Here is a 112789-nt window from a genome sequence, read left to right as displayed (position 1 = left end):
GGCGCAGCCACTGCGCGCTGCGCTCGCTCCAGTCCAGGCGCTCGGTGACCATCGCGCCCGAGCCGGTGACCAGCACGCCGGCGTGTTCGCCGGGCTCGGGCAGCGCTTCGCCGTCGAGCACCCGGCAGTGCCGCACCTGGCGGCCATGCAGGCCCGCGGCGACGCGGATCCAGTGGCCGAAGCTGCCGTGGCGGCGCAGGCGCGGGATGGGCGTGCCGGTTTCGAGGATCAGGAAGGGTTTCATCGGGCGCAGAGCGAGCCGTGGCGCGGTTCGCCGCTATACTAGCGCGCTTCAAGGACACGGCGAACCGCGATGACCGCACCCACCTTCCAGGAACTGATCCTGCGGCTCAACCAGTACTGGGCCGAGCAGGGCTGCGTGCTGATCCAGCCGCTCGACCTCGAGGTCGGCGCCGGCACCTTCCATCCCGCCACCTTCCTGCGTGCGCTGGGTCCCGAGCCCTGGAACGCCGCCTACGTGCAGCCCTGCCGCCGGCCCACCGACGGCCGCTACGGCGAGAACCCCAATCGCCTGCAGCGCTACTACCAGTACCAGGTGGTGCTCAAGCCCAATCCCGACAACATCCTCGACCTCTACATCGGCTCGCTGAAGGTGCTGGGCATCGATCCGCTGGTGCACGACCTGCGCTTCGTCGAGGACAACTGGGAATCGCCGACGCTGGGCGCCTGGGGCCTGGGCTGGGAAGTCTGGCTCAACGGCATGGAGGTGACGCAGTTCACCTACTTCCAGCAGGCCGGCGGCCTGGAGTGCAAGCCGGTCACCGGCGAGATCACCTACGGCCTCGAGCGCCTGTGCATGTACCTGCAGGACGTGGACAACGTGTTCGACCTGGTCTGGACCCGCGGCCCGCACGGCGACATCACCTATCGCGACGTCTACCACCAGAACGAGGTCGAGCAAAGCACCTACAACTTCGAGCACGCCGACGTGGGCGAACTGTTCCACCGCTTCGACGCCTGCGAGGCCGAGGCGCTGAAGCTGGTCGAGCTGGGCCTGCCCTTGCCCGCCTACGAGCAGGTCTGCAAGGCCTCGCACAGCTTCAACCTGCTCGATGCGCGCCGCGCGATCTCGGTCACCGAGCGCCAGCGCTACATCCTGCGCGTGCGCACGCTGTCGCGCGCCTGCGCCGAGGCCTACTACGCGCAGCGCGAGAAGCTGGGCTTCCCCGGCCTGCGTGCGCCGGCCCACCGCGGCGAGGAGACCGTGAATGTCTGAGCACCTGCCCCTGCTGGTCGAGATCGGCACCGAAGAGCTGCCGCCCAAGGCCCTGCCCGAGCTGGCCCAGGCCTTCTACGACGGCATCCTCAAGGCCCTGGCCGCGCGCCGCATCGCCCTGCCCGACGTGCCGGGCGACCTGCCCGCGCGCCCGCTGTATTCCCCGCGCCGACTGGCGGTCTACCTGCCGGCCGTGTCCACCCAGCAGCCGGTGCAGCACAGCGAGGTGCTGGGGCCGTACACCAATGTCGGCCTGGACGGGTCGGGCAATCCCACGCCGGCCCTGCTGGGCTTCGCGCAGAAGAACGGCCTGGAATGGCAGCAGCTCGAGCGCGTCACCGACGCCAAGGGCATGCGCTTCGTGGCCCGCAGCAACCGGCCGGGCGCGCGCACGCTCGACCTGCTGGCCGAGATCGTCAACGAGGCGGTGAAGGGCCTTCCGATTCCCAAGCCGATGCGCTGGGGCAGCCGCGAGACCGGCTTCGTGCGGCCGATGCACTGGCTGGTGATCCTGCTGGGCCGCGACGTGGCGCCCGGTGAAGTGCTGGGCTTCAAGGCCGACCGCATGAGCCGAGGCCACCGTTTCCACCACGCCAAGCCGGTGTGGCTCAACGACGCCAACGAATACCTCGAGGCCCTGCGCGCCGCCTACGTGCTGGCCGATCCGCGCGAGCGCCGCGATCGCGTGCGCGCCGAGATCAACGCCGCGGCGCGCGAGGCCGGCGGCAGCGCTCGCGTGCCTGCCGAGCTGCTGGAGGAAGTGAACTGCCTGGTGGAATGGCCCAAGGCCATCCTGTGCAGCTTCGAGCCCGGCTTCCTGCGGGTGCCGCAGGAAGCGCTGATCTCGACCATGGAGTCGAACCAGAAGTTCTTCCCGGTGCTGGACGCCGAGGGCCGCCTGAGCGAGAAGTTCATCGGCATCGCCAACCTTGAAAGCAAGGACCCGGCGCAGATCCGCCAGGGCTACGAGCGCGTGATCCGGCCGCGTTTCGCCGACGCGCAGTTCTTCTACGACGAAGACCTCAAGCAGGGCCTGGCCGGCATGGCCGCGGGCCTGGCCACGGTCACCTACCAGCAGAAGCTGGGCAGCTATTCGCACAAGACGGTGCGCGTCACGGTGCTGGCCGAAGCCATCGCCGAGAAGCTGGGCCTGGACGTGGCGATGGCGCACAGCGCCGCCAGCCTGGCCAAGGCCGACCTGCAGAGCCGCATGGTGGGCGAGTTCCCCGAGCTGCAGGGCATCGCGGGCCGCTACTACGCGGCGGCCGCGGGCCAGCCTTCCGAGGTGGCGCAGGCGATCGACGAGGCCTACCAGCCGCGCTTCGCCGGCGACGCCATCGCGCCCTCGCCGCTGGGCCGCGTGCTGGCCATCGCCGAGCGCCTGGACACCCTGGCCGGCGGTTTCGCGGCGGGTCTCAAGCCCACCGGCAACAAGGATCCGTTCGCGCTGCGCCGCAGCGCGCTGGGCCTGGCCCGCACCCTGATCGAGGGCGGCCTGGAGCTCGACACCCGCGACCTGCTGGTGGCGGCGCGCTCGGGCGTGCTCGATTCGATGGTGATGGTGGACCTGCGCTCCAAGCAGAAGGCCGCCGAGGAAGCCGTGTCGCATGGCGTCAAGGTGCAGGGCGATGGCGCGGTGGGGGCGGGCGTGATGAACGCCGCCGAGATCGAGGAGCTGCAGGACTTCATCACCGAGCGCCTGCGCGGCTACTACGCCGACCAGGGCGTGCCGGGCACGCAGTTCGACGCCGTGGCCGACGTGCGTCCGGAATCGCTGCTCGACTTCGACCGCCGGCTCAAGGCCATTGCCGAATTCGTGCGCCTGCGCGAGGCCTCGTCGCTGGCGGCCGCCAACAAGCGCATCCGCAACCTGCTCAAGAAGGTCGAGGGCGACATTCCGTCGGAGGTTGACGCCTCCCGGCTGTCGGACCCGGCCGAACTGCGCCTGCACGGCGAGCTGGTGACGGCGCTGGCCGACACCGATCCACTGCTCGCCCAGCGCGACTACGTCGGCACGCTCAAGCGCCTGGCGCAGCTGCAGCTGCCGGTGGACGCCTTCTTCCGCGACGTGATGGTGATGGCCGACGACCCCGCGGTACGCGACAACCGCCTGGCCCTGCTCAAGCAGATCGCCGACCGCTTCGCCACCGTCGCCGCCGTCGAACAACTATCCACCACCTGAAAACATACCAGGTATGTTTTCACTGGCAATGAGACAGTCTCAGCGGGAATGAAAACATACCTGGTATGTTTTCATCAGTAGACGTCGCGGCGGTAGCGGTGGGTTTCGGCTAGTTGATCCAGGGCTTCGGGGCCGATGGCTTCGATGAGTACGGACTCGACGCCGGGGGCCATGCCCTCCAGGCTGCCGCAGACCATCACGGTGGCGCCCTGCGCCAGCCAGGCGCGCAGGCGCGGCAGCTGTTCGCGCAGGCGCTGCTGCACGTAGACGCGGTCGGGCGTGTCGCGGGAGAACGCCAGGTCCAGGTGCTCCAGGAAACCGGCGGCCTGCATCGCTTCGATCTCGGCGCCGAAGTGGAAGTCATGCGCGGCGCAGCGTTCGCCGAACAGCAGCCAGTTGCGGCGATGGCCCGCCGCCACGCGCGACTTGAGCAAGCCAAGCAGCCCGGCGATGCCGGTGCCATTGCCCACCAGCACCAGCGGACGGTCGTCCGCGGGCGCGTGGAAGGACGGGTTGCTGCGCAGGCGCAGCGCGATGCCGGCCTGCGGCAGCGCATGCCGCGTCAGCCAGGCCGAGCCCAGGCCCAGGCGGCCATCGGGGCGATGCATCTGCCGCACCAGCAGCTCGATGCGCCCCTCCGACGGCAGCGACGCGATCGAATACTCGCGATGCGGCAACGCCGCCAGCCCGTCGACCAGCGCCTGCGGCGACAGACCCCGCACCGACGCCGGATCCGGCAGCACGCAGCCCGCCAGCGCATCGCGCAGCGGCAGAGGCTGCCCGTGCAGGCTCACGGTCGCACCGGCGTCATGGCCGCTGGCGGCCAGGAAGGTGGACACCTCCGCCGGCGCGAGCCTCGGCCCGATCTCGGCGATGTCACCCGCCTGCCAGTGCGCCCCCGCCGCGGGCGGCGACAGCGCGACCCGGTACACCGCGCCGCCGGGACTGCCCTCATTGAGCAGCTCGCGCTCGACCAGTCGCCAGGCCTCGTAGCGCGGCGGACTCCAGTCGGGCAGATCGGTGCGTCCCGCCAGCAGCCCCAGGTGATGCTGCCAGTGCCGCAGCGCGCCGGCATCGCCGTTGTCCACCTGCACGGTGTCGAACAGCGGCACCGCGCCGTGCTGCCGCAGCCAGTGCTCCAGGTCGCGCGCGAACCCGCAGAAATGCGCATAGCTGCGATCGCCCAGCGCAAGCAGGCCGAAGCGCAGTCCCGACAGCGCCGCAGGCTGCGCCAGCACGCGCTTCGCGAAGCGGCGCACCGCATCCGGCGGTTCACCCTCGCCGAAAGTGCTGGCCACCACCAGCAGCCGCGGCACGCGCGCCAGAGCTTCCGCGTCCAGCGTGGACAGGGCGACGACCTGCACGCGCAGACCGGCCGCCTGCAGGCTTGAAGCGGTCTGCCAGGCCAGGCCTTCGGCCGTGCCGGTCTGGCTGGCGTATGCGATGACAAGGTCGGTCGCGGCCCCGGCGACGGCCGGTGCCACCGATGCCGGCGCAAGCAGATCCGCGGCGCGGGCGGCGGCCTGTTTCTTCCGGCGGCGGTCGAGGTAGAGCAGCCAGCCGGTGATCGTGAACAGCGGCATCGCCAGGCTGGCCAGGCCGAACAGCAGCAGGCCGGGCAGCCCGAAGAAGCTGCCGCTGTGCAGCGGGAAGATGCTGGCCATCAGCTTCTGGCCCGCGGGCTTGTCGTCATAGCGCTCGTGCTCGCGCACGGCCAGCGTGGCGGCATCCAGCGTGAGCCGGTTGTTGGCACGCTCGTGCGGCGGATCCGGATCCTGGTAACTGAATTCCAGCGGCTGGCCCGGCGACCCCGGCAGACGCAGGGTCAGGCTCGAATGCGCAGGCACGATCCGGTTGAACGCCCCGAAGGCCGCCGCCACGTCCGGCGCCGTCACCGCACCCTGGCCGCGCGACGCGCCACCGCCCCGCGGATCGGCCTGCAGTGCGCCGCTGCCGCGCTGGCGTTCGCCCGCCGCGCCCGCGCCCGCCGGCGGCGGACCCCCACGCTGCGCCGGCACCGGCGTGCCCGTGATCGAGTACAGCCCGCTGCGGTACCAGTCGTAGGACCAGAACAGCCCGGTCAAGGCCATCACCAGATAGGCCAGCACCACCCAGGTACCCACCACCGAATGCAGGTGCCACAGGAAGCTGCGGCCCCTCTGCGCCCAGTCCAGCCGCAGCCAGGCACGCCAGTCCAGCCACTTGCGCGGCCAGCGCAGGTACAGGCCCGAGAGGCAGAAGAACACCAGCGCCACGGTCGAGGCGCCGACGATCTGCTTGCCGACCTCGTCGGCCGCCAGCCAGCGGTGGATCTGCATCGTGGTGCGGAAGAAGCCTTCGCCGCGCGGCGTGCCCAGCAGGTCGCCGGTGTAGGGATCGACGTAGCGGCTCTCGCCGCGCGCGCGCCCGCCGGGTCCGGTTGGCGCCCCCTGCACGGGTGCGAAACCGACGCGTGCGCTGTCGCCGGCTTCCGCCGGCAGCGTGATCGAACTGATCGTCTTGCCCGGCTCGGCCCGCGCAATCCGCGCCAGCAGTTCCTCCGGCGCCAGCGGCGTACGGCCCTGCACCGGCACGGTCATCACGCCGGCATTCATCGCCTTGAGCAGGTCGTGCTCGAAGGACAGCATCGCGCCGGTGACGCCGACCACCGCCAGCACCAGGCCGGCGGTGATCCCCAGGAACCAGTGGATCTGGAAGATCGCGTTCTTGAACATGGAAGGCCTAGGACTCCGCCCAGCGGCGCAGCAGGTTGTGGTACACGCCGGTGAGCTGCACCAGCGCCGGATGTCCGGGCGCAGCCTGGGTCAGGTGCTGGATGCCGCGGTCGAGGTCGAACAGTTCACGGCGCTGGCCGGCGTCACGCACCAGGCTCTGCATCCAGAAGAAGCAGGCCAGGCGTTCGCCGCGCGTCACCGGCGTCACCTTGTGCAGGCTGGTGCCCGGGTACAGCACCAGGTCGCCGGCCGCCAGCTTCACGGTCTGCACGCCGTAGGTGTCCTCGATCACCAGCTCGCCGCCGTCGTAGTCTCCGGGCTCGCTCAGGAACAGCGTGGCCGACAGGTCGGTGCGCACCGGCTCGCTGCGGGCGCCGCTACGCTCGTAGCGGATCGCGTTGTCCACGTGGAAGCCGAACGACTGCCCGCCGGCGTAGCGGTTGAACAGCGGCGGGTAGATCTTGCGCGGCAGCGCCGCGCTGAAGAACAGGGCGCTGCGACCCAGTGCGTCCAGCACCAGGCCGCCCAGCTCGCGTGCCACCGGGTCGTTCTCCGGCAGCTGCGCGTTGTCCTTGGCCTGCGCCGACTGGTAGCCGGCGGTGAGCTTGCCGTCGGCCCAGCCGGCCGTGGCCAGACGCTGCCGGAACATCGCCAGCTGGTCGGGGGTGAGTACCTTGGGAACCTGCAGCAGCATGGCGGTCTCCTGGCGGGCCCGCGTCGCCGCGGGCCGGGCTTGGAAAAGTCAGAACGCGAGATTGGCGGTCAACATCACCGAGCGCGCCTCGCCCGGCGTGGCCCAGCCGTTGTTGCGGACGCGGACGAAGTAGTCCTTGTCGAACAGGTTGTTGACGTTGAGCTGCAGCGACAGCGTGTCGTTCACCGTGTAGCCCACCATCGCGCGGTGGGTGATGAAGCCCTTGGCGTAGTTGCTGCCGGCCAGGCGGAAGCCGTCCTGGTAGGTGGTGCCGTAGCCGAGGATCCAGTCGCTGGCCAGGGCGTAGGTGGTCCACAGGCTGGCCGACTTCTCCGGCGTCTGCACGATCGGCAGGCCCGCTTCCGGATCCGGGTTGGCTGGCGTGTTGGTGCAGCCGTTCTGGCCGGGCGTGGCCAGGCAATTGTCGGACACGCTCTGCAGCACCTCGCTGTCCAGGAAGGTGGCGTTGGCGAAGATCGACCATGCCGGCGTGATGTGCCCGGCGACGCCGAGGCTGACGCCGTCCACGCGCGCCTGGCCCTCGAGCTGCTGCTCGATCGGCAGCCCGGTGACCGGATCGAAGTCGGCGACCTTGTAGTTCTCGCGGTCGTTGCGGAAGATCGCCGCGGTCAGCGCCAGCCGCTGGTCCACCAGGTCCCACTTGGTGCCCAGCTCGTAGTTCACGGCCGTTTCGGGTTCGACGCCGCAGGTCAGCGCGGTGCAGCTGCCGTTGACCGAGGCCTTGGACGGCGTCTTGCTGTTGGAGTAGCTGAAGTAGACGCTGCCGTTTTCCGCCGGCTTGTACACCACGCCCGCGCGATACGAGAACAGGCGCTCGTCGTTTTCGAAGCTGGCGTTCTTGCCGGTGACGGTGCCGATGCCCGGAATGGCCGGCGCCGTGATCGCCGGGGCCTGCACCACGGCCCAGGTGCCGCTGCTGCCTTCGTTCTGCTCGTAGCGCGCGCCCAGGTTCAGCATCCACTGGTCGTTGAACCTGAGCGTATCGAACGCATAGATCGCCGCGTTCGAAAGCTGGCCCTCCGTGCGGCCGGTGAGCGTGTAGTTCACCGGACCGGTCCAGGTCGACTCCGGATTCGACAGGTCCATGCGCGGCAGCACCACCAGGCTGCCGTCGGGATTGCGCAGCAGGCTGCCGGTGTCGAGGTCGAAGTGTTCGCTGGTGAAGGCCACGCCCGTGACCAGCGCGTGCTCGATGCCGCCGGCCTCGAAGCGCGAGGTCAGGTCGGTCTGGCTGGTGGCCAGGCTGTTCACCGTCTTGCGGCTGAGGCCGCGCGGGCCGCTGGGCTGGTAGGTGTTGGCCGGCTGGCCGCCGGTGCAGGCCAGGCCGGTGGCGGGGTTGATGCCGCTGGCCAGGCACCAGGTGCCCTGGGTGGCGCTGAGCACGGCGTCCTGGTCCACGCGCTGGTAGCGCGCCAGGCTGCGCAGTCCCACCGAATCGCTGAAGTCATGTTCGAACACGGCCGTGAACGAGGTGTTGTCGATGTCCTGGCGGTCTAGGTTGCTGTAGCCGTAGTAGCCCTCTTCGTCGATGCCGGGCAGGGTGCCGCCGTAGGCGGAGAAATAGGGCAGGCCGTACTGCGGGGTGTTCTCGTCCTTCTGCACCAGGGCGCTGAGGGTGAGCCGCGTGTCCGAATCCAGCGCGAAACCGATCGAGGGCGCGATGCCCCAGCGGCTGAAGTCCTCGTGGTCGCGGTCGGGCACGTCGTTGCGGTGAACCATCGCGTTCAGGCGGAACGCGGTGTCGTTGCCCAGCACGTGGTTGGTGTCGAAAGTGGCGCGACCGTAGCTGTCGGTGCCGGCGCCCAGGCTGAGCACGCTGAACTCCTCCAGCCGCGCGGCCTTGCTGACCAGGTTGATGTTGCCGCCGACCGAGCCCGCGCCGGAATGGACCGAGTTGGCGCCGTTCACCAGCTCCAGCGATTCGAGGTTGAAGTTGTCGGTGCGGGTGTACTGGGCGCTGTCGCGCACGCCGTCCACGGTGATGTCGGAGGTGGCGCTGAATCCGCGCAGGTTGATGCTGTCGCCGTAACCGCCGCCGCCCTCGCCCGCGCCGAAGGTGATGCCCGGCAGCGTGGTCAGGATGTCGCGCAGGCCGACCAGGCCCTGCTGGTCCATGGTGGTCTTGTCGATCACCGTGATGGTCTGCGGGGTATCGAGCAGGGCCTCGGTGTATTTGGGCGAGGCGGGCTTGTCGAGGGTTTCGCCCTGGACTTCGATGCCGTCCAGGCGGGTGGCGCCGGAGGCGTCGGCGATGGCGTCGAGCGAGGCATCGAGTTCGGCGTCGGCGACAGGGTCGGCCAGTGCCGGCAGGGCGCCCATGGCCAGGGCGGACGCGATCGCGAGGGCGACGAGGCTCGGGGCCGGGCGACGCAGCGCCGGCACGGTGTGTCTGGAGATCATGCAAAAACCCCTGGTGGGCAAGTTCTGGAGCGGTCTGGCTGGGTCGTTGCGACTAGCTAATGAGAATCAATCTTATTCGCATCCCTATTCGCAAGCAAGGGGTCGCCGGTGTCGGGCCTTGCCAGCCCGCTTACGAAGTCAGCGGGTATCCTTTGCGCAGATGCCGACCCTGCCCCCCGCCCTGCGCCCTCCCCTGACCCTGATCGCCCTGCTGCTGCTCCTGCCCGTGCCGGCCGGAGCGCTGGAGCTGCGCGAGGTGGTGGTGCAGGGCCTGGCCGACGAGGAGATGCGCGACAACGTCCAGGACGCGCTGTCGCTGCAACGCCTCAACCCCAATCGCCGCAAGGCGATCAGCGAAAGCCGCCTGTCCTACCTGCTGCGCAAGGCGCCGGGCGAGGCGCGTGGCGCGCTGGAGCCGTTCGGCTACTACGAGCCCGTGGTCGAAACCCAGGTGCAGCGCACCGGCGAAGCCGTGACCGTGCTGGTTACGGTGACCCCGGGCGAGCCCGTCCGGGTACGTCGCCACGACGTGGTCCTCACCGGCCCGGCCGAGGCCGACACCCCGCTGATGCGCCGCATCGAGCGCTTCCGGCCGCGCGTGGACCAGCCCTTCCACCATGGCATCTACGAGGACAGCAAGGCCGCGATGGACCGCGCGCTGGCCGAACGCGGCTACTTCGATGCCGAGCTGGTCACGCACCGGGTGACCGTGACCCGGGCCGAGCGCAGCGCCGACATCGACCTGGCCTGGACCAGCGGCGAGCGCTACCGGCTGGGTGTAGCCCGCTTCGAAGGCCATCAGTTCAACGACGGCCTGCTGGAAAAACTGCAGCCCTGGACGCCCGGCGACCTCTACAGCCAGACCGAACTGCTGGACCTGCAGAAGTCGCTGTCGGAGCTGGACTACTTCAGCGCCATCGACATCACCGCCGAACCGGACAAGGCCGTGGACGGCCGCGTGCCGGTGAAGGTGGCGCTGGTGCCGGGCAAGCGCAGCGTCTACAACGCCGGCGTGCGCTACGGCACCGATACCGGCGTGGGCGTCACCGGTGGCGTCGAGCGGCGCTGGGTGAACAGGCGCGGCCACAAGCTGCGCGCCCAGGCCGGCCTGGCCCAGCGCAAGAACGACGTGACCGTGCAGTACAAGATCCCCGCCTTCGCCTGGCTCGACGGCTGGTACACCTTCGGCGCCAGCGTGCGCGAGGAGGAGATCGACCTGATCAACAGCCAGCTGGTGGAAGTGGTGGGCAGCCGCAGCGGCAAGCTGGGGCGCTGGAACCTGATCGCCGCGCTCAATTTCCGGCGCGAGCGCTACGACGATGCGCAGGCGCCGGACTCGTTCAACTACTCCACGCTGGTCTTTCCGTCGCTCTGGGCGCAGTGGACCGAGACCGACGACGTGCTGTATCCGCGCCGTGCGCGCGGCCTGACGATGGAGCTGCGCGGCGGCTCGACCGGCCTGGGTTCGGACATCGACTTCGTGCAGGTGCGCGCCGAAGGCCGCTTCATCCACGGCTTCGGACGCCGCGACCGGCTGCTGCTGCGCGCCGAGCTGGGCACCACGATCAGCGACCAGTTCGAACTGCTGCCGCCATCCATGCGCTTCTATGCCGGCGGCGACAACAGCGTGCGCGGCTATGGCTACCAGGAGATCGGCGAGTCGCTGACCGACTACCGCAGCCGCCGCTACGTCTACGGCGGCAAGCATCTGGTGACGGGCAGCGTCGAGTACGAACACATGTTCACCCGCACCTGGGGCGGCGCCGCCTTCGTGGACGCCGGCGACGCCTTCGATGAGCGCGACGACCTGGACTGGCAGGTCGGCATTGGCGCGGGCCTGCGCTGGCGCTCGCCGGTCGGCCCGGTGCGCGTGGACGTGGCGCACGGCCTCGGCGACCAGGCGCAGAACAGCGTTCGCCTGCACCTCACCATCGGGCCCGATCTTTGAACGCGCCCGCCGCCCCGACGTCCAGGCCGCCGCGTTCGCGCGCACGCCGCTACGCACGCCGCGCGGGCATCGGCTCGCTGGTGCTGGTGCTGCTGCTCGGGGCCGTGCTGTTCTGGCTGCTGGGCACGGTGAGCGGCCGCGACTCGCTGCTGGCGCGGGTGGTGCGCCTGCTGCCGCCGGAGTCGCTGGTGTGGGACCGCGCCGAGGGCACGGTGTTCGGCCCGCTGGTGTTCCATGGCCTGCGCTACTCGCATGACGGCGTCAGCTTCACCGCCGAGCGCGTGCTGCTGGATCCGCAGGTGCTGCCGGTGCTCGGCCGCCGCCTGCAGCTGGACCGGCTGGAAGTGGACGGGGCCGTGCTGACCCTGCCGCCCACCGACGACGAGACCTTCGAGCTGCCGACCTGGCCCGGCTCGCTGCCCCGGCTGCCGATGCCGCTGCAGATGGCGGCCACCCGGATGGACGTGCAGGGGCTGCGCATCGACCAGGACGGCGACACGCTGATCGACATCGGAAGCATCGCGGCCAGCGACCTGCGTTTCGCCAGCGAAGGCTTCACGCTGGCCTCGCTGGCGATGGACAGCGATCGCGGCCGCCTGACGCTCAAGGGTGAGTACCTGCCCGCGCGCAATTTCCGGATGGACCTGGTCGGCACGGTGGCCGTGCCCGCCACCGACGACACGCCCGCGGCCAACCTGCAGTTCAGCGCGAAGGGCGACCTGGACGCGCTTCGCCTGGAGGCCGTGGGCCAGGCGCCCGACACGCTGACGCTGAGCCTGGACCTGCGCGAATCGGCGGCGGTGCCGGTGTGGACCCTGAAGGCCACGTCGCTGGGCCTGCAGCCTGCGCTGTTCGGCGCGGCGCCCGGCGAACCCTGGCGCTTCGACCTGGCCGCCGACGGCCGCGGCGGCGAGGCCGACGTGCAGGGCGAGGTCTCGCGCGGCGACTTCACCGTCGGCATCGAGCCCTCCAAACTCGCGCTGGCCGAGCAGGTGCTGCGCGCGCAGCCGCTGCGGCTGGTGCTGCCGCAAGGTCCGCTGCAGGTGACGGGCGAACTGGCGATGGCCGGCGACGACTCGCGCTTCGATGCGGTGCTGGCCAGCACCGGCCTGCGCTTCGAGTCCGCCTCGGCGGAGCCGGGCGCCCTGCCGGTGACGGCGTCGGGCGAGATCAAGGCAACCGGTCGCTTCGAAGCCTGGACCGTCGAAGGCGAGGCCACGCTCGAACGCGGCGGCGAGCAGGCCCGGCTGGCGATCGCGGGCGACGGCGACGCGGAGCAGCTGGCGCTCGACACCCTGCGCGCCGACACCCCGACCGGATCGCTCGATGGCCGCGGCCGCGTGCGCTGGGCGCCGACGCTTTCGTTCGACCTGCAGGCGGCGCTGGCCGGCTTCGATCCGGGCTATTTCCTGCCCGACTATCCGGGCGCGATCAGCGGCGACCTGCGCGTGGAGGCGGCGCAGGACGAGGCCGGCGCATGGAGTGGTCGCGGTGAACTGGAACGACTGTCGGGCCAGCTGCGCCAGCGCCCGGTCTCCGGTCGCGTGGCCGGCACCTGGGCCGGCGACCGCGGCACCGGCGAGGCAGCGCTGCGCATCGGTGGCAGCGTGATCGATGCGCGCGGCGGCTTCGGGGCGCGCTACGACCTCACCGCCACGTTCGCGCCGCTGGACCTTGCCGACGTGATCGCGGGCGCCGAAGGCCGGCTGCAGGGTCGCCTCGCCCTGCGTGGCCCGGCCGACACGCTCGACTACGACGCGCAGCTGCAGGGTGAATCGCTGCGCTGGGACGGTCAGCGCGCCGACCGCCTGCGGGTGAGCGGCACCCTGCCCGCGCGCGGCAACGCGGGCGTGTTCGAAGTCGACGGCGAAGGGCTGGCGCTCGGTGGCATCGCCCTGGACCGGATCGCGCTGCGCGGCCGCGGCAGCCTGGCGCAGATGCAGCTCGACGGCGAAGCCGCCGGCGAGCTGGGCGAGATCAACCTCACCGGCAGCGTCGGCCGCAGCGGCGCCGAATGGCGCGGGCGCCTCGAGCAGCTGCGGCTCGCGGCCGACAAGGCGCCGGTGCTGGTGCTGGTGCTGGAAACGCCCGCCAGCTTCCGCTACGGACCGCAGGTGCTGCAGATCGACGCCACCTGCCTGGCCGCGCAGACCATCGGGGGCCGGCTCTGCATCGCGGCCAACGGCAACACCGCCACGCTCACTGGCGACGCCCTGCCGCTGGCGCTGGCACAACCGTGGCTGGCCGACGACGATGCGCTGGCGCTGGAGCTCGACGGCACCCTCGACCTGCAGGCCGAGCTGCGACGCGCTCGCGACGGCCGCTGGGGTGGCGAAGCGAGCCTGCGATCCGAACGCGGCGCGATCCGCCTGGACGAAGACCTCGAGCGCGAGGTGTTCGCCTATTCCAATCTCGACCTGCAGCTGGGCCTGGCCGGCGATGCGCTCACCGGCACGCTGGCCGCGACGCTGGCCGCCGATGGCAGCGTGTCGGCGAACGTGCGCACGGGCCTGGCCGCCGACGCCGCGCTGCAGGGCGATCTGCAGCTGGACGTGCGCGAGCTGACCTGGCTGGAGCTGTTCTCCGAAGACCTGGCCGCGCCGATCGGCCGGCTGCAGGGCCAGATCACGCTGGGCGGCACGCGTGCCGCGCCTGCGCTGTCGGGCCAGGCCCAGTTGCTGGAGTTCGCCGCCGAACTGCCGGCCCTGGGCGTGAAGCTGCGCGAGGGCGGCTTCACCCTGGTCGGCAACGTGGACGGCAGCGCGCGCCTGCAGGGCAGCGTGCGCTCGGGCGAAGGCCTGCTCAACCTGGACGGCGACCTGAACTTCCGCGACGCCAGCGCACCGCTGCAGCTGGCCCTGCGCGGCGAGAACGTGACGCTGGCCAGCACCGCCGAGCTCTACATCATCGGCACGCCTGACCTGAGCCTGCGCTGGCTGGAGGACCGCCTGGAGATCCGCGGCAGCCTCACGGTACCCGAAGCGCGTGCCGATCTCGAAGCGCTGGACAGCAACGTGTCGGTGTCGCCCGACGTGGTGGTGGTGGATCCGATGGATGGCCCGCGCGCGCGCAGCAAGCCGCTGGACATGCAGTTCGCGATCACCCTGGGCGAGGAAGTGCGGCTGAAGGGTTTCGGCCTCGACGGCGAGATGCGCGGCAGCCTGAGCCTGCGCGAACGCCCGGGCCATCGCGCCACCGCCACCGGCACGCTGGAGGTCACCGGCAAGTACCGCGCCTACGGCCAGGCCCTGACCATCGAGCGCGCGCGCCTGGCCTATGCCGACACGCCCTACGACAACCCCACGCTGGACATCCGCGCCGAGCGCGACTTCGATGAAGTCACCGTGGGCGTGCAGGTGCGCGGCACCGCACGCCGCCCGGAAACCACCGTGGTGTCCAGCCCCGCGATGGAAACCAGCGAGGCGCTGGCCTGGCTGGTGTTCGGCCGCCCGCTGAGCAACACCACCGGCAGCGAGAACGAACAGCTCGGCGCCGCGGCGCTGGCCCTGGGCGCCGGCGGCAACCTGGTCGCGCAGCAGCTGGGCAACACGCTGGGCCTGGACGAGGCCGGCGTCACCGAATCACGCAACCTCGGCGGCGCCACCTTCACCGTCGGCAAATATGTGTCACCGCGCCTGTTCCTCAGCTACGGCGTCTCGCTGATCGGCACCGGCCAGGTGGTCACGCTGAAGTACCTGCTGCGGCGCGGCTTCGACATCAGCATCGAGTCGGGCAACGAGAGTGCCGCTTCGCTCAACTGGCGGCGCGAAAAGTAGGGCGGTTCGGCGCCGGGCGAACCGCGGAGGTGCAGGTCACTTTCTGCTCAGAGAAGCCTTTATTTCGCAGAAAGTGACCTGCACCTCCACGGCCCACCCGGTCCGGATCGCCCGGGTTGCTGTCAGGAAGGCCCGTAGCCGCGCGCCCTGATGCTTGCGCGTGTGCGATCAGGACCAAGGCGGACCAGCTCTCCTGCTGATCGCGCGGTTGAACAGTGCGGTCGACTTGGCGCCCGCGCGTCAGCGCGTGCGTGTCCGCCTGGACACGCGATCCCCTTGGTCGCGAGCTTGATGGACGTCGAGACCGGGACACCTATCCGCCCGGCGGCGGGTGTGGGTTCGGGGCCAGCGTGAGAAGCGACTCCGGCGCCTCACAGGTCGTACTGCAACCGGGGAAGTCCGCATTCGGGCTGCGTCGATTTTCTGATCGCCAATGCTCGCCATGTGACGAGAGGAGGCCACGTGCGCCTGCTCTCCGCGCGGCAGCGCCAGCTTTTCGCTTTGCCCGCCAGATGCGCTTCCCGGAATCGCCAAGAACCCACCTCCGCCGCCGGGCGGACAGGTGTCCCGGTCTCGACGTCCATCAAGCTCGCGACCAAGGGGATCGCGTGTCCAGGTGGACACGCACGCGCTGACGCGCTGGTGGCAGGTGTAGGGAGTTGTTTAACCGCCGGATCAGCAGGAGAGATGGTCCGACTTTGTCCGGATCGCACACGCGCAAGCATCATGGCGCGCGGCCACGGGCCTTCCTTTGAGCGCCCTCGGCGGATGGACCGGCGGCGCCGTGGAAGCGAAGGTCACTTTCTGCGAAATAAAAGGCCCCTCTGAGCAGAAAGTGACCTTCGCTTCCGCGGTGACGCCGGCGCCAAGAACCCCCAGCCGCCAAAAAGAAAGGCCGCCCAAGAGGACGGCCTTCCGGTGAATCAGGAAACCAGGATCAGAACGCGACGCGCAGGCCCAGGCTCAGGCTGTTGCGCTCCTGCAGGTCGTCGCTGAAGCGGCCGGTGTAGGCCGCGAACGCCGTCACGCTGTCGCCGACGGTGAAGTTCACGCCCAGCTCGGCGCTCATCCAGTCCTTGGACGGCGTGAAGCCACCGATGGTGAAGCGGCCCGGCATGCTGTTGGAGCCGGCGTTGACCTGGATCTGGTCGTCCTCGCCTTCCTCGTTGTAGGCCACGCGCGCATACGGACGGATGCCGCGGTCGCTGGTGCCCATGTTGCCCTGCAGCTGGTAGCCGATGCGGGACACCACCGAGTCGCGGTCGAAGTCGGAGAAGTTCATCGAGGTGGCGCTGCCGCTTTCCTCGGCGTAACCCTTCACTTCCTGGTTGATCCAGGTGACGCCGGCGAACGGACCATGCTGCAGGCCGTCGGTGGAGCCGAACAGCCAGCCCAGGCCGACGTCGGCGCCGTACTGGCGGACGTTGGTGGAGCCGTTCTCGGTGCGGGTGGTCGGACCCATCTCGATGTAGCGCTCGATGTCGACGCTGCTGCTGCCGCCGCCGATCGAGCCGCTCAGGTAGCCGCCGCTGCCGAAGCGGAAGGCGCCGTTGAGGCTGGCCAGCACGGTGCGGCTGTCGAGGTTGGCGCTGGCCACGTCGTTGTCGTGGTTGCCCAGGCTCAGCGACACGCCCCAGTAGGCGTTCTCGGTGATGCGGTGGTTGGCGCCCAGGGTCAGGCTGAGCACGTCGGCTTCGCCGCCCAGGATGTTGGTGCCGGCGTTGTCGTCGAAGTCATGCGAGCCGTACTGCGCGGTGGCGTAGCCACGCACGCTGCCCACTTCGCGGTCGAGCTGGAAATCCGACAGCAGTTCGTCGTTGGTGGCGCGGGCATGGTTCTCGGCGATCTGCACGCCGCCTTCGCCCGCGTACGAAACCTGCACCGGCGCGGCGATGGTGGACAGCACCACGTTGGCCAGGATCGCGTGCGCGGCACCGGTGGGGTGCACGCCGTCGGCGAACAGGAAGGTGTTGTTGGTGCCCGGGGCATAGGTGAAGGGCAGGCCGGAGCCGGCCGGGCCGCAGGCCACCGAGCTCGAACCCGCGCCGCAGGCCTGGCCGGTGACGTTGGTGAAGCCGTACAGGCCCGGGTTGGCGGTGATCTCGGTGATCAGGCCGAAGGTGTTGATGGAGATGATGCCGTCGCCCAGCGTGGCCAGGCCGGCATCGAGCGCCGAGTTGTACACCACGGTGATCTGCGACACCGACGCGGCGGTGGCGGCATTGGCGCCGAACTGCGGCGTCGCGCCCAGGTTGGGCAGGTTGTAGACCACGATGTAATTCGCGCCGGCGCCCTGCAGGCGGGCGATCTGCTGCACGTACGAGGTGGCGGCCGCGACGGTGTTGGCCTGCGCGGTGGCCGGGGTGCCCAGCGCCGCGAAGATGTCGTTGGCACCGCCCCAGATGCTGTACAGCGCATTGGGATCAGCCACGCCGCCGGTGAGCGACAGGTACTGCGTCACCTGGGTCGGGATGTTGGGCACCGGGTTGAGGCAGGGCGCGGGCGCGGCGCGCACGCAGGCGCCACCCCAGGCGAAGTTGGTGCCGCCCAGCAGCGAGGGCGCATCGGAGAAGCCGAACGCAGCGGCGATGATCTGCGCGGCGACGGGATCGGGATTGGTGGTGAAGCTGTTGCCCGCCGGCAGGTTCTGCGCGCGGGCGATGTTGCCGGAATCACTCAGGCTGTCGCCGAAGACGACGAAGCCGCTGAACTGCTGCGCCTGGGCGGTGCCGGCGCAGGCAAGCGCGAGGGCAACGGCGCCGGCCAAACGGTGGGAACGGGGCATGGGGATAACTCCTGTACGGGCTTATGGGGTGTGCGTGACCACGTGCCCAGGGTCTCCTCTGGCAATCCCGATGCTTGCGCCGGAATTGCTCCCTCCCCTTGAGCCGCTGCCTGTCCCGGCGGACAAGGTCCGACGGGGCCGCATCACCTTAATCCAAAGGCCGGTTCCATACCACTAGGTACAGTGGTTCAGGCGCGGCGTTCAGGGCCGGACCCGGGCGCCGCGCAGGCGCGGCTGGCCCTCCACCACCTCGGTCCAGGCCAGCCAGGCCTCGCCGCCGGCCAGCTGCAGCCGGGGGAAGCCGGTGCCGCGGCCCCGGCCCTGTATGGCCGCGACCCGGGTGCGGAAATGTTCCGCCGACAGGTCGGGCGCGTAGCGCGCAAGCCAGAGCGACTGCCGGCCGGCCGATTCCTCCAGCCAGCTGACCCACACGCCGCTGGCGTCCGCGGCCAGGTCAACGCGCCCGTGCTGGGCCTGGCCGCGTGCGATCTCGCGCATCGGCCGGAAGCTGCGGCCTTCGTCGGTCGAGGTGGCGATGCGGATCGAGGGCTGGTCACCGGCGCCGGTGTACCAGGCCACCCAGGCCTGCCGGCCGCGTGCGGCGATGGCCGGGCCGTTGACCGGGCAGGCTGCCATCACCCAGCCGTCGGCGTGCACCGGCACCGGCTTGCGCCAGGTCTTGCCGTCGTGGCGGATGACGCTGATGTCGCGCACCTCGTCCTCGCCGCGGTCGCGGTAGGCCACCAGCACGCCGCGGTCGCCGATGCGGGCACTGTCGGTCTGGCAGCAGTCGCAGGTGCGTGCATCCAGCTCCCGCTCGCCGCGCTTGCCGAGTTCGCCGAAGCGGGCGGCGCGCAGGGTCATCACGCCCGGGCCGCCGGCGTGCGAATCGTGGCCCTGATGCCCGCCGCCGGTGTGGCGGCCATCGAGCCAGGCGATGCCCAGCTCATCGCGGGCCTGCGGCCATAGCGTCACGAAGCCATGCTCGGTGGCGGTGCCGTCGTCGTGCACCGGCGGCGCGGTGGTCCAGGTGCGGCCGCCGTCGCGCGACACCTGCAGCTGCACGTCGTAGGCATAGGTGGCCTCGCCGTTGCGCGGCAGCGTGTGCGCCCACAGGCTGCCGTCGGGCAGTTCCTGCAGCGCGGGGAAGTCGGCCCAGTTGACGAACCAGTCCTTGCTCTCCGCGATCGTGCGGGTATCCGACCAGGTCGCGCCGCCGGTCTCCTGGCGCGCGAAGACCAGACGATGCCCGGCCTCGCCGCGGCGCTCGATCCAGCTCAGCAGCAGGTCGCCGCCGGGACTGAGCGAGAGGTTGGGCTGGGCCGATTCCTTGGGCGCGGGCAGCGGCCAGTCCTGCACGGTGGCGGCCATCGTGGCGGGAGTCAGCAGCAGCAGGGAGAGCAGGAATTTCATGCGGGTACGCTAGGCCTTGTCGTGTGGGGAGCCGGTCAAGGCTGGGGGCGCGTCCGAACCGGCGGCGGCCGGCACGACGGGTTCGCAGGCATGATCGGCGTCGACCAAGGGGAGCGGCGGCGCCTCGTGGCCGCCGTGGCGGTAGCCCATGTCCAGATGCAGCGCCGCGAGTTGCGCGCGGAAATGCCGCGCTTCCCACGCCACCGCGCGCCAGGCCAGGTCCAGCAGCAGCGCGACCGCCAGGCCGCCCACCACGCCGCCCACAACCAGCGCGTACACGCCGCCCTGCAGCCCTTCCGCTGCGGCGCCCGCGCCCAGCAGCGTCATCACCTTCCGCCCCAGCTGGTAGGTGACGTAGTACACCGGCGCCATCGTCAGCGGATTGACCACCAGCTGCAGCGCCACCATCAGCGTGAGGTTGCCGCGCAGCAAAATCGCCAGCGCCAGCCCCAGGCTGACCTGCAGTCCCTGTACCGGCAGCAGGGCCAGCACCGAGCCTGCGTAAAGCGTCCGCATCACCGGCCCGCGCTTGAACGACCACAGGTAGGGCCGGCGTCGGGCCGCCTCGGCGAACCATTTCAGCACCGGGTAGCGCGCCACGTTGGCCCGCCGCGGCAGCGGCCGCAGCCAGCGGCGCAGGCGCTTGCGGCGCGCCAGCCAGCGCCGGTGCAGCGGATGGGACCGGACGGGCATCGCGCCGGGCGCGGTTCAGGCCACGCGCCGGCCGCGGCGCCTGGCCAGCCGCACCAGCAGCAGCGAAATCGCCGCCGGCGTCATGCCCGGAATGCGCTGGGCCTGGCCGATCGTTTCCGGCCGCACCTGGGCCAGCTTGGCCTGCAGCTCCGACGACAGGCCCGGGATGCCGGCGTAGTCGAAGTCGTCGGGAATGCGACTCTCTTCGTGGCGGCGGCTTCGTGCGATCTCCTCGTGCTGGCGCTCGAGGTAGCCCGAATACTTCACGCCGATCTCGACCTGCTCGGCCACGGCGGCATCGTCGGTGCCCGGCGCCAGCGAGGGCAGGCCCGCCAGGGTGGCGTAGTCGATCTCGGGTCGCTTCATCAGGTCCAGCGCGGTGGCCTCGCGGGCCAGCACGATGCCGGTGGCGGCCAGCAGCTCGCGCGCCAGTCCGCCGCCGGGCGATGCCCACACGGCCTGCAGCCGCGCGCGTTCTCGCTCCACCGCTTCGGCCTTGCGCGAGAAGGCCGCCCATCGCGCGTCGTCCACCAGGCCCAGCTCGCGGCCGACCGGCGTCAGCCGCGCGTCGGCATTGTCCTCGCGCAGCTGCAGCCGGTACTCGGCCCGGCTGGTGAACATGCGGTAGGGCTCGGTCGTGCCGTGCGTCACCAGGTCGTCCACCAGCACGCCCAGGTAGGCCTGGTCGCGACGCGGCGTCCAGGCCTCGCGCTGCTGCACGAGGCGGGCGGCATTGATGCCGGCCAGCAGGCCCTGCGCCGCGGCCTCCTCGTAACCGGTGGTGCCGTTGATCTGGCCCGCGAAGAACAGGCCCTGCACCGACTTGGTCTCCAGCGAGGCCCTGAGCCCGCGCGGATCGAAGTAGTCGTACTCGATCGCATAGCCGGGCCGGGTGATATGGGCATTGGCGAAGCCCTTGATCGAGCGCACCAGCTCGACCTGCACTTCGTAGGGCAGGGAGGTGGAGATGCCGTTGGGATAGATCTCGTGGGTGTCCAGGCCTTCGGGTTCGATGAAGACCTGGTGCGAGGCCTTGTCCGCGAAGCGCACCACCTTGTCCTCGATGGACGGGCAGTAGCGCGGGCCGACGCCTTCGATCACACCCGAATACATCGGCGAACGATCCAGCCCGCCGCGAATGATGTCGTGGGTGCGCTCGCTGGTGTGCGTGATCCAGCAGCTGAGCTGGCGCGGATGCTCGGCCGCGCTGCCCAGGAACGAGAACACGGGCACCGGCGTGTCGCCGGGCTGTTCGACCAGGCCCTCGAAGTCGATGCTGCGGCCGTCGATGCGCGGCGGCGTGCCGGTCTTCAGGCGGTCCACCACGAACGGCCGCTCGCGCAGGCGCTGGGCCAGGGTGGTGGCAGGCGGGTCGCCGGCGCGGCCGCCGGGATAATTGGTCAGGCCGACGTGGATGCGGCCCGCCAGGAAGGTGCCCGCGGTCAGCACGACGGCGCCGGCATCGAAGCGCAGCCCGCTCTGGGTGACCACGCCGGTGACGCGGTCGCCCTCGATCACCAGGTCGTCCACTGCCTGCTGGAACATCGCCAGGCCCCGCTGGTTCTCGACCATCCGCCGGATCGCGGCCTTGTACAGCGCGCGGTCGGCCTGGGCGCGGGTGGCACGCACGGCCGGGCCCTTGCTGGCGTTGAGCGTGCGCCACTGGATGCCGGCCTGGTCGGCCGCGCGGGCCATGGCGCCGCCCATCGCATCGATCTCGCGCACCAGGTGGCCCTTGCCGATGCCGCCGATGGCCGGGTTGCAGCTCATCTGGCCCACCGTCTCGATGCTGTGGGTCAGCAGCAGCGTGCGCGCGCCCGCCCGTGCCGAGGCCAGGGCGGCTTCGGTGCCGGCGTGGCCGCCGCCGATCACGATGACGTCATAGCTCGACATGCGGGGATCCTGTGGACGAAAGGGGATTATCCCGCGCGATGGAGTCGCCGGCACGGGGACTGCGACGCAGCGCACGCAATGGCCGGGCTGTCCTTCCAATGTCCCGACCTTGGCACGCTTCCTGCTTTATCCCGAAGGCACCCACTACGGCCAACGCCGGGGGGCGTCGACCAGACTGAACAGGGGCTGGTCAGGCGCGTGGTGGGGATGCCAGGGTCGGGAACTCCCGGGGGGGAGTTCCCGACCCTTTTTTTTTGGGCTTTTCCCGAGAGGCCGTGCAATCACGGCCTGGAATAAAGTCGGCGCCCGGCGGGTCTTGGAACAGGGGGAATCCAGGGGACCTGGTGCCGGGCGCCGAACAGGCGATGCGGGGGCAAGCGCCAGCGTCACTTTGCGACGCTGTGGGTCAGTCAGCGGCCACAGGATGCGCTGCCCTGCCGGCAGACGCAACGGTCCGGGGCCCCGTAGCGCTAGCGTTCGTCCGCGCGTGTGTCGTTTTGTGACGCAGGTCTCGCTTCACGGGGCTCGGGCCGCGGCGCGGGCGCCGGACGGCTGGGCTCGCTGTACTGGCGCGGCGCAGGACGGCTGGGCTCGCTGTACTGGCGCGGCGCCGGACGTGGCTCGGAATAGGCGCGGGGCGACGGCTGCGACGGCGCGGAGTATTCGCGCTGCACCGGCCGGGGTGCGTACTCACGCGGCGCGGGCCGCGGGGCGTATTCGCGCTGCGCGGACCGCTCACGTTCCGGCCGGTAGGCCTCGCCCGGCTGCGCGCGCGGCGTGCCGCGATCCTCGACCGCGCGTTCGCGGTACACGGGGCGGGAGTACGGCATCGGCTCGCCGGCATCGGGCGCCTGGCGCGGGCGCGTGTAGCCCGGGTCGCGATACCACGGCCTGAGCTGTTCGGGCGAGGCCGTGGGTTCGCCGCCGACGGTCTGCGCCGGTTGCCGCGGTCCGGTCTCGCGATACAGCGGACGCGGTGCGCGCACGGCGCCCTCCCCCGCCGCCGATGGCGTGGGTCGCGTGCTGCCATAACCACTGCCGGGACGCGGGTCGCCGACCGGTTCACCGCCGACGATGCGAGGGCCCGGACCCCGGTCGTACAGGGGGCCATTGGCGGCATTCTGAGTCTCGGGATACAGCGGGCGTGGCGAGCGGCGACCCGGCGGATCGCGGTCGCTGCCGTCGGGACGATGCGGGCGATGCGGTCGGTTGTAGTAGTAGTCGTAGTAGCCGCCCGAGTACCAGGGCGACCAGTAGTTGCCGTACCAGCCCCAGCGGCCGTAGTTCCACTGGTTGCCGAAGCTCAGGCTCCAGCCCGAATACGGACGGCGGTAGTAGCCGCTCCAGTAGGGCGAGCAGCTGCCATAGGCGCCGCAGGAATAGCGGTCGAGGTTCCAGAAGGGCGAGTACGAATAGCTGTCGTAGTAGCGGTAGTCGGTGTAGGACTCGCCTTCGTAGTAGTCGCCGTAACCGTCTTCGGCCGGATAGTAGTAGCCGTCTTCGTCGTAGTAACCGTCGCTGTAGGCGCTGTCGCGGTAGTAACCGCCGTCATAGCTGACGCAGCCGGTGAGCCCTAGCAACAGCAGGCTGGCGATCCAAGCAAAACGGCGATTCATGGCGGGTCCCCCGGTAGTCTTGGCCAGTCTCGGTGCGAAGCGGTGAATCCGTGCTTAATCCTGCCGCCCGGACCTGCGTGCTACTGTGCGCGGCCTTCACGCCAACGGAACCTTCACGCCCATGTCGCTGCACCAGGTTTCGGGTCGATGGAAGCGCGGCCTGCTGCTGGCCCTGGTCACCGCAGGCTGCTGGGCCACGCTGCCGGTGGTGCTCAAGATCACGCTGGAGCAGATCGACCCCTACACGCTCACCTGGTTCCGCTTCCTGTTCGCGGCCGGCGTGATGGGCGCCTGGCTGGCCGCGCGGCGCGGCCTGGGCGGCTTCGCCACGCTGGATGGCAAACGCTGGTGGCTGCTGGGGGTGGCGGCCGCCTGCCTGATCGGCAACTACCTGTTCTATCTGCTGGGCGTGCAGCTGACGTCGCCGGGCAATGCCCAGCTCCTGATCCAGCTCGCCCCGCTGCTGATGGCGCTGGGCGGCATCGTGGTGTTCCGCGAAGCCTTCAATCGCTGGCAGTGGCTGGGCCTGGCGATCCTGGCGACGGGGCTGCTGCTGTTCTTCCGCGACCAGCTGGGCGTGCCGCGGGCAGCGGAGGATGCGCCAGCGCGCGCGGCGTACTTGTTGGGTTCGGGCCTGGTCATCCTGGCCGCCGTGGTGTGGGCGATATTCGCGCTGGTGCAGAAACAGCTGCTGGTTCGGCTGTCCTCGCCGGCGATCATGCTGTTCATCTATGCGGTGGCCAGCGGGGTCCTGCTGCCCGTGGCCCGGCCCGGCGCGCTGTTGCAGCTTGATCTGCTGCACGCGGGCCTGCTCCTGTTCTGCGCACTCAACACGCTGGTCGCCTATGGCGCATTCGCCGAAGCCCTGGCGCACTGGGAGGCCTCGCGGGTGTCGACCGTGCTGGCGGTGACGCCCTTGCTGTGCGTCGGCGTGGTGGCGCTGGTGCATGCCATCTGGCCTGCGGCGATCCGGCCCGAGGCCATCGGGGCCACCGGCTATGTCGGCGCCGGACTGGTAGTGCTGGGTTCCGCCGTGGCCAGCCTGATGGGCGCGCGACGTCGTTGAACCAGTCCCGGCGCGTGGATCACGGGCGCGCCGCCCCAAAAGAAAAGCCGCGACCCGGGTCGCGGCTTTCCCTCAACCGGCTTGCGGAAATCTTACTGGGCCGGCACGCGGCAGCAGGTGCGGCTGGAGCGCAGCGTGGCCGCAGCGGCGCTGTTGTTCTGCGCCGAGCAGGTGCCGGACTTGAAGTAGACGAACGGCATCTGCCAGGTGCTCGACTCGCAATTGGTCGCCGTCTGCGTGTAGCCGACCGGACACGCGGGGGCATTGGAGTTGGCCGTCGCGCCTGCCGCCACCGCGGTATTGGTGGTCGCCGTGTCCTGGCACTCCAGAGCGACTGCCGGGATCACCACCTCCGTGTAGTAGCCCACGATATCGGCCACCAGGTGGGTGGCGGCGAAGGAATAGACGCTGAGCTCGTTCGCCGATGCGCCCTGGTCCAGCTTCACCACCGCGTAGTTGCCGACGATGGCGCCCGACGCATAGTTGACCGTCGCGGCCAGCGGCTGGCTGCCGCCGAACGGGAAGGCGGTGATGTAGCCGGCGCCGCTGGGCGTGACCACGGTGAAGTTGATGGCCGCCGCCGCGAACGAACCGGCTGCGCCGACGCCGCCGCAGTTGGTGGCAGAGCCGCCCTGGAAGGCGTAGTCGGACACCGCGGTGACGTCGAAGCTGCGCGTGGTGTTGGCGGCGATCTGGCCGCCGGCCAGGCGGGTATCGAACAGGCGGCACGGGGTCACCGGCACGAACACGAGGTCGCGATCCACGTCACCGACCGCCTTGGTGGACGAACCTTCGCCCGCGGCGACCATCGGGCTGCCGCCCAGCAGCAGCCGGTTGACGCTGTCGAAATCCTCGGCGCCGGCGGCCGCGTTGAGCTCCTCCATCGAGGCCTCGGCGAAGGCGGGCGCCATTTCGCGCGACCAGGTGTCGGCGCCGACCTTGTAGGTATTGGCGACGTATCCGCCCCACTTCTGCACCACGCTGTCGGCCAGGCGCTGGCGCTCGGCGGCGCTGCCGTCGGCGGCAAGGGCGTGCGTGGAACCGATGAGGCCGGCGCAGAAAAGCGCGGCGGCAGTGACGATGGCTTTGGACTTCATGGTGCTGCTCCCTGAGTGGCTGCCTTGTTGCAAGGCGGATGGAGAACCGCGCGTATCTCGTCCGCGCTGGTTCCTGTCCACTAGAACGGCGGGAGGCGAATTTTCCGGCCGCGCAATTGTGTTCAGGTATCGAGCAGGCGCGCCAGCAGGTCGCGGCTGTCCGGGGACGCCAATTTCCCCCGCAGCGCCGAAAGCGCCGCGCCCGCCTGCGCCCGTGCTGGTCCTGCCAGCTTGCGCCAGCTTTCGAACGCGCCCAGCAGCCGGGCGGCCACTTGCGGGTTGACCGTGTCCAGCGCGCGCACCTGTCCGGCCACCAACTGGTAGCCGGCACCGTCGCGTCGATGGAAGCCGAGCGGATTGCTCCGCGCGAACGAGCCGAGCACTGCGCGCACGCGGTTGGGGTTGGCCGGCTTCCACCACGGCGAGTCCATCAGGGCCGCCACGGCATCGCGCGTTTCCGGGTGCGGGCGCGTGGCCACGACGGCAATCCACTTGTCGGTGACCAGCGGGTCGTCGCGATGCGCCACGCGGAACGATTCGAGCGCCGCTTCCGCGCCAGGCGCGTCGAAGTGCACCAGGCAGCGCAGCGCCGCCAACCGCGCGGTCATGTTGGCCGCGCGGTCGAACTGCGCCTGCGCCTGCGCCGCCGTCGGATCCAGGCGCGTCAGCCAGGCCAGGCAGGCGTTGCGCAGTGCACGCGCGGCCATGGCCGGTCCGTCCAGGCCGCCCGCCGCGACCCCGGCCAGCGCGGCGTAGCGCGTGGACAGCGGCGCGGCCAGGTTTTCGGTCAGGCGCATGACCAGGTCTTCGCGTCGTGCCACCAGGGCATCCACGTCCACCTCGTCCACGGCTTCGGCCAGGGTGTCGAAATCGGGCAGCGCCAGGCACTCGGTTACGAAGGCGGGATCGGCCGCATCGTCGTCGAGCAGGTCGGCCAGCGCATCGCTGAGCGCCGACTCCGCCGCCGCCGGATCCAGTCCGCCGAGCAGCGCCCCGGTGGCCAGCCGCTGCACCAGGTCCCAGCGGTTGAACGGATCGCGCTCCAGTCGGGCCAGGCGCGCCAGCTCGTCGGCGCTGTAGTCGAAATGCAGCTTCACCGGCGCCGCGAAGCCCTGGTTGAACGCCGCCAGCGGCGGTGCCGGCAGGCCCGACCACACCAGCTCGTGCCGCGCCGCAAGCAACTCGACGCCGTCGTCGCGCAGGCGGGCATCCGTGCGCGGCGCCGCGGTGATCGCCCGGCCCTGCGCGTCATGCAGCGCCAGGCGGAGCGGGATCAGCAGCGGCGCCTTGGTGTCCTGGCCGGGCGTGGGCGGGGTGTGCTGCTCGACCACGAGGCGATAGTCGCCTCCGGAAAAATCAGCGTGGATGCGCAGCTCGGGCGTGCCGCCCTGCGTGTACCAGCGCATGAACTGCGACAGGTCGCGGCCGCTGGCCGCGGCGTGCGCGGCGAGGAAATCCTCGAGGGTGGCGGCGCGGCCGTCGTTGTCGGCGAAGTAGCGGTCCATGCCGGCACGGAACGCGGTTTCGCCCAGCAGCGTGTGCAGCAGGCGCACGATCTCGGCGCCCTTCTCGTAGATGGTCAGGGTGTAGAAGTTGCTGATCTCGCGGTAGCGGTCGGGCCGCACCGCGTGCGCCAGCGCACCGGCGTCCTCGGCGAACTGGCGGCCACGCAACAGCCGCACCGCCTCGATACGCTTGAGCGCGCGCGAATGCAGGTCGGCGCTGAACTCGCTGTCGCGGAACACCGTCAGGCCTTCCTTGAGCGAGAGCTGGAACCAGTCGCGCAGCGTCACCCGGTTGCCAGACCAGTTGTGCAGGTACTCGTGCGCCACCACCGATTCGATGGCCAGGAAGTCGGCGTCGGTGGCGGTGGCCTCGTCGGCCAGGATGTAGCGGGCGTTGAAGATGTTCAGCCCCTTGTTCTCCATGGCGCCCATGGTGAAGTCCTGGGCCGCGACCACGTTGAACACGTCCAGGTCGTAGCAGCGGCCGAAGCGCTGCTCGTCCCAGCGCAGCGAGCGCTCGACCGCGCCCAGTGCGTAGGCGCAGCGCGCCACGTCGGCGGCCTCGGCCCAGACGTTGAGCTCCACGCGCCGGCCCTCGGCGGTGTCCAGGGCCGTGGACACGCGCTCGAGCGGGCCGGCGGCGATGGCGAACAGGTAGGCCGGCGTGGGATGAGGATTGTCCCAGGCCGCCTCGTGGCGGCCGTCGTCCAGGTCGCGCGTGCCGGCCGGGTTGCCATTGGCCAGCAGCACGGGATACGCCGCCTTGGGTGCGCGCAGCACGATGCGCCAGCGCGGCATCACGTCGGGGCGGTCGGCGAAGAAAGTGATGCGGCGGAATCCCTGCGCCTCGCACTGGGTCAGCAGCAGCGCGCCGCTGCGGTAGAGGCCCTCGAGCCGGGTGTTGGCCGCAGGCCGGATGCGCACGCGCGTTTCCAGCACGCAGGGCTGGCGCGGGCCGGGCAGCCGCAGGTGCCGGCCGTCGTAGGCATAGTCGGCGGGCGACAGCGCGCGACCGTCCAGGCGGATGTCCACCAGCTCCAGGTCGACGCCGTCCAGCACCAGCACCTGGCCGGGCTGCGCCGGATCGGGCTCCAGCTGCAGGCGCGCGCTGACCTGCGTGTCGTCCGGATCGAGCTCGAACGCAAGTTCAGCGTGCAGGATGCGCCAAGCGGGCGGGGTGTAATCGGCGAGGTGGACGAAGCCGTCGTCGCGGGGGACGCTCATGCAGTGCGGTTTTCCGGGGGGAATGGCTGGCTTTGTTAGGCTATCACGCAGCCACCGCGGACCGCCCATGACCTCCCTGCCTCCCGATTACGACGATGTGCTGGCCGCTGCGGCCCGCATCGCCCCGCACGCGCACCGCACGCCGGTGCTGCGCTCGCGCTCGCTCGATGCGCTGGCGGGCGCCACGCTGCACTTCAAATGCGAGAACTTCCAGCGCGTGGGCGCCTTCAAGTTCCGCGGTGCCTGCAATGCGGTCTGGTCGCTGGACGCGGCCACCGCCGCGCGCGGCGTGGTCACGCATTCGTCCGGCAACCACGGCGCCGCCCTGGCGCTGGCCGCGCGCGACCGCGGCATTCCCGCGCACGTGGTGGTGCCCGAAGGCGCCGTGCGCAGCAAGCTGGCGGCCATCGAGGCCTACGGCGCCGTGCTGCATGCCTGCGCGCCCACCATCGCGGCCCGCGAGGCCATGGCCGCGCGGGTGCATGCCGACACCGGCGCCAGCTTCGTGCATCCCTACACCGACCCCCGGGTGATCGCCGGCCAGGGCACGGCCGCGCTGGAGCTGCTGGCCGAGGCCGGCCCGCTCGACCTGCTGATCACCCCGGTCGGCGGCGGCGGCCTGGTCTGCGGCACCGCCCTGGCCGCACACGGCCGCGATCCGGCCATCGACGTGCACGGCGCCGAACCCGAGGGCGCCGCCGAGACCTTCCAGTCCCTGCGCCAGGGTGTGCGGATCACGGACTTCACGCCCGACACGATCTGCGACGGCCTGCGCGGCACCGTCGGCCAGGTCAACCTGGACCTGATGCGCGCCCACCGGGTGCAGGTGCAGCTGGTGTCGGACGCCGAGACGGTGGCCGCCCTTCGCCTCGTGTGGGAGCGGCTGAAGATCCTGGTCGAGCCGTCCTGCGCCACGGTGCTGGCCGCCGTGCTCCGGAACCCGGAGGCCTACGCCGGACGCCGGATCGGGCTTATCCTGTCAGGCGGCAACGTGGACCTGTCCGCCCTGCCCTGGTAATCCCCCCGAGGACAACGACGTGATCATCGACGGCAACCGCGCGGCCGACCGCGCCATCGAACTGGTGCTGGGCTACTACGCCGCCTTCAACCGCGGCGACTGGGAGGGCATGCTGGCCCTGGTCACCGACGACGTGGCCCACGACATCAACCAGGGGGCGCGCGAGACCGGCAAGGCGGCGTTCGCGGCCTTCCTGGGCCGGATGAACGCCTGCTACCGCGAGCAGCTCAAGGACATCGTGGTGATGGCCAACCAGGCCGGCGCCCGCGCCTCGGCCGAGTACGTGGTGCACGGCCAGTACCTCAAGGACGACGCCGGCCTGCCGCCCGCGCATGGCCAGGCCTACGTGCTGCCGGGCGGCGCCTTCTTCGACATCCGCGGCAACCGCATCGCCCGCGTCACCAACCACTACAACCTGGGCGACTGGATCGCCCAGGTCTCGAAGTCGCCCTGAGCCAAGGAAGCCCCATGACCGACGAACGCACCGAATGGACCGGCACGCCCTCCCAGATGCAGAACCTGGGCTGGTTCATCGCCAGCGTGCTCATCATCCCGCTGCCGTTCGCGATCTGGCGCTGGCTGGTGGTGCGCAACACGGTGTACACGCTGACCGACCAGCGGCTGAGCATCCGCCGCGGCGTGTTCAACCGGCTGACCGAAGACCTGGAGCTTTACCGCGTGCGCGACACGCGCCTTGAGCAGACCTTCTTCGAGCGCATGTTCGGCCTGGGCGAGGTGGTGCTGTTCACCACCGATGCCTCGACGCCGGAAATCCACCTGCCCTGGCTCAAGGACGCGGGCCCGCTGCGCGAGAAGATCCGCCGGCTCTCCGAAGCGCGGCGCGACGCCAAGCGCGTGCGCACGCTGGAGTCGGGCGGCGGCCTGGGTCCCGACCCGGGCGGCCACGACGCGCTGGACTGAACCGGCGCCGCGGCGCGGGGGCCTGCGCGCACGTCGATCGTACCGGCCGGGCCGCTCACCTCAGGGGCTGCGCTCCAGCACTTCCTCCAGCACCCAGCGAAGCGAGCTGCCGTCGGCCGGCGGATCCTGCACGGTGTATTCGCGCACGCGGATCACGTACTCCACGCCCACCTGCCAGTCGAAGCCTTCGATCTCGCCGTAGTGCGCCTGCCAGGCCGCGCCGGGCTGGGTGCGGATCTGCAGGCACAGCATCGGCGCCGCGCCGGTGCAGGGCACCCGCTGTCCGGCCACCTGCACGATGCGCTCGCGGCCTTCGGCCGGCGGCAGGTCGCGGCTGTCGAAGCGCCAGGCCGAGCCGTCGCCGGCCACCAGGCGCAGGAACGGTCCTTCGAACTCCATCGTCAGCGGCTGCTGCATTGCCGCCAGCAGCGCGGTTTCGCGCGCCATGATTTCCGGCGGGCACAGCATCTTGGTGCCGGCCACCGCGCCACCTTCGCCGCCGAAGCGCAGCTGGTCGCCGCTGCGCGACCAGGCGCCGGTGTGCCGGTTGCAGGGCCCGCGCATCGAGAAGCGGTCGGCCTCGAAGCGCAGCGTGGCCGCGCCCGCGCCCGACAGGGTGGCGCCGGCCCGCGTGCCCGGCGCCGACACCAGGCGCCAGTCGGTGCCCACCAGGGGCGTGCTGTCCTGGGTCATGGGAACGCTCCCGGGCGTGGTCTGGGTGGAGGATGTGGAGGCGCAACCGGCCAGCAGCACGGCCGCGAACAGGATCAGGCTGGAACGGGACGGCGGGCGCATGCGTAACTCCGGCGCGTGGGGGCGGGGTCCAGTCTAGCCCCGCGCCCGCCCGGCGTTCACCCCTGCGCGCGCTGGTGCGGATTGCCGCGCCATATCTCGCGCGGAAAGGCCACCCGGCCCAGCAGCCGACCGCGGGTCACGCGCGGCAGAAGCACGCCGTTGGCGGCGTAGGCCTGGTGCACCAGCTGGCTGCAGTAGAAGCGGCGCGTGGTGGCGGTGTCGAAGAAGTTGTAGTTGTACGGCGCCGACCGCGCCGCTTCGGCCAGCACGTAGTTGGCGATGCCCAGGCGCACGTCGCGCAGCTTTGCCGCATCGCCGGCGAAGCCCTCCAGCGGATACACCGCGCCGTGCAGCCGGTCCAGCAGCGCACGCTCGCGCGCCAGCGGCCCCGCCGTCCAGTCGGCATCCATCTCGAAGGCGATCACGCCATTGCCACCGGCCTCCACGCAGCGGCCTTCCGGACCCACGTAGACCAGGCAATGGTCGATGGGCCCCGGCATCAGCAGGCCCACCGCCTGCCAGAAGCGGCCATACGCGCTGCCGGGCAGACCGTCGGTGGTGCAAAGCACATCGCCCGTGCAGACATGCACGCCGCGGAAGCGGAACGTGTGCAGCGTGGTGACGGGTTCGGTGGATGTGGCCACTCAGCGGCGGCGCGTCGGGATGCGGTCGGCCGGAAAGCTGGCCAGGTCGGCGCCGCCGTCGCGGCGGGGTGCGCCCGGCGCCGGCCCCCAGGCCTGCGCGGTGATCACCTCCCAGGTGCTCGGCAGGGCGCCATCGCGCCGCCGCGCTTCATAGGCTTCGGTGACGCGCTGCAGCCGCGTGCGTCCGCCCAGCCCACGGCCGCGGTCGCGACGCGCGTCACCGGCGCCGATCGCGCGCAGCTCCTGCATCAGCCCGCGCAGGTCGGGATAGGTGAGCGTGTAGCGGTCGCGATCGAGCACCGGGTCCTTGAAGCCCGCCGCCAGCATCGCGTCGCCGACCTGCTGGATCGCCGCGAACGGCGACAGCGGCGGCACCGCGCCCGCCTGCTCGTAGGCCTCGCGAAGTTCCAGCAGCGTGTCGGGGCCGAAGGTGGAGAACAGCAGCAGGCCGTCGGGCCGCAGCACGCGTCGGAACTCCGACAGCGCCGCGGGCAGGTCGTCCACCCACTGCAGGCAGAGGCTCGAGAAAATCACGTCGGTGCACTGGTCGGCCAGCGGCAGCTGCGACACGTCGGCGCAGACGCGCCGCACCGGGCGCCAGAAGCGCGTGTGCGACGGCACCTGGCGCAGCATCGGCAGCGCGGCATCCAGCGCCACCACGTCGGCCCGCGGCCAGCGCTTCTTCATCGCGCCCGCGGCGCGGCCCGGGCCGCAGCCGAGGTCGAGCACGCGCAGGGGCTGGCGGTCGTCGAGGTATTCGAGCTGCTCGAGCAAGCGAGATTCGACCTCGCCCTGCAGCGCGGCGACCGCGGCGTAGTTCGGTGCCGCGCGGCCGAAGGCGCGCCGCAGCTGGCGGCGATCGAACAGGCCGCTCATCGCGACGCTCCGCTGCGCGCATCCATCGACGCGGGCGTCATGGCGGGCACGCCGCGGCAAACGCCGACACGGCCTGTGCCACCTCGTCGGCATGGGTGAGGAAGGGCGCGTGGCCGCCGCTTTCGACGCGATGCAGTCGCGCGCCGGGCACCAGCTGCGCCGCCGCGGCCATCGCCTGCGGCGACACCAGCCGGTCGCGGCGGCCGGCGATCCACAGGCTGGGCATCGCCAGGTCAGCAAGCGCGGGTCGCAGGTCGCTGCCTTCCAGCAGGCCCAGGCCATCGCACAGCACCTCGCGCGAGGGCTCGCCGTGCGCGAACACTTCGTGCCGCAGCAGGCGCAGCTCCTCGCGCACGCGGTCCGAGCCCTGCGCCTCCAGCATCAGGAAACGATCCAGAGTGCCGCGGTAGTCACGCTGCAGTTCCGTGGCGAAATTGCGGAACACGCTGGCGTCCATGCCGTCGGGCCAGTCCGGCGCGCGCACGAAGCGCGGGCTGGCCGCCATCATCACCAGGCCACTCACGCGTGCGGGAAACGTGGCTGCCGCCTCCAGCGCCACCAGGCCGCCCAGCGACCAGCCCAGCCACAGCGCACGTTCCGGCACCACCTCGGCAACCTCGCGCGCAGCGCTGTCCAGCGCCAGCGGCAGGCCCCGGCCGGCGCTTCGCCCGTGGCCCGGCAGGTCGACCAGGTGCAGGGTGAAGTCGCGCTCGAGCTGCGCCACCAGCGGCGCGAAGATGCCCGCGTGCATGGCCCAGCCATGCAGCAGCACCAGGGCCGGGCCCTGGCCGCGCACCTCATGGAACAGGCTCATGCGGGGATCGGGTCGGGACGCGCCTTGACCGCCTCGGCCAGGGCCTGCAGCAGGCCGTCCACGTCCTGTTCGCGATGCTCGACCGAGAAGGTGATGCGCAGGCGCGCCTGGTTCTCGGGCACGGTGGGCGGGCGGATGGCGGTGACGAGGTAACCCTGGGCTTCCAATGCCCTGGACACGGCCAGCGCACGCGCGTTGTCGCCCAGCACGATCGGCTGGATCGGCGTGAACGATTCCTGCAGCGGCAGGCCCAGTGCCGACGCGCCGCGACGGAAACGAGCCACCAGCGAGGCCAGCTTGGCGCGGCGCCAGGGCTGGGTGCGGATCAGCTGCAGGCTGGCGCGCATGGCCGAAGCCATGGCCGGTGCCGGCGCGGTGGAGAACAGGTAGGGCCGCGCGGTTTCGGCCACGTGGCCGACCACATCGTCGCTACCCAGCAGCACCGCGCCCTGGCCACCAAAGGCCTTGCCCAGCGGCACCAGCAGCAGTGGCACTTCGCGCGCGCCCAGGCTCGCCACCGCCAGGCTGCCGCGGCCTTCCGGCCCCAGCACGCCGATGCCGTGCGCATCGTCCACGTACAGCATTGCGTCCTGCGTGCGAGCCACCAGGGCCAAGTCGGCCAGCGGGGCCTGGTCGCCGTCCATGCTGAAGACGCCGTCGGTGGCGAGCAGCGCGGCGCCTTCGCGGCGCGACATCAGCTGGCGCATCGCAGCCTCGACGTCGGCGTGCGGGTAGCGCTTGAGCTCGCAGCCGGCCAGTCGCGCGCCGTCGATCAGGCAGGCGTGGTTTAGCTTGTCCTGCACGCAGCTGTCGCCCTCGCCCAGCAGCGACTGCATCACCGCCAGGTTGGCCAGGTAGCCGCTGCCGAACAGCAGGGCGCGTTCGTAGCCCAGCCACTGCGCCATCTCGCGTTCGAACGCGGCGTGTTCGCCGTGGTGGCCGCTGACCAGGGCCGAACCGGTGCTGCCCACGCCATGCCAGGCGGCGGCTTCCTGGAGCGCGGCCACCACGTCCAGGTGCTGGCTCAGGCCCAGGTAGTCGTTGCCGCAGAAGCTGGTCAGGGTGCGGCCATCGACCAGCACCTGGGCGCCTTCGCGCGCCTGGATCTCGCGGCGGGTGCGCACGGCGTTGGCCGCCACGCGCTCGGCGCGGGCAGCGGCGATGCGATCGGCAAGCCGGGTGCGGGCCATGTCAGGCCGCGCAGGCGGGCTTGGCCGGCACGACGATGTCGGCGTGCACGGTGTTGGATTCCTGCACCACCGGCATCGGCGCCAGCCCCAGGCGCGCGAACAGCGCCTGGTCGGCCTCGACGTCCGGGTTGCCGGTGGTCAGCAGCTTCTCGCCGTAGAAGATCGAGTTGGCGCCCGCGAGGAAGCACAGGGCCTGCAGCTCGTCGTTCATCTCGGCGCGTCCGGCCGAAAGCCGCACCATCGCCGCCGGCATCAGCAGCCGCGCGACCGCAATCGTGCGCACGAATTCGAACGGGTCCAGCAGGGCCGTGCCCTTGAGCGGCGTGCCCTCGACCTGCACCAGCCGGTTGATCGGCACCGAGTCCGGATGCGCGGGCAGGTTGGCCAAGGCCTGCAGCAGGCCGGCACGCTGCGCGCGCGACTCGCCCATGCCGACGATGCCGCCGCAGCAGGTCTTCATGCCGGCGTCGCGCACGTGGCCCAGGGTGTCCAGGCGGTCCTGGTACTCGCGGGTGTGGATCACTTCGCCGTAGAACTCCGGCGCGGTGTCGAGGTTGTGGTTGTAGTAGTCCAGGCCGGCGGCGCGCAGGGCCTGGGCCTGCTCGCCCTTGAGCATGCCGAGCGTGGCGCAGGTTTCCAGGCCCAGGGCCTTCACCTCGCGGATCATCTCGGCCACCTTCGGGATGTCGCGGTCCTTCGGACTGCGCCAGGCCGCGCCCATGCAGAAGCGCGAGGCGCCGGCGGCCTTGGCGGCCCGGGCCTTGTCCAGCACCTCGTCCAGGCCCATCAGCTTCTGGGCCTGCACGCCGGTGTCGTAGCGCGCGGCCTGCGGGCAGTAGGCGCAATCCTCGGGGCAGCCGCCGGTCTTCACCGACAGCAGGGTGGACACCTGCACCTGCGTGGGGTCGAAGCGCTCGCGGTGCACGCCCGCGGCGCGGTACATCAGCTCCGGGAAGGGCAGGTCGAACAGCGCGAGCACTTCCTCGCGCGACCAGTCGTGGCGGATGACAGCAGGCATGGCGGAACCCTGACGGCGCGGCGGCGTTGGACAGCGGAGTCTGGTGAGCATGCCCACCCCTGTCAACCAAACCCGGCGCCGTCCGGTAGACGCCCGATGAGCCGGATCGCCGCCTGGTCGCGCCGCCTGGGCCTGGCCCTGCTGCCCGCCCGCTGCCTGGTCTGCAGCGAGTACGGCGAGAACGACCAGGACCTGTGCGGCGCCTGCCGCGCCACCCTGCCCTGGTCGCCACGGGCCTGCGGGCGCTGCGCCCTGCCCCTGCCGGCCGAGGGCGCCTGCCCGCGCTGCCTGCGCGACCCGCTGCCGTTCGCCGGCTGCCACGCGGCCCTGGTCTACGGTTTCCCGGTCGACCGGCTGCTGCCGCGCTTCAAGTTCCATGCCGACCTGGCCGCCGGTCGCCTGCTTTCGCAGCTGATGTTCGAAGGCCTGCGCCACGCGGCGCGCCCGCAGGCGCTGGTGCCCGTACCGCTGCATCCCTCGCGACTGCGGCAGCGCGGCTACGACCAGGCGCTGGAGCTGGCGCGCCCCCTGTCCCGCGCCTTGGCCCTGCCGCTGGTCGCCGACCGGCTGCGGCGGGTGCGGGTCACGGCGGCACAGTCCGAACTCGACGCGCGCGCGCGCCGGCACAACGTGCGCAGCGCCTTTTCGGTCACGCCCGGCGCACTGCCGGCGCACGTGGCCCTGGTGGACGACGTGATGACCACCGGCGCCACCCTGGCCGAATGCGCGCAGGCGCTGCGTCGCGCCGGTGTCGCCCGGGTGGATGCCTGGGTGCTGGCGCGCGCGCTGCCGCCGGCGTGAGGCCCGGGCGCGGGGGACTCAGTCCTTCCCGTCGGACGTGGCCTCCGCGGGTGCGGTCGCCGGCACCGGGATGTCCGCGCGCGGCGCGCGCCCGGAACCCAGGATCGCCACGGCGCGCATCTCCACCGGCGCCCCGTCCTGCATCAGCGCGGTCGTGCCCACCGCACTCCAGGCCGGATAGTGGTCGCGGAAATATTCGGCGTGGATGGGCGCAAAGCGGTCGAACTCCTCGCCAAAACCTTTCGAGTCCTTCGGCTGCACGTGGTAGGTGGTGATTTCCACCACGTCGGCGAGGCTGGCGCCCGCGGCGGCCAGGTGCGCCTTGAGTTCCTCGAACATCCAGCGCACCCGCGCTTCGTAGGTGTCGCCCACCGCGGCGGGAATGCCCGACACGATGACCATGTCGCCCACCTTCACCACCGGCGAGTAGTGGTAGCGGTGGTAGGCGTTCTCCCAGCCCGCCGGGGCCAGATGCTCACGACTCGGCGCAGGTTCGGCCGGCGGCGCGGCCTGGGCCAGCGGAAGGTACGCAGCCAGCGCCAGCAGCAGCACGGCAGGGGCAAGGCGGGGACGGTGACGAGGCATGTCGGGCTCCGGCTAGGGTTGAAGCCGCAGCCTGCCCGATCCCGGGCCCGGCGCATGGGCCTGAGGTCATGGTCCGCCGGGGACGCGGCTCAGCCGGCCAGCGCGTAGTGCGCGGCGATGCCGGCGAACACCGCCAGTCCCACCCACTGGTTGGCCCTGAAGGCCATGAAGCAGGCCTCGCGGCCGCGGCCGCGCGCGATCCAGAACTGGCCCAGCACCAGCAGCAGCGACAGCACCAGGCCGGCCTGGTAGTAGACGCCCAGTCCGGCGCGGGCACCGACCAGCCACATGGCCCAGAAGAAGCCGGCGTACAGGATGCCCAGCGCCACCAGGTCGGCGTCGCCGAACAGGATGGCGGTGGACTTGGCGCCGGCGCGCAGGTCGTCCTCGCGGTCCACCATGGCGTACCAGGTGTCGTAGCCGGTGGTCCACAGCAGGTTGCCGAGGAACAGCAGCCAGGCCAGCGGCGGCACCGTGCCCTGCACCGCCGCGAATGCCATCGGGATGCCCCAGCCGAAGGCGATGCCCAGGTAGACCTGCGGCAGGTAGGTGTAGCGCTTGAGCAGCGGATAGGTCGCCGCCAGCACCACCGCGACCACGCTCAGGTAGACCGTGAGCCGGTTGGTCAGCAGCACCAGCCCGAACGCGACCAGCATCAGCACCGCGAACACCGCCAGGCCCTCGCGCGGCGACACCGCACCGGTAGCCATGGGCCGGGCCTTGGTGCGGTCCACGTGCGGGTCCAGCCAGCGGTCGTTGTAGTCGTTGATCACGCAGCCGGCCGAGCGCGTCAGCCACACGCCTGCGGTGAACACCAGCAGGGTGCCCAGCGGCGGCACGCCGCCCGCGGCCAGCCACAGCGCCCACCAGGTGGGCCAGAGCAGCAGCAGGGTGCCGACCGGGCGGTCGCCCCGGATCAGCTGCCAATAGAGCGGCAGGCGCTGGCGCCAGGTCGCGGGCTCGGGCGCCGCGACCGGGGGCGAGTGGCGTTCGTAGGACATGCGCAAAGCCTAGCAGAGCGCAGCGGCCGTCCCGTAGCGCCGGCCCTTGATCCCGGGGCATGGCGTCCCCAGATTGCAGACGTCCGCCACCGCAAGAGGAAGCACCGCACCATGAGCGCAGGCCAGGGTTCCACCGGCAACGTCATCGCCGCGATCTGCAGCTTCTTCATCCCGGGTCTGGGCCAGCTGGTCCAGGGCCGGGTCCTCTGGGCCATCTTCTGGCTGATCCTGGCCGGCGTGCTGTGGCTGGTGACCTTCACGCTCGGCGGCTGGATCGCCAACGTGCTGTCCTGCATCCACGCCGCGCTGTACACCCCGCGACGCTGACCCGCGGCCCGGCCGGACCCGGCCTCAGTCGGGTTCGGCCTGGGCCCGCAGCCAGGTTTCCAGATCGGCCGGCGACAGCGGCCGCGTGAACAGGTAGCCCTGCGCCTGGTCGCAGCCCTGCTCGCGCAGCATCGCCAGCGCCTGCTCGGTCTCCACCCCTTCGGCCACCACTTCCATGCCCAGCGCGTGGCCCAGGCTCACCACCGCCTGGGTCAGGCCGCGCATGCGATCGCCGGCCACCATCTGCTGCACGAAGCTGCGGTCGATCTTCAGGTGCCGCACCGGGAAGCGGTGCAGGTAGGCCAGGTTCGAGAAGCCCGTGCCGAAATCGTCCACCGCCAGGGTGATGCCGTTGCTGGCGAAGATGTCGAAGGCCCGGCGCAGCACGTCGGTGTCGCGCATCAGGGCCGACTCGGTCAGCTCCAGCTCCAGCCGGTCGGTGGGCCAGCCGCTCTGGTTGCACAGATCGATCACGTCGTCGGCGAACTGCGGGTCGCGCAGCTGCACCGCCGACACGTTCACCGCGATCCGGCCGAACTCCAGGCCCGCGGCATGCCAGGCGCAGGCCTGGCGGCAGGCCTCGCCCAGCACCCAGCGGCCGATGGCCAGGATCTCGCCGCTGTCCTCGGCGATCGGGATGAACTCTACCGGCGAGCGCTGGTCGCCGGCGGCGGTGCGCCACCGAAGCAGCGCCTCGATGCCCGCCACCCGGCCGTCGGCCAGCGACAGCGTGGGCTGGTAGACCAGGCTCAGTTCGCCGCGCGGCAGCGCCAGCCGCAGCTCCTGCTCCAGCGTGACCCGGCGCTGCACCTTCTCGAAGAAGCTGTCGCTGTAGAACTGGTAGGTGTTGCGGCCGGCGTCCTTGGCCGCGTACATGGCCGTGTCCGCCGCGCGCAGCAGCGCCTCCAGGTCGGGGCTGCCCTCGCCCAGCAGGGCGATGCCGATGCTGCAGCCGACCTTGGCCTCGGTGTCGTTGAGCAGCACCGGCTCGCCCAGCGCCGCGATGATCTTGCGCGCCACCACCGCCGCGTCCTCGGGCCGCGCCACTTCGCGCAGCAGGATCAGGAACTCGTCGCCGCCCAGGCGCCCGACCAGGTCGCTGCCGCGCACGCAGGTGGCCAGCCGGCCGGCCACTTCCTGCAGCAGCCGGTCGCCGGCCTCGTGGCCCAGGGTGTCGTTGACGTTCTTGAAGCGGTCCAGGTCCAGGAACAGCAAGGCCAGCGGTGGCTCGCCGTTGCGCACCGCCGCGATCGCGTCTTCGGCGCGGCGTCGGAACAGGAAGCGGTTGGGCAGGCCGGTCAGCGTGTCGTAGTGGGCCAGCTGCTCGATCTGCTCGCTGGCCTCGTGCTCCTCGGTCATGTCCTGGGTGAGGCCGGTGATGCGGTAGGGCTGGCCGTCGCGGTATTCCAGCCGCCCGGTGATGCGCAGCCAGATGCGGCGCTCGTCGGGCGTGATGAAGGTGGCTTCCACCGTCTCTTCCAGCGAGCCCTGCTCGAACATGCGGCGCGCCGCCTCGGCCACCCGCTTGCGTGATTCGGACTCGTAGTGCGGCAGCGTGCTTTCCAGGCTGATCGGCGTGCCGGGCTCGAAGCCGTGGATGCGGAAGTTCTCGTCGGTCCAGTGCAGCTGGCCGTCGGCCAGCAGTTCGAAGCCGCCAATGCGGCCCAGCGCCGCGATGCGGTTGAGCAGGTCGTTGCGCCAGCGCGAGGTTTCCTCCGCGCGCACCTGTTCGGTGACGTCGTGAAGCACGCCCACCAGCCGGATCACGCGACCATCGTCGCCGCGCAGGCCTTCGCCGCGCGCCAGCACGTGCCGGCGTTCGCCGTCGGGGCGCAGCATCACCAGCTCGAGGTTGTAGGGCGTGCCGTCCTGCAGGATCTTGCGCGAGGCCGCGCGCAGGCGTTCGTAGGAGCTCTCCTCGAACAGCGCGCGCTGGCGCCGGAACGGCGGCGGCTTGCTGCCCGGCGCCAGCCCCGCGATCAGGTAGAGCTCGTCCGACCACCACACGCGGTCGGCTTCGGGGTCCCAGCTCCAGCTGCCGATGCGGGCCACGTGCTGGGCCTGGTTCATCAGCAGTTCGCGCTCGCGCAACTGTTCCTCGATCTGCTTGTAGCCGGTGATATCGGTATGCGTGCCGACCACGCGGCGCGGCGTGCCGTCCAGGTTCCAGCTGATCACGCGGCCGCGGTCCAGGATCCAGCGCCAGGCGCCCATCGCATCGCGTACGCGGTACTCGGACTGGTAGTTCGGGCGGATGCCGCCGAGGTGCTGGTCCAGGGCCTCGGTGACGCGCGCCTGGTCGTCGGGGTGCACCAGGGCGCGCCAGCTGTGCAGCTCGTCGTCGAGGAATTCGCGCGGATAGCCCAGCATGCTCAGGCAGCGGCTGGAGCGGTAGACGCGGCCGGTGTCGGCGCTCCAGTCCCACAGTCCGTCCTGTGCGTTCTCCAGCGCGAAGCGCCAGCGCGCGCGGTCGGGCGACTCGGCCAGCTCGGGCGCTTCGTTGAGCCCGAACAGGCTGACCGTATAGCCCAGGGTCTGGCCGGCGCCGGAACGCACCGCGCGAAGCACACAGTCCAGCTGCAGTCCCTCGCCCTCGTGCAGGTAGTGCACCTGGTGGTCGGGATGGGTGGCCAGCTGCGCCATGCCCTGCGCCAGCGCCGGACGCAGTTCCTGCTCCAGCACTTCAGTCACCAGTTCGCGCGCGCGGTCGTTGCCGGCCATCACCTTGCCCTGCGGGTCGAGCACCAGCAGCGCACGACGCGACGGGTGCTGCAGCAGGCTGGCGAGGAAAGCGGAATCCATGGTCAAGGGCGGTCCGGTACGCGGGCAGACGGCCGAGACTACGCGTTGCCCGCGTCCAAGCCCACCCGTCACCGGACAGGCTGTGAGGCGCGACACATTCCTTGCAAAACGCCCCGTTCAGTCCGGACGCGCCTTCGTGGCATAATGCCCGGCCGCGCGCCTGTAGCTCAGCCGGATAGAGTAGTGGCTTCCGAAGCCATTGGTCGGGGGTTCGAATCCCTCCAGGCGCGCCAATCCTTTTTCGTCGCGGCCGGGCCGCGCACGGCCCCGCTTACGGCGAGGCCGCGGCCGCCGCGGAATCCGCCGGCGCCTCCACCGTGTAGCCGCGCTGCGCCAGCACGTCCAGCCAGCCGCTGGCGCCCACCACGCGCACCATCGGCAGCACGGCGAAACTCTCCGAATGCGTTGCCAGTGCCTTTTCCGCGGCCTCGAGCCACGCGGCCTTGACGCGCTCGGGCAGGTCGCTGAAGCCGCTGCGCTGGGCCAGCCAGGTCTGCAGCAGCGCATCGGTGCAGGCCTGGGCGTTGTCGGTGTAGGGCAGCGCCGCCAGCATCGCCACTTCGCCGATGGCCCAGGCGTTGGCGCGCGTGGCCAGGGTGTCCAAGTCGTTCTCGACCTGGTCCAGGGTGCGGCGGAAGCAGGCCAGGTCGTCCACCGGGCTGGCGGCGAATTCCTTCAGCGCGGCCTTCGCGTCTTCGACCACCAGCACGATGGTCGGACGTTCGATCGGCACGTCGCCCTGACGCGCCGCCTTGTCCACCGCGCGCCGCACGATGTCGCGGGTGGAGAGGTCATGATCGTCCAGCGCCTCGTCGCGCAGCTCCATTGCCGCCAGGATCGGGCGGCGTTTCTCGACGCCGGCATCGCGGCCCAGGTAGCGGGCCTTGAGCGCCTGCCAGCGCGCGTAGTCGGCGGCGGGCAGCACGTCCTGCAGTTTTTCCTTGCCCGGGTTGTTGCGCGCGCGCATCAGCGACGGGATCAGGAACACGCCGCCCAGCGCCGCGCCCTTGGCCTGCACGTCCACGCGCGGGGGCAGCAACACCACGCCGGAGGCGGCAATGCGGCGCTCGACGTCGGCGGAATTCCATTCCATGCGCTTGGGCAGCGGCGTCACGGTACCCAGCACCCATAGCACGCGGCCGTCGCGCGAAACCTTCCACAGGCCGGGGCCCGGCTGCACGCCGCTGACCACCACGGTGTCGAGCAGCTGCAGGCCGGCGTCGTCGGCGAGTTCGGCGAGCGCCGCGGCATCGCGCTCCTCGTCGGCGGTCGTGGCCGGCGGCCGCTCGCGAGCGTGCAGCGTCGGTACAAGCAGGGCCAGCAACAGGCAGGCGGTCCATCTCATGCGGGGCATCCGGGCGGTCCTGCGGCGCAGGGGTGCCCGGATTGTAGGCAGCCGGCCTTCGCTGTCATGTGACCATCGACACGGCCACGGGTGTGCCGTTCACCTTCGCGGCTCAGCCGCCCAGGCGCGCCTGCTGGATCAGCCTGGCGATATGGGCATCGCCCTTCTCGATCAGTTCGACCGGCGTGAACTGGAAGCCGGTGAGCACCATCGCTTCGCCCACGCACCACTCGCGCTGTTCCTTGCCCAGCGTTGCCGCCCCGGCGGCCACGGCGGCCAGCAGATCGTTGCTGGGCACGGTGTCCTGCGGCTCGGGCGCGCGCTTGGCGCCGCCGGGCGTGGCGGCGGCCTCGGCCGCCTTGTCGGCTGCGGACTTGAGGTAGGCCACGCGCGCCAGCGCCACGGCCAGACGGTCGCCGCCGTCCTTCAAACTGGGCACGGCGTGCGCCAGCGCCCCAAGCAGCGCATCGCGCTCGGCGGCGGCGGCCTTCTGCTGTGCTTCCTGCGCGGCCACGGTCTTCTGCAATTCGGCGGCCTGCTGTTCGAGTTGGATGATTTCCGTGGCGGGGTCGACCAGGGTCTTGGCGCCGAGCAGGCGGATGACCTTCTCGCTCAGGCGGGCGTAGATGGCCGGGTCGCTGAACTTGAGGTCGCGGGTGGCGGTCTGCCAGGCCAGGGCCACCTGGCTGACGGTCTGGGTCTTTTCCTGCGCGGCGCCGTTCGGCGCACCCTCGCCTTCGCCGGCCTGGGCCGTCTGCGCGGCCTGCGCCTGGGCGTTCGCATGGGCCTGGATGGCCAGGTCCAGCCGCTCGCAGAGTTCGGATTTCTGGAAGTCGCGCGCCAGCTTGCGCAACTCGATGCGGCAGTCGATCAGCAGGGCGCGGAGGTCCTTCATGGCCCCATTCTATGCCCGGCCGCGCCGGCTGCGCTCAGCGGCCCAGCAGGAAGTACAGCAGGTTGTTCTGGAAGTAGGGGTTCACCGACAGCTGGTCGTGGCGTTCGCACAGGAAGAAGCTCTGGCTCACCGGGTGGGTGTTGCCGGCGCGCCCGCCGATCGGCGGCAGCCCGCGGCCGAGCTGGGCATCCCGCGTCACCAGGCCATCACCCGGCTGCAGCAGCAGGCGCTCGTAGTCCACGCCTTCCACCCGCGCCTTGACCTGGTCGGGCCGGATCACCAGCCGCTCGCCGCCGGCATCGCGGTCGAGCACCGCGCGTGCCGGCGTCAGCGTGCAGTCGCCGCCGAACACCGCCACCTCGACGCCATTGGCCGGCATCGGTGCGCTGAGTGCGCGCTGGAACTGCCGCGCCCGCGCCAGGTGCCGCACGAAGTAAGCCTGCAGCTGGGCCATGTTGAGCTCGCCGGTGGCGCGGTCGGGCGCCGCCGCCAGCACCCGCGCCTCCACGTCCGGCGAGAACACCGACCAGCGCCGCACCCGCCAGGCGTCGGCATCGTAGATGTTGAACGGGATCGGCTGGCCCTCGGGCGAATACACCACCTGGGCATCCGGGTGCGGCAGCGCCTCGAACGGCGTCGCGAACGTCACCAGCACTTCCACCGGCACCGTGCGCCAGGCGATCTTGAAGCCCTGCTGCAGGCGCTCCAGGCTGGTCACGGCGCCCAGGCTGGGCGTGCCCAGCAGCACCATGCGGCGGATCCGGTGCGCGCCCTGCTCCCACGGGATGAACTCGTCCGAGGTCAGCACGTCGTTGGGGCCGTAGCGCAGGTAGTAGTTCGCGATCAGGCCGCCGTTGCTGTGCGCCAGGATGTCCACCGCCAAGTCCGGGTCGCGGTAGTCCACGCGGATCTGGTCGATCAGCGCGTGCAGCTGGCGCACGGCCTCGAGGTTTTCCTTGCGCCAGTCGTACAGCAGCACGTAGTAGCGGCGGCGGTCGTCGGCCTGCACCGGGGTGCCCGGGGTGCCGCGCTTGAAGCGGCCGACGCCCTCGAGCGTGTCGATCAGCGCCTGGTAGTAGTCGGTACGGCCCACGCCGTAAAACAGGTCGCCGGGCACCAGCGCGCCGCCGTCGGCCTCGGCCGCCTTCATGCGCGCCAGCTCGCGGTATTCGCTGAAGGCCAGGGTGCCGATCGAGCCGGGCCAGAATTCCTTGCCCGATTCGGGCTCGACCAGGGTCGAGCCCATCAGGCCATGGATCAGGATCACCGGCGGCTGGCGATCGTTCTGCACGTCGGCTTCGTACAGCCGCGCCAGGTCCGGGCGCTCGGGCGTGGTGGTGCAGGCGGCCAGGCAGAGGCTGGCCGACAGCATCAGCAGGCGCAGGAATCGGGTCATGCCGCGCATTCTCCTGGTCCCGCCGCGGCCCGGCCACGGCCAAAGGCCATGGACGCGGCGGGATTCACGCGGGTTCGCGGGTCAGGCAGCCGCCTGCGCGCCGTGGCGCGGATAGTCGGTGTAGCCGGCCGCGCCGGGCGTGTACAACGTGTTCGCATCAAGGTCGGCGATCGGTGCGCCCGTACGCAAGCGTTCGGGATAGTCGGGGTTGGCGATGAAAGGACGGCCAAAGGCGACCAGGTCGGCCAGGCCCGAGGCCAGGTCGGCCTCGGCGCGCGCGCCGTCGTAGCCGCCGTTGAGGATCAGGGTGCCCGGGAAGTCGCGCCGCACCTGCGCCAGCAGCTCGCCGGTGACGGTGCCGCCCGCCAGGTGCAGATAGGCGATGTCGCGCTTGGCCAGTTCGGCCACGGTGGCCAGGAAGTCCTCGCGCTCGCCGGCGTAGTTGGCCTCCAGGTCGTTGAACGGATTGAACGGCGACAGCCTGACGCCGACCCGTGCCTTGCCGACCTCGGCCGTGACCGCGTCCACCAGCTCCAGCAGGAAGCGGCGACGGTTCTCGCCGCTGCCGCCATAGGCATCGGTGCGCTGGTTGCTGCGCGGGTTGAGGAACTGCCCGATCAGGTAGCCGTTGGCACCATGCAGTTCGACGCCGTCCACGCCGTGCTCGACCGCCAGGCGCGCCGCGCGCACGTGGTCGGCGCGGATGCGGGCGATGTCGTCGGCGTCCATCGCCTTGGGCACCGGGTGCGGCTGCATGCCGGCACTGTCGGTCCACATCTGGCCGCTGGCGGCGATGGCCGACGGGGCGACCAGGGTGGCGCCTTCGGGCAGGTTGGCGCCGTGGCCGATGCGGCCGGCGTGCATCAGCTGGATGAACAGGCGCGAGCCACCGGCCTGGACCGCACGCGCGATGTCACCCCAGCCTTCGGCTTGCGCGGGGGTGTAAAGGCCGGGGATGCGGGCATAGCCCAGGCCATCGGGCGAGGGCGAGGTGCCTTCGCTGACGATGAGTCCGGCGCCAGCGCGCTGGGCGTAGTACTCGCGCATCAGGGCGTTGGGCTGGTTGCCCTCGGCGCGCGAGCGCGTCATCGGGGCCATCACCACGCGGTTGGCCAGGGTCAGGGTGTCTGTCTTGAACGGGGTGGTGAGCAGCGAGGTCATCGGAAGTCTCCGGAGGTGGTGGACACACCATGGCCCTGCCCATCTCTGAAACAAAGGGCCTGACATGCGACGTATCGTTTCCGGAATGATGGCAATGGCCGGCCGCCGCCCGGGTTCCCGCGGCCGCCCCGACCCGGCAAGACGCGCGTGCGCGGCTGCGCTAGTCTCGGCTCCTCGCCCTGCCCGGAGTTGCCCCCCATGACCGCACCGCGACCGCTTTCCCTGATCCTGGCCCTGGGCCTGGCCGCCGGCCTGGCCGCCTGCGCCACGCCCGCCGACACCGACGCCTCCGCCGCATCGACCCCGGCCCCCGCCGCCCCCGTCGCCAGCGCGCCCGCTACCGAACCCGCCCCCACCGCCGAGGAGCCCGCCATGACCTGCGTCGCCGAAAAAGGCCAGTGGGCCAAGGGCAATGTCGCCGACGAGGCGCTGGTGGCCAAGGTGAAGGCCGATACCGGCTCGGACCGCGTGCGCGTTATCCAGCCGGGCATGGCCGTCACCATGGACTACCGCGAAGACCGCCTGAACCTGGACGTGGACGCCGACAACCGCGTCACCGCCGTCCGCTGCGGCTGATCCGCGCGCGCGATGGCCAGGGACGCGTCCGGGCAGTGGCAGGCGGTGGCCGCGCTGTTCGACCGCGTGCACGAGCTGCCGCCGCCGGAGCGCGAAGCCGCCCTCGCCGCTTCGCGCGAGGATGCCGCCGTGCGCGACCAGGTGCGGCAGATGCTGTCCGCGCTGGAATCGCAGCCTGACTTCCTGGAACAACCGGCGGCCGTCTCGGTTGCACCCGAAGCGCCCGGCGGCTACTGCTCGCTATCACCGGGCGAACGGGTGGGCGATTTCCGCATCGAACGACTGATCGGCCGCGGCGGCATGGGCGAGGTCTACCTGGCCCATCGCGCCGACGCCGATTTCGAGCAGCACGTCGCACTCAAGCTGATCCGGCCCGAAGCCGTCGGCCAGCTGTCGCACTTCGGCAACGAGCGCCGCATCCTGGCCGCGCTGGAACACCCCGGCATCGCCCGCCTGGTGGACGGTGGCCTGGCGCCCGATGGCCGGCCCTTCATGGCCATGGAGTACGTGGACGGCCGCGACATCATGGCCTGGGCGCGCGAGCGCAAGCTCGACCTGGACGCGCGCCTGCAGCTGTTCCGCCAGGTCTGCAGCGCCGTGGACTTCGCCCATCGCAACCTGGTGGTGCACCGCGACCTCAAGCCCGCCAACATCCTGATCACCGATGACGGCCACGCCAAGCTGCTCGACTTCGGCATCGCGCGCCTGGTGGCCGAAAGCGGCACGCCGGCGCAGACCCAGGTGCTGCTGACGCCCGACTACGCGGCGCCCGAGCAGATCGAGGGCGGCCCGATCACCATGGCCACCGATGTTTATGCGCTGGGCCTGCTGCTGTACGAACTGATGGTGGGCGCCTCGCCGTGGCGGCTGCAGGGCCTGCCGCTGCCGGCCACGCTGACGCGACGCCTCGAGGCCGAACCGCTGCCGCCGAGCGAAGCCGTGCAGCCCGACAGCCCGGTGGCCGCACGCCGGCTGCACGGCGACCTCGACGCGATCGTGCTCAAGGCGGTGCGGCGCGAGCCCGGCGCGCGCTACCAGAGCGCCTCGCAGCTGTGGGCCGACATCGCGCGGCACCTGGCGCGCGAGCCGGTGCAGGCGCGCGGCGATGCGCGCGGCTACCGCGTGCGCCGCTTCGTCAGCCGCCATCGCGTGGCGGTGGCGGTGGCCGCGGCGGTGATCCTGCCGCTGGTGTTTGGCCTGGTGGGCGTGGCCTGGCAGGCGCGCGAGGCCGCGCGCGAACGCGACCAGGCGATGCTGGAGGCGCGGCGCGCGGAGGCGGTGAAGAACTACCTGCTGCTGATGTTCCGCACCGCCGGCGAAAACGCCGGCAGCGAATCGCTCACGGCCAAGCAGGTGCTGGACCAGAGCGCACGCCGCCTGGCTGACCAGTACCGCGACGATCCCGAGACCCGCGCCGACCTGCTCGAGACCGTGGGCGCGCTGTACGGCTTCATGAACGACTACGAAGGCGCCGCCCCGCTGCTGCGCGAATACCTGGCCACCCCCGGCATCGCCCAGTCGCCGCAGTGGGCCGAGATCCTGGGGCAGCTGTCGGAAATGGAGCTGCGCCGCGGCAACACCGCCGAAGCGCGCCGGCTGCTGGACCAGGCCCAGGCCTACTGGAACCAGGACCCGGGCCGCCATCGCGTGGCCCTGCTCACCAGCCGCCAGCTGCAGGCGCAGATCGAGCGCGAGGAATCGGGCATGGAGGTGTCGCTGCGCACCCTGCAGCAATCGCTGGCCGAGCACGACGCCTACTTCGGGCGCCAGCACACCAGCACCGCCAACCTGCTCAACAGCCTGGGCATCGCCCACCAGCACAACAACGACACCGAGAAGGCGGACGCCGCCTTTCGCGACGCCTGGGCCGTGCACGTGGCCCTGCACCAGGAAAACAGCGCCGGAGCCCTGCTGACGCTGGGCAACTGGGCCACGGTGGCCTTCCGCAAGAACGATCTGGCCAGCGCCGAGGACCGCCTGCGCCGCGCCAGCACGCTGCGGCGCGAGCTCTACGGTCCCTCGGCGGCGCTGGCGGCCATGCAGGCCAACCTGGCCAAGGTGATGCTGCGCGACAAGCGCGCCGGCGAGGCCATGCCCCTGCTGGTGGATTCGCTGGCGATGTCGCGCCAGTACACCGGCGACCAGAGCCCGCTCACCGCGGCCATCCTGCAGAGCCTCACCGAAGGCCACCTCCAGCGCGGTGAACTCGACCTGGCGCAGGGCCGGCTGGCGGAGGCACGCGCCAGCGCCCGCGCGCATTCGGGCGAAGACCAGGTGATGTACGCCCTGTGCGACGGCCTGGAGGCGCGGCTGGGCATCGCCACCGGCGACCTCGCCCACGCCCGTGCGATGGCCGATGTCATGGCCGCCAAGATCGCCGCGCTGGGCGACGCCGCCAAACCCTATGCCGCCGAAGTCGAACGCCTTCGCGGCGAACTGGCCGCCGCCGCGCGCTGAGCCTCAGCCCGGGTCGAGCTCGACGGCCAGCCAGGCCTTGGCCTTGATCCAGTCGCGGCGCACCGTGCGCTCGCTCACCTGCAGCGCCTGCGCGGTCTCGGCCTCGCTGTAGCCGGCGAAGAAGCGGCACTCCACCACTTCCGCCAGCCGACCGTCCATTTCCGCCAGTCGCGCCAGCGCTTCGTCCACGTGCAGGATCTGGTCGTCGGATTCGGCCGCCACGCGCTCGGCCGCCGACATCGTGTCGGGCACCATGCCGCCGCCGCGCTTGAGCGCGAAGCGTTCGCGGGCCGCGTCCACCAGCACCTGGCGCATCGCCACCGCGGCCGCGCGCAGGAAATGTTCGCGGTCGTTCCAGCCTTCCACCTTGTGCAGCTTGAGGAAGGTTTCGCTGATCAGCGCGGTGGTCTGCAGGGTCGGCGCATTGCCCAGGCGCCAGCGCTCGCGGCTGGCCACCTGCTTGAGTTCGGAATACAGCGCCTGCACCAGCTCGCTGGAGGTTTCGCGTCGGGGCTCGGGGGCGCTCATGCGGCGCATTGTGGCCCAAGTCGGGCCGGCCGGCGAACGCGGGGCCGCTGGCTGCCGGGCCGCTGCCCGCGCCACAATCGGGCCATGACCGAGCCCTTCAAGAACCTGATCAATCCCGCGCTGGTGCGCGAGTGCGGCGCGCACCTGCGCCGGGCCTGGCCCGGTTTCGACCGCGCCACCTTCGAGCGCCGGGCCCTGGCCGGACTGGACGGGCTGGAGATGAAGGCGCGCGCGATGCATATCGCCGATGCGCTGGAGGTCACGCTGCCGGAGGACTTCGACCGCGCCGCGTCGGTGATCGAAGCCGCGCTGGCGCCGCCCGCCGTGGACGACTCGCTCGGCCTGCGCACCAGCGACGCCGGACTCGCGGGATGGATCGGCTGGCCGCTGGGCGAATACATCGCCCGGCGCGGCCTGGCCAGGCCCGAGCGCGGACTGCAGGCGCTGCATGCGCTCACGCAGCGCTTCACCGCGGAATTCGCAATCCGGCCCTATCTGGTGCAGCACTTCGCGCTGAGCCTGGCCACGCTGAGGCGCTGGCAAGACGATCCCAGCCCGCACGTGCGCCGGCTGGTCAGCGAAGGCAGCCGGCCGCGGCTGCCGTGGGGCCTGCGCATCCAGTCGCTGGTGGCCGATCCCTCGCCCACGCTGCCGCTGCTGCGCGCGCTGCAGGACGATCCCAGCGCCTACGTGCGGCGCAGCGTCGCCAACCACCTCAACGACATCGCCAAGGACCATCCCGGGGTGATCGCCGACTGGCTCGCCGAACACTTGCCCGACGCCGGCACGGAGCGGCGCGCGCTGCTGCGCCATGCCAGCCGCACCCTGGTGAAGCAGGGCGATGCGCGCGTGCTGAAGGCCTGGGGATTGGGCAAGGCGTTCAAGGGCAAGGTGGCGTTCACGCTGTCGCCGCGCCGCGTCGCGGTCGGCGGCAGCCTGGTGCTCGAGCTGAGCCTGACATCCAGCGCACGCGCCTCGCAGGCGCTGGCGATCGACTACATCGTGCACCACGTCAAGGCCAACGGAAGCACGTCGCCCAAGGTGTTCAAGGGCTGGCAGCGCACGCTGGCCCCGGGCGAAACCGTGCAGCTGCGCAAGACCCATTCGCTGCGCCCGATCACCACCCGCGTCTACCACGCCGGCCTGCACCGGGTGGACGTGCAGGTGAACGGCCAGTGCCTGGCCTCGGCCAGCTTCACGCTGCGCACCTGAGCCGCCCTCGCCCGGAATTCACCGGCGCTGGCTAGACTGCGCGCATGTCTCCGCTCAATGCCGCACTGCGCGCCTGGGTGCTGCGCGCCTTCCCGCGCGGCGAGAGCGGCATTGACTACGACCAGCCCGCCGGCGACCCCGGCCTGTTCGGCCCCGACAGCGCCACCTGGATCGTGCATGCGGATTTCCCCGGCATGCTCAGCGGCGGCCTGTGCGCGCTGATGCTGCAGACCCTGCAACCCGCGGCGCTGGCCGGGGTATGGGACCACTCCAACTTCCGCGAGGACCTGGTGGGCCGGCTGCGCCGCACCACCAACTTCGTCGCCGGCACCAGCTATGCCTCGCATGCGGAGGCCATGCGGCTGGTCGAACGCGTGCGCCGCATCCATGCGCGCGTGCAGGGCGTGACCGAAGCCGGCCAGCCCTATCGTGCCGACGATCCGGCGCTGCTGACCTGGGTGCACGTCACCGAGGCCTACGGCTTCCTGCAGGGCTACCGCCGCTACTGTGGCCCGGTGCCGGCGGCGGACGCGGACGCCTTCTACGACGAAACACGGGTGGTGGCGGAACTGCTCGGCGCGCGTGAGGTGCCGCGCAGCGAGGCTGCGGTGGCCGGCTACCTGCGCCAGGTGCAGCCGCAGCTGGCGTTTACCGAACGCTCGCGCACCGTGCTGGGCATCCTGGCCCAGCTGCGGCTGCCGGTGCCGCTGCCCGGTCTGTCTCGCGATGTCTTCCTGGGCGCCGGTGCGGCGCTGCTGCCGGAGTGGGCGAGCACGCTGCTGCAGCGCACGCCGGCGCAGAAGCGCCAGGCGCAGGTGGCGGCCGCAACCCTTCGCGCGCTGGCCCCGGTGTTCCGCGCCGCCTTGCGCGACGGACCGGCACAGCGCGCCTGCCTGCGCACCGGCCACGCGCCGGACTGGATCCGGCGTGGCTTCCCGCGCTGATCAGGCGCGAGCCGTCATGACGTCGGGTTCCTAGTCGGTTTCGAACGAATACGGGCCGGCCACCGGAACGTAGACCTCGCCCGTGGCGGCATAGCCTTCCGTCAGCTGCACCGCGCCGGCGTGGCGGTTGACGTTGCCCAGGCGCTGACCGGAGGGGGCCAGGTGCGCCAGGTAGGTGCGTGATTCACCCAGCACCGGCGGATCGGGTTCGCCCAGGAACTGCGGGCCCGGCATGGTGCCCATGCGGTCGGCATGCGCCTTGGCGGCGCGCGCGCGCTCGGTCAGGTCCACCGTGTAGTCGATGACGATCGTGCTGCCCACCTTCTGGCGGCCCGCGCTGCGGTCATCCACCACCACGGCCACCAGGGTGACGCGCCGCAGGCGGGCCTCGCCCTGGTTCCATTCGTGCACCACACGGCCGGTTTCGCGCAGCACCAGGTGGTCGGAGGCGACGTTGACGAAATGGTCGGGGTTGATCGCCGCCGACAGCGTCATTGGCAGGCACAGCAGCAGGAACCACAGCATCACGCGCTTCATGGACGGCCTCGCGGGCGGACGGGACCGCCACAGCATGCCCCGCCCCCCGGTCATGAACAATGCACGCGAACCGGCTAGGCTGGGCCGGCCCCCGCCGCCGGAGACCGCCATGCCCGCCGACCGCTATCGCCTCTATTCAGACGTGGATCTGGAACAGGTGGTGGACGACATGGCGCGCCAGGCCGCGCTGCTGCTGGACGCCACGCCCACCGTGCTGCTGGGCATGCTGCGCCGCGGCGCGCCCTTGGCCGACCGGCTGCATGCACGCCTGCGCGTGCACGCGCCCTGGGCCGACATCGAGCGGCTGGACCTGAAGGTCAAGCGTTACGCCGACAACCTGGAGCTGCTGCACCCCAGCACGCACCTGGAAGCGCCGACGGGGGCCAACCTGCTCAACCGCCGCGTGATCGTGGTGGACGACGTGCTGTACCAGGGTTATTCCCTGATGCGCGTGTTCGAATGGCTGGCCACGCAGAGGCCGGCTGCCGTGCATGCCGCGGTGCTGGTGGACCGGCAGCGGCACCGCATGCCGGTGCGCGCCGACATCGTGGGACTGACGCTGAAGATCGCGCCCGACGACGTGATCGAGTGCAACGTGCCGCCGTACGAAGCCGGGTTTGCCGTGGACCTGTGGCGGCCGGCTGACAGCACGCCGGCCTAGGCGTTCACACGGCGCAGCCCGGGGCCTCGCCTAGCATCGGGGCTGGTTCCGGAGACCCGCCATGAGCACTGAATCCTTTGCCCGACGCCATCCCGTGACCGCACTGCTGCTGTGCGTGCTGATGGTGGCCGCCATCGCCAGCCTGGGCGCGATCGCGCCCCCGGGCGAGTGGTATGCGGGGCTCGAGAAGCCCTCGTTCAATCCGCCCAACTGGGTGTTCGGCCCCGCGTGGACCGTGCTTTACCTGATGATCGCGCTGGCCACCTGGCTGCTCTGGCGGGCGCCCGCCGGTCCGGCGCGTACGCGCGCGCTGCGGCTCAACGCGGCGCAGCTGGTGCTCAACGCGGCCTGGACGCCGGTGTTCTTCGGCCTGCAGCAGCTGGGCCTGGCCTTCGCGATCATCGTGGTGCTGTGGCTGCTGATCGCCGCGACGATCTGGGCCGCCTGGCCCGTGCGCCGCGCCGCGGCGCTGCTGTTGCTGCCCTACCTGGCGTGGGTGGGCTTTGCCTCGGTGCTAAACGGCAGCATCTGGTGGCTCAACTGAGGGCCGGCGCCGCGATACGGGCCTGAGACCCGCGCCGCGTCACGCCACGCGCGCACCCGCGGTGGCATCCACCTGCCGCGCGAACTCGCGGTCGAAGGCCATTTCCAGCAGCGCATGCGTGCCGCGCAGCGCGGCCACCACCTCGGCGGCCCACAGGTAGTACTGGTCGAGGCGCTCCACCGACCAGTTGGCCGGCGGGGCGCTGGCCAGGTCGCGCAGGTTGGCGGTCTTGTCGGCCAGCTTGATCAGGCGCGCACCGTAGGGCAGCCGCGCCGCGTGTTCGACCTGGGCCTTCTTGCGGTCGGCCTTGGGCAGGGTCTTGTCGTCGGTCACCGCTTCCACCAGGGCCAGCACCGCGGGGCCGAACTGGTCGCGGATCTCGGCGCGGCGCAGCGCCAGGTGCATCTGGCCCGGACCGCTGCAGTCTTCCATCACGTCGTGCAGCACGGCCGCGACCAGCACGTCCTCGTCGGTGATGCCGGCTTCGACGGTGAGGATGTGCAGCAGCGCAATCGGATGGTTGATGTAGGGGCTGGCGTCGGCATCCTTGCGCCGCTGGCGGCTGTGCTGGCCGGCGGCGTAGTGCAGGGCGCGGGCGAGGCGGGCGTGCGGGCTGGGCGTCATCCGTGGCTCCTGTGTCTCAAGGTACAAACGATGGCAGGGGCGGGTCTCGGACATTGAGACTCCGCCCGCAGTCCTGACATCGGCGTGAAGACCGGCCTCGGGGTGCCTCCCGGCCGCCGGCACCGAAGTTCCGGCGCCGCGCGACGGCGGCCGACCGGATCAGGCGTCGTCGGCGCGCAGCAGCGTCGCGCCGTGCGTTTCCATCTGTGCGTGCACGGCCGCATGCATTTCGGGCAGGGCGTCCACCACCAGCAAGATGCGGCCGGCCTCGACTTCGTCATGGAACTGGCGGCGCACCTCATCGCTGGCGGTGTCGCCCGCGAGCGCCGGGATCCAGCTGCCGAAGGTGTTGCCGATCATGGTCAGCAGGCTGGCGCCGGCGATGCTGACGCCCAGCGTGGGCACGGTGACGGCGCTGAGGCCCGCGATCAGGCCGGTGAGCTGGCCGTGCGGCTCGGGCTCGGGCGCATCGGGGTCGATGCGCAGCTCGATGTCGTGGCGGGCCACCACGGCCAGGTCGGCGTCGGCCACGCCGCAGGCGCGCGCGGCCTCCATCGCATTGGTCAGTCGGGGCAGGTCGGTGAGGGCATACACTCGGCGGCTTTTCATGGCGCGGGGGCTCCGGGGGCAGGGCGCGAGTAGAGGTCGATGATCGCCTCCACCGCGTCGTGGCAGACGCGACAGAATGCCTCGCTGCGGCTGAACATCAGGCACTGCATCTGCGGACGGTAATAGCCGGTGGCCTGGTAGTTGGCGCCTTCGAACGCGCCGATGGCGTGCCGGTGCGGCTGCCCGGCGAACAGCTGCTCCACGTGTGCCTGCTCGGCGGCGAACAGCGCGCTCATCTCGGCTTCGGGGCGGCCTTCGGCCCGCAGCCGGGCGCGGCGGGCCTGGTTGTCGCGCTGGAAGCTTTCGAAGTCGGCCTTGGGCCAGGGCGTGGGCAGCGGTGTCACCGGGCTGGCCAGGTGCCGCCACTTCAGCTGCGCGGGATCGGCCAGCGCGGTGACGTTCGGCTCCCAGGGTTCGGGCCGCGTGGCGCCGGCGGCGTAGGCCACGGGCGAGGTGTAGTACTCGTCGGCCAGGCCCGCGAAGTGGTGGCCGAATTCGTGCACGAACAGGTAGTCGGCCCAGTCGCTGGACGCCGCCGCGGTGCTGTACTGGCCGAAGATGCCGCCACCACCATAGGTCGGGCTGTTGAACAGGATCTGCACTACGTCGTAGGGCGCGTGCTGGGCCAGTTCGCGCCAGGCGCGGTTGTCCAGCGTCAGCGCATAGCGCTCGCTTCCGAAGATGTCGTAGCGCAGGCCCAGCGCGCTGGCGCGATGGGTGCCGGTGGACGGCCGGCTGACGCCGGACACCGGCACGGGCACGGTGAGCGCCCAGACGTTGAAGTCGTCGGCGCGCTCCTTGAACGGCGACACGGTGAACAGGTGGGCCGTGAGCCGGCGCGCGTCGGCTTCGAACTTGTCCAGCTCATCGGCGGCATAGCCATCGCCCAGGATCAGCAGGTCCACCTTGTCGGCCGGCTCGCCGCGGCGATGGATCGCCAGTGGCCGGGCCGGCGCGGCGGGCACGACGCGCTCGACGTCCAGCGCCGCCGGATCCACGTCCACCGACCACACGGGGGCGAAGCCCTGGTCGGGCCGGCGCGCGTGGATGCGCAGCTGCACCGGCGCATCGGGCATCGGGAAGCGCAGCGATTCCTGGAAGCTGCGCTGCTGCGTGTGCGCCTGCTGCGTGGTCTGCCACTCGCCGAACACCGTGCTGTAGCCGCGCGAGTACAGCACCTTGCCGGTGGCGGCATCCACCACGTCGAAGCGGTTGACGCCACGGTTGCTGTCGTCGATGGGCCGCGCCGGATTGCCCGGCCAGGGCAACGGCTCCACCACCACCCGCTCCAGCGCGAAGTGTTCCGTGCGGGCGTCGCCGGAATGCTGGATGTCCACGCGCAGGGTGGCCGGTGCCGTGGCCGCCCCTGCGCCGGCGCTTGCCAAGGCCATCGCCAGGACGGCGCTGAACCTAATGCCGATGTGCATCGCCCGCTCTCCGATGAGTCCGGCCGGCAGTCTCGCATGCCCGCTCACGCCCTCAAAAACAACGGCGGCCGGATCCGAAGATCCGACCGCCGGCGCCCACTCTGACGTGGATGACGCTATTGGACTTGCGGTTACTGCTGCACGACCAGCTGGTCGGCCACCACGGACTTCACGCCCTTGGTCGCCGTGGCGATCTTGATCGCCGCCTCGCGTGCGGCGGCCGACTGGGCGGTGCCCGTCAGCGTGACCACGTTGCCCTGGGTATCGACATTGATCTGGGTGCCCTTGACCGCGGTGTCGGCCAGCAGCTGCGCCTTCACCTTGCTGGTGATCCAGGCGTCGTCGATGCCGTCGCCGGATTCATCCATCGCTTCGCGCACTTCGCCCGAGGCGGTGGCGGTGTTGGCGTCCTGGCGGGCTTCGCTGCCGGCCTCGGCCACGATCAGCTCGTTCTTGATCAGCACCACGCCGTCCACTTCACCGGCCAGTTCCTGGGCGGCCATCTTGGCGGCCTGGGTGTCGGCGCCGCCGGTCATGGTGACCACGCCCTTGACGGTGTCCACGTTCACGTCGAAGCCCTTGGTGCGCTCGTCGGCGAGCAGCTTGGACTTCACCGAAGCGGTGATGGAGGCATCGTCGACCACCTGGCCGGCGGTGCGCTCGGCCGGGGCCGTGGTGTCCTGGGCGTGCACGGCGCTGACGCCGAGGGTGAGGGCGACGGCGGTGGCAAGCAGGGAAGCCTTGAACTTGTTCATGGGTTGCTCCTAGGTCTTGTTTTGGGGGGAGGCCGCGGGGGCGGCCTGCGGTCCTGGGGACCGGCGCCCGGGGTCATCAGCACGTCCCCTTGAGCGTGGCGGCAGGTTGCGGGCGGCCTTCACAACGAAAACTGAAGCGAATGTTTGGCTGGCGTGAGCAGGACCCGGCGTTATCGGTTTTTCCTTAGCAGAATCAAATGCTTTACGAAGCTGAACGGAAGCGGATCGACCGCTTTCCGGGGCTTGGTCGCGCACTCACAGGCTCCACATATGTAGTACGATGGCATTGAACTCCACCTCGGGAGACACCGCATGTCCGTCAAGACCGCCCCCGCCCCGCCCCCGCTGGACGACCTGGCTGGCCCGGCGCTGCGGGCCTTCTTCCGCATCGCCGCCGCCTGGGGCCTCAAGAGTGCCGAGGCACGACGCCTGCTGGGCGACCCGCCCGAATCCACGTTCTACAAGTGGAAGAAACAGCAGGACGGCGCGCCGGGCCGCGACGTGATCGAGCGCATCAGCTACCTGCTGGGCATCTTCAAGGCGCTGGAGCTGCTGTTCCCCGACCCGGCCCGGGCCGACGCCTGGATCCGCCGGCCGAATGCTGCCGCGCCCTTCGGCGGTGGCTCCGCGCTGGATCGCATGCTGTCGGGCAACGTGGCCGACCTCTACGTGGTGCGCAGCTACCTGGACGCGCAGCGCGGATGGCAGTGAACAAACCGCCGCGGCGCACGCTGGTGCGCTGGCCGGAGGCCTGGCGCATCGTGCCCAGCCGCTTCCCGCCGCGCGGCGTGTTCGACCGCATCGCCTCGCCCGACGACCTCGAGGCGCTGTACGCGATCGAGGCCATGACCAATGCACGCCTGCGCCAGGAACTGGGGCAGCTCGACCTGGTGCCCCGCGAACGTCGCATCAGCGGCCCCGGCACGCAGCCGGTAATGGCGGCCTTCACCCACCTCAATCCCGACGGCAGCCGCTTCAGCGACGGCAGCTACGGCGTTTTCTACGCCGCGCGCACGCTGGACACCGCCATCGCGGAAACCATGTACCACCGCGGCCGGTTCATGGCGGCCACGCGCGAACCGGCCATGAAGCTGGACATGCGCTGCTACCGCACGTCCATCGAAGGCCGCCTGCACGACCTGCGCAAGGGCTGGGCCGCCATGCTGCGCCCGGATGACTACCGCGCGCCCCAGGCGCTGGCGCGCGAGCTGCGGGCAGCGGGCTCGGACGGCGTGGTCTACCCCAGCGTCCGACATGCGGGCGGCGAGTGCGTGGGCGTGTTCTTTCCCGACCTGGTCAAGCCCTGCGTGCAGGCCCAGCACCTGATCTACAGCTGGGACGGCGAGCGCATGCAGGCCGAGTACGCCGTGGCCACGCTGCACAAGGCGCCCTGAGTCGGCAGCTACCGGGTGCTGAAACTCACCGCGTGGCGCTGTCCGTGCACCAGGGGTTCGAGCTGGTAGCGGCCGTGTACCGCCAGCACGCGGTCGAAGATGGCCGGCAGCGGCTGCATCGGCGGCAGGTGCTGGGCGTAGGGCGAATAGTCGATGTCCACCCGCAGCTGCACGTCCTGCTGCTGCGGCGACGCCGGCAGCGGCTGAACCTCCAGACGCAGCGCGAAATGCCGCACCATGTCCAGCCGCACCGCCTCGCGCACCGCGGCCTGGCACATGCGGTACACCGCGGTGCGGGCGTCATCGTCCAGGGCATCCACGCCGCCGCTGAACTGCACCTCGAAGCCTACCCCGGCGTCTTCCAGCATCTCGCGCAGCGGGCCGTTTTCCAGCGCGTGGCGCAGGCCATGGCTGTCGAGCATCGGGGGCCGCAGCTGGCGCAGCGCGCGCCGCAGGCTGTCCTGGATCTCGCGCACCTGTTCGCGCAGCGATTCCAGGAAACGCGTGCCCTGCTCGTCGCGCACGTCGCGGAAGGCCAGGCTGATGCGGGTGCCCAGCGCGTGGATCGCGTGGCCCAGTTCGTAGTCGAGCTCGTTGGCCAGTTCGCGCTGGCCCTGCTCTTCGATGCGCACCAGCCGCTGGGTCACGTGCCGAAGTTCGTCGGCCAGCGCGGCCAGCTCGTCGTTCTTCGCGGCCAGCTCCTGGTGCCGCAGCGCCAGCGCCTCGTGGCTCAGGCGCAGCGCGGTGCTGGCCGCGCCCAGCACCAGCGCGCCCGCGCCCACCACGGCCAGCACCAGCTGCAGCATGGTGACGCTGACGGTCAACAGCCCGCCCTGCACCAGCGCCTGGATCACCACGCCCACCGCCGCCGTGCCCAGCGCCGCGCCTTCCCAGCCGTGGCGGAAGCCGAGGAAGAACAGCGGCGCGAACGCCAGCAGCAGCACGTACACCGCCAGCCCGACGTAGGCCTGCAGCAGCAGGAACACGCACAGCGCGCCCACCAGCACCAGGCCCAGGTCGCGCCAGAAGCCGCTGCGACGGCGCGCATACAGGCAGTGCAGCATCGCGATCAGCAGCGGCGCCAGCACCAGCTGGCCGATCAGGTCGCCGTACATGAAGGCGAACATGCTGGCCAGCGTATCGGCCGTGCTCATCGGCACCGTGACCAGGAACATCCACAACAGCGGCGACACGCCGGCCGCACCCAGCAGGCCCGCCACCAGAAACACCAGCATGCGGGTCGGGCCTTCGAAGATCGGCGCCGGCAGCGGCCCGCGGATCACGAACACCACCGCGGCATAGATCAGCCAGGGCGCCACGCACACCGCCAGGAAGGTGGTGGTGAACAGGCCGTAGCCCAGGATCAGCGACTTGGTGGCCTGCGCACCCACCTCCGACGCGGCCAGCCAGCCCCAGCGCCGGGTGGGGGTCAGCCACAGCAGGGCCAGGCGCAGGCCCGCGGGCAGGAACCACAGCTGGGCCGAGAGCTGCTCGAAGGCCAGCCAGGCCAGCAGGGCCACCAGGGCCACGACCGCCCAGCGCAGATTCCGCCCGGGGGCGGAGTCCTGCAGCAGCGCCAGCGGTTGCCAAACCATGCCTTTCCCCTGGGGCCGGCCAGCCCGCTGCCAGCATGCTACTTCCGGCACCCGGGAAGGAAGAGGGGACATCGCGCCTTCCGTGCGCCGCCCGCGGCCGATATAATCGCGGCCTTCAGCCTAGGGCCCCGGCCCGCCGTCCAGGTACGACAGTGCGCAACCACGATCTGGTCTTCCTCAAGCATTTCTCCATGGTCATCGCCATCCTGGTGGGCATCACGCTCGCCCTGATCGCGCTGGGCCTGTACGTCAACAGCCAGCAGGAGCCGGAACCCAATCCGGTGGCCCAGGCCGCCACCCAGCAGCGCATCCGCCCGGTGGGCGGGGTGTATGCCGGCTCCACCGGCGCCGCCGCCCAGGCCGCGGCCAAGGCCGCCGCCGCGCAGGCCGCGGCGGGCCAGGTCGCCTACGACGGCACCCTGGACGGTTCGGTCATCTACGCCAACCTCTGCGGGGCCTGCCACACCTCCGGTGCCGGCGGCGCGCCCAAGCTCGAGAAGGCCGCCTGGGCCGCGCGCATCGCCCAGGGCGCCGACGTCATGCACAAGCACGCCATCGAGGGTTACCAGGGCGCCGCGGGCCTGATGCCGGCCAAGGGCGGCAACCCGTCCCTGACGGACGAGCAGGTGATCGCCACCGTCGACTGGATGGTCGCCAACCTCAAGTAAGCTGGGCCTCTCGCCCGCACGTCGCGCCGCCTCCGGGCGGCGTTTTCGTTTCTACGGAGTGCCATCGCATGCGTCCCACCCTGCTGCTCGCCGCCTCGCTGCTCACCACCGCCTGCGCGGCCAGGCCGGATCGCGCCGCTGCCGACGCGGCACCCTCGCTCACGGCCATCGGCACCCTTCAGGGCCGGGCCGACCGCAGTCCGCTCGAGGGCCAGGAGGTCACGGTCGAAGGCATCGTCACCGGCAACTTCGTGGCGGGGCTGGGCGGCTGGTTCCTGCAGTCCGCGCAGGACGACGGCGATCCGGCCACCTCCGAGGGTCTGTTCGTCGCGTCCACGGACAGCGCGGACGCCGCGCTGTCGTCGGGTCAGCGCGTGCGCGTGACCGGCGTGGTCACCGAACTCGATCAGGGTGGCTCGCGCCTCACCGCGCTGCAGTCCGCCCGCACCACCGTGCTGGGCACCGCGCCGGTGCCGCAGGCCCGGCTGCCGCAGGCGCCCGGGGACTGGGAGCGCTGGGAAGGCATGGCCGTGGCCATCGAAGCGCCGCTGACCGTGACCGGCAACGACGGCCTGGCGCGCTTCGGCGAACTGTCGGTGTCCTTCGGTGGCCGCCTGTTCGCACCGACCGAACGCGCTGCACCGGGCCCGGCGGCGCAGGCCATCGCGGCCGACAATGCGCGCCTGGCCCTGCGGCTGGACGATGGCCAGTCCGCGCAGAACCCGGCCCGCATCGCCTACCTGCCTGCGCCGTGGAATGACGCCGCGCCGCTGCGCACCGGCAGCGTGGTGCAGGGCGTGGTGGGTGTGGTGGACGAGCGTTACGGCAGCCACCGTCTGCAGCTGACGCAGCCGCTGGCGGGGATCACGCAGGCGGCGCGCCCGCCGGCGCCGACCGTGCCCGGCAATCGCCGCATCGCCGGCTTCAACGTGCTCAACCTGTTCAATGGCGATGGCGCCGGCGGGGGCTTCCCGACCGAGCGCGGCGCGGCCAGCGCCGAGGCCTACGCGCGGCAGCAGGCCAAGCTGGTGGCCGTGGTGACCGCGCTGGATCCCGACCTGGCGGCGCTGATGGAGCTGGAGAACGACGGTTACGGACCGCGTTCGTCGATCGCGCAATTCGTCGCCGCGCTCAATGCCGCGGGGCCGCACCGTGACTGGCGCTTCGTGGACAGCGGCGAAGGTCCGGGCAGCAATCCCATCCGCGTCGGCATCGTCTATCGCAGCTCGCGGTTCCAGACCGTGGGCAAGGCGGTCACGGTTGCCGACGGTCCTTTCCTCGACCGCAGCCGCGCGCCCCTGGTGCAGGCCTTCCGCGCCGGCCGCGGGCCGGTGTTCGTGGTCGCGGCCAACCACTTCAAGTCCAAGGGCGGCTGCGGCGAAGCCACCGGCGGCGATGCCGATGCCCGCGACGGCCAGGCCTGCTACAACGCCACGCGCCTGGAATCGGCCCGGCGGCTGCACGACTTCCTGGCCACCGATCCCACCGGCACGCGCCCCGCCGGACACCTGGTGATCGGCGACCTCAACGCGCACGCCCAGGAAGACCCGCTGCGCCTGCTGCGCGAGCGCGGCTGGCGCGACGCCTTCGAAGGCGCCCAGGCGCCGTATTCCTACGTCTGGGCCGGCCTGTCGGCGCGCCTGGACCATGCCCTGCTCGATGCCGGCCTGGCCGCGCGCCTGCGCGGGGCGGTGGAATGGCACAACAATGCCGACGAGTCCGAGCGCTTCGACTACCGCGCCCCGGCCAACGGCCCGGCACACGCCTACCGCGCCTCCGACCACGACCCAATGCTGCTGGGTCTCGACCTGGCCGACTAAGGGCTATCATCGCCGCCATGGACGCGCTCCCCGACTTCCCCGTCGAATCCGGCCCGCTGCGCCTGCCGGGTCCGGCGGGCGCGCTGGAGCTGATGATCGACCTGCCCGAACCGGGCACCGAGCGTGCCGGCGTGGCCGTGATCTGCCACCCCAATCCGCCCGACGGCGGCACGCTGCACAACAAGGTCGTCACCATGACCGCCCGTGCCCTGAGCGAACTGGGCCTGGCCGCGGTGCGCTTCAACTTCCGCGGCGTCGGCCAGTCCGAAGGCAGCTTCGACAACGGCCGCGGCGAAACCCTGGACCTGCTGGCGGTCACCGACTGGGTGCGCAAGGTGCGTCCGGCCGACCAGCTGTGGCTGGCGGGCTTTTCCTTCGGCAGCTGGGTGGCGCTGCAGGGCGCGCGCCACCTGCCGGTGAAGCAGATGATCTCGATCGCGCCGCCGGTGGGCCTGCGCCCCTTCGCCGGCGTGCTGCCGCCGTCCTGCCCCTGGCTGGTGGTGATGGGCGAGGCAGACGACCTGGTGGATCCGCAGGCGGTGTACGCCTGGATCGATACGCTCAAGGACAAGCCCACCCTGGTGCGCATGCCCGACACCGGACATTTTTTCCACCGGCGGCTGATGGACCTGCGCGGCGCGATCAAGAACGGCGTGCGCAAGAACCTGCCGCCGCCGCGCCATGGCTGAACCGACGTCGGCCCTGCCGCCGTCGGCCATCTACGGCAACGGCGTCACCACCCGCCGCTGGCAGCGCGACCCGGCGCAGCAGCGCGCTCTGGCCGAGCTCGACCGCATCCACCGCCAGGTGCCCGCGCGGCTGGAGAAGCCGCTGTTCCAGCGCTGGCTCTGGCGCCTGCTGCCGCCCGCGCCCGTGCGCGGCGTGTACCTGTGGGGCGGCGTGGGCCGCGGCAAGACCTTCCTCAACGACCTGCTGTTCGAACAGCTGGGCGACCTGCCGCGCCGGCGCTGGCACTTCCACCGCTTCATGGTCGAGGTGCATGCGCGGCTGCAGGCGCTGCCCGAAGGCGCCTCCGACACCGTGGCCCTGGTGGCCGACGCGCTGGCCGACGAGATGCGGCTGCTGGTGCTCGACGAGTTCATCGTCAGCGACATCGCCGACGCGATGATCCTGGGCCGGCTGCTGGAGCGCCTGTTCGCGCGCGGCGTGGTGCTGGTCACCACTTCCAACACCGAGCCGAAGAACCTGTACAAGGACGGCCTGCAGCGCGTGCGCTTCCTGCCCGCGATCGCGCTGATCGAAAAGCACTGCGCCGTCGTGCACCTGCAGAGCGACCAGGACTACCGGCTGCGCCAGCTCACGCGCGCGCCCAACTACCTCACGCCCCTGGGTCCCTGCGCCGAGCAGGGCCTGGCGGAGCACTTCGCGCGCCTGGCCGCCGACTGCCCGCGCGACCACGCGCCGCTGGTGATCAACGGCCGCGAAATCCCGGTGCGGGCGATGGCCGAGGGCATCGCCTGGTTCGATTTCGCCGGGCTGTGCGAAGGACCGCGCGCCGCGCCCGACTACGTCGAGGTGGCGCGCGATTTCCACACGGTGCTGCTGTCGGACGTGCCGGTGTTCGACGCGCGCCAGGACAACGCGGCCCGGCGCTTCGTGCACCTGGTGGACGAACTGTACGACCGCAACGTGAACCTGCTGCTCAGCGCGGCGGCCGAGCCCGCGGCGCTGTACGCGGGCGAAAAGTTGCGCGCCGAATTCGAGCGAACGACCTCGCGGCTGATCGAGATGCGCAGCGCCGAGTACCTGGCGCGCGAGCACAAGCCGTGAGGCGGGCCGCGCCCTGGCTGGCCGCGGGGCTGGGCCTGGGGCTGACGCTGCTGGCGTTCTGGCCCGGCTACCTGAGCTGGGATTCGGCCTATCAGTGGTGGCAGGCACGCAGCGGCCAGATCGACCCGACCCACCCGCCGGTGATGGTGCGTCTGTGGCAGCTGTCGCGCATGGCCATGCCCGATCCCGGCGGCATGCTGCTGCTGCAGGCGACGCTGTGGTGGGGCGCGCTGGCGCTCTTCGCCGATGCACTGGGCGGATCGGCAACGCGACGCGCGGGCACGGTGCTGCTGACCGGGCTGTGGCCGCCGCTGCTGGGCCTGCTGCCGCACCTGTGGAAGGACGTGTGGCTGATGGCGCTGTTCGCGCTGGCGGTGGCCTGCCTGGTGCAGGACCTGCGCACGCCGCGGCGCGCGTGGCGGGTCGCGGCGCTGTCGGCGCTGGCGCTGGCCTGCGCCTTCCGCTTCAACGCGCTGCCCGGCGCTCTGCCGCTGCTGGCCTGGATCGCGTGGCGCCAGTGGCCGCGGCGCAAGGTTGGCGCGGCGGTGGCCACGCTGGCGATGGCCGCCGTGATGCAGGTCTTCTCGACCGCCGTGAACCATGTGCCCGGCGGCCGCGACGTACCCGTGTGGCCCAGCGTGGCGATGTGGGACCTCGCGGCGGTGTCGATCGCGGAGGACCGGCTGCTGTTTCCGCCCGACTGGGTGGATCCCGGCCTGACCGTGGACGACCTTCGGCGCGACTTCGTCGAATACGTGAACGTGCCGAGTTTCGCCAGCGGGCAGCTGCGGCTGAACTATTACTACGACTACACGCCGGCGCAGTTCGCCGCGCTGCGCGCGGCCTGGCTGTCGCTGCCGCGCGAACACGGCGCGGCCTACGCGGCGCATCGGGCGCGGGTGTCGCAATACCTGCTGGGCCTGCGCCAGGCGGAGCAGCCCGACTACCTGGTGCTGCAGCCAGGCGTGATCGCATACAAGGACAACCCCGCGCTGGCGCGACCCGAGGGCCGCGTGCACGGCGCCGTGCAGTCCGTGCTGGACCGGCTGGTGGATGCCCCCGTGTTCGCGCCCTGGCTGTATCTGCTGGCAGCGCTGGCACTGCTGGCCTGGCACGCGATACGCCGCCCGCCGGGCGGACCGCGTGCGCTGGCCACGATGGTCGCCGGTTCCAGCCTGGCGCTGGCGCTGCCGCTGCTGCTGCTGTCGCCCAGCTCCGACTTCCGCTACCTGGGCTGGTGCGTGCTGGCGGCGTGGCTGGCCGGCTGGCTCTACTGGCCGCCGGAGAACCGCAGCCCGACGCCCGGCTCGGTGTGGAGGTAGCGCGGGGCCGCGGCATCCTCGCCCAGTTTCGCGCGCAGCTTGGCCACCAGGATGCGCAGGTAGTGCGTGTCCTCGACGTGCGTCGGACCCCAGAGTTCGCGCAGCAGCTGCGGCTGCGTGACCACGCGGCCCGCGTGCCCCAGCAGGTGCACCAGCAGCGCCCATTCCTTCCGGCTCAGGGTCACCGGCTGTCCGTCCAGCTTCACCTGGCGCAGCGCCACGTCGATGCGAAGGTGGCCGTCATCGAACACCGCATTGCGCTCGGCCTCCGGCCGCAGCCGCAGCAGCGCCCGCAGCCGGGCCGACAGCTCCTGCACGCCGAAGGGCTTGGTGACGTAGTCGTTGGCGCCGGCATCCAGCGCCGCCACTTTCTGCGCCTCCGCATCGCGCACCGACAATACGATCACGGGTACCGACGACCAGCTGCGCAGGTCCTGCAGCACTTCGATGCCGTCCAGGTCGGGCAGGCCCAGGTCCAGCACCACCAGGTCGGCGCCGCGCGTGGCCAGGGTCTGCAGGCCTTCGCGGCCGGTCGCGGCCTCGAGCACGTCGTGGCCCTGGGCGCGCAGGCTGATCGCCAGGAAGCGGCGGATCTGCGGCTCGTCGTCGATCACCAGGATGCGCGCGCCGGCGGCGTCGGCCATCTTCACTCGTCCCGCGGCCGCCCCGACGGCGGCTCGATCAGGGGCAGGGTAATGCGGATCGTCGTGCCGACGCCATCGCGGCCGGGCAAGGCTTCCACCACGCCGCCATGCGCGCCCATCATGCCCTGGCAGATCGCCAGGCCCAGGCCGGTGCCCTGCGCGCCGCGGTCGCCGCGCTCGACGCTGTAGAACATGTCGAACACGCGCCGGCGCTCGTCTTCGGGAATGCCGGGGCCGCGGTCGCTGACATCGATGCGCAGTTGGCCTTCGACCAGTCCGGCTTCCAGCACCACGGCCGCGCCGGCCGGCGAGAACTTGGCGGCATTCTCGAGGATGTTGAACAGCCCCTGCTCCACCAGCGCCGGATGCACGTACAGCAGCGGCAGGCCCGGCGCGAGCCGGGTCTCGACGAGGGTGCCGGGCACCAGCTTGCGCAGCCGCGTGATGGCCGAGCCGGCGATTTCATCCAGGCCGATCCATTCGCGCTTGAGCTGCAGCGTGCCGTGGCCCAGGCGCGTCATGTCCAGCAGGTTCTGGATGTAGCGGTCCAGGCGCTGGCCTTCGCTCAGGATGCCTTCGGCCAGCGTGCGCTGGTCCTCGGCGGAGAGCCGGTCGCGGTACGCGCTCAGGCTTTCGGCGCTGCCGATGATCGAGGACAGCGGCGAGCGCAGGTCGTGCGACACCGACGACAGCAGCGCGGCGCGCAGGCGCTCGGTTTCGCCCGTCACGCGCGCGGTTTCCAGCGCGTCCACCAGGCGCGTGCGGGCCATCGCCTGGGCCAGGTCCTGCACCATCGCCTGCGCCAGGCTGGAGACCTCGGGGGCCAGCTGTTTCACCGTGGCGTCGGGGCGCAGCGCCACCACGCCCAGGCCACGATCGCCCTGCGCCAGCGGCAGACACCACCAGCCGGCGCCGTTGAGCGTGTCGGTGTAGCGGCCCGCGGGCTGCAGGTGCTGCAGGCACCAGTCGGCGGCGGCGGCGGCCGAGACGTCCAGGGTGGCGCCGCCCGGTTCGGCGGCTACCGGGGCCAGGCCGCGGCCTTCGGCAGCCACCAGCACCACCACCTCGGCCGACAGTGCGGCCCGCAGCTGTCGCGTCGCCGCGCGGTGCACTTCGCCTTCGTCGGCGGCCGTGGCCAGCTGCTGGCCCAGGACCTGCAGCGCCTCGGTGCGGGCATTGGCGGCGCGCAGCATCAGCACCTGGCTGCGCAGCCGGTTTGCCAGCCGCCCGCAGATCAGGGCCACCACCAGGAACACCGCCACCGTCACCACGCCCTGCCCCGCGGCGATGTCGAAGGTGTAGCGCGGCTCGATGAAGAAGAAGTTGTAGGCCAGGAAACACAGCAGGGCCGCGTAGGCGGCCACGCCCATGCGCGCGCGCACCGCGACCCACATCACCGCCGGGATGAACACCAGCGACAGCTCTTCCAGCGACAGCAGCCGCTCGGCCAGCGCGGCCACCGCCACCGACAGGGCCACGGCCAGCGTGGCCAGGGCGAATTCGCGACCGCTGCCCGGCCCCGGCGATTCGATCTGGCGGCGCGCGCGCGCGCGCGCATACGGCGTATTGATGATGGTGAGTTCGAAGTGGGCCCCGCGCTGCAGCAGCTGCTGGGTCAGCGTGCGGTTGAACATGCGCGCCAGCCGGCGCTCGCGGGTGCGGGCGATCACGATGGTGGACACCGCGTGCTGGCTGGCCCAGGCGATCAGTTCGCCCACCACGGACGTGCCGCGCAGCGTGGCCACGTCGCCGCCCAGCCGCCGCGCCAGCGCGAAGCACTGCTCGACCATGCGCTGGCGCGCGTCGTCGCCGCCGCCGGTGTCCACGTAGGCCACGGTCCACGGCGCCTGCCGGCGTTCGGCCAGCTTGCGGGCGGCGCGCACCAGGTATTCGCTGTTGTCGAAGCCATCGATGGCCACCAGCACGCGCCGACGGATCGGCACCGGGCCGGTGCCGCGCGCGGCCAGGTGTTCGCGCAGGTCGGCGTCCACCCGGTCGGCGACCTGCTGAACGGCCAGCTCGCGCAGTGCCGTCAGGTTGGAGGCGGAGAAATACGACTGCAGCGCCGACGCCGCCTGATCGGCGCGATAGACCTTGCCCTGCTGCAGGCGCTCGATCAGCTCGCGCGGCGGCAGGTCGATCAGCACCAGGTCGCGGGCGCGGTCGAGGAAGGCATCGGGCACCGTTTCGCGCACACGCACCCCGGTCAGCTGGCGCACCAGGTCGTTGAGCGACTCCAGGTGCTGGATGTTGACCGTGGTGTAGACGTCGATGCCGGCGTCGAGCAGTTCCTCGATGTCCTGGTAGCGGCGCTCGTGGCGGCCGCCCGGCGCGTTCTGGTGCGCGAGTTCGTCCACCAGCGCGACCTTGGGCTTGCGTGCCAGCAGCGCGTCGAGGTCGAGCTCTTCGAGCGTGCGGTCCCTGTAGTCCACGCGGCGGCGCGGCAGCACGTCCAGGCCCTGCACCAGGGCCTGGGTTTCGGCGCGGCCGTGGGTTTCCACCAGGCCCACCACCACGTCCACGCCCTGCCGCGCCAGCTCGCGCGCGGCATTGAGCATGGCGTAGGTCTTGCCGACGCCGGGCGCGGCGCCCAGGAACACCTTCAGCTGCCCGCCGCGCTCGCGCTGCAGCGGTCCCAGCAGCGCATCCGCCTGGGCCGAGCGGTCGGTGGGCATGGTGTCAGGGCGCCATTGCGTCGAGGGCCAGGTTCAATTCCAGCACATTCACGCGCGACTGTCCGAACACGCCGAAGGTGGGCGCCAGCGTGTGCGCCTGCACCGTGGCCTGGACGACTTCGACTGGGAGGCCCCGGGCGCGCGCGACACGGGCCACCTGCAGCTGCGTGGCCGCCGGGCTCAGGTGCGGGTCCAGGCCCGAGCCCGATGCCGTGACCAGGTCGGCGGGAATGTCGCGGGCCGGCACGCCTTCGCGCGCGGCGATCTCCGCGGAGGTCGCCACCATGCGTTCACGCAGCGCCGGATTGCCCGGCGCCAGGTTGCTGCCGCCGGCGGCAATGGGCTTGTAGCCGACCGCCGACGGTCGCGGCTGGAAATACCCGTCGCCAACGAAGGGCTGCGCGACCAGGCGCGAACCGACCACCACGCCGTCGCGCTCGATCAGGCTGCCGCGCGCCTGTTCGGGAAACAGGGCCTGGCCGGCGAGCGTGGCGAGCGCCGGATACAGCAGGCCGGCGCCGAGCACGCCGACCGCGGCAAACCGAAGCCAGGCCAGCGTACTGCCGCCGCGCGAATCAAGAATGTTGTCGTTTTCCATCTCAGGCTCCAAAGGCCGCGACCAGCACGAGGTCGATGAGCTTGATGCCGGCGAAGGGCAGCAGCACGCCGCCCAGGCCGTACACCAGCAGGTTGCGCCGCAGCAGGGACGAGGCGCTGGCGGCACGGAAGCGCACGCCGCGCAGCGCCAGCGGAATCAGCGCGGGAATGACGAGGGCGTTGAACACCAGCGCCGCCAGCACCGCATTGCGCGCGCTGGACAGCTGCATCACGTCCAGCGCCGCCAGCGCCGGCAGTTGCGCCGCGAACACCGCGGGAATGATGGCGAAATACTTCGCCACGTCGTTGGCCAGCGAAAACGTGGTCAGCGCGCCGCGCGTGATCAGCAGCTGCTTGCCGATCTCCACCACCTGCAGCAGCTTGGTCGGGTCCGAATCCAGGTCCACCATGTTGCCGGCTTCTTTCGCCGCCTGCGTGCCGGCGTTCATGGCCAGGCCGATGTCGGCCTGGGCCAGCGCGGGCGCGTCATTGGTGCCGTCGCCGACCATGGCCACCAGCTTGCCCAGCGCCTGCTCGTCGCGGATGCGCTGCAGCTTCTGCTCGGGCGTGGCTTCGGCGATGAAGTCGTCCACGCCGGCGGTGGCGGCGATGGCGGCGGCGGTGATCGGGTTGTCGCCCGTGATCATCACCGTCCTGACGCCCATGGCGCGCAGGCGGGCGAAACGCTCGCGCACGCCGGGCTTGACCACGTCCGACAGCGCCACCACGCCCAGCAGGCGCGCGCCATCGGCCACCACCAGCGGCGTGCCGCCGGCGCGCGCCACCTGTTCCACCAGCGCGCGCAGGTCCGACGGCGCCTCGCCGCCCTCGCCGGCGGCCCAGCGTGCGACGGAATCACCGGCGCCCTTGCGGATCCGGCGGCCGCCGCCCAGGTCCACGCCGGACATGCGCGTCTGCGCGCTGAACGCGTGGAACTGCGCGTCCTTCGGCTCGGCCAGGGCACTGCCCAGCTTGCGTGCCAGGGCCACGATGGATTTTCCTTCCGGCGTCGGGTCGGCCAGCGAGGCCAGCAGCGCAGCGTCGCGCAGCTGCAGCTTGGCCACGCCCGCCACCGGCAGGAAGTCGGTGGCCTGGCGGTCGCCGTGGGTGATGGTGCCGGTCTTGTCCAGCAGCAGCGTGTCGATGTCGCCGGCAATCTCCACCGCCTTGCCCGACTTGGCGATGACGTTGGCCTGCAGCGCGCGGTTCATGCCGGCGATGCCGATCGCGGGCAGCAGGCCGCCGATGGTGGTGGGGATCAGGCACACCAGCAGGGCCACCAGCACCACCACGCCCACCTCGACGCCGACGAAGGCGCCGATGCTGGGCAGCGCAGCGACGACCGCAACGAAGGCCAGGCTCATCGCCGACAGCAGCACGGTCAGCGCGAGTTCGTTGGGCGTCTTCTGGCGCGAGGCGCCTTCCACCAGTGCGATCATGCGGTCCAGGAAACTGTGGCCGGCGTCGGCCGACACTTCCACCACGATCACATCGGTCAGCACCTTGGTGCCGCCGATCACACCCGATCGGTCCGTGCCGGCTTCGCGCAGCACCGGCGCGGACTCGCCGGTGACGGCGGCTTCGTTGATGCTGGCGATGCCCTCGATGATCTCGCCGTCGGCGGGAATCATTTCGCCGGCGGCGATGCGCACGCGGTCGCCGCGCCGCAGCACGGACGCGGGCACCCTCTCATCGCCTTGCGTGCCGATCCGGCAGGCCACCAGTTCGGCGCGCGCCGCACGCAGGCTGGCGGCCTGGCCACGGCCGCGGGCTTCGGCGATGGCTTCGGCGAAGTTGGCGAACAGCACGGTGGCCAGCAGGATCAGCGCCACCGCCAGGTTGAAGGCGAAGGCCGGATCGGAGGGCCCGCTGGCCGCCGCCATCCAGGCAGTGACCGCGGTGCCCACCAGCACCACGAACATCACCGGGCTGCGCGCGGCCACCGGCGGATTGAGCTTGGCGACCGCGGCCCACGCGGCCTGGCGCAGCTGCGCGCCATCGATGCCGGACGCGTGCGGGCTGGATTTGACGACGGTGTTCATTGGTTCGGCTCCGGGTCGCTCAGGCGGCCAAGGACAGCGCTTCACCGATCGGGCCCAGGGCCAGGACCGGCAGGAAGCACAGCAGGGTGAGCAGCACGATCACGGCAATCAGCGTGATGGCGAAGGTGGGCGTTTCGATGTCCAGCGTGCCGGCGGACACCGGCGCCACGCGCTTGCTGGCCAGGCGTCCCGCCACGGCCAGCGGAATCAGCAGCGCGGCGTAGCGGCCGGCCAGCAGCAGCACGGTGCAGCTCAGGTTCCACCACGGCGTGGCGTCCCCCAGGCCTTCGAAGCCGGAGCCGTTGTTGGCGAAGGCCGATGCGTATTCGTAAAACACCTGCGACACGCCGTGCAGGCCGGGATTGGAGGTGCCGGTGAGCGCGGGGTTGGCCAGCGTCACGCCGGTGGCGAGCAACAGCAGCACCGGCTGCAGCAGCACCAGCATCGACAGCAGGCGCATCTCGCCGACCTCGAGCCTGCGGCCGAAGAATTCCGGCGTGCGGCCGATCATCAGCCCCGCCAGGAACACCGTGACCAGCAGGTAGACCAGGAAGCCGACCAGGCCACAGCCGATGCCGCCCCACACCGCGTTCACCAGCATGCCGCCGATGGCGATGCCGCCCGCGACCGGGTTGAGCGAATCGTGCATCGCGTTGACCGAACCGTTGGAGGTCTGGGTGGTCAGCGTGGACCACAGCGCCGACGCGTGCGGCCCGAAGCGCTGCTCCTTGCCTTCCATGTTCGGGCCGTCGGCGGCCAGGCCGGCCACGGCCGCATTCGGCTGCGACTCCGACCAGACGGCGCCACCGACGAACACCAGCGAGAAGAACGCCATCACGCCGAACACCAGCGCGGTGAGCTTCCTGCGGCCGGTAAATCGGCCGATCATCAGCACTATGGCCATCGGCAGCAGCACGATGGCGACCACCTGCAGCAGGTTGCTCAGCGGCGTCGGGTTCTCCAGCGGCACGGTGCTGTTGGGTCCGTACCAGCCGCCGCCATTCGTCCCCAGTTGCTTGATGGCGACCATCGGCGCGACCGGGCCGACCGGGATCACCTGCTCGGCCATGCCCGCCTGCGCGTCGATCGGCGTGGCGGTCTTCGCGCCGTCGAAGGTGCTGGGCACGCCCTGCCAGGTCAGCAACAGCGACCAGGCCAGGGCCAGCGGCAGCAGCACGCGCAGGCAGCCGCGCACGGTGTCCACGTAGAAGTTGCCCAGGTCGCGCGCTTCGCCTTCCTTCGCGGCGTCCTTGTTCCGACCCCCGAACAGACCGCGCAGCACGGCCAGGCCGATGGCCAGGCCCATCGCCGGCGTCAGCACCTGCAGGGTCACGATGCCGGCCAGCTGGGAGAGGTAGCTCAGCTGCGCCTGGCCCGAATAGTGCTGCTGGTTGGTGTTGGTGAGGAAGGACACCATCGTGTGCAGCGCGAGGTCCCAGTCCAGGCCGGCGACACCGTCCGGGTTCAGCGGCAGCTGGCCCTGGCCCATGAAGAGGGCCATCACCACCAAAGCCAGCACGGCGTTGGTGCCGACGAAAGCGCGGGCAATGCCCTGCCAGGTCATGCCGCGCTGCGGATCCACGCCACACAGGCGGTAGACGCGGGCTTCAACGGGGCCGAACATGCGGTCGAGTTTCGACGGCGCGTCGCCCAGCGCGACGGCCAGGTAGCGGCCCAGGGGCCAGGCAAGCGCAATGATCAGCGCCAGGGTCAGCGGAATTTCCCACATGGTGGTCACCTGAGGATCAGAACTTGTCGGGGCGCAGCATGGCGATGGCGAGGTACACGCCCACCGCGATCACCAGCAGCCAAAGTACGAATGCAGTCATCGTCGTCACGGGGTCGGGCTTGAAGGCGCCACTGTCGGCGCGCCGGCCGTAAATTCGCCATGCCCGGCTCGAACCATCGCGTAAATTCGGCGTAAACAGCCCTTTCCATGCACAGCGCGCATGGCTGCGGCGGGCTGGGGTAGATTCAATGCTTGACCGAGCCCGCCCCCCTCCACACCCCAGGAACTTCCATGCGCCCACTGCTGCTTGCCGCCGCCCTTGCCGCCCTGCTGCCGCTGCAGGCGCAGGCACAGCCGCCCCAGCTGGACGCCCTGGCCGCGTCGGTGCAGGGCAAGGTGCAGGCGTGGCGCCGCGACCTGCACCAGCACCCGGAGCTGGGCAACCAGGAAACCCGAACGGCCGCGAAAGTGGCGGAGCACCTGCGCTCACTCGGCCTGGAGGTGCGCACCGGCATCGGCCCCACCGGCGTGTCGGCGGTGCTGCGCGGCGCCAAGCCGGGCCCGCGCATCGCGCTGCGTGCCGACATGGACGCGCTGCCGGTGACCGAAGAAACCGGCCTGCCCTTCGCCTCCACCGTGAAAGCCGACTACCGCGGCACACCCGTGGGCGTGATGCACGCCTGCGGCCACGACGCGCACGTGGCCATCCTGATGGGCGTGGCGGAAGCGCTGGCGTCCATGCGGGGCGAGCTTTCGGGCGAGGCGATGTTCGTCTTCCAGCCCGCCGAGGAGGGCCCGCCCACCGTGGGCGAGGTTTACGGCGCCGCGCGCATGATCAAGGAAAACTTGTTCGCTGACTTCAAGCCCGACGCCATCTATGGGCTGCACGTCTGGGCCGCGCTGCCGGTTGGCAGCGTGGGCACGCGCACCGGTCCGGTGATGGCCGCCGCCGACGAATGGACCCTTCGCATTGACGGCAAGCAAACCCACGGCTCGCGCCCGTGGGACGGCGTTGACCCGATCACGGTGGCGGCGCAGGTGCACCTGGGCTGGCAGAGCATCCTCGCGCGGCAGGTGGACATCACCCGCTCGCCGGTGGTGCTGACCAGGGGCGCCATCAACGGCGGCGTGCGCTTCAACATCGTGCCCGATCGCGTGGACATGACCGGCACCCTGCGCACCTTCGACCCGGCCATGCGCGCCGACGTGATTGCGCGCATGGGCGCCACGGCCGACGGCGTCGCGACGGCCAGCGGCGCCAAGGCCACCCTGCGCGTGGTGAACAATGCCCCGGTGACGGCCAACGACGGCACGCTGGCCCCTTCGGGCCTGGCCTCGCTGCGCACCGCGCTGGGCGAGGGCAAGGTGGTGGAGATGCCCCTGCTGACGATTGCCGAGGATTTCTCGCAGTACGCCACCGTGGCGCCCACGTTCTTCTGGTTCGTCGGCAGCACGGCCCCGGGCGTCGATCCGCTGAAGGCGCCGGCCAACCATTCGCCGATGTTCCTGCTCGACGAACAGGCCCTGGACGTCGGCGTGCGAACGATGCTCCAGGTCTCCCTCGACCGCCTGCAGAGATAACTTACCAGTTACCGTTCCTATCTCATTGGGACTGAAAACATACCTGGTATGTTTTCCTCCTCATTGAGACTGAAAACATACCTGGTATGTTTTCCTCGGCTGCGCGCAGAGGCGAGCGGAGACGACTGACGCGGTGATAGCATCGGCCCATCCCTTCCGGAGATCGCCGATGCGCCGCCTGCTGCTGGTTTCCGCCCTTTCCGCCGCGCTCTGCGGCCCCGCCGCTGCGCAGGCGCCCGACGTCGAAACCCTGGCCACCAAGGTGGACGCCAAGGTGCAGGCCTGGCGCCGCGACATCCACCAGCATCCGGAGCTGGGCAACCGCGAGGTGCGCACCTCCAAGCTGGTGGCCGACCACCTGCGCGCGCTGGGCTTCGAGGACGTTCGCACCGGCATCGCCACCACGGGCGTCACCGCGGTGCTGCGCGGCGGCAAGCCCGGCCCGCGCATTGCCGTGCGCGCCGACATGGACGCGCTGCCGGTCACCGAGCGCAGCGGCCTTCCGTTTGAATCCAAGGTCACGTCCACCTTCCGCGGCGAAACCGTCGGCGTGATGCACGCCTGCGGCCACGACGCCCACACCGGCATCCTGATGGGCGTGGCCGAGGCCCTGGCCTCGATGAAGGCCGAGCTTCCCGGCGAGATCCTCTTCATCTTCCAGCCCGCCGAGGAAGGCCCGCCGGATGGCGAGGAAGGCGGCGCCGAGGAAATGCTCAAGCAGGGCATCTTCGACCGCTTCAAGCCCGAGGCGGTGTTCGGCCTGCACGTGTTCAGCACGCTCAACGCCGGCACCGTCGGCTGGCGCAGCGGCCCGGCCATGGCCGCCTCGGACCGCTTCAACATCGTCGTGAAGGGCCGCCAGACGCACGGCTCGCGCCCCTGGGGCGGCGTGGACCCGATCGTGGCCGCCGCCGACCTGATCGGCAGCGCGCAGACCATCGTCAGCCGCCGGCAGAACATCAGCAAGCTGCCCGTGGTCGTCACCTTCGGCGCCATCAAGGGTGGCATCCGCTACAACATCATCCCCGACAGCGTCGAGCTGGTCGGCACCATCCGCACCTTCGACGAAGGCATGCGCCAGGCCGTGTTCGCGGACCTCAAGAACGTCGCCACCCACGTCGCCGCCGCCCACGGCGCCACCGTGGAGGCCAACGTGCCCGACACCAAGGGCAATCCGGTGACGGTGAACCACCCGGCGCTCACCGCACGCATGGTGCCCAGTCTGGAAAAAGCCGTCGGCGCCGCCAACGTGCGCGAGCTGGACCTCAACATGGGCGCCGAGGACTTTTCGTACTACGCGCGCGAAGTGCCGGGCTTCTTCTTCTTCGTCGGCGCCACCCCGCGGGGCCAGGATGCGATCAAGGCGCCGTCGAACCACTCGCCGGAATTCTTCCTGGACGAAGAGGCGCTGAAGGTCGGCACCCGCGCGATGCTGCAGGTGGTGCTGGATTACCAGAACGACGCATGATCCGTCCCAACCCCCACGGAGCCACGCCATGACCCAGACCACCATCGCCGTCCTCGTCGGCAGCCTGCGACGCGAGTCCATCAACCGCAAGCTGGCCACCGCGCTAGCGCGACTCGCGCCTTCGGACGTCATCTTCACGCAACTCGAGATCGGCGACCTGCCGCTCTACGACCAGGACGACGACGCCAACCAGGCCGACTCGGTCAAGCGGCTCAAGTCGGAACTGCTGGCCGCCACCGGCGTGCTGTTCGTCACCCCCGAGTACAACCGCTCGGTGCCGGGCGTGCTCAAGAACGCCATCGACCACGCCTCGCGCCCCTACGGCAAGAGCGCCTTCGCCAAGAAGCCCGCCGGCATCATCGGCGCGTCGCCGGGTGCCATCGGCACCGCGCTGGGACAGCAGCACCTGCGCAACATCACCGCCTACCTCGACATGCCCACGCTGAACCAGCCCGAAGCCTTCGTGCAGGCCAAGGACGACCTGTTCGATGCCGACGGCAACATTGGCGAGGGCAGCCGCAAGTTCCTGCAGGGCTGGGTGGATGCCTACGTGGCCTGGGTGAAGAAGCACGCCGCCTGAGTTCCGCGCAGCACACCGCGCCTTGACCCCATCCGCCGACCCCACTATCTTGGGGTCGTCGGTCCCGGGCGCCACAAGCGCTTGGGTTAATAGGGAAGCCGGTGGGAATCCGGCACTGCCCCGCAGCGGTATGTGGAAACGAACGCCGTTTTTGGCACTGGGGCGGTTGGCCCTGGGAAGCGACGGCTAGTAGGCGGAGACAGGAACCCGTTCCTGTCTCCCCGTCCTCAAGTCCGAAGACCTGCCGACAGCCGCGCGAAGCACACCGCGCGGTGACCGGCCCAGAAGTCTCCGGGGGGAGACGGCGCCGGTGTCGTGGCGCCGCGTCTCGGTCCCTGCGACACCCGCATTCCATCCTCCGAGCTGACTTCGCATGCCCGCGGGGGCATGGCCGCGACGACGCCGTTGGGTGTCTTCGCGTTCCGTCTCCGCGCGCCGCCCCCCGAGGGAGGGTCGGCGACCGTGCGCCACGCACCGGAGAACCCCATGTCGCACCCCGTCCTTGAAGCGCCGGCCGACGCCGCCTCGCCGCAGTTCGCCCTCACCCCGCCCGCCACCGCGCTGGGCATGACCGTCACCAAGCGCAATGGCCGCCGCGAGCCGGTGGACCTCAACAAGATCGTGCGCGCGGTGATGCGCCGCTGCGACGACCTCTATGCCGTGGACCCGATGCGCGTGGCCACCCGCACCATTTCCGGCCTGTACGACGGCTCCAGCACGCGCGAACTGGACGAACTCTCGATCCGCACCGCCGCCCTGCTCACCGCCGAGGAACCCGAATACGGCCGCCTTGGCGCGCGCCTGCTGGCCGACTTCATCGCCAAGGAGGTGGCGGGCCAGGAAATCCACGCCTTCTCGCAGTCCATCGCCCGCGGCCACGAGACCGGCCTGATCAACGACCGCCTGCTGGGCTTCGTGCAGGCCAATGCCCGCAAGCTCAATGACGCGCTGGACGCCTCGCTCGACCGCAGGTTCGACTACTTCGGCCTGCGCACCCTCTACGACCGCTACCTGCTGCGGCATCCCACGAAGCGCACGGTGATCGAGACGCCGCAGCAGTTCTTCCTGCGCATCGCCTGCGCGCTCAGCCAGGACGTGCCGGAGGCGTTGGCCCTGTACCAGCGCATGGCGTCGCTGGACTACCTGCCCAGCTCGCCGACGCTGTTCAACGCCGGCACCACGCACGAACAGCTGTCGAGCTGCTTCCTGCTCGACTCGCCCCAGGATTCGCTCGAGTCCATCTACCAGCGCTACGGCGACATCGCCCAGCTGTCCAAGTTCAGCGGCGGCATCGGCGTCAGCTACACGCGCGTGCGTTCGCGCGGCGCGCTGATCCGGTCCACCAACGGCCACTCCAACGGCATCGTTCCCTGGCTCAAGACGCTCGACTCCTCGGTCGCGGCCGTGAACCAGGGCGGCAAGCGCAAGGGCGCGGCCTGCGTCTACCTCGAACCCTGGCATGCCGACGTGGAGGAGTTCCTGGAGCTGCGCGACAACACCGGCGACGACGCGCGCCGCACCCACAACCTCAACCTGGCCAACTGGATCCCGGACCTGTTCATGCGCCGCGTGGAGGCCGACGGCGACTGGTCGCTGTTCGACCCGCACGCCATGCCGCAGCTCACCGACCTGTACGGCCCCGATTTCGACGCCGCCTACGAACAGGCCGAGGCCGGCGGCCGCGCGGTGAAGACCGTCCGCGCCCGCGAGCTGTACGGCAAGATGATGCGCACCCTGGCCCAGACCGGCAACGGCTGGATGACCTTCAAGGACAAGTGCAACCGCGCCAGCAACCAGACCGCCCGGCCCGGCAATGTCATCCACCTGTCCAACCTGTGCACCGAGATCCTGGAGGTCACCTCGTCCGACGAGACGGCGGTGTGCAACCTGGGCTCGATCAACCTGGGCCATCACCTGGGCGAGGACGGCTTCGACTTCGACAGGCTGGCCGAAACCGTGCGCCTGGCCGTGCGCCAGCTGGACCGCGTGATCGACCTGAACTTCTATCCGATCGAATCGGCGCGCCGCGGCAACCTGCGCTGGCGGCCGGTGGGCCTGGGCGTGATGGGCCTGCAGGACGTGTTCTTCCGGCTGCGCCTGGCCTTCGACGCGCCGGAAGCGCGCGCACTGTCGGCCCGCATTGCCGAACAGATCTATTTCCATGCCCTGGAGGCCAGCTGCGAGCTGGCGCAGGAGCGCGGCCGGCATCCCAACTTCGCCGAATCCCGCGCCGCCAGCGGCGAGCTGCAGTTCGACGCCTGGGGCGTGGTGCCGGCGGACGCCGAGCGCTGGGATACGCTGCGCGACCGCATCCGGCAGCATGGCCTGCGCAACTCGCTGCTGATCGCCATCGCCCCCACCGCCACTATCGCTTCGATCGCCGGCTGCTATGAATGCATCGAGCCCCAGGTTAGCAACCTGTTCAAGCGCGAAACCCTTTCCGGCGACTTCCTGCAGGTCAACCGGCACCTGGTGGTCGAGCTCAAGCAGCTGGGCCTGTGGACGCCCGAGATGCGCGACCGCATCAAGCTGGCCGAAGGCTCGGTGCAGGCCATCGCCGAGATCCCGGCCGAACTTCGCGCCGTCTACCGCACGGTGTGGGAAGTGCCGATGCGCTCGCTGATCGACATGGCCGCCGCCCGCGGCGCCTACATCGACCAGAGCCAGTCGCTGAACCTGTTCATGGAGTCGCCCAACATCGGCGCGCTGTCGTCCATGTACATGTATGCGTGGAAACAGGGCATCAAGACCACCTACTACCTGCGCTCGCGCCCGGCGACAAAAATCGCCAAGACCACGGTCAATGCACCCGAGGCTACGGCGGCGGTGGTTTGTTCGCTGGAGAATCCTGAGAGCTGCGAGGCTTGCCAGTGAGGGCGGGGGAACTAGTGAAGAGGAAATAGGAACTAGTGTTCGCGGGCGGGGGTGGCTCATCGGGCAGGCTGGGCCTTTCTCAGGCCGCGCCGGAGTGTGGTCAGCATCCTGCCTATCTCGAAGGCCAAGGCGATTGTGGAATCTGCCTCTTCGGGCTTCAGCCATCCCAGGCGGCGACAGAGAAGTATCTGTGAGTGCAGCTCTCCCAGCGATCCGTGTGCAACTGCAAGGAAGTGCGCCTTTTCCTTGCGCGATTCACGAGTCCAACCTTCGGCGACATTGCTTGGGACGGATATTGCTGCCCTTGTTATCTGCGATCGGATTCCAAACCGTTCTTCCGACGGCAGTTGCTTCGAGCTCCGGCAAGCCATCTCCGCCAACTGCATCGCCTTCTGCCAAACCACCGCGTTCCTGTAATGCATGAAGCCTCCGTACCCAAAGGCTCCCAGACAAGAATCAAGAACAGAATCAGGAATCTCCCCATGCCAACGTACGCCCCCAACCCTTCACTAGTTACTAGTTCCTCTTCACCAGTTTCCAAGCTCCTCGATCCGGGATTCGACCTGACCCTGCGGCCGATGCGCTATCCGCAGTTCTACGAGATGTACCGCAACGCCATCCGCAACACCTGGACGGTCGAGGAGGTCGATTTTTCGCTCGACACCCATGACCTCAAGACCAAGTTCGGGCCGGCCGAGCGGCACCTGGTCGAGCGGCTGGTGGCCTTCTTCGCCACCGGCGACTCGATCGTGTCCAACAACCTGGTGCTCAACCTCTACCAGCACATCAACGCGCCCGAGGCGCGCATGTACCTGTCGCGCCAGCTGTACGAGGAGGCGCTGCACGTGCAGTTCTACCTGACCCTGCTCGATACCTACCTGCCGGAGCCCGAGGCGCGGGCGCGGGCGTTCGATGCCATCGAGAACATCCCGTCCATCCGGCGGAAGGCCGAGTTCTGCTTCAAATGGATGGACAGCGTGCAGTCGCTGCAGCGCATCGAAACGAAGGCCCAGCGCCGGCAGTTCCTGCTCAACCTGGTGTGCTTCGCGGCCTGCATCGAGGGGTTGTTCTTCTTCGGCGCCTTTGCCTACGTGTACTACCTGCGCTCGCGCGGTCTGCTGCACGGGCTGGCGGGCGGCACCAACTGGGTGTTCCGCGACGAGAGCGGGCACATGGCCTTCGCCTTCGAGGTCATCCGCACCGCGCGCGAGGAAGAGCCCGACCTGTTCGACAACGAGCTGAAGGCGCAGATCGTGCAGATGCTGCGCGAGGCGGTGGACGTGGAGTGCCTGTTTGCCGAGGACGTGCTCAGCGGCGGCGTCGCCGGACTGTCGCCGCGCGACATGCGCCAGTACCTGGAGTACTGCGCCGACCAGCGGCTGGCGCAGCTGGGCCTGCCCAGACACTTCGGCGCCAGCAACCCGTTCCCCTTCATGGACCTGCAGGATGTGCAGGAGCTGACCAACTTCTTCGAGCGCCGCGTGTCGGCCTACCAGGTGGGCGTGCAGGGCGAGGTGGCGTTCGACGCGGCGTTCTGACCCCGCGCGCGATCAGGCCGCCGGCAGCGTGACCCGCGCGCGCAGGCCGCCCAGGTCCGGGGATTCGTCCAGCACGATGCGTCCCCGGTGCGACTCGAGCACCTGCGCCACGATCGACAGGCCCAGCCCGCTGCCCTCCACGCCCGTGCCCAGCTCGCGATGGAAGCGTTCGAAGACACGTTCGCGGGCGTCCGCGGGCACTCCCGGCCCGCTGTCTTCGACCGACAGCTGCACCTGGCCCTGGTCGGCGTGCAGCCCCAAGTGCACGCGTCCCCCGGTCGGGGCGTAGCGCAGGGCATTGTCCAGCAGGTTTCGCACCAGGCCATCCAGCGACGCGCTGTCGCCCACCACCTGCCCGGGCGCGACCTGCAGCTGCAGCGTGATGCCGCGCTGCGAGGCAAGGCAGGCGTAGTCCTCGACCTGCCGCTGCACCAGGGCCGCCAGGTCCACCGGCGCCTGGTCGCGTGTCGCGGTACCGCTTTCCACCCGGCTCATCACCAGCAGCTGCCCGATCGCGCGCTCGATGCGGCGCACGCTGGCGTCGAGCTGCTCCTGCGATTCGCCGCGCTCATCCTCGCTGCGCGCCGTGCGCAGGTTGTCGGCATGCACCTTGACCGCCGCGACCGGCGTGCGCAGTTCATGCGCGGCGTCGGCGGTGAAGCGGCGTTCGCGCGCCAGCGCGGAATCCAGGCGTGACAGCAGCCCGTTCACCGCCTTCACCAGGCCCTGGATTTCCTTGGGCACGCGGTCGAGCTGGATGGGCGCCAGCCGGTCGGGCGCACGCGACTCGATTTCGGCCGAGATGCGCAGCAGGCCGCGGCTGGCCCAGGTGACCGCCAGCCACACCATCAGCGCCAGCAGCGGCAGCGCCAGCAGCAGCGGCAGCAGGGTGCCGAAGGCGATGCCGGCGGCGATTTCCTCGCGGATGCCCGCCAGTTCACTGGCCTGGTACCAGCGCCCGGACGGCGCACGGAGGGTGAAGGTGCGCCAGGACTGGCCATCGATCACCACGTCGGCATAGCCCGGCGCCAGCGGCGCCAGCGCCTGCGCGGGTCCGCTGTCGGAACGCAGCAGCAGGCGGCCGTCGGCGTCGCGCGCCTGGAAGGCCAGCCGGGTTTCATAGGCATGGCCGTCGGGTGTGATCAGCGCGTGGCCCTCGCCCGGGCCGTTGCCATGCCAGACCTTGATCACCAGCGGTTCGGCGGCGGGCTGGCGGGCGGCATCGCCCAGCGGCTCGTCCACCAGGCTCATCAGCACGCGCGCCGAATGCGCCAGCTTGGCGTCGAACAGTTCCGCCGCCTCGCGCAGGCCGGAGCGGAAGCTGAAGGTGCCGGCCACTGCGATCACCAGCGACAGCGTACCGACCAGGGCCACCAGCAGCAGGCGCCGCACCGAGGTCAAGGCGGCGACTCCGGCGGTGCGTTCGCCACCGATTCCTCGAGCACGTAGCCGACGCCGCGGATCGTGCGAATCAGGGCCGGCGGCAGCTTGCGGCGCAGGTGGTGCACGTGCACGTCCAGCGCGTTGCTGGCCACGTCCTCGTCCCAGCCGAACAGGCGCTGCTGCACGGCTTCGCGGCTGACGACACGGCCGGGGCTTTCGATCAGCACCCGCAGCAGCGCGAACTCGCGGCGCGGCAGGTCGAGGTTGCGGCCCTGCCAGCGCACCGACATCTGCGCCGGGTCGAGCTCAAGCGCGCCGCAGGTGAGCACCGGGGCAGCGTGGCCCGCACTGCGTCGCAGCAGCGAGCGTACGCGTGCCAGCAGTTCGTGCGTGTCGAAGGGCTTGCCCAGGTAATCGTCGGCGCCCAGGTCCAGGCCCAGCGTGCGGTCGGCCGGCCGCTCGCGCGCACTCAGCACCAGGATCGGGACCCTGGCGCCGGCGCGGCGCGCGGCCTTGATCACCTCCAGCCCATCCATGCGCGGCAGGCCCAGGTCCAGCACCACCAGGTCGATGCCGCCGTCGCGGATCGCCGTCAGCGCGCTGGCGCCGTCGCGCAGCCAGTCCACCGCATAGGCGGCACGACGCAGCGCGGTGCGGATGCCTTCGCCCAGCGACTCATCGTCTTCGACCAGCAGTACGCGCATCCGGCGAGTGTGTGTCCGGGCTCAGCCGCTGGCAAGCTCGGCCTGCACCGCCTTGAGCAGGGCCTCCACTTCGGCGCGACGGCCCGCGTCGGCGCGTTCGCGGCCCGGGCGGGGCTTGGCCGCCAGCGCCTTGCGGGCCGCGGCTTCGGCGCCGGCATAATCGCCCTGCTCGCGCAGGAAGTCGGCGAAGAAATAGTTCGAGTCCAGGCCGTCCGGGTTGGCCTGCAGGCCCTTCATCAGGAAATCGCGCGCCTTGTCGTCGTCGCCGAAACCGACCGGCCAGCCGGGCACCTGGTAGTACAGCGAACCCAGGCTGGTGTAGGCCGAGCCCTCGAGCGCAGCGGGATCGATCGCGATCGCCGCCTCGAAATCCTTGCGCGCCTTCTTCACCAGGCCCAGCGCACCCAGCCCGCCTTTCTCGCCGGCCCAGCTGGCCAGCACGATGCCCTCCCAGATCAGCGCCTCGGCCGAACGCGGCTGCTGGGCCACGGCGGCGCCGGCCTTTTTCGCCAGCGCCTCGAAGGCGGTGCTGCGCTGGTCGGCAGGCACCTGGTATTTCACGTCGGCCCAGCCGTCGCGCACGGCGACGACCTGCGGCGGCAACTCACTGGCCCAGGCCGGCAGCACCATCAGGCCGGACAGCAGGGCGGCGAACAGGGTGGGACGTAGCGATGTCATGCGGAATCTCCGGTGCGTGGGTGGATGCGGCGCCAGCGTGGCGACGCACCTCGGGAAGTTGCGCGCGCAGGGCGCGGTCGATGAGGGCGGGGAACAGGCCGTTGATGCGGGCGAAGAGTTTTTCCGGCCAGCCCAGCTGCCGGCGGCGGTCGCCGCGACGGATCGCGGCCACCAGCTTCGCGGCCACGTCGGCCGGCTCGTCCTCGCGGGTCTTGAGCGCGCGGTTGAGCGCGACCACGGCCGGCGTGTTGAAGGCGGTGCGCGTGGCACGCGGCGACAGGTACTGGAAGCGCACGCGGCCATCGGCGTGTTCGCGCGCCAGCGCCTCCATCAGCCCGCGCAGCCCGAACTTGCTGGCGCTGTAGGCCGCGAAACCGGGAAACGCCAGGCTGCCGAAGGTGGAGCCGACCGCCACCACCGCGGCGTCGGGCCGGGCCATCAGCAGCGGCAGCAGCGCGCGGATCAACAGCATCGGCGCCAGCAGGTTGGTCTCGACCACGGTGCGCAGTGCCGCGTCGTCCTGCTGCTCGAACAGTCCGAAGGCCGACTGCGCGTGCGCCAGCACCAGCATCGACGGCGTCGCCGCCCGCGCGGCCTCGCGCAGCGTGTCGCGGCCGGCGGCCGTGCACAGGTCGGCCTGCACCGGAACGACGCGGCCGGGACGATGCTTGGCCACCAGGCTCGCGAGCCGTCCGCGATCCCGACCCACGGCAATCACCGTCGCGCCCTGCTCCACCAGCGCCGCTGTCAGCGCCGCGCCGATGCCGCCGCTGGCCCCGGTCAGGATCACGGTGCGACCCGACAGCGTGATCATGCCGCCGCCCGCATCGCGACCGGTTCGCGCAGGCCGCGGAACACGTCGCCGTAGAGTCGGTAGAAGCGCCGCGCGGCATGCACCACCGCGGCGCGGTCGGCCGGATCGTCGATCCGGTCCATCAGTTTCTCGAAGAAGCCGACATGCTCGACGTCCAGGTCGCCGTGCGAGCGCAGGTAACTGAAGGCGGTTCGCGGCAGGCCCAGGCTGGACTCGATGGTTTCCGCCGCGCGCGTGGCCAGGGCCACGCTGGTGCCCTCCAGCACCAGCACCATGCCGAAGAAGCCGACCGGGTTGCGGCGGTGGATGGTGTCGTAGGCATAGGCCACCATCAGCTCGGTGGCCAGCGAGGGTTCGCCGTGCTCCACCGCGTCACGGTCGGCGCCGCAGGCGGCCAGGTCGTCCAGGATCCATTCCTGGTGGCCCAGCTCTTCCTCGATGTATTCACCCACCGCGCTGCGCAGCCACTCCAGCCGCGCCGGCAGGCGTGCACCGCAGGCCATCAGCAGCGGCACCGTGTGGCGCACGTGGTGGTAGGCCTGGGTGAGGAAGGCGATGTAGTCCTGCCGGTCGATGCGGGCCGACAGCGCGTCCTGGATGATGCCGATGGACAGCAGTCCGGCGCGTTCGGCCTCGGTCTGGGCAAGCAGTTGCTGGTAGAAGCTCATGGGGTGCATCCAAAGGTGGGGGAAGGGTCGTTGGCGCGCGCATAGCGCTGCGCGATGGCATCGGCATAGCGGTGCAGGATCGCGTCGCGGCGCGGGCGGCCGTTGGCGGTCAGCAGGCCCTCGGCGGCGGTGAAGGGGGCATCGGCCAGCACCAGTTCGCGCACCTGCGCGTAGTCGGGCAGCGACGCGTTCACATCGTGCAGCGCAGCTTGCAGATCATTGGCCTGTTGTCCTGCGCGCCGCGGCCACACCACCGCCACGTTCCAGGGCCGCGCCTCGCCCCAGACCACGGCCTGGGCGAAGTCGGGATGCTGCAGCAGCTCGCTCTCCACCCATTCGGGCGAGACGTTGCGGCCGTAGGCGGTGATGAAGACGTTCTTGCGGCGGCCGGTGACGTGCACGTAGCCGTCCTCGTCCACGTGGCCCAGGTCGCCGGTGGCAATGGCGCCGGGCGGCGGGCCGGCCTCGCCCAGGTAGCCCAGGCAGCGCACGCCGTGCACCTGCAGTTCGCCGTCCACCACCTGCACGCGGGCATGCGGCAGCGCGCGGCCCACGCTGCCCGGTCGCGACGCGCCCGGCCGGTTGAGGCAGACCACCGAGGCGCATTCGGTCAGGCCGTAGCCTTCGTACACCGGCAGGCCCAGCGCCGCGGCGCGCGCCAGCAGGCGCGGACCCACGCGTCCGCCGCCCACTGCGAGGAAGCGCAGCGAGCGCGGCAAGGCATGCCCGCGCTCGGCGGCGGTGACCAGCGCCAGCAGCAGCTGCGGCAGCAGGATGGCGCTGTGTGGCTGGTAGCGCTGCAGGCAGGCCAGCAGGGTCGGCACGTCGAGGCCGCTGGCCCCGGTGTAGCCGATTTCGGCCAGCGAGGGCACGGCGATGTCGGCCTCCGAAAGCAGTGCGGCATAGAGGCCGCTGACGTTTTCAAGCAGCGTCGACAGCGGCATCAGGCAAAGGTGCCGGCGCGGCGACACCGGTCGCGCGGCCTCCACCAGCGAGCCGGCCACCGCCAGCATCGACGCGGCGTCCAGGCACACGCCCTTGGCGCTGCCGGTGGTGCCGGAGGTGTAGGTGATGCAGGCGGTGCCTTCCGGCAGCGCGGGGGCGTGGGTCTGCAGGCGCCACGCCGACAGCGTGTCGCCGAGGGCTCGCTGTACTTCGGCGTTGGCGCCGATCGGCATGGGTTCGCCGCGCGCGGTGACCAGGGCCTGCGCGCCGCTGGAGGCCAGCGCATGCGACACCTGGCCGGCACTGAAGAAGGTGGGCAGCGGCACATGCACGCCATCGAGCCGGCGGATCGCCAGGTCCAGGGCCAGCCAGTCCAGGCCGTTGTCCAGCCGCGAGGCGACGCGCTGCAGGCCCTGTGCTTCCAGGGCATCGGCGTAGGCCTGCACGCGTGCCTCGAGCTGCGCGCCGCCATGTTCGCCCACGCCGTCCAGCACGCGCAGGTCCGGACGCCGCAGCGCATCGGCAAACAGGTCAAGCCCGCTCATCGCGCGCCCGCCGTGCAGGCCTGGATCGGCCGCTCGTGCACGGGCGCGGGCGTGGCCCGGCTGCGCTGCAGGAAGGCATGGCCGGCCTGGATGTCGCCGAACAGCAGCTGCGGCTGCGCTTCGTAATAGCTGCCCCAGTCGGTCGCGTCATCGCGCAGGCAGTCGGCGCGCGCCTCCGCCAGCACCACCGTGGCCAGGCGCAGGCGGTCGAAGGCATTGCGCAGCTGGCGCGTGGCGGCGAACAGCACCCAGGGCACGCCGGCCCGGTGCAGCAGGCCGGTGAGCTGCACGATCACCTCGCGCGCATCGCCCGGCGAGCGCGAGGCAAAGCCGCCCACCTCCACCAGCTCGGCCCGCTGCACCGGCCGTCCCAGGCGCGCGCGCAGGGCCTGTTCGGCCGGCACCTGCAGGTACTGTTCGACGAACAGTGGCCCGGCCGTGCCGCGTCGCAGCCCCACCGCGGCCTGCAGCGCGCCGTCCTGGTCGCGGTAGGCCACCAGGTCGGGCAGGAAGCTGTGCAGGCGCGCGCCGTAGCGCTCGGCGTAGACGCGGGCGATGAAGGCCTCGACCTCGGCGCGGGCCGGATGGTCGGCCGGCACCCGGCTGGCGCTGTGGAACCGGGAGGGACCGGTGGGTACGGTGAGATGGCTGAGCATGGGGCGCATGCTCGTCGGCGCCGATTAAGCCTGCATTAGCCGCTTGTTAGTCAGTCGTAAAACAAACATCAACAAATCATTGGCTTGTGGCGCCCAGCTGACGCGCCGTCGCAGGACGGCCAGGGCGCGTGCCATACCCGCCCGGCGGGCGGCGGGACGGGCCGCCGTGCGAGAATGCCGCCCATGACCTCCCCCGAACTCAGCCCCCTGGGCAAGCCGGTCGGCTACGGCGCCGACTACGATCCGTCCCTGCTGTTCCCGATCGCGCGCGCCACGCAGCGCCAGGCCCTGGGCCTGGGCGAGGAGCTGCCCTTCGTCGGCGTGGATTTCTGGAATGCGTACGAGCTGAGCTGGCTCGACGGGCGCGGCAAGCCGCGCGTGGCCCTGGCCGAGTTCCGCATGCCGGCCACCTCGCCCAACCTGATCGAGTCCAAGAGCTTCAAGCTGTACCTGGGCAGCTATGCGCAGGCGCGCTTCAGCGATACCGACGCGCTGCGCGCGCAGCTGATCCGCGACCTGTCCGACACCGCCGGCGCGCCGGTGAGCGTGGTGCTGACCCCGGCCGCATCGGCCAATGCCGCGCTGATCGAAACGCTTGAAGGCGACCTGATCGACGACCTGCCGATCGAGATCACCCACTACGGCCCGCCGCGCCCGGACTTCCTGTCTTCGGATGCGGAAACCCGCACCGACGAGGTGCTGGTCTCGCACCTGCTCAAGTCCAACTGCCCGGTCACCGGCCAGCCCGACTGGGCCAGCGTGCAGATCCGCTACGCCGGCCCGCGCATCGCCCGCGACGGCCTGCTGCGCTACCTGGTCAGCTACCGCAACCACAGCGACTTCCACGAGCAGTGCGTCGAGCGCATCTTCATGGACCTGATGCAGCACTGCGCGCCGACCCGCCTGGCCGTGTACGCGCGCTACACGCGCCGCGGCGGCCTGGACATCAATCCCTTCCGCGCCACGCCGGGCCTGCCGCTGCCGGGCAACCCTCGCACCGCCCGCCAGTAAGCCCGGAGTTTCCATGCGCCTGCGCCTCGCCACCGCCCTGCTGCTGACCCTGTCACTGTCCGCCTGCGGTTCGAAGGACGAGGCTCCGGCCGCCGGCGCCAGTCCGTCCGGCGCCGAGTCGGCCCAGGCCGCGGCGGCCGCCGCGGACGCCACCCCGGCCGACGCGCCACCCGAACTGCCACCGATGCCGGCCGGCGATTTCCGCATCACCTCGCTGCACCTGGGCAAGGCGGTGGACGCCGAGGGCCAGGTGCGCGAACCGGTCGAGGCCTTCGGCCCCAAGGACAAGATCCACGCCGCGGTCACCAGCGTGGGCAGCAGCGAGGGCCTGACCCTGGAAGCGCGCTGGACCGCCGCCGACGGCACCGAAGTGGCCAAGGCCGGCCAGAGCCTGAGCCCCACCACGCCCACCGTCACCACCTTCAGCATCGCCCAGCCCGAGCCCTGGCCCACCGGTGCCTACCAGGTGACGATCTCGATCAACGGGCGCGCGGTCGAGACCCGCGGCTTCACCATCCAGTAGCCGGCGTCGCGCCGAACGCATGCGCGACCATCCCTGCCTGTCCTGCGGCGCCTGCTGCGCCGCCTTCCGCGTGGCCTTCCACTGGTCCGAGGCGCAGCCGCACAAGCCCGACGGCGTGCCTGCCGAGCTGGCCACCCCGCTGCGCCTGCACGAGCTGGCGATGCACGGCACGCTAACCCGGCCCGTGCGCTGCGTGGCCCTGGTGGGCGAGGTCGGCGGGCGCTCGCACTGCACCATCTACGCCGCGCGGCCCGCGCCCTGCCGCGAACTGGGCGCCGCCTGGGAGCACGGCGCGGCCAGCCCGCAGTGCGACCGCGCCCGCGCGCTGCACGGCCTGGCGCCGCTGACGCTCGACGACTGGCGCACCTGAGCCGGCGGGCCGCTTTCCCCCGGGGGGCGGAACCGCGACAATGGCTGGCGTTTTCACGGCCCGCGGCGGCAAGACCGCGGCCCTCACGGAGGATCCATGGCAGACCCCATCCTTACGGCGCCCGCAGGCGGCGCCAAGATCACCATCTCGGGCGGCAAGCTCAACGTCCCGAACAACCCGATCATTCCCTTCATCGAGGGCGACGGCACCGGCCCCGACATCTGGGCGGCCAGCGTGCGCGTGCTCGACGCGGCGGTGGCCAAGGCCTACGGCGGCCAGCGCAAGATCCACTGGATGGAGGTCTACGCCGGCGAGAAGTCCAACGACAAGTTCGGCACCTGGCTGCCCGAGTCCACCGTGCAGGCCTGCCGCGACTACCTGGTGTCCATCAAGGGCCCGCTGACCACGCCGGTCGGCGGCGGCATCCGCTCGCTCAACGTGGCGCTGCGCCAGATGCTGGACCTGTACGTCTGCCTGCGCCCGGTGCGCTGGTTCAAGGGCGTGCCCAGCCCGGTGAAGGACCCGGGCAAGGTCAACATGACCATCTTCCGCGAGAACACCGAGGACATCTACGCCGGCATCGAGTGGCAGGGCGGCAGCGCCGACGCGCAGAAGGTGCTGGATTTCCTGGAGAAGGAATTCCCGCAGATGTTCGGCAAGATCCGCTTCGGCACCGCGCAGAAGAACGCCGAGTGGAACAAGGCGCTCGAAGGCATCGGCGCGCCGGCGCGCGAGCTGCCCGTGCAGGTGGGCCTGGGCCTGAAGCCGGTGTCCTACCTGGGCACCGAGCGCCTGGTGCACAGCGCGATCGGCTACGCGATCCAGAACAAGTCCAAGTCGGTGACCCTGGTTCACAAGGGCAACATCATGAAGTACAGCGAGGGTGGCTTCCGTGACTGGGGCTACCAGGTCGCCCGGGACTTCTATGGTGCGGTCGAGCTCGACGGCGGTCCGTGGATGGTCATCCCGGAAGGCAAGCCGGGCGCGGGCCTGATCATCAAGGACGCGATCGCCGACGCCTTCCTGCAGCAGATCCTGCTGCGTCCGGCCGAGTACGACGTGGTCGCCACGCTCAACCTCAACGGTGACTACCTGTCCGACGCGCTGGCCGCGCAGGTCGGCGGCATCGGCATCGCGCCGGGCGCCAACATCAACTACGTCACCGGCCACGCGGTGTTCGAGGCCACCCACGGCACGGCGCCCAAGTACGCGGGCCTGGACAAGGTCAACCCGGGCTCGGTGATCCTGTCGGGCGAGATGATGCTGCGCTACATGGGCTGGAACGAGGCGGCCGACGCGATCATCGCGGCGACCGACAAGGCCATCGCCGGCAAGCGCGTCACCTACGACTTCGCCCGCCTGATGGAAGGCGCCACCGAAGTGAAGTGCAGCGAATTCGCCGACGAGCTGATCCGTCACCTCTGACCGCTGCCTGGTCGCGTGATGTGAGGGGGCGCTTCGGCGCCCCCTTTTTTTTGCCGCGGATTTACGCGGATATACGCGGATCTTGAGAGCGATTTTTGACGCGGATAAGAGCGGAAGGGCTTTAGACGCGGATTGACGCGGACGAGCGCGGATAGAGCGAACAGGACAAACAATGCGATACGGGGATGGGGGCACGGATCGTCGCAAGACTCGCCCCGCATCCCAACCCAAACCCAAATTAGCTCTATCCGCGCTCGTCCGCGTCAATCCGCGTCAAAAATCCGCTCTTAAAATCCGCGCCCATCCGCGTAAATCCGCGGCCAATCTTTTCCCAATCAAGCCCGGGACTTGGCATGGCCAAGATGCCGCGGCTCGGTCAGCAGCGCGACCAGGCGCGGGACGTCCGCGGGTTTGAGCAGGTGGTGGTCGAAGCCGGCGTCGGCGATGCGTTCGCGGTCGTCGGCCTGGCCCCAGCCCGAGAGGGCGATCAGCAGCATGTCCTTGTGCGCGGCGGAGCCGCGCAGGCGCTGCGCGAGTTCGCAGCCGTCCATGCCGGGCATGCCGATGTCGAGCACGGCCGCCGTGGGCCGCACCTGGGCGGCGATATCCAGCGCGTCCAGGCCGTCGTAGGCCACGAAGGGCGACGCGCCCAGGGCCTCGAGCAGGGCGGCCAGCGAGTTGGCCGCATCGCGGTTGTCGTCCACCACCAGGATGCGTTCGACCAGCGGCTTGGCGCGCGTGGGCACGCCCATCACCGGGTCGTTGGCGGCGGGCAGCATCGCGGCCAGCGGCAGCTCGACGATCAGCTCGGTGCCCTTGCCCAGGCCCTCGCTGGCGGCGCGCACGGTGCCGCCGTGCAGCTCCACCAGGCTCTTGACCAGGGTCAGGCCGATGCCCAGGCCGCCCTGCGCCACGCGCGACGTGCCGGGCACCTGCACGAAGATGCCGAACACCGCCGACAGCATGTCGCTGGGCAGGCCGGCGCCGTTGTCGCGCACGCGCACGCGCACCATCGGCCCCGCCCGCTCGACCTTGATCTCCACCAGGCCGCGCGGCGGCGTGTACTTGGCCGCGTTGTTGAGCAGGTTGGCGAACACCTGGGTCAGGCGCACGCCGTCGCCGTGCACGGTCCAGTCACCAGGCGGCACGTCCACGCGCAGTTCGTGCCGGGCCGCGTCCAGCAGCGGGCGGCTCAGGTCGATGGCGTCGTTGATCACCTGCCCCAGGCCCAGGGGCTCGGGCCGCAGTTCGACCTTGCCGCGGGTGATGCGCGAGACCTCCATCAGGTCGTCGATCAGCCGCACCATGTGGTCGATCTGGCGCTGCATCATGTCGTAGTAGGACTTGGCTTCCTCCGGCGGCGTGTCGGGCCGCGAGACCAGGGCCAGGGCCGTGGTCAGCGGCGACAGCGGGTTGCGCAGCTCATGCGCCAGCGTGGCCAGGAACTGGGTCTTGCGCTGGTCGGCCTCCTCCAGGCCCTGCAGCAGCGCACGCATCTGGTACTGACGGCTGCGCGCGCGCAGCGCGCTGGCCACCGTGGTGACGAGCGACGAGATGCGCAGCGGCCGCTCGATCACGGTCACGTTGGCCAGCTGTTCCATCGCCTCGATGATGGTCACCGAATCGGCGCCGGTGCGCGCCAGGATCAGCACCGGCAGGTCCGACCACGGTGCCTGCGCCTGCAGCTGGTCGATCACCAGCCGGAAGGCCGGGTCGGCCAGCGTTTCCTCCGCGACCAGCAGCGCACCCGCGCCTGCCCGCAGCTCGGTGGCCAGTTCGGCCACGCCGGCGCAGGTCTGCGACTCGATCTCGGCGCGCGAGAGCACCGCGGCCGCGAGACTGGCGTCCCGCGGCGTGGTGGTCTTGAGCAGGACGCGGTTTTCAAGGTTCATCCTGGATCCTTCATGCCAGTCCGTGGCTGCGGGAGTCTTCGGCTATCGGCAGCGGCACGCCGGTGAGGATGCCGCGGAAGCCGCGCAGGGTCGGCCCCACCGTGATGCCATCGCGGGTCATCAGGAACGGGCGGATGCTGCGCTCGTGGGCACCGCCGCGCTTCTTGATCACCGAGATGGCCTGGCGCACCTCGCCCTCGGCCTCGTAGTAGCGCAGCATCACGACGCTGTCGGCCAGGTAGCTGGCGTCCACCGGCGCCTGCAGCTGCGCGCCGATCAGGCCGTGCTGGGCGCCGATCAGCAGCGTGGCCACGCCCGACTGGCCCAGGAAGGTCAGCAGTTCGTGCAGCTGCACCACCAGGAAGCGCTGGTCCGGCATGGCGTTGAGGTAGCCGTTGAGGCTGTCGATCACGACGATGCGCGCCTCGTCCTCGGTCACGGCGTGGCGGATCTCGTGGATCAGCTCGCCGGGCGAGAGTTCGGCCGGGTCCACCTGGCGCACCTTGATCAGGCCCGAGTCCAGGTACGGACCCAGGTCCATGCCCATGCCTTCGCAGCGCGTGCGCAGGGTGTTGATGCTCTCGTCGAAAATGAAGAGCGCCGAGTGCTGGCCGCGTTTGGCGGCGGACAGCGCGAACTGCACCGCCACGGTGGACTTGCCGGTACCCGGCGCGCCGACGAACAGCGTGCTGGTGCCGCACTCCACGCCGCCGCCCATCAGCTCGTCCAGCTCGGCGATGCCGCTGGGGATGACGGTGTTGATGCGGTCGGAGAAATGCTCGGCCGCCACCAGGCGCGGGAACACCACCAGGCCGCCGTGGGTGATCTTGTAGTCGTGGAAGCCGCCGCGGTAGTCGCGGCCGCGGTACTTCTCGACGATCAGGCGGCGGCGCGCGGTGCCGTAGTCGGCCACGTGCTGCTCCAGCCGCAGCACGGCGTGGGCGATGCTCTTCACCTGCAGGTCGTGCTTGGTGCCGGACAGGTCGTCGAGCAGCAGCACGGTGCAGGTGCGGCCGGAGAAGAACTGCTTCAGCGCCAGGATCTGGCGGCGGTAGCGCAGCGAGTTCCCGGCCAGCAGGCGCAGCTCGGACAGCGAGTCGAAGACCACGCGGGTGGGGTTGAGCTTTTCCACGTCGGCCAGGATGCGCAGCGTGGTGTCGCCCAGCTCCACCTCGGACGGATGGAACATGGTGTACTGGTCTTCCGGGCGCAGGCTGAGCTGGTTGGGCAGCAGTTCGCGCATGTGGATGCCGGTCAGGTCCCAGCCGTGCGAGCGCGAGACATCCTGCAGCTCGCTGTCGGTCTCGGACAGGGTGATGTAGAGCACCGACTCGCCCTTGCGCACGCCTTCCATCAGGAACTGCAGTGCGATCGTGGTCTTGCCGGCGCCCGGGGTGCCTTCGATCAGGTACAGGCGGCTGGGCGTGAGGCCGCCGCCCAGGACATTGTCCAGGCCGGGCACGCCGGTGCCGACCAGCGGCAGCGGGGTGGTAGGTCGGGTGGCGCGAGGCAGTTCCATAGGCGTCTCCAGGGCTCTGGCCCGGCGCGCAGCGGCGGCGGGCAGCAGGGTGCGCCGGGAATGGCGCGTGGTGACATGGTGGTGTCGGGCCGGGCCGGATGCGTCAAAGCGGCGCGAAATCGGGGTTTTCCGTACAGGGCGGGGCCAGCTACCGGAATGGAACCTGACCCTGACGGGCACCGTGTTGGGCCGTGTTCATGAAGGCTTCCCGCGAAGGCGGCGCGGCCCGAGGTGGCGGAGCGGCGGCGGGTAAACGTACTCTGACCCCGGATTACGGAGGGGGTGGGGCATGAACGGACCTGCGGGCGACAGCGGCGGCACGGGCATGCTGCCGGACCAGAGCGTGGCCAAGAACCTGGTCTTCGGGGAGATCCTGGAGCAGAACCTGTTCCCCTACCCGCGCATGCGCGACCGCGATCGCGATATGCTGGGCATGATGGTGGACGCCATCGACCGTTTCCTGGACGGGCACGAGAAAGACTTCGCGGCCTGGGACAAGGCCGCCGGCCAGCCGCCCGAATTCATCCAGGCCCTGCGCGACCTGGGCCTGTTCGGCCTGATCATTCCCGAGGCGCACGGCGGGCTGGAGCTGTCCAACGCGGCCTACGCGCGCGTGCTGGCCCAGACCAGCGCGCACGACAGCTCGGTGTCGCTGACCATCGGCGCGCACAGCTCGATCGGCATGAAGGGCCTGCTGCTGTTCGGCACCGACGAGCAGAAGGCGCGCTACCTGCCGCGGCTGGCCACTGGCGAGATGATCGCGGCCTTCTGCCTCACCGAATCGGGCGCGGGCTCGGACGCCGCCTCCATCCGCACCAGTGCCAGGGCCAACGGCGACGGCAGCTACACGCTCAACGGCGAGAAGATCTGGATCACGAACGGCGGCATCGCCGACCTGTACACCGTGTTCGCCCGCACCGAGGGCGACGCCGGCAAGATCACCGCCTTCGTGGTCGAGGCCGGCTGGCCCGGCGTCAGCCACGGCCACCACGAGGACAAGATGGGCATCCGCGCCTCGTCCACCACCACGGTCGCCTTCGCCGACGTGCAGGTGCCCGCCGCCAACGTGCTGGGCGAGGTGGGGAAGGGCTTCAAGGTGGCGATGGGCATCCTCAACAACGGCCGCACCGGGCTGGGCGGCGGCGCGGTGGGCGGCATGAAGGCGCTGATCCGCCGTTCGGTGGCGCAGGCCAAGGACCGCAAGCAGTTCGACACGCCGATCGCCGAGTTCGGGCTGGTGCGCGAGAAGATCGCGCAGATGACGGTGGACTGTTTCGCGGCCGAGAGCGCGGTGTGGATGGTGGCGCACTTCATCGACAGCGGGCACGGCGACTATTCGGTGGAGGCCGCGATCAGCAAGGTCTTCGCCAGCGAGGCCATGCAGCGCGCGGCCTACGAGTCGCTGCAGATCGCCGGCGGCAACGGCTACATGAAGGAGTTTCCGTACGAGCGCTTCGCGCGCGATGCGCGCATCCTGCCGATCTTCGAGGGCACCAACGAGATCCTGCGGCTGTACATCGCGCTGTCGGGACTCAAGGGCGTCGGCGCCTCGCTGGGCGAGCTGCAGTCGGCGGTGAACTCGATCTTCAACGATCCGATCAAGGGCTTCGGCGTGCTGACCGGCTACGCCGAGCGCCGGTTCGCGCGCGCCACCGGGTTCGGCGCCGACCGCATCCTGCACCAGCTGGCGCCCGAGCTGCAGCCGCTGGCGAAGGTCTACGAAAAGTACGCCAGCCAGCTCGCGGGCGCCGCCGAGGCGGTGCTGCGCCGGCACGGCAAGAAGATTGCCGACCAGCAGCACGTGCAGAAGCGCATCGCCGACCTGGTGATCGACCTGTTCGTGGGCCTGTGCGTGCTGTCGCGGGCGCAGTCGCTGGTCGAGTCCGAGCCGGACAAGAAGGCGCTGGTGATCGACATGGCGCGCACGTTCACGCGCCAGGCGCGGCGCCGCATGGCGCGCAACCTGCGCGGCTTCGAGCACAACGAGGACGCGGCGGTGGAATCGATCGCGGGCGCCATCATCGCCACCGGCAACTACCCCTGGGACGTCATCTGACCCAATCCGGGGTCAGAGTGCATTTAACTTCGGCGGGCCGGGGGTTACATGCCTTCCTCCCGACGCCTGCGATCCGTCCGTCATCCCGCACCGCGCCATAGGGAAGAAAACCCGGCACCTTCCGCGCGTTGAAATCCTATGCCGCCGGGGCAGCGCGTCGGGCAACCTGCGGCCGTCACCGAAAGCCGAGCCAGGCCATGCCCCGTCGACCCCGCCTGCTCCTGCCGGGCATGCCGCTGCACGTCATCCAGCGCGGGAACGATCGCCAGCCCTGCTTCCTGGATGACCGCGATCGCCGTCGTTACCTTGACGACCTGCGCGTCCTGGCGCGCGAATCGCACTGCGCCATCCATGCCTATGTGCTGATGGGCAACCACGTGCACCTGCTGCTCACCCCGGGCGAGCGGGGGAACGTGAGCCGCCTGATGCAGGCGCTGGGCCGGCGCTACGTGCGCTGGTTCAATGACCGCCATGCCCGTTGCGGAACGCTTTGGCAGGGCCGTTTCCGCGCCGGCGCCGTGGACACCGACGATTACTTCTTCCGCTGCCATCGCTACATCGAGCTCAACCCGGTGCGGTCGGGCATGGCCGCGACGCCGGCGCTGTGGCCTTGGTCAAGTTATGGCGCGAATGCGCAGGGGGCGGAAGACGCGCTGTTGTCGCCGCATCCGATGTACCTTGCCTTGGGCCGTGATACGCCGTCGCGTTGCGCGGCCTATGCGGCCCTGGTGGATGAGCCGCTCGACGGCGACCAGCTGCAGCAGATCCGCGAGCATGTGCATCGCCAGCAGCCCTTGGGCTCTGCGGGATTCGTGGCGAGGCTGCGGGACTTGGCCGCGCAGCCTGCTTGAGCTGGCAATACGCCCGATACGAGGGGGCGACGCAACCATGCGTCGCCCTTTCCGTGCTGGTCTTCCCGCTGTTCCGGGGCCAGAAGATAAACGCACTCTGACCCCGGATTTTGTCGTCAGGCGAGGAGGTCGTAGCGGTCGGCGTTCATGACTTTGGTCCAGGCGGCGACGAAGTCGTTGACGAAGCGGGCGGAGGCGTCGCTGGCGGCATACGCCTCGGCGAGCGCGCGCAGCTGCGAGTTCGAGCCGAACACCAGGTCGGACACGGTGCCGGTCCAGCGCAGTTCGCCCGTGCTGCGGTCGCGGCCCTCGAGCACGTCGTTGTTGGCGGCCGAGCGCGTCCACTTGGTGCGCATGTCGAGCAGGTTGACGAAGACGTCGTTGCTCAGCGTGCCCGGACGGTCGGTGAACACGCCGTGGCGGGCGCCGCCGACGTTGGCGTCCAGCGCGCGCAGGCCGCCCACCAGCACGGTCATCTCCGGCGCGCTCAGGCCCAGCAGGGCCGCCTTGTCCACCATCGCCTCGGCCTCGGAACCCTTGAAGCCGGCCGCGACGTAGTTGCGGAAACCATCGGCCTGCGGCTCCAGCGGCGCGAACGACTCGGCGTCGGTCTGGTCCTGGCTGGCGTCGGTACGGCCCGGCGCGAACGGCACCGTGACCTCATGCCCACCCTTCTTCGCCGCCGCTTCCACCGCCGCGTTGCCGGCGATCACGATCAGGTCGGCCAGCGACACCTTCTTGCCGCCACCGGCGGCCGCGTCGAAATCCTTCTTGATGCCTTCCAGCACCGACAGCACCTTCGCCAGCTGCGCGGGCTGGTTGGCCTCCCAGTCCTTCTGCGGCGCCAGCCGGATGCGGGCGCCGTTGGCACCGCCGCGCTTGTCGCTGGAGCGGAAGGTCGAGGCCGAGGCCCAGGCCGTGGCCACCAGCTGCGGCCCGGTGAGGCCCGAAGCCAGCACCTTGGCCTTCAGCGCCTCCACGTCCTTGGCGTCCACCAGCGGGTGGTCCACCTCGGGCACCGGGTCCTGCCAGATCAGCACTTCCTTCGGCACCAGCTTGCCCAGATAGCGCGCACGCGGGCCCATGTCGCGATGGGTCAGCTTGAACCAGGCGCGCGCGAAGGCATCGGCCAGTTCGGCCGGATTTTCCATGAAGCGGCGCGAGATCTTTTCGTAGGCCGGGTCCATGCGCATGGCCATGTCGGCCGTGGTCATCATCGGCTGGTGGAACACGCCCGGCGTGTGTGCATCGGGCACGTTTCGGCCGGCATCGCCCTTGGGCTTCCACTGATGCGCGCCGGCCGGGCTCTTGGTCAGCTCCCACTCGAAGCCGAACAGCGTCTCGAAGTAGCTGTTGTCCCAGGTGATCGGCGTCGGCGTCCACGCACCCTCGATGCCGCTGGTGATGGTGTGGCCGGCCATGCCGCTCTCGTAGGTGCTGATCCAGCCGAAGCCCTGGTTGGCCACGTCCGAGCCTTCCGGTTCGGACTGCACCAGGGACGCATCGCCGGCGCCGTGCGCCTTGCCGAAGGTGTGGCCGCCGGCGACCAGCGCGACCGTCTCTTCATCGTTCATGGCCATGCGCGCGAAGGTGACGCGGATGTCGCGCGCCGAGGCCAGCGGGTCGGGATTGCCGTCCGGGCCTTCCGGGTTCACGTAGATCAGGCCCATCTGCACGGCGGCCAACGGGTTCGCGAGTTCGCGCTCGCCCGAGTAGCGGCTGTTGGGCTTGTCGCTGCTGGCCAGCCACTCGGCTTCCGCGCCCCAGTTCACGTCGGCATTGGGCTCCCAGATGTCGGCACGGCCACCGGCGAAGCCGAAGGTCTTGAAGCCCATGGACTCCAGCGCGACGTTGCCGGTGAGGATGAACAGGTCGGCCCAGGACAGCTTGGCGCCGTACTTGGCCTTGATCGGCCACAGCAGGCGACGCGCCTTGTCCAGGTTGCCGTTGTCGGGCCAGCTGTTGAGCGGCGCGAAGCGCTGGTCGCCGGTGCCGCCACCGCCGCGGCCATCGGAAATGCGATAGGTGCCCGCGGCATGCCAGGCCATGCGGATGAAGAAGGGGCCGTAGTGACCATAGTCGGCCGGCCACCAGGACTGCGAGTCGGTCATCAGCGCGTGCAGGTCCTTCACCACCGCGTCCAGGTCGAGCGTCTTGAACTCCTTGCGGTAGTCGAACTTCTCGCCCAGCGGATTCGCGCGCGGCGAGTGCTGGTGAAGGATCCCGAGGTTGAGCTGGTTGGGCCACCAGTCGGCATTCGTGCGGGCGCGGGGTGCGATTTGTCCCGACATCGGGCACTTGGCTTCGGTGTTCATGGCTGACTCCCTGGTTGGCGGCTGGACGGGGCCACGGCGAACCTTCGGCCGCGGCGGACCTCAACCTTAGGCCCGCCCGATGACATTGGGTAATGAATGTTTCGGATGCGTTCGATAGGGGCTGGCTATCGCGAGCCGCCAACCCGCCGCTTGACCGCGGCCCGCGATTGGTGAAGTATTTAATTACTTCATTAACTACCGGCCGCCATGGACCGCATCTTCGAAGCCCTCGCCTCTTCGCCCCGCCGGCAGATCCTGGCCTACCTGGGCGACGGCGAACTGACCGCCGGCGAGATCGGCTCGCGCTTCGACTTCAGCAAGCCGGCACTGTCCAACCACCTGCGCGTGCTCGAGGACGCCGGCCTGGTGCTGCGCGAGAAGCGTGGCCAGTTCGTGTTCTTCCGGCAGGCGCCCGACCGCCTGGCCAACACGCTGATGTCGTGGGCGGCCGAAGTGTGTCCGGTCGCCGGCCCGCTGAAGCGCGAGAGCCGCACCCGCGCCAGGACCAAACCTTCCCCCTGATTCTTCCCCGGAGTGCGGCATGGACGACATCCTGCAGCAGGTCGCCAGCTTTCCCAGCGTCACCCTTGCGTCCGCTTCCGGCGGTCTGCCGATCGAAGTGTCGCTGATCGCCCAGCTGGGCGTGGGCGGCGGTGATGCGCTGGTGCACTCGGCCAGCCGGCGCCAGCGCGGCCATGCCGCGTTCGTGGATGCGCTGGACGAACCTTCGGTACGCATCGGCGCGATGGACCTGGAACGGGGCGACGCCAGTTCGCTCTACACCTTCGCGGTGGGCCCGACCGGGCATCCCTTCCACCGGCACGCGGGGCATCGCGTGTTCACCGCCATTTCCGGCAGCGGCGGTGCGCGCCTGCGCTTCTCGACCGCGTCGGATGCGCAGGTGGCGGCCGACCCGCGGGCCTTCGTGCGCGCGCTGCGGCACGTGCACATTCCGCCCGATTGCCTGTTCACGGTGCGCTTCGGCGGCGGCACCTGGCACCAGTTCCTGCCGCTGCGCGCAGAGGCGCACAGCCCGGCCCTGTTCGCGATCTCCTGCCACACCAACGAGCTGGGCGGCGACCTGCCCGAAGACGTGCGCGCCCGCGTGGCCGCCAATGCCGCCGACATCCCGACGCTGACCCAGGTGCTGCCGCCCGCAGTGCAGGCGTTGTTGGACACGCTGGCGCCGGAGGCGGTGCACACCACCGCGCTGTCGCTGGAGGCGCCGCCACAATCGCTGCTGTCCACCCTGTGCGCGCAGGCGCGACGGCTGGCCGGACCGATCCGTGGCCGCCTGGCGCAGTGGCAGGGCGCGGGCGGATTCCAGTCGGATCGCCCGGCCCGGCGTGCGGTGCGCGCGCTCGCCGAGCCGCCGCGGGACTCGCTGCTGCGCGACCATCTGCCCGAAGGCCAGCGGCACCAGGACAGCTGCGCGCTGACGGTCGAGCGCGGCGAGCTGCCCGCCCTGCCCGCCCCGGTGCTGCTGGCTTCCGTGCTGGAAGGTTTCCTCGAGCGCCGCCCGGTCACCGTGGCCTGGATGATGGCCACCCGCAACGTGCTGGTGAAGCCGCTGCGCCTGCGCACCTCGCCGCTGGGCTGTCCCGTTTCGTCGCTGCTGTCGCGCGATGCGACGCAGTATTTCGCCGGCCGTTTCCCGGTGCTCGACCAGCGCGTGTCGGCCGACGGCCGCCGGGCCCAGGTGCTGCTGGGCGCCGACGACCGGCACCTGCGCTTCCGCAGCTGCGTGGGCGTCGAAGTCCTGGCCTCGGGCGACGTGGTGGTGACGCTGGGCACGCGCGTGCAGTGCCTGAACACCTTCGGCCGCGTGTACATGGCGCTGATCGACCGCGCGCACCGACGCTACATTTCGCCGGCCCTGCTGCGACCCGCGGTGGAGCATGCACTGGCCACCCTGCCCGTGCACGCGCAGCCCTCACTGGCCGTGCTGGCGCCCGCGCATGTCTGAGCGCGACGCCCTGCCGCTGGCCGGCCCGAGCGCGTCGCACGCCTGGCGCGAAACCCGCGCGCTGCTGGACGCGGCGCGCATGACCCTGCCCCTGCTGCTGCCCGCCGGCCCCGCCCGAGCGCGGCGGCCGCGCCAGATCATCGTGCTGCCCGGCTTCGGTGCCGACGATCGCGCCACCTGGCCCCTGCGCCGCTACCTGGCCAAGCTGGGCCACCACGTCGAAGGCTGGGGCCTGGGCCTGAACCGTGCCGGCATCGACATCCGGCACACGCTGGCTGATCTTTCGCCCGGCTGGGCGGTGGAGCCGATCGCCACCTACCGCAACGAAGCCTCGGTGCCGATGCTGTGCGACCGCATGGTCGAGCGCGTGCGCCGTCGCCATGGCGAGCTGGGCGGCGGTCCGCTGACCCTGGTGGGCTGGAGCCTGGGCGGCGTGGTGGCGCGCGAGGTCGCGCGCGACCTGCCCGACCTGGTGGAGGAAGTGATCACGCTGGGCACGCCGGTACAGGGCGGTCCGAAATACACGCGCGCCGCGGCCTTCTTCCGCGGCCGCGGCATGGACCTGGACTGGATCGAACGCGGCGTGGCGCGGCGCGAGTCGCGGCCGATCCGCGCGCCCATCACCGCCATCACCAGCCCCACCGATGCGGTGGTCGGCCACGCCGCCACCCGCGACCACCACAGCCCGGACGTGCGCCACATCGACGTGGACGCCGCGCACCTGGGCCTGGTGTTCAATCCGACGGTGTGGCGGATGATCGCCGAGACGCTGAACCGGCGGGACTGACGCCGGCCCACGCAGGCCTTAAAGCCGCACCGATTCCGGATACGGCGCCACGTCCGCGTAGGCACCTGCGGCCAGCTGCGTCTGCAGGTCCTGCCACCACGCCACGCGGAAGATGTCGGCGTGCGCCTCGAGCAGCGCGGCGCGCAGCACCGGCGGCAGGCCGAGGAACCGTGGGAACTGTTCCGGGAAGACATCGTTCTCACCCACGTGGTACCAGGCGCCCGCGCTCATCTCTTCCTCGTCGTTGCGCGGCTCGGGCTCGCGGCGGAACCGGCATTCGCCCACCAGGCACAGCTCGTCGTAGTCGTAGAAGATGGCGCGCCCGTTGCGGGTGACGCCGAAGTTCTTCAGCAGCAGGTCGCCGGGGAAGATGCCACTGCGCGCCAGGTCCTTGATCGCCTGGCCGTAGTCGAGCACGGCGGCCAGCGCGGCCTCGGGCGCGGCCTCGCGCACGAACAGGTTCAGCGGACGCAGGCGGCGCTCGAGGTAGCAGTGGTGCACCAGCACGTCGTCGCCCAGGTCGCTGACGGTCTCGCGGCATTCGGTCAGCAGCTCGTGCAGCAGCTCGGGCGTGAACTGCCGCTTGGGAAAGCGCAGCCAGCGGAACTCCTGCGCATCCACCAGCCGGCCCACGCGGTCGTGCCGGAACACCAGGTCGTACTTGGCCTGCACCTGCTCGCGCGCGATGTCCTTGGGCGGCGCGAAGCGGTCGCGGATCAGCTTGAACACCAGCGGGTACGAGGGCAGGGTGAACACGGCCATCACCATGCCGCGCTCGCCCTCGGCATGGCGCAGCAATTCGCCGCCGCTGCGCGCCAGGTGGCGGAAGAAGTGCCGATAGCGCTCGGTCTTGCCCTGCTTGGCGCGGCCCAGCACGGTGTAGATCTCGTCCACTGCCTTGTCGGGCAGCAGGCTGCGCAGGAACACCACGGCGTCGCCCACCGTCGCGAGGTCGGCGTGGAAATAACTCTGGGTGAAGCCGAACACCTGGGCCACGTGCGGCCGCTCGGTCAGCACCGCGTCCACTTCCAGGCCGTGCTCGCCGTGCACCACCGCGATCACCAGCGGCGCGAAGCGCGACTCGCCGAACACGCGGCCCACCAGGTAGGCGCGGCGCTCGCGGTAGAACACGGTGTCGAGCAGCTCCACCGCGCGCACCGGCCGCTCGCCCCAGGCCTGCAGGCGCTCGTCCAGCACGCGCGCCAGGCCGCCGGCGCAGTGGCCGATGCGGGCCCAGGGCACGTTGAACCGGAACGCCTCCAGCACCTGGCGGAAACCCGCGGCCGGCGTGTCGCCGATGGCGTGGCTGTGGCGCGCCACCGGATGGGTGATGCGGTCGGTGGGCTCGATGTCGAGCGCGATGAACTCCAGCTCGGCATCCACGCCGCGGGTGCGGAAGAAGCGCCGGGTCAGGGTGTTGAAGAAGGTCTTGTTGAGCTCCTGGTCCAGCAGCGGCGCGATCCGCACCGCGAACCGGTCGCGCACGGCGCGCCACAGCGGCCGGTCGCGCGAGCGCTCGCCCAGGTGCGCTTGCAGCCAGGTCGCCGCTTCGGCCACGCAGCGGTCGTACAGGCCGATGCGCTCGATCGCGTCGGCGCGGGCGCCGGCCCAGTCGCGGGCCTCGAAGCGCTGCTGGGCCCGGCACGTGATCGCGCCGAAGCGGGTGTTGTAGTCGGCGAAACGGTCCACCAGCGCGGCGGCCACGGCCTCGGCCTGGGCGGGATCGGCGGCGCGGGCGGGGACCTGGGACATGCCCGCATCTAAGCACAGCGGCACGGAAAATTAACGGCCCTGCATGCTAGCCTCGCGGCCACCCATCCGAACCGGAGCCGTCCGCATGCGTCCCACCCTGACCCCGCTCGCCCTCGCCTTCGCCGTCGTGCTGCTGGCCGCGTGCAAACCCGCCGCCGAAGCGCCCGCCGAGGCCACCCAGGCCGAGACCGAGGCGCTGCCCAGCGCCGCCGACCAGGCCGCTGCGGACGAGGCGGCGCTGCGCAATTCCCAGACCGATCCGCTGGACGCGATCCTGACCGGCGACTGGCGCAGCCCCGAGAACGCCGCGCGCGACGGCTACCGCCACCCGCGCGAAACCCTGGCCTTCTTCGGCGTCGGCGCCAGCCAGCGCGTGATCGAGATCAGCCCGGGCGGCGGCTGGTACACCGAAATCCTGGCGCCGCTGGCCCAGGGCAAGGGCCGCTACGTCGGCGCGGTGAACGACCCGGCCAAGGCCGGCAACGAGCGCGCCGCCAAGTACTACGCCGAAGGCAACCAGAAGCTGCGCGACAAGCTGGCCGCGCGCGCGGATGTCTACGGCAACGCCACCCTGGTCGAAGTGGATCCCGCCGCTCCGGTATTTGGCGAACCCGGCTCGGCCGACGTGGTGCTGACCTTCCGCAACGTGCACAACTGGGTGATGGCCGGCAACGAGGCCGCGATGTTCAAGGGCTTCTACGACGTGCTGGCCCCGGGCGGCGTGCTGGGCGTGGTCGAACACCGCGCGGCCGCCGGCAAGACGCTGGAGGAAGTGAAGGAGTCGGGCTACCTGCCCGAGGATTACGTGATCGGCCTCGCCACCGCCGCCGGCTTCACGCTGGAAGAGAAGAGCGAGATCAACGCCAATCCGGCCGACACCAAGGACCACCCGAATGGCGTCTGGACGCTGCCGCCGGGCAACAACCACGACGCCGCCGACAGCGCCAAGTACGCCGCGATCGGCGAAAGCGACCGCATGACCCTGCGCTTCGTGAAGCCCAAGGCCGACGCCGCCCCGGCCGAATGACGCGTTCCTGAGTCCGCTGCACCGAAGCCCTCCCTCGCGGAGGGCTTCTTTTTTGCCTGGGTGCTGGATCCGGGCCCGGGCACGACGCGGATGCGAGGGTCACTTCCTGCGAAATAAAGGCCTTGCTGAGCAGGAAGTGACCTTCGCTTGCGCGCTGCCGACGGCGCCGGACCCAGGCGAACACGGGTCCGCTTGACAGTCCCACCAAGGTGTCCGTACTGTACTAGCACACACAGTACAGCAGGACCCGCCATGGCCCGTACCCAAGCCCTGATGCTCGAGATCGCCACCGGCGACGCCCGCCCGATCAGCAGGCAGATCGTCGACGGCGTGCGCATGAAGGTGGCCACCGGCGAGCTGGCGCTGGGCAAGCAGCTGCCCAGCGTGCGCGGCCTGGCCCAGCAGCTGGGCATCAACCCCAACACCGTGGCCAAGGCCTACGCCGAGCTCACCGCCGAAGGCTGGCTGGAATCGCGGCAGGGCCTGGGCCTGTTCGTCGCGCCGCCGCGCCAGCGCCTGAGCCGCGCCGAGCGCGACAAGCGCCTGGACGAGGCGGTCAGCCGCTTCGTGCACGACGTGGTGGCGCTGGACCTGCCCGCCGACGAAGTGCTGGCCCGCCTGGACCTTGAGCTGCAGGCCTGCGCGCCGAAAAAAACCGCCTGAGGCCTGACCGCGGCGCCGCATCCGGCGTCGACGTTTCTTCCTGGAATTCCCATGTCCGACTTCGTCATCCAGACCCGCGACCTGAGCAAGCGCTACGGCAGCAAGCTGGCGCTGCGCCACCTCGACCTGGCGGTGCCGCGCGGCCGCATCCACGCCATCGTCGGGGCCAACGGCGCCGGCAAGTCCACGCTGTTCCGCATCCTGCTGGGCTTCCTGCCGCCAACCGCGGGCGAGGCGAAGATCCTGGGCCGCGACAGCCAGCGCCTGACGCCCGAAGACCGCGGCCGCATCGGCTTCGTCAACGAAGAGCACACCCTGCCCGGCTGGATGCGCGTGGACGCCATCACCGCCGCGCACCGCCGGCTGTATCCGCGCTGGAACCAGGGCCTGTTCGACGACGTGCTGGGCCACTACCACGTGGTGCCGTCGCAGAAGGTGTCGCAGCTCTCGCGCGGCGAGCGTGCCGGCTTCAACCTGGCGCTGGCGCTGGCCCAGGGCCCCGAGCTGCTGGTGCTGGACGAACCCACGCTGGGCCTGGACGTGGTGGCCAAGCGCGCCTTCCTCGAGGCGCTGATGTACAGCAACCTCAGCGACGACTGCACGGTGATCTATTGCTCGCACCAGATGGACGAGATCGAGCGCGTCGCCGACAACCTGATCATCCTGGAACAGGGCGAGCTGCGGAACATGTCGCCGCCCGAGGACTTCGTCGCGCGCGTCTCCTACTGGGTCGCCGACGTGCCGTTCAAGGGCCCCGACCCGCGCACCGTGCCGGGCCTGCTGCAGGTGCAGCGCCTGGACGGGCTGCACCACTACCTGGTGCTGGACCAGGACGAGGGCTTCGCCGATTTCCTGCGCGCCGCCGGTGCGCGTTCCATCAACACCATGCCGGTGGGACTGGATCGCGCGGTCAACGGCTTCCTTGCCAAGAACCACGCGGCGCCGCACGCCGCCTGACCCGGGACCCACGCCATGTTCGATATCTTCAAGGCCGAGTTCCGGCGCTTCTTCTCCTGGTCGCTGCTGTACGCGGCCGGGCTGCTGCTGGTGCTGCTGTTTTTCACCCGCGTGGTGGACATGGCGCAGCAGCCCGACGAGGTCTATTTCGTGATCGGGGCCGTGCAGGCGCTGGCCGGGCTGCTGCTGGGCTTGTTCCAGATGGGCGGCTACCGGCGCCCGAATGCCTGGCTGAACCTGCTGCACCAGCCGCTGGCGCACTGGCGCATCGCGCTGGCCCTGCTGGCGGCCGGCGCCGCGCTGCTGGCCATCGCCGTCCTGCTGCCGCTGCTGGCCACGGCCGCGTGGCAGGAACTGATGACGCCGCGCGTGCTGGACCTGCGGCACGTGGGCCTTTGCGTGGCGGGCTTCGGCATTGCGCTGATCGGCTACCTCACCGGCGCTGGCGCGATGCTGGTGCCGCGCCGCACCGCCGTGGCGCCGCTGGTGTTCCTGGCGCTGCTGCCGGCGGCGTATGCCACCGGCATGGCCTTCCTGGCGCTGCAGGGGCTGGTGATCGCGTGGCTGCTGGCGCTGACGCTGGCGGCCTTCAAGCCGGACCTGGGCAGTGCGCCGCGCGGTGCCGCCGGCGTGCTGCTGGCCGCGCCGCTGCAGGCCGCGATGTGGCTGGCGCTGGTGATGGCCGGCTTCGGCTTCGAGCTGCTGTGGATCGCGCAGGGGTCGCATCCGAACAACCTGCCCAGCGCACCCGCGGGCAGCGCCAAGCAGGCCGACAATGCCGAGGGTTCGGACCTGATCGTGTGGGGCCTGCAGTCGAGCGCCGCTGCGGAGGCACCGCTGTGGCGCGAGCAGGCCGCGATTTCCGACATCCTGACGCTCGGCGTCGGGATTCCGGTGACGCCGGTGTGGCATGAGCTGGGCAACCGCGCGCCGATGGAGTTCGATGACGACGAGCGGCGCATCCGCTGGGTCTTCAGCCACGACCTGGGCCGCTTCGTGGGGTACCGCTTGTCGGACAAGCAGGCGATTGGCGAACTCGGCGTCGACGGGCAGGCGCGCTTCCCGTCGCCGCCGCTGCCCGGGCCGGGCGGGCTGCTGGTCGGCCGCCACACGCTGCATGCGTTCGACGGCGAGACCCAACGCGTGCTGCCGCGGCTGTCGCTGCCCGAGGGCGAAGTGATCGCCGGCGTGCAGCTTGAAGGCGAGCGCCTGGCGGTGCTCAGCGACCGCGCGCTGTATCTGTACGACGCACGCCCGCTGTCGCTGGACAGCGCGCCGCTGACGACGCGGCAGCGCGTGCCGCTGCCCGGTGCCTCCGGCAACCTCACGCGCGTGGACGTGATGGAGCTGCTGGAGGGCCACCTGGTGTCGTTCACGATGACGCGCGGGCGCCACAACGGCCAGGGCCACTCGTTCCAGCAGCTGGTGCGCGTGGATCCGCAGGGCGGGCTCGAGCTCGTCGCGCGGCGCGAGCTGGCCAGCGGCTACGGCCCGGTGTTCACCGGCCGCACGTGGTGGATGTCGCCGGTGATCGACCAGGGGCTGGGCGCCTTGCGGCACCTGTTCGCGCCCTACCAGCCGGGCCACGCGCAGGCGCCGCCGCCGCGGCCTTCGGTGGTGCGCTGGCTTGCAGGTGTGTTGATGGGCATGTCGCTGCTGGTCGCGGTTTGGCACGTGCGGCGCACGGCGCTGGGTATGCCGGGCCGCATCGCGTGGTGCGTCGCCTGCGCCCTGGTCGGCGTTCCCGCGTTGATGGCGCTGTGGCTGGCCGTGCCCGCGCGCGAATCGATGCAAGCGTCTGCAGCGGCCGCACCCGCGCCGGCCTGAGGTCCCCTTCCATCCAGGAGTGTGTCGATGATCGTCCGGATCCTGTTCCGGATGTCGGGGGCGGCTGCCCTGGCATCCCTGTTTTTGGCGGCATCCGCCGGCGCGGCATCCCCGGGCGCGATGGCACAGGAGGCCGCTGCGCTGCGCGCGGCCGTCGCCAGCGAGCGGGCCCGACCGGTCGCGCCGCGCGTGCCGCGCGCCACCTTCCTGGCGCAGGCCCAGGTGCAGGCGGTGGCGCTGTCGCCGGACGGTGACCACCTGGCCTGGATCCACGAGCGCAACGGCCGGCGCACGCTCTGGCTGCAGGCGCTGCCGGACGGCAAACCACGCGTGGTGCTGCCGCGCACCGACGCCGCCGAACTGGCGTGGTCAGCCGACAGCCGCTGGCTGTTCCTGCCCGGGCCCCGGCAGCTGGCGGTGATCGGCGTGGCGGGCCAGCGCGGCGCGGGAAAAGTGACCGCGCTTGGCGGCATCACGCGGCGCGAGTTCCTGTGGGTGGATCCGATGACGCCTGCCGCCGTGCTGCTGCGTGAGCGGCCCGCGCGCAACGGCGGCGCTGAAGGCCGGTGGCGCCTGCTGCGCGTGGCCGTGGACGGCAGCGAGACGCGGCTGCACGAGGATGTGCATCCGATCGTGGATGCCGCCATCGGGCCGGGCGGCAAGCTGGCCTGGCTGATGCTGGCCGAAGGCGATGCACACGTGCTGTATCGCCATGCCGATGCGATCCCGCGGCAGCCGGTGCTGCGCTGCGCACAGATGCGGCGCTGCGGCCTGCTCGGCCACGCCGCGGGCGATGGGCTGTGGTTGTCGGGCAATGCCGACGGCGACCGCACGGCGCTGCTGCTTCTGGACGCGCAGGGCCGGCTGGAGCGCGTGCACGAGGACCCGCGCGGCGAAGCGGACGTGTTCGAGGTGCGGCTGGATCCGCGGGATGGACGGCCTCGCTTCGTTGGCTACCGCAGCACCGTCGCGCAGCTGCATGCGCTGGAACCCGCGGACGCGGCGCGTCTGGCGGCGATCCAGCGGCAGCGGCCGGGCCGCTCGCTGAGCGTGGACCCGGGCGTGGCACGCTGGCTGGTGCGCGAACGCGGCGACACGCTGCGCGGCGAGCGCTGGTGGCTGGCCGATGCGCAGGGCGCGCTGACCGAAGTGCTGGCCGATGCGGGCTTCGTGTTCCAGGGCAAGCCCCAGCTGCGTCCGGAGGAATCCGTGATGGCGCGGAAGTGGCCGATGCGCTGGATGGCTTCCGACGGCCGCGTGCTGCATGGCTTCGTCACCCTGCCCCCGGGCGTGGACGTGGCGCGGGCGCCGCTGGTGGTCAGTGTGCACGGCGGGCCGTTCAACCTGGTGCGACCGGACTTCAGCAACGATGCACAGCTGCTGGCCAACCGCGGCTACGTGGTGTTCCAGCCGAACTTCCGGGGCTCCACCGGACTGGGCCGCGACTACGTGCTGGCGTCGAAGGGTGATTTCGGCAATGGCCGCGTGCAGCAGGACATCGTCGAAGGCACGCGCTGGCTGCTGGCCAACGGCATCGGCGATGCGCAGCGCGTGGGCATCACCGGCGCCTCGTTCGGCGGGTATTCGGCGCTGCTGGGCGTGACCTTCCAGCCCGAGCTGTTCCGGGTCGCGGTGGCGGGCGTGCCGCCGGCGGACTTCAGCTTCGTGCTGCGCGAATACCTGGGCTCGGGGCACGAGATGTTCCCCGGCATCCCGATGGCCGACAGCATGCGGCACCTGGGTCTGGACCCGACCGATGAGGCGCTGGCGGCGCGACTGGCGGCGCAGTCGCCGGCTGCGAATGCCGCGGCCCTGCATCGGCCGGTGCTGATCCTGGCCGGCGGGCAGGACGAGCGCGTGCCGATCCGCGGCGTCACCCACTACGCCGCCCTGCTGCGCACCTTGGGCAAGGATGTGAGCCTGTTCGTGGACGAGGACGCCGACCACGGCATTGCCGATGATCGTTCGCGCGAGGCTTACTACTTCCTGATGGAGCGGATGCTGCACGAAACCCTGGGCGGGCCCGCGCCGGAACCGGCGGATGCGGCACTGCAACGTCACCTGCAGCAGTACCTGCGTCTGTCGGGGACCGGGCTGCGATAGCCGGGCACTCCGGACCTGTTGGGTAGCTCAGGACCTGTCGCGGAAAGGATACCGCTCGAGTAGCTCGGCGTGGTGACGCCTTCGCCGGTCGGCCCACGAAGGATCCAGTGTTTCCAGCAGCTTGACGTGGGTGGCGAAGCGATGGCGGCGGGGATCCCTTCCAAGCAGGCGCGACAGCCAGGGCTGCCTCATGCGGTTGCTGAGGCTCCAGGTGACATTTTCCATCAGCCAGTACAGCAGCTCGTCTTCGTCCCGGGCCACGCGGCGGTGCAGCTCGGCGCCGCGCTCGGTCACCACGTAGTGGAGTGCGCCGTCGAGGCGTTCGACGTGGGCATCGCCGTTGTTGGTCGGGCGCGTCGGCAGGCGCGACTGGTAATGGGGCACAGCGCCGGCGGTCGGAAGCAGGAGCAGCAGGGCGGAGTACCTGGACTGCAGTTGATCGAGACCGGTGGCATTCATGGCGTGCTCCGGGCGCCGCGGAGGCTGGCACCGGACCTGCATTGACGCGCTGACAGAATCAGCGGCTTCAGGACACGCCAAGGGTATCGGCGTCCTTCCGGCCAGGGTAGGCGCCACCAGGGCTTGCGACAGCGCGCGAGTATCGATGCCACGAGCCAGTCCGGGTCGAAGCCGTCCCATACTCCGGCGGTTGCATACAGGTTCCAATGGACGACGGGGTGGACTTCGTCGAAGAGGATGCGCTGCAGTTCTTCGATCTGGAAGGGCGAGCGTGAGCAAACTTCGGCGACGCTTGCCCAATCCGGTTCTGTATCGAGGTACAGATCGCTCAGGGCGATCCAGACAGGCCGGCGAAGTTCCAGTTCGTCTGCTGGGAGCGGCATGCAGCGTCTCCGCGCTTTCATCCAGGCTGCGTCGCAGGCGTCGGCATGAACGAAGGGTCAGGGAGCGACCACCTGCCAACCCCCGGGGGCGGGCCGATAGAGGAGCTTGGACAAAGCATGGTTCTCATCAAAGTTGACCTGGCTCAAGACCTCGGTGAGTGCCGCGATGCCATTTGAGTCCGCCAACGCGTAGAGCACAAAATCACGATGCGGGAAGGCGGCGACAAGGGCGCCGCCCATTTCCTGTTCGATCTGTTGCCAAAGTTCGGGATACAGGATGGCGCACGCGGCCATGTTGTCCGGAGCAGTCAACTCGTGGATGGTTCAGTCCGTCCTGACCTGCATGTTCCGCATCGCAAGCAGTCCATTGGCTTCAGCCAACGGTCGCAGCTGGGTCTGCTGCAGATTGTGCTCCTGCAGATTCGCGGGGGTGACCGACAGATAGCTGGGGCCGATATCAATGGCATAGGTCAGCAACAGATCGCCAGCCAGCGGCTCGGTTACAGGCCGTGACGACTCTGTCATTCCGGGGATTCCGTCAACGGCTGCCAGGAAGTTCCTGTGCTTGATGCGGGGAACCACTACCGGGGCTGGTTGGGCCGCCTTCTGTTTCTTCTTGAAGAACGAGAACATTCCCTTGGCCCCCAGCGCCTGGGTTGAGCCGCGCTGAAGGCGTCGGCTTGAATGATTAGTTAGGCCGCAGCTGCCTGCATTGGGTAGAAATGCTGGCAGTCGCGCCACTCTTGGACAGGTTGATCATCGATGTAACCAGTCGGCTTCGGCAAGAAACCGGAGAAGCATTCAGTGAGACCGAGTTCATGCGCCGTGTTGCGGCAGTAGTCGGCTCCGCCGGAGCTCCAGAGGAACAGCGTCGCTCCGGCGGCGTGGAGGCGCCGGACCTGCTCGACAACCGCAGGCATTGGGATGCGCTTGGTTCCGACGGAGCGAACCAGGGTGTCGTCGACGTCCACGAATACAACATACGGTTTCATCTGAGGCCTAACGCCTGAGTTAAGCCGCGCCGCAGGCGTCGGCTTGAATGATTGGTTAGGCCAGATGATGCACCGGCAAGGACGACCAATCTAGCCCTCACCTGTGTAATTCCGGTCAAAGCGAGACTCGTCGGGCGGCGGCGGTGCTGCAATAGCATCCTTCGCCATGGACAGGACAATGATTGCGCCAAGCGCTGGAACAAGGGCCGCCAGAAGCGCCTGGGCGCCGTACTGGGCGCGCGTGTATCCGGCGCGTGCTGCATAAGCCATTGCGAGAACCGCGAACAGAGTGTGTGCCGCTATACCGAGAGCTAGCCACCAAGTCTGGGGCATGACGCCTAACGCCTAAGTTAAGCCGCGCCGAAGGCGTCGGCTTGAATGATTAGTTAGGCCTATTGGCCATGACAAGGCAACGGCGGCAACGCCGCGCCTTCTTCCAAGTAAGAATAGACTTCAACACGCGTAAGTCTCCA

At 70.7% G+C, this 112789-nt stretch carries 96 protein-coding genes, 1 tRNA gene and 1 riboswitch (1 of these 98 cut by a window edge); of the genes, 43 read left to right on the top strand and 54 right to left on the bottom strand.

From position 1 onward, the window contains the following. Positions 1-244: the 5' end (the start) of a glutamine amidotransferase gene (locus ACOQFR_RS01225; RefSeq protein ID WP_421377727.1), read on the bottom strand. It extends 482 nt beyond the left edge of the window; the window shows 244 of its 726 coding nt (coding positions 1-244); its start codon is at positions 242-244; its stop codon lies beyond the left edge, outside the window. Positions 245-313: 69 nt separating this feature from the next. Here ACOQFR_RS01225 and glyQ point away from each other — a divergent pair, with 69 nt between their 5' ends. Both glyQ and glyS read left to right on the top strand, forming a co-directional pair. Further along, the gene (gene glyQ, locus ACOQFR_RS01220; protein ID WP_421377726.1) at positions 314-1237 is read left to right on the top strand and encodes a glycine--tRNA ligase subunit alpha; all 924 of its coding nucleotides are present in this window, start codon (positions 314-316) and stop codon (positions 1235-1237) included. After that, the gene (glyS, locus tag ACOQFR_RS01215) at positions 1230-3419 is read left to right on the top strand and encodes a glycine--tRNA ligase subunit beta (RefSeq protein WP_421377724.1); all 2190 of its coding nucleotides are present in this window, start codon (positions 1230-1232) and stop codon (positions 3417-3419) included. The genes glyQ and glyS overlap by 8 nt, the downstream gene beginning before the upstream one ends. Positions 3420-3493: 74 nt before the next feature. Here the strand turns inward: glyS and ACOQFR_RS01210 are convergent, their stop codons facing one another. From ACOQFR_RS01210 to ACOQFR_RS01200, 3 genes are read right to left on the bottom strand one after another with little or no spacing between them, the layout of a single operon-like run. Further along, the gene (locus tag ACOQFR_RS01210; protein ID WP_421377723.1) at positions 3494-6133 is read right to left on the bottom strand and encodes a PepSY domain-containing protein; all 2640 of its coding nucleotides are present in this window, start codon (positions 6131-6133) and stop codon (positions 3494-3496) included. 7 nt (positions 6134-6140) lie between these two features. Next, the gene (locus tag ACOQFR_RS01205) at positions 6141-6827 is read right to left on the bottom strand and encodes a Fe2+-dependent dioxygenase (protein WP_421377722.1); all 687 of its coding nucleotides are present in this window, start codon (positions 6825-6827) and stop codon (positions 6141-6143) included. A 48-nt stretch (positions 6828-6875) separates the two neighbouring features. Then, on the bottom strand, positions 6876-9248 hold the full coding sequence (locus ACOQFR_RS01200; RefSeq protein ID WP_421377721.1) for a TonB-dependent receptor: 2373 nt from the start codon (positions 9246-9248) through the stop codon (positions 6876-6878). Between the two features lie 160 nt (positions 9249-9408). On the opposite strand from ACOQFR_RS01200, the gene ACOQFR_RS01195 reads away from it, so the two are divergent. After that, entirely contained in the window at positions 9409-11196 is a 1788-nt protein-coding gene (locus ACOQFR_RS01195; RefSeq protein WP_421377720.1) for an autotransporter assembly complex protein TamA, read from the top strand. Then, positions 11193-14972 (top strand): translocation/assembly module TamB domain-containing protein, encoded by a 3780-nt coding sequence (locus ACOQFR_RS01190; RefSeq protein ID WP_421377719.1) that lies wholly within the window; start codon positions 11193-11195, stop codon positions 14970-14972. Before ACOQFR_RS01195 ends, ACOQFR_RS01190 begins: the two co-directional genes overlap by 4 nt. Before the next feature lie 937 nt (positions 14973-15909). On the opposite strand, the gene ACOQFR_RS01185 is transcribed toward ACOQFR_RS01190, so the two are convergent. The 5 genes from ACOQFR_RS01185 to ACOQFR_RS01165 form a co-directional block, all read right to left on the bottom strand. Beyond that, positions 15910-17757 carry an autotransporter domain-containing protein gene (locus tag ACOQFR_RS01185; protein WP_421377718.1) on the bottom strand — a complete coding sequence of 616 codons (1848 nt, stop codon included), beginning with the start codon at positions 17755-17757 and terminating at the stop codon, positions 15910-15912. 201 nt (positions 17758-17958) lie between these two features. After that, complete coding sequence (locus tag ACOQFR_RS01180; RefSeq protein WP_421377717.1) at positions 17959-19170, bottom strand: sialidase family protein; 1212 nt, start codon at positions 19168-19170, stop codon at positions 17959-17961. Positions 19171-19179: 9 nt separating this feature from the next. Beyond that, on the bottom strand, positions 19180-19863 hold the full coding sequence (locus ACOQFR_RS01175; protein WP_421377716.1) for a DUF2062 domain-containing protein: 684 nt from the start codon (positions 19861-19863) through the stop codon (positions 19180-19182). Positions 19864-19878: 15 nt separating this feature from the next. Further along, positions 19879-21756 carry a tRNA uridine-5-carboxymethylaminomethyl(34) synthesis enzyme MnmG gene (mnmG, locus tag ACOQFR_RS01170; protein WP_421377715.1) on the bottom strand — a complete coding sequence of 626 codons (1878 nt, stop codon included), beginning with the start codon at positions 21754-21756 and terminating at the stop codon, positions 19879-19881. A gap of 470 nt (positions 21757-22226) precedes the next feature. Next, on the bottom strand, positions 22227-23372 hold the full coding sequence (locus tag ACOQFR_RS01165) for a hypothetical protein (RefSeq protein ID WP_421377713.1): 1146 nt from the start codon (positions 23370-23372) through the stop codon (positions 22227-22229). Positions 23373-23493: 121 nt separating this feature from the next. Between ACOQFR_RS01165 and ACOQFR_RS01160 the strand changes: the two genes are divergently transcribed. Continuing rightward, a complete protein-coding gene (locus ACOQFR_RS01160) occupies positions 23494-24438 on the top strand; it encodes a DMT family transporter (RefSeq protein ID WP_421377712.1) in 945 nt (314 codons plus the stop codon). Positions 24439-24530: 92 nt separating this feature from the next. Here ACOQFR_RS01160 and ACOQFR_RS01155 read toward each other — a convergent pair whose 3' ends face one another. Both ACOQFR_RS01155 and pepN read right to left on the bottom strand, forming a co-directional pair. After that, positions 24531-25535 (bottom strand): hypothetical protein, encoded by a 1005-nt coding sequence (locus ACOQFR_RS01155; RefSeq protein WP_421377711.1) that lies wholly within the window; start codon positions 25533-25535, stop codon positions 24531-24533. A gap of 122 nt (positions 25536-25657) precedes the next feature. After that, complete coding sequence (gene pepN, locus ACOQFR_RS01150; protein ID WP_421377710.1) at positions 25658-28264, bottom strand: aminopeptidase N; 2607 nt, start codon at positions 28262-28264, stop codon at positions 25658-25660. Positions 28265-28331: 67 nt separating this feature from the next. Between pepN and ACOQFR_RS01145 the strand changes: the two genes are divergently transcribed. Genes ACOQFR_RS01145 through ACOQFR_RS01135 form a run of 3 tightly spaced genes read left to right on the top strand, consistent with a single transcriptional unit; the run spans position 28332 to position 30203 of the window. Continuing rightward, positions 28332-29282, top strand: coding sequence for a pyridoxal-phosphate dependent enzyme (locus ACOQFR_RS01145; protein WP_421377708.1), 951 nt, complete (start codon positions 28332-28334; stop codon positions 29280-29282). 19 nt (positions 29283-29301) lie between these two features. Continuing rightward, positions 29302-29736, top strand: coding sequence for a ketosteroid isomerase-related protein (locus ACOQFR_RS01140; protein ID WP_421377707.1), 435 nt, complete (start codon positions 29302-29304; stop codon positions 29734-29736). Between the two features lie 14 nt (positions 29737-29750). Continuing rightward, positions 29751-30203, top strand: coding sequence for a PH domain-containing protein (locus tag ACOQFR_RS01135; protein WP_421377706.1), 453 nt, complete (start codon positions 29751-29753; stop codon positions 30201-30203). 60 nt (positions 30204-30263) lie between these two features. On the opposite strand, the gene ACOQFR_RS01130 is transcribed toward ACOQFR_RS01135, so the two are convergent. Genes ACOQFR_RS01130 through bioB form a run of 6 tightly spaced genes read right to left on the bottom strand, consistent with a single transcriptional unit; the run spans position 30264 to position 35540 of the window. Beyond that, positions 30264-30998: a DUF4377 domain-containing protein gene (locus ACOQFR_RS01130; RefSeq protein WP_421377705.1), complete on the bottom strand. Its 735-nt coding sequence runs from the start codon at positions 30996-30998 to the stop codon at positions 30264-30266. A 56-nt stretch (positions 30999-31054) separates the two neighbouring features. Further along, a complete protein-coding gene (locus ACOQFR_RS01125; protein ID WP_421377704.1) occupies positions 31055-31642 on the bottom strand; it encodes a hypothetical protein in 588 nt (195 codons plus the stop codon). After that, positions 31643-32518, bottom strand: a complete 876-nt coding sequence (gene bioC / locus ACOQFR_RS01120) for a malonyl-ACP O-methyltransferase BioC (protein WP_421377703.1) — start codon at positions 32516-32518, stop codon at positions 31643-31645. Between the two features lie 37 nt (positions 32519-32555). Continuing rightward, a complete protein-coding gene (gene bioH, locus ACOQFR_RS01115) occupies positions 32556-33326 on the bottom strand; it encodes a pimeloyl-ACP methyl ester esterase BioH (protein WP_421377809.1) in 771 nt (256 codons plus the stop codon). Between the two features lie 2 nt (positions 33327-33328). Continuing rightward, positions 33329-34522, bottom strand: a complete 1194-nt coding sequence (gene bioF, locus ACOQFR_RS01110) for an 8-amino-7-oxononanoate synthase (protein ID WP_421377702.1) — start codon at positions 34520-34522, stop codon at positions 33329-33331. A gap of 1 nt (position 34523) precedes the next feature. Further along, a complete protein-coding gene (bioB, locus tag ACOQFR_RS01105) occupies positions 34524-35540 on the bottom strand; it encodes a biotin synthase BioB (protein WP_421377701.1) in 1017 nt (338 codons plus the stop codon). 96 nt (positions 35541-35636) lie between these two features. Here bioB and ACOQFR_RS01100 point away from each other — a divergent pair, with 96 nt between their 5' ends. Then, positions 35637-36341: a ComF family protein gene (locus ACOQFR_RS01100; RefSeq protein ID WP_421377700.1), complete on the top strand. Its 705-nt coding sequence runs from the start codon at positions 35637-35639 to the stop codon at positions 36339-36341. A gap of 18 nt (positions 36342-36359) precedes the next feature. Here ACOQFR_RS01100 and ACOQFR_RS01095 read toward each other — a convergent pair whose 3' ends face one another. Then, positions 36360-36926, bottom strand: coding sequence for a Rid family hydrolase (locus tag ACOQFR_RS01095; RefSeq protein ID WP_421377699.1), 567 nt, complete (start codon positions 36924-36926; stop codon positions 36360-36362). Positions 36927-37015: 89 nt separating this feature from the next. After that, entirely contained in the window at positions 37016-37927 is a 912-nt protein-coding gene (gene ubiA, locus ACOQFR_RS01090; RefSeq protein WP_421377698.1) for a 4-hydroxybenzoate octaprenyltransferase, read from the bottom strand. Positions 37928-38038: 111 nt separating this feature from the next. Between ubiA and ACOQFR_RS01085 the strand changes: the two genes are divergently transcribed. Next, positions 38039-38254 (top strand): hypothetical protein, encoded by a 216-nt coding sequence (locus ACOQFR_RS01085; protein ID WP_421377697.1) that lies wholly within the window; start codon positions 38039-38041, stop codon positions 38252-38254. A 24-nt stretch (positions 38255-38278) separates the two neighbouring features. Here the strand turns inward: ACOQFR_RS01085 and ACOQFR_RS01080 are convergent, their stop codons facing one another. Next, complete coding sequence (locus ACOQFR_RS01080; RefSeq protein WP_421377696.1) at positions 38279-41056, bottom strand: sensor domain-containing protein; 2778 nt, start codon at positions 41054-41056, stop codon at positions 38279-38281. A gap of 156 nt (positions 41057-41212) precedes the next feature. Between ACOQFR_RS01080 and ACOQFR_RS01075 the strand changes: the two genes are divergently transcribed. After that, a tRNA-Arg gene (locus tag ACOQFR_RS01075) sits at positions 41213-41289 on the top strand. A gap of 38 nt (positions 41290-41327) precedes the next feature. Here ACOQFR_RS01075 and ACOQFR_RS01070 read toward each other — a convergent pair. From ACOQFR_RS01070 to ACOQFR_RS01055, 4 genes are all read right to left on the bottom strand, one after another. Further along, positions 41328-42401, bottom strand: a complete 1074-nt coding sequence (locus ACOQFR_RS01070; protein ID WP_421377695.1) for a TraB/GumN family protein — start codon at positions 42399-42401, stop codon at positions 41328-41330. 112 nt (positions 42402-42513) lie between these two features. Next, on the bottom strand, positions 42514-43296 hold the full coding sequence (locus tag ACOQFR_RS01065; protein ID WP_421377694.1) for a hypothetical protein: 783 nt from the start codon (positions 43294-43296) through the stop codon (positions 42514-42516). Positions 43297-43330: 34 nt separating this feature from the next. Continuing rightward, on the bottom strand, positions 43331-44692 hold the full coding sequence (locus tag ACOQFR_RS01060) for a lipase/acyltransferase domain-containing protein (protein WP_421377693.1): 1362 nt from the start codon (positions 44690-44692) through the stop codon (positions 43331-43333). 81 nt (positions 44693-44773) lie between these two features. Then, positions 44774-45853, bottom strand: coding sequence for an alkene reductase (locus ACOQFR_RS01055; protein ID WP_421377692.1), 1080 nt, complete (start codon positions 45851-45853; stop codon positions 44774-44776). Between the two features lie 198 nt (positions 45854-46051). Between ACOQFR_RS01055 and ACOQFR_RS01050 the strand changes: the two genes are divergently transcribed. Together ACOQFR_RS01050 and ACOQFR_RS01045 are read left to right on the top strand one after the other, a co-directional pair. Continuing rightward, positions 46052-46429 (top strand): I78 family peptidase inhibitor, encoded by a 378-nt coding sequence (locus ACOQFR_RS01050; RefSeq protein WP_421377691.1) that lies wholly within the window; start codon positions 46052-46054, stop codon positions 46427-46429. A gap of 12 nt (positions 46430-46441) precedes the next feature. Beyond that, a complete protein-coding gene (locus tag ACOQFR_RS01045; RefSeq protein WP_421377689.1) occupies positions 46442-48886 on the top strand; it encodes a protein kinase domain-containing protein in 2445 nt (814 codons plus the stop codon). Positions 48887-48889: 3 nt separating this feature from the next. Here the strand turns inward: ACOQFR_RS01045 and ACOQFR_RS01040 are convergent, their stop codons facing one another. After that, positions 48890-49414, bottom strand: a complete 525-nt coding sequence (locus ACOQFR_RS01040) for an ECF-type sigma factor (RefSeq protein ID WP_421377687.1) — start codon at positions 49412-49414, stop codon at positions 48890-48892. 84 nt (positions 49415-49498) lie between these two features. On the opposite strand from ACOQFR_RS01040, the gene ACOQFR_RS01035 reads away from it, so the two are divergent. Continuing rightward, positions 49499-50626, top strand: a complete 1128-nt coding sequence (locus ACOQFR_RS01035) for a DNA alkylation repair protein (protein ID WP_421377685.1) — start codon at positions 49499-49501, stop codon at positions 50624-50626. 44 nt (positions 50627-50670) lie between these two features. Continuing rightward, positions 50671-51570, top strand: coding sequence for an oxygenase MpaB family protein (locus ACOQFR_RS01030; RefSeq protein WP_421377684.1), 900 nt, complete (start codon positions 50671-50673; stop codon positions 51568-51570). Positions 51571-51600: 30 nt separating this feature from the next. On the opposite strand, the gene ACOQFR_RS01025 is transcribed toward ACOQFR_RS01030, so the two are convergent. Further along, on the bottom strand, positions 51601-52107 hold the full coding sequence (locus ACOQFR_RS01025) for a hypothetical protein (protein ID WP_421377682.1): 507 nt from the start codon (positions 52105-52107) through the stop codon (positions 51601-51603). Positions 52108-52216: 109 nt separating this feature from the next. Between ACOQFR_RS01025 and ACOQFR_RS01020 the strand changes: the two genes are divergently transcribed. Both ACOQFR_RS01020 and ACOQFR_RS01015 read left to right on the top strand, forming a co-directional pair. After that, a complete protein-coding gene (locus ACOQFR_RS01020; protein WP_421377681.1) occupies positions 52217-52768 on the top strand; it encodes a phosphoribosyltransferase family protein in 552 nt (183 codons plus the stop codon). Positions 52769-52829: 61 nt separating this feature from the next. Continuing rightward, the gene (locus ACOQFR_RS01015) at positions 52830-53312 is read left to right on the top strand and encodes a TspO/MBR family protein (protein WP_421377679.1); all 483 of its coding nucleotides are present in this window, start codon (positions 52830-52832) and stop codon (positions 53310-53312) included. A gap of 39 nt (positions 53313-53351) precedes the next feature. Here the strand turns inward: ACOQFR_RS01015 and ACOQFR_RS01010 are convergent, their stop codons facing one another. The 4 genes from ACOQFR_RS01010 to ACOQFR_RS00995 form a co-directional block, all read right to left on the bottom strand. Continuing rightward, positions 53352-53936, bottom strand: coding sequence for an HD domain-containing protein (locus ACOQFR_RS01010; RefSeq protein WP_421377678.1), 585 nt, complete (start codon positions 53934-53936; stop codon positions 53352-53354). Between the two features lie 159 nt (positions 53937-54095). Beyond that, positions 54096-54545, bottom strand: coding sequence for a hypothetical protein (locus ACOQFR_RS01005; RefSeq protein WP_421377677.1), 450 nt, complete (start codon positions 54543-54545; stop codon positions 54096-54098). After that, complete coding sequence (locus ACOQFR_RS01000; protein ID WP_421377676.1) at positions 54542-55972, bottom strand: M64 family metallopeptidase; 1431 nt, start codon at positions 55970-55972, stop codon at positions 54542-54544. The genes ACOQFR_RS01005 and ACOQFR_RS01000 overlap by 4 nt, the downstream gene beginning before the upstream one ends. A 131-nt stretch (positions 55973-56103) precedes the next feature. Then, a complete protein-coding gene (locus ACOQFR_RS00995; protein WP_421377675.1) occupies positions 56104-56727 on the bottom strand; it encodes a BON domain-containing protein in 624 nt (207 codons plus the stop codon). 312 nt (positions 56728-57039) lie between these two features. On the opposite strand from ACOQFR_RS00995, the gene ACOQFR_RS00990 reads away from it, so the two are divergent. Both ACOQFR_RS00990 and ACOQFR_RS00985 read left to right on the top strand, forming a co-directional pair. Next, positions 57040-57438 (top strand): MbcA/ParS/Xre antitoxin family protein, encoded by a 399-nt coding sequence (locus ACOQFR_RS00990; protein ID WP_421377674.1) that lies wholly within the window; start codon positions 57040-57042, stop codon positions 57436-57438. Continuing rightward, positions 57429-58121 carry an RES family NAD+ phosphorylase gene (locus ACOQFR_RS00985; protein WP_421377672.1) on the top strand — a complete coding sequence of 231 codons (693 nt, stop codon included), beginning with the start codon at positions 57429-57431 and terminating at the stop codon, positions 58119-58121. The genes ACOQFR_RS00990 and ACOQFR_RS00985 overlap by 10 nt, the downstream gene beginning before the upstream one ends. An 8-nt stretch (positions 58122-58129) precedes the next feature. Here ACOQFR_RS00985 and ACOQFR_RS00980 read toward each other — a convergent pair whose 3' ends face one another. Then, complete coding sequence (locus tag ACOQFR_RS00980; RefSeq protein ID WP_421377670.1) at positions 58130-59716, bottom strand: MASE1 domain-containing protein; 1587 nt, start codon at positions 59714-59716, stop codon at positions 58130-58132. 152 nt (positions 59717-59868) lie between these two features. Here ACOQFR_RS00980 and ACOQFR_RS00975 point away from each other — a divergent pair, with 152 nt between their 5' ends. From ACOQFR_RS00975 to ACOQFR_RS00955, 5 genes are all read left to right on the top strand, one after another. Continuing rightward, positions 59869-60384: a c-type cytochrome gene (locus tag ACOQFR_RS00975; protein WP_421377669.1), complete on the top strand. Its 516-nt coding sequence runs from the start codon at positions 59869-59871 to the stop codon at positions 60382-60384. A gap of 68 nt (positions 60385-60452) precedes the next feature. Then, positions 60453-62204, top strand: coding sequence for an ExeM/NucH family extracellular endonuclease (locus ACOQFR_RS00970; RefSeq protein WP_421377667.1), 1752 nt, complete (start codon positions 60453-60455; stop codon positions 62202-62204). Between the two features lie 17 nt (positions 62205-62221). After that, on the top strand, positions 62222-62893 hold the full coding sequence (locus ACOQFR_RS00965) for an alpha/beta hydrolase (RefSeq protein WP_421377665.1): 672 nt from the start codon (positions 62222-62224) through the stop codon (positions 62891-62893). Then, complete coding sequence (zapE, locus tag ACOQFR_RS00960) at positions 62886-63995, top strand: cell division protein ZapE (RefSeq protein ID WP_421377664.1); 1110 nt, start codon at positions 62886-62888, stop codon at positions 63993-63995. The genes ACOQFR_RS00965 and zapE overlap by 8 nt, the downstream gene beginning before the upstream one ends. Further along, positions 63992-65317: a hypothetical protein gene (locus ACOQFR_RS00955; RefSeq protein WP_421377662.1), complete on the top strand. Its 1326-nt coding sequence runs from the start codon at positions 63992-63994 to the stop codon at positions 65315-65317. The genes zapE and ACOQFR_RS00955 overlap by 4 nt, the downstream gene beginning before the upstream one ends. Here ACOQFR_RS00955 and ACOQFR_RS00950 read toward each other — a convergent pair. The 6 genes from ACOQFR_RS00950 to ACOQFR_RS00925 are packed head-to-tail and all read right to left on the bottom strand — an operon-like array spanning position 65266 to position 73113. Next, a complete protein-coding gene (locus ACOQFR_RS00950; RefSeq protein WP_421377660.1) occupies positions 65266-65961 on the bottom strand; it encodes a response regulator in 696 nt (231 codons plus the stop codon). The two genes, ACOQFR_RS00955 and ACOQFR_RS00950, sit on opposite strands and share 52 nt — an antisense overlap. A 2-nt stretch (positions 65962-65963) precedes the next feature. After that, on the bottom strand, positions 65964-68636 hold the full coding sequence (locus tag ACOQFR_RS00945; RefSeq protein ID WP_421377658.1) for a DUF4118 domain-containing protein: 2673 nt from the start codon (positions 68634-68636) through the stop codon (positions 65964-65966). A 4-nt stretch (positions 68637-68640) separates the two neighbouring features. Further along, entirely contained in the window at positions 68641-69234 is a 594-nt protein-coding gene (kdpC, locus tag ACOQFR_RS00940; RefSeq protein WP_421377656.1) for a potassium-transporting ATPase subunit KdpC, read from the bottom strand. A 1-nt stretch (position 69235) separates the two neighbouring features. Further along, positions 69236-71275, bottom strand: a complete 2040-nt coding sequence (gene kdpB, locus ACOQFR_RS00935) for a potassium-transporting ATPase subunit KdpB (protein ID WP_421377654.1) — start codon at positions 71273-71275, stop codon at positions 69236-69238. Between the two features lie 19 nt (positions 71276-71294). Next, entirely contained in the window at positions 71295-73004 is a 1710-nt protein-coding gene (gene kdpA / locus ACOQFR_RS00930) for a potassium-transporting ATPase subunit KdpA (protein ID WP_421377808.1), read from the bottom strand. Positions 73005-73020: 16 nt separating this feature from the next. Then, positions 73021-73113, bottom strand: coding sequence for a potassium-transporting ATPase subunit F (locus ACOQFR_RS00925; protein WP_421377652.1), 93 nt, complete (start codon positions 73111-73113; stop codon positions 73021-73023). Positions 73114-73295: 182 nt separating this feature from the next. Between ACOQFR_RS00925 and ACOQFR_RS00920 the strand changes: the two genes are divergently transcribed. The 4 genes from ACOQFR_RS00920 to ACOQFR_RS00905 all read left to right on the top strand — a co-directional run bounded on the left by ACOQFR_RS00920 (position 73296) and on the right by ACOQFR_RS00905 (position 79507). Next, on the top strand, positions 73296-74585 hold the full coding sequence (locus ACOQFR_RS00920; RefSeq protein ID WP_421377650.1) for an amidohydrolase: 1290 nt from the start codon (positions 73296-73298) through the stop codon (positions 74583-74585). Positions 74586-74754: 169 nt separating this feature from the next. Beyond that, on the top strand, positions 74755-76053 hold the full coding sequence (locus tag ACOQFR_RS00915; RefSeq protein WP_421377649.1) for an amidohydrolase: 1299 nt from the start codon (positions 74755-74757) through the stop codon (positions 76051-76053). A gap of 28 nt (positions 76054-76081) precedes the next feature. Continuing rightward, positions 76082-76633, top strand: a complete 552-nt coding sequence (locus tag ACOQFR_RS00910) for an NADPH-dependent FMN reductase (protein WP_421377647.1) — start codon at positions 76082-76084, stop codon at positions 76631-76633. 42 nt (positions 76634-76675) lie between these two features. Further along, a riboswitch (cobalamin riboswitch) is annotated at positions 76676-76896 on the top strand. 223 nt (positions 76897-77119) lie between these two features. Continuing rightward, entirely contained in the window at positions 77120-79507 is a 2388-nt protein-coding gene (locus ACOQFR_RS00905; protein ID WP_421377645.1) for a ribonucleoside-diphosphate reductase subunit alpha, read from the top strand. Between the two features lie 56 nt (positions 79508-79563). Here ACOQFR_RS00905 and ACOQFR_RS00900 read toward each other — a convergent pair whose 3' ends face one another. Further along, a complete protein-coding gene (locus tag ACOQFR_RS00900) occupies positions 79564-79929 on the bottom strand; it encodes a four helix bundle protein (RefSeq protein ID WP_421377644.1) in 366 nt (121 codons plus the stop codon). A 60-nt stretch (positions 79930-79989) separates the two neighbouring features. On the opposite strand from ACOQFR_RS00900, the gene ACOQFR_RS00895 reads away from it, so the two are divergent. Continuing rightward, on the top strand, positions 79990-81045 hold the full coding sequence (locus tag ACOQFR_RS00895) for a ribonucleotide-diphosphate reductase subunit beta (protein WP_421377642.1): 1056 nt from the start codon (positions 79990-79992) through the stop codon (positions 81043-81045). 12 nt (positions 81046-81057) lie between these two features. On the opposite strand, the gene ACOQFR_RS00890 is transcribed toward ACOQFR_RS00895, so the two are convergent. Genes ACOQFR_RS00890 through ACOQFR_RS00860 form a run of 7 tightly spaced genes read right to left on the bottom strand, consistent with a single transcriptional unit; the run spans position 81058 to position 87438 of the window. Further along, positions 81058-82425 carry an ATP-binding protein gene (locus ACOQFR_RS00890; protein WP_421377807.1) on the bottom strand — a complete coding sequence of 456 codons (1368 nt, stop codon included), beginning with the start codon at positions 82423-82425 and terminating at the stop codon, positions 81058-81060. Between the two features lie 17 nt (positions 82426-82442). Beyond that, a complete protein-coding gene (locus tag ACOQFR_RS00885; protein ID WP_421377641.1) occupies positions 82443-83132 on the bottom strand; it encodes a response regulator transcription factor in 690 nt (229 codons plus the stop codon). Between the two features lie 21 nt (positions 83133-83153). Beyond that, complete coding sequence (locus ACOQFR_RS00880) at positions 83154-83810, bottom strand: hypothetical protein (RefSeq protein WP_421377640.1); 657 nt, start codon at positions 83808-83810, stop codon at positions 83154-83156. Continuing rightward, positions 83737-84621, bottom strand: a complete 885-nt coding sequence (locus ACOQFR_RS00875) for an SDR family oxidoreductase (RefSeq protein WP_421377806.1) — start codon at positions 84619-84621, stop codon at positions 83737-83739. The genes ACOQFR_RS00880 and ACOQFR_RS00875 overlap by 74 nt, the downstream gene beginning before the upstream one ends. Beyond that, complete coding sequence (locus ACOQFR_RS00870) at positions 84621-85292, bottom strand: TenA family transcriptional regulator (protein WP_421377638.1); 672 nt, start codon at positions 85290-85292, stop codon at positions 84621-84623. The genes ACOQFR_RS00875 and ACOQFR_RS00870 overlap by 1 nt, the downstream gene beginning before the upstream one ends. Next, positions 85289-86782, bottom strand: coding sequence for an AMP-binding protein (locus tag ACOQFR_RS00865; RefSeq protein ID WP_421377637.1), 1494 nt, complete (start codon positions 86780-86782; stop codon positions 85289-85291). Before ACOQFR_RS00865 ends, ACOQFR_RS00870 begins: the two co-directional genes overlap by 4 nt. After that, entirely contained in the window at positions 86779-87438 is a 660-nt protein-coding gene (locus ACOQFR_RS00860) for a thermostable hemolysin (protein ID WP_421377805.1), read from the bottom strand. The genes ACOQFR_RS00865 and ACOQFR_RS00860 overlap by 4 nt, the downstream gene beginning before the upstream one ends. 183 nt (positions 87439-87621) lie before the next feature. Here ACOQFR_RS00860 and queF point away from each other — a divergent pair, with 183 nt between their 5' ends. From queF to icd, 4 genes are all read left to right on the top strand, one after another. Next, positions 87622-88449, top strand: coding sequence for an NADPH-dependent 7-cyano-7-deazaguanine reductase QueF (gene queF, locus ACOQFR_RS00855; protein ID WP_421377635.1), 828 nt, complete (start codon positions 87622-87624; stop codon positions 88447-88449). A 13-nt stretch (positions 88450-88462) separates the two neighbouring features. After that, entirely contained in the window at positions 88463-88972 is a 510-nt protein-coding gene (locus ACOQFR_RS00850) for a hypothetical protein (RefSeq protein ID WP_421377633.1), read from the top strand. Positions 88973-88991: 19 nt separating this feature from the next. Further along, positions 88992-89342, top strand: a complete 351-nt coding sequence (locus tag ACOQFR_RS00845) for a YkgJ family cysteine cluster protein (protein WP_421377631.1) — start codon at positions 88992-88994, stop codon at positions 89340-89342. Positions 89343-89438: 96 nt separating this feature from the next. Next, entirely contained in the window at positions 89439-90767 is a 1329-nt protein-coding gene (gene icd, locus ACOQFR_RS00840; protein ID WP_421377630.1) for an NADP-dependent isocitrate dehydrogenase, read from the top strand. Positions 90768-91102: 335 nt separating this feature from the next. Here icd and ACOQFR_RS00835 read toward each other — a convergent pair whose 3' ends face one another. Beyond that, positions 91103-92659 carry a hybrid sensor histidine kinase/response regulator gene (locus tag ACOQFR_RS00835; protein WP_421377628.1) on the bottom strand — a complete coding sequence of 519 codons (1557 nt, stop codon included), beginning with the start codon at positions 92657-92659 and terminating at the stop codon, positions 91103-91105. A 10-nt stretch (positions 92660-92669) separates the two neighbouring features. Then, the gene (locus ACOQFR_RS00830) at positions 92670-94178 is read right to left on the bottom strand and encodes an ATPase domain-containing protein (protein WP_421377626.1); all 1509 of its coding nucleotides are present in this window, start codon (positions 94176-94178) and stop codon (positions 92670-92672) included. 289 nt (positions 94179-94467) lie between these two features. On the opposite strand from ACOQFR_RS00830, the gene ACOQFR_RS00825 reads away from it, so the two are divergent. Both ACOQFR_RS00825 and ACOQFR_RS00820 read left to right on the top strand, forming a co-directional pair. After that, positions 94468-96234 (top strand): acyl-CoA dehydrogenase family protein, encoded by a 1767-nt coding sequence (locus tag ACOQFR_RS00825; protein ID WP_421377624.1) that lies wholly within the window; start codon positions 94468-94470, stop codon positions 96232-96234. A gap of 197 nt (positions 96235-96431) precedes the next feature. Then, entirely contained in the window at positions 96432-97085 is a 654-nt protein-coding gene (locus ACOQFR_RS00820) for a transposase (RefSeq protein WP_421377623.1), read from the top strand. A 116-nt stretch (positions 97086-97201) separates the two neighbouring features. On the opposite strand, the gene katG is transcribed toward ACOQFR_RS00820, so the two are convergent. After that, positions 97202-99400 carry a catalase/peroxidase HPI gene (gene katG / locus ACOQFR_RS00815; protein WP_421377621.1) on the bottom strand — a complete coding sequence of 733 codons (2199 nt, stop codon included), beginning with the start codon at positions 99398-99400 and terminating at the stop codon, positions 97202-97204. A 207-nt stretch (positions 99401-99607) separates the two neighbouring features. Between katG and ACOQFR_RS00810 the strand changes: the two genes are divergently transcribed. From ACOQFR_RS00810 to ACOQFR_RS00800, 3 genes are read left to right on the top strand one after another with little or no spacing between them, the layout of a single operon-like run. Further along, the gene (locus ACOQFR_RS00810) at positions 99608-99922 is read left to right on the top strand and encodes a metalloregulator ArsR/SmtB family transcription factor (protein WP_421377619.1); all 315 of its coding nucleotides are present in this window, start codon (positions 99608-99610) and stop codon (positions 99920-99922) included. A gap of 19 nt (positions 99923-99941) precedes the next feature. Next, a complete protein-coding gene (locus ACOQFR_RS00805; RefSeq protein ID WP_421377617.1) occupies positions 99942-101366 on the top strand; it encodes a DUF2867 domain-containing protein in 1425 nt (474 codons plus the stop codon). Continuing rightward, complete coding sequence (locus ACOQFR_RS00800) at positions 101359-102153, top strand: thioesterase domain-containing protein (protein WP_421377615.1); 795 nt, start codon at positions 101359-101361, stop codon at positions 102151-102153. The genes ACOQFR_RS00805 and ACOQFR_RS00800 overlap by 8 nt, the downstream gene beginning before the upstream one ends. Before the next feature lie 18 nt (positions 102154-102171). On the opposite strand, the gene aceK is transcribed toward ACOQFR_RS00800, so the two are convergent. Beyond that, positions 102172-103905: a bifunctional isocitrate dehydrogenase kinase/phosphatase gene (gene aceK / locus ACOQFR_RS00795; protein ID WP_421377614.1), complete on the bottom strand. Its 1734-nt coding sequence runs from the start codon at positions 103903-103905 to the stop codon at positions 102172-102174. 85 nt (positions 103906-103990) lie between these two features. Here aceK and ACOQFR_RS00790 point away from each other — a divergent pair, with 85 nt between their 5' ends. The 5 genes from ACOQFR_RS00790 (at position 103991) to ACOQFR_RS00770 (ending at position 110482) form a co-directional block, all read left to right on the top strand. Next, on the top strand, positions 103991-104932 hold the full coding sequence (locus ACOQFR_RS00790; protein WP_421377612.1) for a class I SAM-dependent methyltransferase: 942 nt from the start codon (positions 103991-103993) through the stop codon (positions 104930-104932). Between the two features lie 252 nt (positions 104933-105184). Continuing rightward, positions 105185-105595, top strand: a complete 411-nt coding sequence (locus ACOQFR_RS00785) for a GntR family transcriptional regulator (protein WP_421377611.1) — start codon at positions 105185-105187, stop codon at positions 105593-105595. Positions 105596-105646: 51 nt separating this feature from the next. Next, positions 105647-106552: an ABC transporter ATP-binding protein gene (locus ACOQFR_RS00780; protein WP_421377610.1), complete on the top strand. Its 906-nt coding sequence runs from the start codon at positions 105647-105649 to the stop codon at positions 106550-106552. Positions 106553-106567: 15 nt separating this feature from the next. After that, complete coding sequence (locus ACOQFR_RS00775; protein ID WP_421377608.1) at positions 106568-108379, top strand: hypothetical protein; 1812 nt, start codon at positions 106568-106570, stop codon at positions 108377-108379. A gap of 27 nt (positions 108380-108406) precedes the next feature. Further along, complete coding sequence (locus ACOQFR_RS00770) at positions 108407-110482, top strand: prolyl oligopeptidase family serine peptidase (protein ID WP_421377607.1); 2076 nt, start codon at positions 108407-108409, stop codon at positions 110480-110482. A gap of 27 nt (positions 110483-110509) precedes the next feature. On the opposite strand, the gene ACOQFR_RS00765 is transcribed toward ACOQFR_RS00770, so the two are convergent. The 5 genes from ACOQFR_RS00765 to ACOQFR_RS00745 are packed head-to-tail and all read right to left on the bottom strand — an operon-like array spanning position 110510 to position 112316. After that, the gene (locus ACOQFR_RS00765) at positions 110510-110941 is read right to left on the bottom strand and encodes an Imm63 family immunity protein (RefSeq protein WP_421377606.1); all 432 of its coding nucleotides are present in this window, start codon (positions 110939-110941) and stop codon (positions 110510-110512) included. Next, positions 110938-111324, bottom strand: coding sequence for a DUF7079 family protein (locus ACOQFR_RS00760; protein ID WP_421377604.1), 387 nt, complete (start codon positions 111322-111324; stop codon positions 110938-110940). Before ACOQFR_RS00760 ends, ACOQFR_RS00765 begins: the two co-directional genes overlap by 4 nt. Before the next feature lie 57 nt (positions 111325-111381). Then, the gene (locus ACOQFR_RS00755) at positions 111382-111636 is read right to left on the bottom strand and encodes a hypothetical protein (protein ID WP_421377603.1); all 255 of its coding nucleotides are present in this window, start codon (positions 111634-111636) and stop codon (positions 111382-111384) included. A gap of 12 nt (positions 111637-111648) precedes the next feature. After that, entirely contained in the window at positions 111649-111957 is a 309-nt protein-coding gene (locus tag ACOQFR_RS00750) for a hypothetical protein (RefSeq protein WP_421377601.1), read from the bottom strand. Between the two features lie 59 nt (positions 111958-112016). After that, positions 112017-112316 (bottom strand): DUF705 domain-containing protein, encoded by a 300-nt coding sequence (locus tag ACOQFR_RS00745; protein ID WP_421377599.1) that lies wholly within the window; start codon positions 112314-112316, stop codon positions 112017-112019. Positions 112317-112789: the final 473 nt, after the last annotated feature.

The sequence above is a fragment of the Arenimonas sp. MALMAid1274 genome, assembly GCF_049195245.1.
Classification (GTDB): domain Bacteria; phylum Pseudomonadota; class Gammaproteobacteria; order Xanthomonadales; family Xanthomonadaceae; genus Arenimonas.
This window is presented reverse-complemented; position numbering and strand designations above follow the sequence as displayed.

Bases quoted from the DNA above. Each gene is read 5' to 3' on its own strand.
- glyQ (WP_421377726.1), top strand. From the start codon at position 314: ATGACCGCACCCACCTTCCAGGAACTGATCCTGCGGCTCAACCAGTAC.
- glyS (WP_421377724.1), top strand. From the start codon at position 1,230: ATGTCTGAGCACCTGCCCCTGCTGGTCGAGATCGGCACCGAAGAGCTG.
- ACOQFR_RS01210 (WP_421377723.1), bottom strand. From the start codon at position 6,133: ATGTTCAAGAACGCGATCTTCCAGATCCACTGGTTCCTGGGGATCACC.
- ACOQFR_RS01205 (WP_421377722.1), bottom strand. From the start codon at position 6,827: ATGCTGCTGCAGGTTCCCAAGGTACTCACCCCCGACCAGCTGGCGATG.
- ACOQFR_RS01200 (WP_421377721.1), bottom strand. From the start codon at position 9,248: ATGATCTCCAGACACACCGTGCCGGCGCTGCGTCGCCCGGCCCCGAGC.
- ACOQFR_RS01195 (WP_421377720.1), top strand. From the start codon at position 9,409: ATGCCGACCCTGCCCCCCGCCCTGCGCCCTCCCCTGACCCTGATCGCC.
- ACOQFR_RS01185 (WP_421377718.1), bottom strand. From the start codon at position 17,757: ATGCCCCGTTCCCACCGTTTGGCCGGCGCCGTTGCCCTCGCGCTTGCC.
- ACOQFR_RS01180 (WP_421377717.1), bottom strand. From the start codon at position 19,170: ATGAAATTCCTGCTCTCCCTGCTGCTGCTGACTCCCGCCACGATGGCC.
- ACOQFR_RS01175 (WP_421377716.1), bottom strand. From the start codon at position 19,863: ATGCCCGTCCGGTCCCATCCGCTGCACCGGCGCTGGCTGGCGCGCCGC.
- mnmG (WP_421377715.1), bottom strand. From the start codon at position 21,756: ATGTCGAGCTATGACGTCATCGTGATCGGCGGCGGCCACGCCGGCACC.
- ACOQFR_RS01165 (WP_421377713.1), bottom strand. From the start codon at position 23,372: ATGAATCGCCGTTTTGCTTGGATCGCCAGCCTGCTGTTGCTAGGGCTC.
- ACOQFR_RS01160 (WP_421377712.1), top strand. From the start codon at position 23,494: ATGTCGCTGCACCAGGTTTCGGGTCGATGGAAGCGCGGCCTGCTGCTG.
- ACOQFR_RS01155 (WP_421377711.1), bottom strand. From the start codon at position 25,535: ATGAAGTCCAAAGCCATCGTCACTGCCGCCGCGCTTTTCTGCGCCGGC.
- pepN (WP_421377710.1), bottom strand. From the start codon at position 28,264: ATGAGCGTCCCCCGCGACGACGGCTTCGTCCACCTCGCCGATTACACC.
- ACOQFR_RS01145 (WP_421377708.1), top strand. From the start codon at position 28,332: ATGACCTCCCTGCCTCCCGATTACGACGATGTGCTGGCCGCTGCGGCC.
- ACOQFR_RS01135 (WP_421377706.1), top strand. From the start codon at position 29,751: ATGACCGACGAACGCACCGAATGGACCGGCACGCCCTCCCAGATGCAG.
- ACOQFR_RS01130 (WP_421377705.1), bottom strand. From the start codon at position 30,998: ATGCGCCCGCCGTCCCGTTCCAGCCTGATCCTGTTCGCGGCCGTGCTG.
- bioC (WP_421377703.1), bottom strand. From the start codon at position 32,518: ATGAGCGGCCTGTTCGATCGCCGCCAGCTGCGGCGCGCCTTCGGCCGC.
- bioF (WP_421377702.1), bottom strand. From the start codon at position 34,522: ATGGCCCGCACCCGGCTTGCCGATCGCATCGCCGCTGCCCGCGCCGAG.
- bioB (WP_421377701.1), bottom strand. From the start codon at position 35,540: ATGCCTGCTGTCATCCGCCACGACTGGTCGCGCGAGGAAGTGCTCGCG.
- ACOQFR_RS01100 (WP_421377700.1), top strand. From the start codon at position 35,637: ATGAGCCGGATCGCCGCCTGGTCGCGCCGCCTGGGCCTGGCCCTGCTG.
- ACOQFR_RS01095 (WP_421377699.1), bottom strand. From the start codon at position 36,926: ATGCCTCGTCACCGTCCCCGCCTTGCCCCTGCCGTGCTGCTGCTGGCG.
- ubiA (WP_421377698.1), bottom strand. From the start codon at position 37,927: ATGTCCTACGAACGCCACTCGCCCCCGGTCGCGGCGCCCGAGCCCGCG.
- ACOQFR_RS01085 (WP_421377697.1), top strand. From the start codon at position 38,039: ATGAGCGCAGGCCAGGGTTCCACCGGCAACGTCATCGCCGCGATCTGC.
- ACOQFR_RS01080 (WP_421377696.1), bottom strand. From the start codon at position 41,056: ATGGATTCCGCTTTCCTCGCCAGCCTGCTGCAGCACCCGTCGCGTCGT.
- ACOQFR_RS01070 (WP_421377695.1), bottom strand. From the start codon at position 42,401: ATGAGATGGACCGCCTGCCTGTTGCTGGCCCTGCTTGTACCGACGCTG.
- ACOQFR_RS01065 (WP_421377694.1), bottom strand. From the start codon at position 43,296: ATGAAGGACCTCCGCGCCCTGCTGATCGACTGCCGCATCGAGTTGCGC.
- ACOQFR_RS01060 (WP_421377693.1), bottom strand. From the start codon at position 44,692: ATGACCCGATTCCTGCGCCTGCTGATGCTGTCGGCCAGCCTCTGCCTG.
- ACOQFR_RS01055 (WP_421377692.1), bottom strand. From the start codon at position 45,853: ATGACCTCGCTGCTCACCACCCCGTTCAAGACAGACACCCTGACCCTG.
- ACOQFR_RS01050 (WP_421377691.1), top strand. From the start codon at position 46,052: ATGACCGCACCGCGACCGCTTTCCCTGATCCTGGCCCTGGGCCTGGCC.
- ACOQFR_RS01045 (WP_421377689.1), top strand. From the start codon at position 46,442: ATGGCCAGGGACGCGTCCGGGCAGTGGCAGGCGGTGGCCGCGCTGTTC.
- ACOQFR_RS01040 (WP_421377687.1), bottom strand. From the start codon at position 49,414: ATGAGCGCCCCCGAGCCCCGACGCGAAACCTCCAGCGAGCTGGTGCAG.
- ACOQFR_RS01035 (WP_421377685.1), top strand. From the start codon at position 49,499: ATGACCGAGCCCTTCAAGAACCTGATCAATCCCGCGCTGGTGCGCGAG.
- ACOQFR_RS01030 (WP_421377684.1), top strand. From the start codon at position 50,671: ATGTCTCCGCTCAATGCCGCACTGCGCGCCTGGGTGCTGCGCGCCTTC.
- ACOQFR_RS01025 (WP_421377682.1), bottom strand. From the start codon at position 52,107: ATGAAGCGCGTGATGCTGTGGTTCCTGCTGCTGTGCCTGCCAATGACG.
- ACOQFR_RS01020 (WP_421377681.1), top strand. From the start codon at position 52,217: ATGCCCGCCGACCGCTATCGCCTCTATTCAGACGTGGATCTGGAACAG.
- ACOQFR_RS01015 (WP_421377679.1), top strand. From the start codon at position 52,830: ATGAGCACTGAATCCTTTGCCCGACGCCATCCCGTGACCGCACTGCTG.
- ACOQFR_RS01010 (WP_421377678.1), bottom strand. From the start codon at position 53,936: ATGACGCCCAGCCCGCACGCCCGCCTCGCCCGCGCCCTGCACTACGCC.
- ACOQFR_RS01005 (WP_421377677.1), bottom strand. From the start codon at position 54,545: ATGAAAAGCCGCCGAGTGTATGCCCTCACCGACCTGCCCCGACTGACC.
- ACOQFR_RS01000 (WP_421377676.1), bottom strand. From the start codon at position 55,972: ATGCACATCGGCATTAGGTTCAGCGCCGTCCTGGCGATGGCCTTGGCA.
- ACOQFR_RS00995 (WP_421377675.1), bottom strand. From the start codon at position 56,727: ATGAACAAGTTCAAGGCTTCCCTGCTTGCCACCGCCGTCGCCCTCACC.
- ACOQFR_RS00990 (WP_421377674.1), top strand. From the start codon at position 57,040: ATGTCCGTCAAGACCGCCCCCGCCCCGCCCCCGCTGGACGACCTGGCT.
- ACOQFR_RS00985 (WP_421377672.1), top strand. From the start codon at position 57,429: ATGGCAGTGAACAAACCGCCGCGGCGCACGCTGGTGCGCTGGCCGGAG.
- ACOQFR_RS00980 (WP_421377670.1), bottom strand. From the start codon at position 59,716: ATGGTTTGGCAACCGCTGGCGCTGCTGCAGGACTCCGCCCCCGGGCGG.
- ACOQFR_RS00970 (WP_421377667.1), top strand. From the start codon at position 60,453: ATGCGTCCCACCCTGCTGCTCGCCGCCTCGCTGCTCACCACCGCCTGC.
- ACOQFR_RS00965 (WP_421377665.1), top strand. From the start codon at position 62,222: ATGGACGCGCTCCCCGACTTCCCCGTCGAATCCGGCCCGCTGCGCCTG.
- zapE (WP_421377664.1), top strand. From the start codon at position 62,886: ATGGCTGAACCGACGTCGGCCCTGCCGCCGTCGGCCATCTACGGCAAC.
- ACOQFR_RS00950 (WP_421377660.1), bottom strand. From the start codon at position 65,961: ATGGCCGACGCCGCCGGCGCGCGCATCCTGGTGATCGACGACGAGCCG.
- ACOQFR_RS00945 (WP_421377658.1), bottom strand. From the start codon at position 68,636: ATGCCCACCGACCGCTCGGCCCAGGCGGATGCGCTGCTGGGACCGCTG.
- kdpC (WP_421377656.1), bottom strand. From the start codon at position 69,234: ATGGAAAACGACAACATTCTTGATTCGCGCGGCGGCAGTACGCTGGCC.
- kdpB (WP_421377654.1), bottom strand. From the start codon at position 71,275: ATGAACACCGTCGTCAAATCCAGCCCGCACGCGTCCGGCATCGATGGC.
- kdpA (WP_421377808.1), bottom strand. From the start codon at position 73,004: ATGTGGGAAATTCCGCTGACCCTGGCGCTGATCATTGCGCTTGCCTGG.
- ACOQFR_RS00920 (WP_421377650.1), top strand. From the start codon at position 73,296: ATGCGCCCACTGCTGCTTGCCGCCGCCCTTGCCGCCCTGCTGCCGCTG.
- ACOQFR_RS00915 (WP_421377649.1), top strand. From the start codon at position 74,755: ATGCGCCGCCTGCTGCTGGTTTCCGCCCTTTCCGCCGCGCTCTGCGGC.
- ACOQFR_RS00910 (WP_421377647.1), top strand. From the start codon at position 76,082: ATGACCCAGACCACCATCGCCGTCCTCGTCGGCAGCCTGCGACGCGAG.
- ACOQFR_RS00905 (WP_421377645.1), top strand. From the start codon at position 77,120: ATGTCGCACCCCGTCCTTGAAGCGCCGGCCGACGCCGCCTCGCCGCAG.
- ACOQFR_RS00900 (WP_421377644.1), bottom strand. From the start codon at position 79,929: ATGCATTACAGGAACGCGGTGGTTTGGCAGAAGGCGATGCAGTTGGCG.
- ACOQFR_RS00895 (WP_421377642.1), top strand. From the start codon at position 79,990: ATGCCAACGTACGCCCCCAACCCTTCACTAGTTACTAGTTCCTCTTCA.
- ACOQFR_RS00885 (WP_421377641.1), bottom strand. From the start codon at position 83,132: ATGCGCGTACTGCTGGTCGAAGACGATGAGTCGCTGGGCGAAGGCATC.
- ACOQFR_RS00880 (WP_421377640.1), bottom strand. From the start codon at position 83,810: ATGACATCGCTACGTCCCACCCTGTTCGCCGCCCTGCTGTCCGGCCTG.
- ACOQFR_RS00870 (WP_421377638.1), bottom strand. From the start codon at position 85,292: ATGAGCTTCTACCAGCAACTGCTTGCCCAGACCGAGGCCGAACGCGCC.
- ACOQFR_RS00865 (WP_421377637.1), bottom strand. From the start codon at position 86,782: ATGAGCGGGCTTGACCTGTTTGCCGATGCGCTGCGGCGTCCGGACCTG.
- ACOQFR_RS00860 (WP_421377805.1), bottom strand. From the start codon at position 87,438: ATGCTCAGCCATCTCACCGTACCCACCGGTCCCTCCCGGTTCCACAGC.
- queF (WP_421377635.1), top strand. From the start codon at position 87,622: ATGACCTCCCCCGAACTCAGCCCCCTGGGCAAGCCGGTCGGCTACGGC.
- ACOQFR_RS00850 (WP_421377633.1), top strand. From the start codon at position 88,463: ATGCGCCTGCGCCTCGCCACCGCCCTGCTGCTGACCCTGTCACTGTCC.
- ACOQFR_RS00845 (WP_421377631.1), top strand. From the start codon at position 88,992: ATGCGCGACCATCCCTGCCTGTCCTGCGGCGCCTGCTGCGCCGCCTTC.
- icd (WP_421377630.1), top strand. From the start codon at position 89,439: ATGGCAGACCCCATCCTTACGGCGCCCGCAGGCGGCGCCAAGATCACC.
- ACOQFR_RS00835 (WP_421377628.1), bottom strand. From the start codon at position 92,659: ATGAACCTTGAAAACCGCGTCCTGCTCAAGACCACCACGCCGCGGGAC.
- ACOQFR_RS00830 (WP_421377626.1), bottom strand. From the start codon at position 94,178: ATGGAACTGCCTCGCGCCACCCGACCTACCACCCCGCTGCCGCTGGTC.
- ACOQFR_RS00825 (WP_421377624.1), top strand. From the start codon at position 94,468: ATGAACGGACCTGCGGGCGACAGCGGCGGCACGGGCATGCTGCCGGAC.
- ACOQFR_RS00820 (WP_421377623.1), top strand. From the start codon at position 96,432: ATGCCCCGTCGACCCCGCCTGCTCCTGCCGGGCATGCCGCTGCACGTC.
- katG (WP_421377621.1), bottom strand. From the start codon at position 99,400: ATGAACACCGAAGCCAAGTGCCCGATGTCGGGACAAATCGCACCCCGC.
- ACOQFR_RS00810 (WP_421377619.1), top strand. From the start codon at position 99,608: ATGGACCGCATCTTCGAAGCCCTCGCCTCTTCGCCCCGCCGGCAGATC.
- ACOQFR_RS00805 (WP_421377617.1), top strand. From the start codon at position 99,942: ATGGACGACATCCTGCAGCAGGTCGCCAGCTTTCCCAGCGTCACCCTT.
- ACOQFR_RS00800 (WP_421377615.1), top strand. From the start codon at position 101,359: ATGTCTGAGCGCGACGCCCTGCCGCTGGCCGGCCCGAGCGCGTCGCAC.
- aceK (WP_421377614.1), bottom strand. From the start codon at position 103,905: ATGTCCCAGGTCCCCGCCCGCGCCGCCGATCCCGCCCAGGCCGAGGCC.
- ACOQFR_RS00790 (WP_421377612.1), top strand. From the start codon at position 103,991: ATGCGTCCCACCCTGACCCCGCTCGCCCTCGCCTTCGCCGTCGTGCTG.
- ACOQFR_RS00785 (WP_421377611.1), top strand. From the start codon at position 105,185: ATGGCCCGTACCCAAGCCCTGATGCTCGAGATCGCCACCGGCGACGCC.
- ACOQFR_RS00780 (WP_421377610.1), top strand. From the start codon at position 105,647: ATGTCCGACTTCGTCATCCAGACCCGCGACCTGAGCAAGCGCTACGGC.
- ACOQFR_RS00775 (WP_421377608.1), top strand. From the start codon at position 106,568: ATGTTCGATATCTTCAAGGCCGAGTTCCGGCGCTTCTTCTCCTGGTCG.
- ACOQFR_RS00770 (WP_421377607.1), top strand. From the start codon at position 108,407: ATGATCGTCCGGATCCTGTTCCGGATGTCGGGGGCGGCTGCCCTGGCA.
- ACOQFR_RS00765 (WP_421377606.1), bottom strand. From the start codon at position 110,941: ATGAATGCCACCGGTCTCGATCAACTGCAGTCCAGGTACTCCGCCCTG.
- ACOQFR_RS00760 (WP_421377604.1), bottom strand. From the start codon at position 111,324: ATGCCGCTCCCAGCAGACGAACTGGAACTTCGCCGGCCTGTCTGGATC.
- ACOQFR_RS00750 (WP_421377601.1), bottom strand. From the start codon at position 111,957: ATGTTCTCGTTCTTCAAGAAGAAACAGAAGGCGGCCCAACCAGCCCCG.
- ACOQFR_RS00745 (WP_421377599.1), bottom strand. From the start codon at position 112,316: ATGAAACCGTATGTTGTATTCGTGGACGTCGACGACACCCTGGTTCGC.